This window comes from Micromonospora sp. WMMD712 (assembly GCF_029581295.1).
Classification (GTDB): Bacteria; Actinomycetota; Actinomycetes; order Mycobacteriales; family Micromonosporaceae; genus Micromonospora; species Micromonospora carbonacea.
Genome location: NZ_CP120743.1, coordinates 5549225 through 5664567, shown reverse-complemented (window position 1 = coordinate 5664567; position 115343 = coordinate 5549225). Strand labels below are relative to the sequence as shown.

Here is a 115343-nt window from a genome sequence, read left to right as displayed (position 1 = left end):
CCTCGCCGAGCGCGTGCCACATCGCGATCCGGCCCTGCATCGCGGCGACGCTGGCCAGCGGCAGCACGCCCGTGCAGTCGCCGGCCGCGTAGACGCCGGGGACGTTGGTGCGCGAGACCCGGTCGACGGTGACGTAGCCGCCCCGGGCCAGCTCCACGCCGTATTCCGCGAGGCCGAGGCCGGCGGTGTTGGGGATCGAGCCGACCGCGATGAGCGCGTGCGAGCCCTGCACCAGCCGGCCGTCGGCCAGCTCCACCTCCACCCCGTCGGCGGTACGCCGCACGCCCTCGGCGCGGGAGTTGTTGAGGATCGTCATGCCCCGGGACCGGAACACCCGCTCGATCGCCATGGCGGCGTCGGCGTCCTCGTGCGGCATCACCCGGTCCCGGCTGGAGACGAGGGTGACCGGGACCCCCATCGCCAGGTACGCGCTGGCGAACTCGGCGCCGGTGACGCCGGAGCCGACCACGATCAGGTGCTCGGGCAGTTCGGGCAGGTCGTACACCTGCCGCCAGGTCAGGATGCGCTCGCCGTCGGGCACGGCCGTGGGGAGCTGGCGCGGGGTGGCGCCGGTGGCGACCAGCACGGTCGACGCGTCGATCGAGTGCTTCCCGGAGCCGTCGGCCGGGGTGACGACGACGCGGTGGGTGTGGCCCAGCATGTCCTCGCCGAGCCGGGCCGTGCCGGCGACGAAGGTGACGCCGGCCTTGACCAGCTTCGCGTGGATGTCGGCGGACTGGGCCAGGGCGAGCCGCTTGACCCGCTCGTGCACGGTCCGGGCGTCGACGGTGACCGCCTCCAGCCCGTCGGAGTGCACCCCGAACTCCTCGGTGTCCCGGTATCCGGTGACCACCTCGGAGCTGGCGATGAACGTCTTCGACGGTACGCAGTCGGACAGCACGCACGCGCCGCCGGCCCCCTCGGCCTCCACCACGGTGACATCGGCGTCCAACTGGGCGGCGACCAGGGCCGCCTCGTACCCGGCCGGCCCACCGCCGATGATCACGATCTGGCTCACAGCTGTCGCCCCTCGTCCATGCTCACAGTGACTTTCTTCTCCCCGACACGTCCGACACGCACCGTCGTATTCTCCCCCACCCGTCCGCCGGGCTATCGTCATCGCCGTGCGTCATTACGCCGCCTACGGCTCAAACCTGGATCCCGCCCGGATGCGCGCCTACTGCCCGCACTCCCCGATGGTCGGCGTCGGCTGGCTGGAGGGCTGGCGGCTCACCTTCGCCGGCGAGGGTGTGATCGGCTGGGAGGGCGCGGTCAGCACCGTCGTCGAGTCCCCCGGCGACCGGGTGTTCGTGGCGCTCTACGACATCCACCCCTACGACGCCGCCCAGCTCGACGAGATCGAGGGGGTGACCTCCGGGACGTACCGGAAGCTGCACGTCCGGGTCTCCACCCTCGACGGGGACGTGACCGCCTGGGTCTACGTCTTCGACGGCTACGAGGGCGGCCTGCCGACGGCCTGGTACCTGTCGGAGATCGCCAACGCCGCCGAGAAGGCGGGCGCGCCCGACGACTACGTCAGCGAGCTGCGGTCCCGCCCCACCGGCACCGCGTCGGCATAGCGCGTCTCCCACGCCCCAAGTCTGCTCTGTCCCGGATCGGGCCGCACGGCGGCCCGGCACCGGGTCGCCTGGCCCACACCGCCGGGCCGCCCGTCACGCGGCGGTGGCGGCCCCGTCACTCGGCGGCGGGGTTCCTGCCCGGTGGCGGCCGGCTCCCGTCACGTGCCGGTGGCGAGGACGCTGCGCTCGTACATGTCGGCCCAGTGCTGCTCACGCAGCCCCACGGAGCGGTAGAGCGTCGCCGGGGAGGTCGGGTTGGCCAGGTCCACGCCGAGGCCGGCGCGCCGCCGCCCCTTGGCCGCGTAGACCGCGAAGGCCCGCCGCAGCAGCGCGGCCCCCACGCCGCGCCGCCGGTGCGCCGGCAGCACCGACAGGGTGCGCACCCAGCCCATGTCCTGCTCCAACGCCTGGTCGGACGACTGCAACGCGCCGGCCGGCTCACCGTCGACCTCGGCGATGATCCACTCGTCCCAGGTCCTGGCATACGCGGGCAGGTGCTCGCGCCACTGGTCGTACCCGACCGGCTCGTAGTCCGGCGTGTCCCGGAACGCCGTGTCGAAGATCCGGTGGAACAGCCGCAGGTCCGCCTCGTCGTCGGCGCGCAACGGGCGGACCGTCACCCCCGGCGGCAGCGGCGGCTCGGCGGGCAGGTCGGCCAGCTCCCGGCTCATCCGCAGGTACCGCTTCACCAGGGTGAACCCGGCCTCGGCCAGCTCGCCCGCCCACCGGGTCTCCGGCCCGTACGCCGAGACGCGGACGGTCAGCGCGGTCAGGCCCCGCTCGGCGGCCCGCTCGGCGACCCGGTCCAGCATCCGGGCGAGCAGCGGGGCGCGGACCGCCGCGCCGTGCTCCGGGTCGACGAGGACGTCGACGAACTCCCGGCCCACCCCGGTCGGGTTGTCCACCAGGGACCAGGCGACGAGCCGCCCCTGCGGGTCGCTGACCAGCCAGGAGTCGCGCGCCGGGTCGAAGTGGGGTGCCGTCAGCGCGGCCTCGACATCCTCGGCGTCGAAGTCCGGATGGCCGATCGCGAAGGTGTCGGCGGCGTGCACGACCGCGAGGATCGCGGGCACGTCGTCGAGGGTGGGGCGGCGCGCCGCCCAGCCGGCGGGAAGGGTCACGGGGCGATCCTGGCAGCCACCCCGGGGCCCACGCCCCCCATTTTCTCTTCCCCGGCTCCCCCGGACGCGTCGACGCCGGGCCTCGCCCGCCGCGCCGCGCCCCCGCCTCCTCCCCGCCCCGCCGTGCTCGGCGTGGCGTGGCGTGGTGAGAAGGGGACCCTCCTCTACCTCAGGCGTTAAGAAGGGGCCCTTCCTTGCACGTGGGTGTGTGCGGCGGTCAGCAGGTCGAGCAGTTCGACGCCCTCGGCCGGGGTGAGGGCCCGGAAGCCGACCGACATCAGGCGGTCGGTCACCGCGTCGGCCCACAGCCGGCGGCGCACCAGGGGCCCGACCGGGGGATACGGCGGCGGCCAGCCGCAGGCGAGCGCGGCGGACTCCCCCTCCGGGCCGGTCAGCATCGCCTCCAGCGGCGTCAGCCCGGCGGCCCGCGACGCCAGCAGGCACGCCCCGACGACGTGTTCCCGGAGCAGCAGCAGCCCGACGGCGGCGCGGGCGGCCGGTGAGTCGGCCGGCGGCGGCATGGCCCGCCAGGCGGCGAAGAGCGGCATCGCGCTGGCATCGGCCGCGTCGACCACCCGGTGCAGCAGCGTCGCCAGCCGGGTCACCCCGGTCACGGCGGTCAGGTGCTCGGTGCCCCACCGGCAGCACTCAGCCAGGTATGCCGCCGCCACCTCCGGCGGGCGGAGCACCCGGGCAGCGGCGTCCCACCCGTCGGCGACGGCGTCGGGGGCGACGAAGCCGAGGGCGGCGGTCACCGTGGCGGCCCGGACGTCGCCCAGCGCCCCGGCCCGACCGGCGACGTGGAAGGCCCACCCGGGGATGCCGAGCCGGCCGGCCCGGCGCAGGGTGGCCGGGCAGCGGGTGAACGCCGCCCCGAGCCCCAGCACCAACGGCTTGCTCGCGGCGGCGACCTGCTCCGGCGTCATCGGGTTCAGTCTGCCCCGCCAGGGCCCTCCGCCGCAGCCCCGTCCTCGGCGTCCACCGCCTCGATCGCGCCCTCGACCTCGCCGGTGCGGCGGCGGGCGGCGGTGACGGCCCGCTCCGCCGCCCGGCGGGCCAGCTTCCGCCGGCTCAGTTCCTGTTCGGTCCGGGCGCGCCGCCGTTCCAGCTCGGCCAGCGCGCGTTCGATGCCGGCCAGTTCCTCGCCGCCGTCGTGCTCGGCCTCCGCCGCGCCGGCCAGCTCCGCCTCGGCCCGCTCCTGGTCGGCACGTGCCCGCGTCAGTTCCCGCTCCAGCGCCCGGCGCTGCCGGGCCCGCTCGGCCCGCTCGGCCCGCTCGGCCTCCCTGGTGGCACGGACGGCGTCCCGCCCGGCACGACCGGCCTTCCGGGCGGCACGCTCGGCGCGGTCGTCCTCGCGGGCGGCGCGGTCCGCCCCGAGGGCGGCCTGGTCGGCGTGATCGGCGCGGCCGGGCTTCCGGTCGGCCTGATCGGCGCGGCCGGGCTTCCGGTCGGCGTGATCGGCGCGGCCAGCCCTCCGGTCGGCCTGATCGGCGCGGTCGGTGCGCTCGGCACGACCCGTCCTCCGGTCGGCGGCGCGCCGGCCGGGGCCGGCGGTCGGGCCGGCGGGTGGCGGCTCCTCTCCGCCGGTGACCAGGCGGAGCTGGGGGCGGGGCACCTCGCCGAAGCCGGCGTAGCTGGCGGCCCGCAGCAGCCGGCCGGAACGCACCTGCCCGGCCACCTCCGCGTCGGAGAGCGCGGCGTTGAGGGTCGCCTCCACCTCGCCCAGCGGCAGCTTCCCGGCCGGCTGGCCGGCGTCGGCGGCCAGCCGGCGGGCCTCGGCGACCAGTGCGGCGACCGCCGCCCGCCGCTGGCCGGAGAGCTCCCGCAGCCGGGGGCCGCGCAGGTCGCGCTGGGCGGCGCGCAGCGCCTCGGCGAGCTGGGTCAGGTCGGCCACCAGCTCGGGGCGGCGCAGGGCGAGCAGGTTGACCAGCCAGGCGGCCACGGTGGGCCGGCGCAGCCGGGCGATCTCGCGGGCCGTGGCCGGGTCGCCGGCGCGCCGGGCCTCGGCGACGGCGGCGTCGCGGGTGGCGACGAACGCCTCCGGCGGCTCGGTGTAGAGCCGCCGGAGGAGGTCCTGCGGGAGCGGCATCGCTCAGGCGTCGAGCCGGCTGCCCGGCTCGAGGCGCTGGTAGTCGGTGCCGGAGAGGGCGGCGTACTGGCGGTCGAGGACGGCGAGCCCATTGTCGTTGAGCAGCCCGTCGTGCAGGGCGAAGGCGCGCCGCGGGGCGACCGCGCGGATGAAGTCGACGACCTCGGAGAACTTCGACCAGGGGGCGTGGATCGGCGCGAAGAGCGTGTCCACCTGGACGTCCCCGGGTGCCACCAGCGAGTCGCCGGGGTGGTAGACGACGTCGTCGAGCAGGTATCCGAGGTTGTCCACGACCGGGATGTCGGGGTGGATGACGGCGTGCCGGCCGCCGTAGGCGCGTACCGGCACGCCCGCGGCCGTGAACGACTGGCCGGGCGCGACCGGCTCCAGGGCCTCGGCCGCGTCGCCGAGGACGCCGGCGAGCGAGGCCGGGCCGTGGATGCGCAGCGGCCGGCGGTCGAGCTGCCGGGTGAGCGCCGCGACATCCACGTGGTCGGGGTGCTCGTGTGTGATCAGCACCGCGTCCGCCCCGTCCAGCGCCGCCGGGTCGCTGAAGACGCCGGGGTCGACCACCAGCACCCCGCCGTCGTGTTCGACCCTGAGGCAGGAGTGGGCGTACTTGGTGAGCTGCATCGTGACTCCTCGATTGATCGAATCGTGATGTCTCTGAGCGCAGTCTGCCGGAACCGGCCCGGTGCCGCGCCGCGTCTGACGTATCGCCCGACGGGGGGCGCAGACGATCGGAGCTGTTGATGGACGGACACGATAGACGCAGGTGGTGGGCCGCGGTGGGCCTGGTGGCGCTGCTGGCGGTCGGCGGGTGCAGCGCCGACGGCGGCGACGGCGGCGCGCAGGACTCGGCGGCCGTCGCGCCGCAGCAGGAGGCCCCGGCCGGCGGGGCGAAGGCGGAGCCGGGGGCCGACGCCGGCGGGGCGCGCTCCGGCGCGGGGGGCGGGTCGCCGGACCTGCGGGTCGACCAGCGGTCGATCATCTACACCGGAACCATGCGGGTACGGGTGGACGACGTGGACGCCGCCGCCCGGTCGGCCGTCACGGCGGTCACCGGCGTCGGTGGCTTCGTCGGCGGCGACGAGCGCAGCAGCGGGGGAACCGCCAACGCCCGGGCGGAGCTGCAACTGCGGGTGCCGGCGGGGCGGTTCACGGCCGTGCTGGAGGAGTTGGCGCGGCTCGGCCGGCAGGAGCAGCGGGCGATCCGCACGGAGGACGTGACCGAGGAGACCGTGGACCTCGACGCGCGGATCGCCACCCAGCGGGCCCGGGTCGAGAGCGGCCGCAAGCTGCTGGCGCGGGCCACCTCGATCGGCGACCTGGTGACGCTGGAGAGCGAGGTGGCCCGCCGGGAGGCCGACCTCGCCTCGCTGGAGGCGAAGAAGCGCCGCCTGGCCGACCTGACGGCGCTCTCCACCATCACCGTCACCTTCGTGGGGCCGGAGGCGGACGTCCGGGACCCGGAGCCCGACACCGGCTTCCTGGTCGGCCTGCGCGGCGGCTGGACGGCGTTCGTCGCCTCGCTCGGCGTGCTGCTCACGGTGCTCGGGGCGCTGCTGCCGTTCGCGGTGGTCTTCGGCGTGCCGGTGGTCGTGCTGCTGACGGTGCTGAGGCGGCGTCGGCGACGGACGCCGACGCCGCCCGTCAGCGCGCCGCCGCCAGTGCCCGCAGCGCGGTCTGCACCATGACCCGGACGCCGACCGCGATGGCCCGCTCGTCGACGTCGAACGAGGCCCGGTGCAGGTCGACGTTCGGGCCGGACCGGCCGACGCCGAGCCGGGCCAGCGCGCCGGGGACGTGCTCCAGATACCAGCTGAAGTCCTCGCCGCCCATGCTCTGCGGGGTCTCGGCGACCCCGTCGGGGCCGAGCGCCGCGTGGGTCGCCGCGGTCAGCACCTGGATCGCCCTGGCGTCGTTGGTGACCGGGGGCCGGCCGCGCAGGTATTCCAGGTCGACGGTGGCGCCGGTGGGCGCGATGACGTCCCGCACCACCTGAGCGACGATCTTGGGGGCCTCGTCCCAGGTGTCGCGGTCCATCACCCGCAGGGTGCCGGACGCGGTCGCCTCGGACGGGATCACGTTGTACCGGGTGCCGGCCGAGGCGTGGCCGAACACCAGCAGCAGCCCGCTGTTGGCCGGCACCCGGCGGCTGACCAGGGCGGGCACCTCGGTGACCAGCCGGCCGAGCGCGTCGACCAGGTCGACGGTCAGGTGCGGGCGGGCCGTGTGCCCGCCCGGACCGGTGAGCCGCACGGTGACGTTGTCGGCGGCGGCGGTGATCGGGCCGACCCGCAGGCCGACCTTGCCGACGGGCTGGTTGGGGTCGCAGTGCAGCGCGAAGATCTGCACGACGTCGTCGAGGCCGCCGGCCTCGATGACCTCCAGCGAGCCGCAGGGCAGGATCTCCTCGGCCGGCTGGAAGATCAGCCGGACCCGGCCGTCCAGCTCGCCGAGGTCGGCGAGCTGGGCCAGCAGCATGCCGACGCCGAGCAGCACGGTGGTGTGCACGTCGTGGCCGCAGGCGTGGCAGACGCCGTCCTTCGTGGACCGGTAGGGCACGTCCTTGACATCGGTCAGGGGCAGCGCGTCGATGTCGGCGCGCAGCGCGACCACCGGGCCGTCGGGGCGGCCGTCGATGTCGCAGATGACCCCGTTGCCCTTCGGCAGCAGGCGGGGACGCAGACCGGCGAGGGACAGCTCGCGGGCGATCAGGGCCGCCGTCTCGAACTCCTCGCCGGAGAGCTCCGGGTGGGAGTGGATGTGCCGGCGGGTGGCGACGAGGCCGGGCATCCGGAGGGCGAGCATATGGTCGAGCTCGAAGGGCAAAGGCTGCGACCCGGACGGCGACTCCGGCCAGGCCGACGACGCCAGGTGGCTGCCGTTGGGCAGCGTCAACGCACTCGTCACGTCGAAATCTCGATCACTAGGAATGGATGGATCTTCGGGGATGACAGCCGCCAGCCTAGACCTTCGACGGTGACTCTGTGCAACATCATTCCCGTAGTGATCGGACCGCGCAGCGTCACGAAAGCCCTGGTGGGAGGGCTCCATAATCTGCGGGACAGCAGGTAGATCGCGGTTGAACGCCGTCATCTGCCCCACACCTCCTACAACCCGTAACCGACTCGGCGGTCACGAAATCACCCTCGATCCGGGGCCGTCGCTACCGAATTGTCGCATTAGTCGCTTCGGCTCACCGCCGCTCAGACAACTAACCGACCGCGCTCGGCGGCCGGGCGACTCCCGACGGTGACACGACGGGCCGGCGTGCTCTCACACACGCTGTCCGTCCCGTTCACCCGGACGGGTTACCCACGGCCCCTGGCGGACACACGCCGGGGCCGCCCCGGCTGGGCTCACACCGGCGACCCTAGACCCGCCCGGTTACGCTTTGCGACCCCTCAACCGACGGATTCAGGGGTGGGTCAGAACCGGTCGCTGGGGCGGTAGGTGCCCCAGACCTGGCGCAGGGTGCCGCAGACCTCGCCGACCGTGGCCCGCGACCGCAGCGCCTCCTTCATCGGGTGCAGCACGTTGGCCGTGCCCTCGGCGGCGGCGCGCAGCTCGCCCAACGCCCGCTCGACGGCGGCGTCGTCCCGCTCGACCCGCAGCTTCGCCAGCCGCTCGGCCTGGGCCGCCTCGATCGTCGGGTCCACCCGCAGCGGCTCGTACGGCTCGTCGGCGTCGACCGCGAACCGGTTGAGCCCCACCACTACCCGCTCGCCCGAGTCGATCTCCTGGGCGATCCGGTACGCCGACTGCTCGATCTCCCGCTTCTGGAAGCCCGCCTCGATGGCGTCGACCACCGAGCCGTGGTCGGCCACCCGCTCCATCAGCTCCACCGCGGCCGCCTCGATCTCGGCGGTCATCGCCTCCACCACGTACGACCCGGCGAACGGGTCGACGGTGGCGGTCAGGTCCGTCTCGTACGCGAGGACCTGCTGGGTGCGCAGCGCCAGCCGGGCGGCCTTCTCGGTGGGCAGCGCGATGGCCTCGTCGAAGCTGTTCGTGTGCAGCGACTGGGTGCCGCCGAGCACCGCGCCGAGCCCCTGGATCGCCACCCGGACCAGGTTCACCTCGGGCTGCTGGGCGGTGAGCTGCACGCCCGCCGTCTGGGTGTGGAACCGCAGCATCATCGACTTCGGGTTCTTCGCGCCGAACTCGTCGCGCATCAGCCGGGCCCAGATCCGCCGGGCGGCGCGGAACTTCGCGACCTCCTCCAGCAGGGTGGTGCGGGCGACGAAGAAGAACGACAGCCGGGGCGCGAAGTCGTCCACGGCCAGCCCGGCGGCGAGCGCCGCCCGGACGTACTCGATGCCGTTGGCCAGGGTGAACGCGATCTCCTGCGCGGGCGTCGCGCCGGCCTCGGCCATGTGGTAGCCGGAGATGGAGATCGTGTTCCACTTCGGCACCTCCGCCCGGCAGTAGGCGAACGTGTCGGCGACCAGCCGCAGCGACGGCTTCGGCGGGAAGATGTACGTCCCCCGGGCGATGTACTCCTTCAGGATGTCGTTCTGGATGGTGCCGTTGAGCGCCGTGCCCGGCACCCCGGCCTCCTCGGCGACAAGCTGGTAGAGCAGGAGCAGCACCGACCCCGGCGCGTTGATCGTCATCGAGGTGGAGACCTTGTCCAGCGGGATGCCGGCGAACAGCAGCCGCATGTCCTCGATCGAGTCGATGGCGACCCCGACCTTGCCGACCTCGCCGTGGGCGATCGGGTCGTCCGAGTCGTACCCCATCTGGGTGGGCAGGTCGAACGCGACGGACAGGCCCATGGTGCCGGCGCGCAGGAGCTGGTGGTAGCGCGCGTTGCTCTCGGTGGCGGTGCCGAAGCCGGCGTACTGTCGCATGGTCCACGGTCGGGAGGTGTACATGGTGGAGTAGACCCCACGGGTGTACGGGAACTCCCCCGGCCCGCCCAGCCGGTCGGGCAGGTCCTCCGGCAGGTCCGCCTGGGTGTAGACGCCCTTGATCGGGAAGCCGGACTCGCTCGACCGCGGTTCGCTCATCCCCGGATGGTAGGACGTGCCGCCGCGCCGGAGGGTGAGGGATTCCGCACACCGGACCCCTGTCTTTCCCGGCGCCCCCGAGGGGTGAACACCTGGCCACGTAGGGTCCGGTTCGGTAAACGTCCGTCGCGTCGGGTTTCGCATCGGGCGTCGGAACCAGCAAGATAGGGGTGTTGTGTCCCAGCCCCCTCGATTTCCCCCGGTGGCTTTTCTGTGACTCAGATCCCGACGTGGAGCGGCGGACCAGTCAGCCCACCCCACGGACGTGCGGCAGCCGGCACCACCATCGGTGACCGATACTCGCTCCGGTCCGCGGTGGGCAACGGCGGCATGGGCACGGTCTGGCGTGCCACAGACACGCTGTTGCGGCGCGACGTGGCGGTGAAGGAGGTCGTCCTCCCGCCGGGCCTGGCCCCGAGCGACCGCGACGCCATGTACGAACGCACGCTGCGCGAGGCCCGCGCGGCGGCGGCCATCCAGCACCCGGCCGTCGTCCAGGTCTACGACGTGGTCACCGAGGGTGGCCGCCCCTGGATCGTGATGGAGCTGCTGGACGCCCGCAGCCTCGCCGACATGGTGATCGAGGACGGGCCGGTGGCCCCCCGCGCGGTCGCCAAGATCGGCATCGCCCTGCTCGGCGCGCTGGAGGTGGCCCACGCGAGCGGGGTGCTGCACCGCGACGTCAAGCCGGCCAACGTGCTGATCTGCACCGACGGCCGGTGCGTGCTCACCGACTTCGGCGTGGCCAAGCTCCCCACCGACGTGCAGCTCACCACACCGGGGATGGTGCTCGGCTCGCCGCACTTCATCTCGCCCGAGCGGGCCATGGGCCAGGACTTCGGGCCGCCGAGCGACCTGTTCTCCCTGGGCGTGACCCTCTACACGGCGGTGGAGGGCCGGCCCCCGTTCGACAAGGGCGACCCGATCGAGACCATGCACGCCGTGGTCGAGGACCCGCCGGCCACGCCGCAGCGCAGCGGCCCGCTGACCCGGGTGCTGATGGGGCTGCTGGAGAAGGACCCGGCCCGCCGCCTCGACGTGCACACCTCCCGCGCGATGCTGCGCGAGCTGCTCGCCGGCCCGCTGACCAGCACCGCCACCGCGGTCAACTCGGTCACCGACCCGTACGCGGTGGTGCCGGTCAAGCCGCGCCCGCCCGTCGTCGCGCCGCCGCCCGCCGAGGAGCCGAAGCCCAGCGGGCAGATCGGCGGCCGGGCGATGCTCGCCCCCGGCGAGTCGCTGACCGACCGGCTGGCCGAGCTGCGCCGGGGCGAGAAGGGCAAGAAGAAGACCGCCGCCGCCGCGAGCGCCGCCGCGCTGGACGACACCAGCGCCGACGCGCTCGCCGGCCCGCTGCACACCCCCACCGGGGCGATGACCGCGCCGCCCCCGCCGCCGCCGGCCGGCCGCACGTACGGCGGCCCGGCGGAGGCGACCCAGCGGGTCGACGCGGGCAACGCCGCGCCGGAGGCCACCCAGCGGATGACGTACGGCGGCCCCGCCGACGCCACCCAGCGCGTGCCCCAGGGCGGCTCGCCCGACGCGACGCAGCGGGTCCCCGGCTTCGGCGGCGGTGCGGCCGACGCCACCCAGCAGGTGCCCGGCTTCGGCGGCGGCTCGCCCGACGCGACGCAGCAGGTGCCGTTCGGGCCCCGGCCGGAGGCGACGCAGCGGGTCACCTACGGCAGCCAGCCCGACGCCACCCAGCCGGTCCCCGGCTTCGGCGGCTCCCCCGACGCCACCCAGCGCGTCGGCGGCGGGGCATACGGCGGCGGCCAGTGGTCGGTGCCCGGCACCGGCCAGCCGTGGGCCACCCCGGCCGCCGGCGCGCCCGCCCCGGCCACCGGCGGCGGAGCGGCCGGCCGCCTCGTCGCCACCGTCAAGGGCTGGCCGCGCAAGGTGCAGCTCGCCGCGGCCGGCGGCCTCGCCGTGCTGCTGCTGGTCGCCGTGTTCGCCTTCACCGGCGACGACCCGGAGCCGCCGGCCACCCCGCAGGGGCAGCCGAGCGTGGGCGCGCCCGCCGGGCCCGGGGTGGAGATGCAGGAGCAGTCGGCCAAGGGCGTCACCGTGCAGGTGCCGAAGGGCTGGGAGCGCCGCAGCGCCGACGGGGCCGTGTGGGTCGACTACGTCGACCCGGAGGACAACGGCCGCAAGGTGCGCATCCTCTCCGAACGGTGGAGCACCTCGTCGATGCGCTGGGCCGAGTCCGCCGCGAACGGCCTGCGCAGCCGGTCGGCCTCCTGCCAGAAGCCGTACAACCAGGTGTCGATGACCGAGCAGGAGCTCGACGGCAAGGCGGCGGCGGAGTTCGAATACACGTGCGGCGAGGGCGACACCAAGCGGCACGGCGTGTGGCGCGGGGTGGTGCACGAGGGCAAGGTCTACTCGTTCTACCTCTCCTCGACCGACGCCCGGTTCGCCGAGAGCAAGCCGATCTTCGATCAGATGGTGGCGTCGTTCAAGCTCGGCGGCGGGAGCAACTGACCCCGGCCGGGCGACCCGACGCCGGTCGGCTCGGGCCGGCGCGACACCGGCCCGGCCGGGCCGACGTGACGTGGTGATCCGCCGCCGTGCTATCAAGAGCCATGGCGGCGGAACCCACTGACCTTGACGAGACGCGCGACCGCGACGGCGCGCGCGACCTCGACGACCTTCGCGACCAGGCCCGGCGGTGGCTCGACGACGACCCCGATCCGGCCACCCGCGACGAGCTCCAGGCGGTGCTCGACGGGCTGCCGGCGAGCGCGCCCGAGCTGGCCGACCGGTTCGCCGGGCCGCTGACCTTCGGCACCGCCGGGCTGCGCGGCCCGCTGCGCGCCGGCCCCAACGGGATGAACCTGGCCGTCGTCACCCAGGCCGCGGCCGGGCTCGTCGCCTGGCTCGCCGCCCAGGACGCCACCGGCCCGCTGGTCATCGGGTACGACGCCCGGCACGGCTCGCGGGAGTTCGCCGAGCGCACCGCCCAGGTCGCCACCGGCGCGGGCCGCGCCGCGCTGCTGCTGCCCCGCCCGCTGCCCACCCCCGTGCTCGCGTACGCGGTGCGGCAGCTCGACGCGGCGGCCGGCGTGATGGTGACCGCCAGCCACAACCCGCCGCAGGACAACGGCTACAAGGTCTACCTCGGCGCGCAGCTCGGCGGCGAGCTGGGCGCGGGGGCGCAGATCGTGCCGCCCGCCGACGCCGGCATCGAGGCCGCCATCCGGGCGGTCGGCCCCCTCGCCGACGTGCCGCTGGGCCCGGCCGGGCAGGTCGTCGGCGACGACGTCGTCGTCTCGTACGTCGACCGGGCCGCCGCTGTGGTCGACCCGGCGGGGGCCCGACGGCTGAAGGTGGCCTACACGCCGCTGCACGGCGTCGGCGCGGCCGTGCTGACCGCGGCCTTCGCCCGCGCCGGCTTCGGCATCCCCGGCGTGGTGCCCGAGCAGGCGGTGCCGGACCCGGACTTCCCGACCGTCAGCTTCCCCAACCCGGAGGAGCCGGGGGCCATCGACCGCCTCGTCGGCCTCGCCCGGCGCACCGACGCGGACCTGGCCATCGCCAACGACCCCGACGCGGACCGCTGCGCGGTGGCCGTCCGCGACGGGGGTGCGACGGCTGCGTCGGGTGCTGCGGGCGCGGCGGGCGTCGCCGGCCCGGCGGGCGCGAACGGGTCCGGCGGCTGGCGGATGCTGCGCGGCGACGAGGTGGGCGTGCTGCTCGCCGACCATCTCATGCGCCGGGGCGTGCAGGGCCTCTACGCCACCACCATCGTGTCGTCGTCCCTGCTGCGGGCCATGTGCGCCGCCCGGGGCCTGCCCTACGACGAGACGCTCACCGGGTTCAAGTGGATCGTCCGGGCCGGCGGCGGCTCCGCCCCGCTCGTGTACGGCTACGAGGAGGCGCTGGGCTACTGCGTCGCCCCGGAACACGTACGCGACAAGGACGGCATCACCGCCGCGCTGACCGTCGCCGAGCTGGCCGCCGGCCTGAAGGCGCAGGGGCGCACCCTCACCGACCGGCTCGACGAGCTGGCCGCCGAGTTCGGCGTGCACCACACCGACCAGCTCTCGGTGCGGGTCGACGACCTGCGGATCATCGCCGACACGATGGCCCGGGTGCGGGCGGCCACCCCGACGACGCTGCTCGGGCAGCCGGTGACCGAGGCGCGGGACCTGCTCCCCGAGGCGGACGTGGTGATCCTGCGCAACGAGGCGGCCCGGGTGGTGATCCGCCCGTCGGGCACCGAGCCGAAGCTGAAGGCGTACCTGGAGGTGGTGGAGCCGGTCGCGGACGGCGACGTGCCGGCGGCGCGCAGCCGCGCGGCGGCGGCGCTGGCGGCCCTCCGCACGGAAATCGCCGCCCTGGTGCAAGGAAGGGCCCCCTATTAACGCCTACGGTATAGAAGGGTTCCCTTCTTACCTCTGAGACGGCGGGAGGCCGCCGGACAGCCGGCCATTCTCGAATGGGATCGGTCTGGCGCGCCGCGTGTTCGACGGGGGCGGAGGGGCCGCGCGGGCGGTGTGCCCGTGCCGCCCCGCCGGGCCCGCTGGCTGCACGGATCACGGCGGCGGGCAGCGCCGGCGCCGAGACCGCACACACCAACCCGGCGTGATCCCTTGCTTACCAACGGTTCGACTCACTAGCATCGGCACATCAGCTCCCACCATTTCCCGACGCCTTTGGCATTCGATTCCTTCGACGTTGCAAATGCGGTGTCCGGGTGTTGCATCTCCGGCGGAAAGGTGTTGCACGGTGCGTGAAACACACGGCTCGACCGTGCCGCGACGGCAGCTCGGCAGGCTGCTCACCCAGCTCCGCGAGAGCGCCCACGTCAGCTGACGGTGATCCTCAGCGAGGCGGTGCTGCGCCGCCCGGTGCCGGGCCGGGCGGTGATGGCCGACCAGCTCCGGCACCTGCTGGCCGTCGGCGAGCGGCACAACATCACCGTCCGGGTGCTGCCGCTGGCCGCCGGGCCGCCGTTGGCCGCCGAGGCCGGCACGTTCGTGCTGCTCGACTTCCCGCTCTCGGCGCTCGGCGCGCCGACCGAGCCGCCGACCGTCTACGTCGAGGGGCTCACCGGCGCGCTCTACCTCGACCAGCCGGCGGAGATCGCCGCGTACGAACGGGTCTGGTCCGGCCTGGATTCCCTCGCCCTCGGCGAGGGACAATCAGCGGAGCTGATCGATGCCATCCGGGGAGAGTGCTATGAGTGACCTGACCGACGCCCGCTGGCGCACCAGCACCCGCAGCGGCACCAACGGCGGCGACTGCGTCGAGGTCGCCGACAACCTCGCCGGCATCGTCGGCATCCGCGACAGCAAGGACCCGGGCGGGCCGGCCCTCACCGTCCCGCCCGCCGCCTGGTCCGCCTTCGTCGCCGGGGTCAAGGCCGACCGCCTCGCTCCCTGACGGTCCCTCGCCCCTCGGGATGCCGCCTCAGGCGCGCCGGCTCACGGGCCGTCGCCCCTGGAGCCGCCTCAGGGCCGCCGTTACCGGGGTCGCCGCCCCAGGGCCGCTGTTCCAGGGGCCCGCCGCCCCAGCGCCGCCGCCTGAGAGGCCGCCGTTTCAGCGGTCGCCGCCTCAGGCGCGCTTGCCGAGGGCGGCGTCGACCGCCTGACCCAGGGCGGTGACGACCAGGGCCACCGAGGGGCGCACCACCGAGTCGTCCAGGCTGACGGTGCCGGAGAAGCCGGCCCCGCCCGCGATCTCCTCCAGCCGCCGCCGGGCGTCGACGGCGGCGTCGCCGGTCAGGCCGAGCGCCGGCTCCATCCGCAGCACCGCGACCAGGGTGGCCAGCGCCGCCGTCGCCTCGTCGGGGAGCTGCCCGCCGGCCAGCGCCTCGGCGAGCCGCCGCCGGGTGTCCTCCTCCACCGTGGCGTCCGCCGTCGGGTAGCGGTGCACGTGGATGAAGCCCAGCTCCGTCTCCTCGACGTCGCGCACCACGCCCCGGGCGACCAGGTCGCCGAGGATCCGGTCGCGCAGGCCGTGCCGCAGCCGCTGCACCCACGACGACGGGCTGTGCGGGGTGTCGGCGGCCATCCGGCCCAGGACCTCGTCGAGGATCGGCTCGCCGGTGGGCGCGGGGTCCGTGACCACCAGGTTCCCGTCGGCGTACGCGACCCGGCCGGCGAGGGCCAGCTCGATCAGCACGGCGGCGGCCATCCCGAGGTCGAGGCTGATCCGCGGCATGGTCGCCTTGCCGGATTCATCGTCGTACGCGAGGAGCAGCAACTCCTCGGCCAGCGCAACACCAGTCATGGCCCGAGACGGTAGCGCCTGAGCGCACCCCCGCGCGCCCCAACTCGCCCCGCCGAGCGCACCCACCTGACGAGCCGGCTCGCCCCGCGCCAGCCGCCCGGGTGAGAAGGGGACCCTTCTATACCGTAAGCGTTAATAGGGGGCCCTTCCTTGCACCTCAGAAGCGGGGCATGCCGCCGAACTGGCGGTCGCCCGCGTCGCCGAGGCCCGGGACGATGAACATCCTGTCGTTGAGACCCTCGTCGATCGAGGCGGTGACCAGGCGCAGCGGCAGACCGGACTCCTCCAGCCGCCGGATGCCGACGGGCGCGGCGAGCACGCAGAGCACGGTGATGTCGGTGCAGCCCCGGTCGGCGAGCAGCCGGCAGCAGTGCTCCAGGGAGCCGCCGGTGGCGAGCATCGGGTCGAGGACGAGGACGGGCAGGCCGGCGAGGTCGCGGGGCAGCGACTCCATGTAGGCGCGCGGCTCGTACGTCTCCTCGTCGCGGGCGAGGCCGACGAAGCCCATGGACGACTCGGGGAGCAGGCCGAGCGCGGCGTCGGCCATGCCGAGGCCGGCCCGCAGCACGGGCACGAGCAGCGGCGGGTTGGCCAGCCGGGTGCCCTCGGCACCGGTGACGGGGGTCTGCACCGGGTACTTCTCGACGGGGAAGGAGCGGGCGGCCTCGTACACGAGCATGGTGGTCAGCTCGTGCAGCGCGGCCCGGAAGGAGGAGGAGTCGGTGCGCGCGTCCCGCATGGCGGTCAGCCGCGACTGGGCGAGCGGGTGATCGATGACGTGTACGTCCACGATCGGTCAACCTACCGGTCGGTCGGGTCCCGGGACACGGGGAGCGACGCCGCTCACCTCCACGGCCGACGGGGCGCCTCCATGACCGGCGGGGCGATCACGTGACCAAGATCACGGGGCGCGCGGGTGCGTAGACTTCCCGGCATGACGGCGACAGCGACGTCGGCCCGGTCGGATCTCTCCGAGCTGGGACGATCCGAGACCGCTCTGCGGACCTTCCTGCACGGCCTGCCGGGCGTGGACCAGGTCGGCGCGGAGCAGCGGGCGGCCCAGCTCGGCACCCGCTCCATCAAGACCACGGCCAAGGCCCAGGCGATCGACCTGGCCATCCGGATGGTCGACCTGACCACCCTCGAAGGGGCCGACACCCCCGGCAAGGTGCGGGCGCTCGCGGCCAAGGCGCTGCGCCCCGACCCGGCCGACCCGTCCTGCCCGCACGTCGGCGCGGTCTGCGTCTACCCCGCGATGGTGCCGCACGTGGCCGAGGTGCTGCGGGGCAGCGGCGTGCACCTGGCCAGCGTGGCGACCGCCTTCCCGTCGGGCCAGGCCCCGCTGGAGGTCAAGCTCGCCGACACCCGGGCCGCCGTGGCGGCCGGCGCGGACGAGATCGACATGGTGATCAACCGGGGCGCGTTCCTGGCGGGGCGCTACCGGGAGGTCTACGACGAGATCGTGGCCACCAAGCAGGCGTGCGGGGACGCCCACCTGAAGGTGATCCTGGAGACCGGCGAGCTGGCCACCTACGACAACGTGCGCCGGGCGTCCTGGCTGGCGATGCTGGCCGGCGGCGACTTCATCAAGACCTCCACGGGCAAGGTGCCGGTCGCGGCGACCCTGCCGGTGACCCTGGTGATGCTGGAGGCGGTCCGCGACTTCCGTGCCGCCACCGGGCGGCAGGTCGGCGTGAAGCCGGCCGGCGGGATCAAGACCACCAAGGACGCGATCAAGTACCTGGTCCTGGTCAACGAGACCGTCGGCGGCGACTGGCTGGACCCGGACTGGTTCCGCTTCGGTGCGTCCAGCCTGCTCAACGACCTGCTCATGCAGCGCACCAAGCTGACGACCGGCGTCTACTCCGGTCCCGACTACTTCACCCTGGACTGAGCGTGATCTTCGAATACGCCCCCGCGCCCGAGTCGCGTGCGATCGTCGACCTCAGGCCGTCCTACGGCCTGTTCATCGACGGCGAGTTCGTCGCCGGCGAGGACCTCCACAAGACGGTCAACCCGGCCACCGAGGAGGTGCTCGCCGAGGTCGTCTGGGCCGGCGGGGCCGAGGTGGACCGCGCGGTCCGCGCCGCCCGTACCGCGTACGAGAAGGTGTGGGGCCCGATGCCGGGCCGGGACCGGGCCAAGTACCTGTTCCGGATCGCCCGGATCATCCAGGAGCGCTCCCGCGAGCTGGCCGTGCTGGAGTCCCTCGACAACGGCAAGCCGATCCGGGAGTCCCGGGACGTCGACCTGCCGCTGGTCGCCGCGCACTTCTTCTACTACGCGGGCTGGGCCGACAAGCTGGCGCACGCCGGGTTCGGCCCGAGCCCCCGGCCGCTGGGCGTGGCCGCGCAGGTCATCCCGTGGAACTTCCCGCTGCTCATGCTGGCCTGGAAGATCGCCCCGGCGCTGGCCGCCGGCAACACGGTGGTGCTCAAGCCGGCGGAGACCACCCCGCTGACCGCGCTGCTGTTCGCCGAGATCTGCCAGCAGGCCGACCTGCCGGCCGGCGTGGTCAACATCGTCACCGGCGCGGGCGACACCGGCCGGGCGCTGGTGGAGCACCCGGGCGTGGACAAGGTCGCGTTCACCGGCTCGACCGAGGTGGGCAAGGCCATCGCCCGGTCCGTCGCGGGCACCCGCAAGAAGGTGACCCTGGAGCTGGGCGGCAAGGCCGCGAACATCGTCTTCGACGACGCGCCGGTCGACCAGGCGGTCGAGGGGATCGTCAACGGCATCTTCTTCAACCAGGGGCACGTGTGCTGCGCCGGGTCGCGGCTGCTGGTGCAGGAGTCGGTCGCCGAGCAGGTGCTGGAGTCGCTGAAGCGCCGGATGGCGCTGCTGCGGGTCGGCGACCCGCTGGACAAGAACACCGACATCGGCGCGATCAACTCGGCCGAGCAGCTCGCCCGCATCCGCGAGCTGTCCGACGCGGGCGCGGCCGAGGGGGCGCAGCGCTGGTCGCCGCCGTGCGAGCTGCCCGAGCGCGGGTTCTGGTTCGCGCCGACGATCTTCACGGGGGTCACCCAGGCGCACCGGGTCGCCCGGGAGGAGATCTTCGGCCCGGTGCTGTCCGTGCTGACGTTCCGCACCCCGGCCGAGGCCGTCGAGAAGGCCAACAACACGCCGTACGGGCTGTCGGCCGGGATCTGGACCGACAAGGGTTCCCGGATCCTGTGGCTGGCCGACCGGCTGCGCGCCGGGGTGGTGTGGGCCAACACGTTCAACAAGTTCGACCCGACCTCGCCGTTCGGGGGCTACAAGGAGTCGGGCTACGGTCGCGAGGGCGGCCGGCACGGGCTGGAGGGGTACCTCGATGTCTGAGCGGGTCGCGGTGCGCAAGACGTACAAGCTCTTCATCGGCGGGAAGTTCCCGCGCAGCGAGTCGGGACGGTCGTATCTCGTGCAGGACTCCAACGTGTCGCTGGCCTCCCGCAAGGACGCCCGGGACGCCGTCGTCGCCGCCCGCGCCGCCGTTAAGGGGTGGGCCGGGGCGACCGCGTACAACCGGGGTCAGATCCTCTACCGGGTCGCCGAGATGCTGGAGGGCCGCCGCGAGCAGTTCGTGGCGCTGGGCGTGCCGGGCGACGAGGTCGACGCGGCGATCGACCGCTGGGTCTGGTACGCGGGCTGGTCCGACAAGCTCCCCCAGGTCTACGGCGGCGCGAACCCGGTCGCCGGGCCGTACTTCAACCTGTCCGCGCCCGAGCCGACGGGCGTGGTGGCCGTGGTGGCCCCGGCGGCCCCGGCGCTGCTCGGCCTGGTCAGCGTGATCGCCCCGGCGATCGTCACCGGCAACACGGTGGTGGTGGCGGCCTCCCCGACCGAGCCGCTGGCGGCGGTGACCCTGGCCGAGGTGCTGGCCACCTCCGACCTGCCGGGCGGGGTGGTGAACGTCCTCACCGGCGCGCTCACCGAGACCGTGCCGACGCTGGCCGCGCACATGGACGTCAACGCGATCGACCTGACCGGGGTGGCCGACGCGGCGCTCGCCGCCGACCTGGAGGTCAAGGCGGCGGAGAACCTGAAGCGGGTGCTCCGGCCGGCCGCGGCCGACCACGACTGGCACGCCGACCCGGGCGTCACGCGGATGACGGCGCTGCTGGAGACGAAGACGGTGTGGCATCCGAAGGGGGTCTAGCTTGTGGGTTTTCGGGGGGAGCCCGCCCGCTCCGGGCGGTCAGGCTTGATCCCTCCGCGGGCGGGCTCCCCCCGAAAACCTGACCTGGGCCGAGCCGCGTGAGGGTTGCGGCTCACGTGTCCCGCCTCTGGGAGGGGTCTACTACGGGGGGTAGGATTCATGCGTGACGCGGCTGGGTGATCTTGAGCGGGCGGTGATGGACGTGCTGTGGGACACCGTCCCGGGCACGTCGGACGGGGCGACCGTGCGCGAGGTCGCCGAGGCCCTCGACGGCCGCGAGCTGGCGTACACCACGGTGATGACCGTGCTGGACCGGCTCGCCGGCAAGGGCATGGTGCGCCGCCAGCGGGAGGGGCGGGCCTGGCGCTACCAGGCCGCGGCCAGCCGCGAGGCGCACATCGCCCAGCTCATGCTCGACGCCCTGGACCTCGGCGGCAGCCGGGACGCCGCGCTGGTGCGCTTCGCCCGGTCGGTGACCGGCACCGAGGCCGAGGTGCTGCGCGCCGCCCTCGGCACCGAGGCGGCCGCCCCGCCGGCCGAGCGCGCCGGGGCGGGACCGCTGGCCGACCGGGTCGACGCCCCACGGGCCGACCGGGCCGGGCAGCCCGCCCTCGCCGACGAGGCGACGGACCGGTAGGGCCGGCGTCATGGCGTACGCCGTGCACTTCGCCGGGGCGGTCCTGGCCTGCTACCTGACGGCGCAGGTCCTGGCGGCGTCGACCTGGACGTGGCGGGCCCCCCGGGTGGCGATCGTCTGCTGGCAGGCGGTCGGGCTGGCGCTGGGGCTCTCCGCGATGGGCCTGCCGATGGCGCTCGGCGTGGCCCCGTACGAACGGCCCACCGGAGGCGCGCTGCTCGCCCTGGCCGACGACCTGGCCCACGGCACCCTGCCGGCCGGGCTCGGCGCGGTCCACCTCGGCCTCGTCGGGGTCGGCTTCGGCATCGGGGCGGTGCTGCTCGCCACGACGGTACGCAGCGTGCAGGCCACCGTCCGGGCCCAGCGGCGGCACCGGGACCTGCTCGCCCTGGTGGCCCGGCGGGACCCGGAGGTGCCCGGGGCGCTGGTGCTGGACCACCCGGGCGCGGCGGCCTACTGCCTGCCGGGCGTGCGGCCCCGGGTGGTGGTCAGCGCCGGGGCACTGAGCATGCTCGACCGGGCCGAGTTGGCGGCGGTGCTGACCCACGAGCGGGCGCACGCGCAGGAGCGGCACGACCTCGTGCTGCTGCCGTTCACCGCGCTGTGCCGGGCGCTGCCCTGGTTCCGCTGGGTGCGCGACGCGCACGAGCGGGTCGCGCTGCTGGTCGAGATGCGCGCCGACGACAAGGCCCGCGAGGTGCACGCCGAGGCGCCCCTGGCGGGGGCGCTGCGCCGGTTCGCGGCGGCCGGCCACCGGATCACCCCGGCCGGCACGCTCGGGCTCGGCGACCGGGACCTGGACGTACGCGTCCAGCGGCTGCTGGTCGCCGACCGGCCGCCCCGGCTGCTCGGGGCCGCCGCGCTGACGGTGGCGGCCAACCTGGTCGCGCTGCCGGTCTCCCTCTTCCTGAGCTGAATCGCCGCTCCCGTTGATCATGTCAGCGAGCAGCGGCAGATCAGGTCGGCGGGCTGGCGGGATCCGGCGGCCGGGACACCGCCACGACGCCGACATGATCAACGACCTCCTGGCGCTGCCGTTCCTGCCGGCCCTACTAGGCTTCCAGGCGATGTGCTGGTGGGTGTTCCGGGGACGGACCGACGGCAGGACACCGGTGTACCGGTGAACCGCCGTCCCTTCGACCCGCGTCTGCTGCGTCGGGTCCCCGCGGCCCGACGCGACCTCGCCGTGCTCGCGGTCCTCGGCGGGCTGACGGCGCTGCTGGTCGTGGGGCAGGCCACCGCCCTCGCCACGGTGCTGGCCAGCGCGCTCGACGGGCGGCTGGCCCGGCCGGCGCTCGCCGGGTTCCTGGCCGCCGTGGCCGGCCGGGCGCTGGTCGCCTGGGCGCAGGGCACGGTGGCGGCGCGGGCCGCCGCGACGGTCAAGGCCGCGCTGCGGGCCGACCTGCTCGCCGCCGTCGGCCGGCACGGGCCCGGCTGGGTAGCCGGGCAGCGGGCCGGGCAGCTCGCCACGCTGGCCGGGCGCGGGCTGGACGCCCTGGACGCGTACTTCACCGGCTACCTGCCGCAGCTCGTGCTCAGCGTCACCGTGCCGGTGGCCGTGCTGGCCCGGATCACCTTCGCCGACTGGGGCTCGGCCGTCATCATCGCGCTGACCCTGCCGCTGATCCCGGTCTTCGGCGCGCTGCTCGGCTGGCAGGCGCAGGCCGCCACCGAGCGGCAGTGGCGGCGGCTGTCGACGCTGGGCGGGCACTTCCTCGACATGGTCGCCGGGCTGCCCACGCTGCGCGCGTTCGGCCGGGCCCGCAGCCAGGTCGAGGTGGTCCGCCGGATGGCCGACGGGCACCGGGCAGCGACGATGCGGACGCTGCGCATCGCGTTCCTGTCCGCGCTGGTGCTGGAGCTGGTCGCCACGCTGTCGGTGGCGCTGGTGGCGGTGCCGGTCGGCATCCGGCTGCTCGGCGGCGGGATCACGCTCGCCACCGCGCTGCTGGTGCTGCTGCTCACCCCGGAGGCGTACCTCCCGCTGCGGGCGGCCGGCAGCCGGTTCCACGCCAGCATGGAGGGGCTCACCGCGCTGGACGAGGCGCTGACCCTCTCCGCCACCGACCCGGGCGCCCCCGCCGGGCCCACGGCCGCCGCGACGCCCGCCGGGGCGCGGCCCGCCCCCGACGGGCGCGGCGAGATCCGGTTCGAGGGCGTGACCGTCGCGTACGAGCGGACCGTGGCGCTGCGGGACGTCACGCTGACGATCCGGCCCGGCGAGCGGATCGCGATCGTCGGGCCGAGCGGGGCGGGCAAGAGCACCCTGCTCAACCTGCTGCTCGGCTTCGTCGCCCCGACGTCCGGGCGGGTCACCGTCGGCGGCGTCGACCTGGCCGGCGCGGACCCCGACGGCTGGCGGCGTCAGGTCGCCTGGGTGCCGCAACGGGCCCATCTCTTCGCCGCCCCGCTCGCCGACAACATCCGGCTCGGCGCCCCCGGCACGCCCGCCGCCGCGCTCGCCGACGCGGTCACCGCCGCCGCGCTGGACGAGGTGGTCGCCGCCCTGCCCGACGGGCTCGACACCGTGCTCGGCGAGCGCGGGCACGGCCTGTCCAGCGGCCAACGGCAGCGGGTCGCGCTGGCGCGGGCGTTCCTGCGGGACGCACCGGTGGTGCTGCTGGACGAACCGACCGCGCGGCTGGACACCGCCAGCGAGGCCGGGGTGCTGGCCGCCACCCGTCGGCTCGTCGCCGGGCGGACCGCCCTGCTGGTGGCCCACCGCCCGGCGCTGCTCGCCGACGCCGACCGGATCCTGCGGATCGACGACGGCCGGGTCACCGAGCTGACCCCCGGCGCAGCGGCTCCCGGCCCGGCGGTTCCCGGCGCAACAGTTGCCGACTCGGCGGCTTCCGGGGCAGCGGCTTGCGGTCCCGGCGCGGGGGTGGCCGCCGCGCCGACCGGAGAGGAGGCGGCCCGATGAGCACCGGCGGGGACGCCCGGGCCGCCGAGCGGGCCGTGCTGCGGCTGGCCCGGCCGTACCTGGGCCGGCTGGTCGGCGCGGGGCTGCTCGCCGCCGCCACCGAGTTCGCCGGGTTGGCCCTGATGGCCACCGCCACCTGGCTGCTGATGAGCGCCGCCGGCCGGCCGCCGCTGGACCGGCTCACCGTGGCCATCGTCGCGGTGCGGGCGCTGGCGATCAGCCGGGGCGTGTTCCGCTACACCGAGCGCCTCGCCGGCCACGACGCCGTGCTGCGGATGATCACCGACGTCCGGGCCGGGGTCTTCGCCGCCCTGGCCGCCCGGCGCGACGCCGCCCGGCAACGCACCGGGGACGCGCTGAGCCGGCTCGTGTCCGACGTGGAGGCCGTGCAGGACCTGCTGCTGCGGGTGCTCGTCCCGGGGGCCGCCGCGGCGACGGTCGGCGTGCTGGCCGTGGCCGGGGCCGCCGTCGTGTCGCTCCCCGCCGCCGGGGTGCTGGCGCTGGGCCTGCTCGTCGCCGGGGTGGCCCTGCCGCTCGCGGCCACCGCGCTGACCCGGCACGCCGCCGACCAGGTGGCTCCGCTGCGCGGCGCGCTCGCCACGGACGCCGTGGACCTCACCCACGGCGCGGCCGACCTGGCCGCGTTCGGGGCGGCCGGGCACGCGCTGGCCGCCGCCGACGACCGGGCCCGCCGGCTGGCCCGGCTGGAACGGCGGCTCGCCGCGACCGGCTTCGCCGTGGACGCCGCCGGCGTGCTGATCGCCGGGGCGACCGCCGGCACGGTGGTGGTCACCGCGCTGCGCGGCGGCGTCGGCGGGGTGCTGGTCGGCGTGCTCGCGGTGGGTTCGCTGGCTGCCGTCGAGGTGGCGCTCGCGCTGGTCGGAGCCGCCCGGCAGCGCACCCAGCTGCGGGCCGGGCTGGTCCGGGTGGCCGCCCTGCTGACCGCCCCGGAGACCGGCGGAGCCGGCGGGGCCGGCGCCGCCGGGACCGGAGCCACGGCCGGCGGTGCGGGTGCCGGCGGGAGCGGGGCCACGGCCGGCGGAGCGGGCACCGGCGGGAGCGGGGCCGCCCGCACCGGGGACGGCGGGGCCGCTCCGGCCGCCGGTGCCACCGCCATCGGCCCGGCCCCGCACGACGTGCGCTTCGACGAGGTCACCGTGCGGTACCGGGCCGGTGCCGCCCCGGCCCTCGACCGGTTCACCCTCGACCTGCCGGCCGGCCGCCGGATCGCCGTGGTCGGGCCGAGCGGCGCCGGCAAGAGCACCCTCGCCGCCGTCCTCACCGGCACGGTGCACCCGGCGGAGGGCCGGGTCACCCTCGACGGGGCCGACCTGTCGGCGTACCCGGAAGAGGAGCTGCCCCGGGCCGTCGGCGGCCTGCTCGCCGAGGCGTACGTCTTCCACGCCACGGTCCGGGAGAACCTGCTGCTCGGCCGGCCCGCCGCCGACGAGGCGGCGCTGACCGCCGCGACCCGGGCGGCCGGGCTGCTGGACTGGGTACGCGCCCAGCCGGCCGGCTGGGACACGGTGGTCGGCGAGGAGGGCGGTCAGCTCTCCGGCGGCCAGCGGCAGCGCCTCGCGCTGGCCCGGGCGCTGCTCGCCGCGCCCGGGGTGCTGGTGCTCGACGAGCCGACCGAAGGGCTCGACCCGGCCGCCGCCGACGCGGTGCTCGCCTCGGCGCTCGCGGCGACCCCCGCCGGGCACTCGGTGCTGCTGATCAGCCACCGGCTCAGCGGGCTCGCCGGCCTCGACGAGATCGTGGTGCTCGACGCCGGCCGGGTGGTCCAGCGCGGCCGGCACGACGAGCTGGTCGCCGCGCCGGGCTGGTACCGGGACCAGTGGCTGCTCCAGGAGGCGGCCGAGCGCGGTTACCTGGCGCTGACGCCCCGCCCCTGAGCCGACTCCGGGATTCCCCGGGCGCGCCGGCGTCCCGCGCGCCCGTTCGTCACCCATCGCAACCGGGACCGCCCGACGCACCCACGTCCACTCCCTCCTTTGCTCTGCACCCGAATACGCAATGGTTGACGCAGGGTGACCGCGTGCGGGACCCGAAGCGGCACACCCGGTTCCCATCCGCGCGGCCCGGCCAGGTGTTGCGCGAATGGGTGCAGAGCAAAGGGGGTGGAAAAAGTCATCCCGGTCGAGTCCCATCGACCGTCACGCAGAGCAAGACACGTCCTCTCGACGGCAACCGCCGCCGACCGTCACTAAGGGTGACTGGAGTGCGGCGGGTGGGGAGCGCGGGACAGGCACGAGGGGCGCAGGGCAGGTACGGGGGATGGCAGGGCAGGCGCGGAGGATGGTGGGACAGGTCGGGCCCGCAGCACCAGCGGGGTGTTGCCGAGGAACTGCCGGCGGTCGCGCGGGACTTCCGCCAGTCGGCCCGTTCCCCGGCGAGAGCACGGCGGGGGCGCGGCGAGAGCACGGCGACCCGCGCATAGGCACCTGCCACTTGGGAGCCACGCGGACCGGCACCGGGGTGCGGGCACCGGCCTCCCGGAGTCGCACACTAGGGTATGTGCCCAGAGTCACTCGGCGGCCGGAGACGCCGCCGGGTGGGCAGCCCGAAGCACACGGAGGTCAGCGTGGCCCGCCAGTCGCCCCAACGGCCCGACGCCGACGAGCCCGAGCTCGACGAGACCGACGGCACCCTCGACGAGGTCGAGGAGGACGCCGAGCGCCCGTCGGCGCGCGAAGCCGACCGCGCGCTCTGGGACGAGCTGCGGATCGACCCGGTCGAGATCGCCCTGCCCGCTGGCACCGGCTTCACGCTGCGGGCGTACCGACCGGCACGGGAGCTGACCCCGACCGACGTCGCCGAGCGCGACCAGGACGACCCATTCCTGGCCCGCAGGCAGGCGGTCGAGACCGACGACGAGGACGACGACGAGGTCGTCATCCTCGACGAGGAACTGGCCGCCGAGTTCGCCGAGGCCGACGCCGAGGAGGCCGAGGAGGCGGACGGGAAGTCCCGCCGTCGCAAGAAGGCCGCCGCCGACGACACCGCAGACGGCGACGGCGACGCCGACGCCGAGGCGACGGAGGAGCCGGACGAGGACGAGGACGAGGCGGGCGACGAGGAGGTGCCGGTCTTCCTCAGCCACCGGGGCAAGTTGCTGCTGTTCAAGACGCCCGAGTCGCTCGTCAGCTTCGTCAGGTCCGGCGCACCCAACGACATGTCTCAACTGGACAGCTGGAATGAACTGTCCGAACGGGTGGAACCGGCCGACATCGTCCCGCTCGACGAGGACACCTACGAGCTCGACCTGGTCGTGGAGAACCTGCGGGGCGGGCACGACACCTGGGACTCGACCCTGCTGATCGAGGCCGGCGAGGTGGCCCGGGACATCGCGTACGCGCTGCGGCTGCCCGCGGTGCTGGACATGCTCTCCGCCGGCTCCAGCCTCGACGACCTGGACGAAGCCCTGCGGGCCACCGCGAACGGCGGGATCGGGGGCTTCCTCGGTCGGCGTCGGCTCAAGAAGATCGGCGCGCAGACGGCGAGTCTCGGGTGGCGCACCATTGTCGGCAAGATCTCTGCGGTCGTGGACTGGCGCGACTGACGCGTTCCAGGGAGCATCAGTCTCTGGCAGAGAAAGACCTCAGTCCCGGGAGGAGGACGACGCCGTGGCGCTCGTGCGCGTGTACTGCGGTCTGGCCTCGGCGGATCCGGCCGACCGACCGGCCTCGGCCGGTTCGACGCTGACGTCCGCTGTGGTCGACGACGCAGGTCGGCTGCTCCATGTCTGCGAGATCGGCGACGACCCGGCCGGCTACGCCCAGCTGGTCGCGCTGCTCGTGGAGCGGTCGGGCGGGCCGAGCGGGGCCGCGATCGCCGCCGACAGCGACGACCACACGGTCACCTCGCTGCTGAGCGCCGCCGGGCGTCCCCTGGCCATCGCGGACGACGACTCCGTCGACGACTTCGCCGAGCGGTTCGCCGACGACGACTCGCTGGAGGAGATGCAGTCCCCGCCGGCCGAGCGTCGGGCGGTCGGGCTGGCCCGGGCCCTCCAGGCAGGCGCGCTGTCGGCGGTCACGCTGCCGGCGCCCCGGGACCTCGCCGGCTACAAGCAGGTCCTCTCGGCGCACGCCGCGCTCGCCAGCGGCCGGCACTCCGCCGCCGTGGCGCTGCGCGAGGTGCTGCGGGAGCTCTACCCGGCCGCCCTGCGCGCGTACCCGGACCCGGCCGAGCCGGTCGCCCTGGCCGTGCTGGACGCCCTGCCCGAGCCCGGCATGCTGGGCGGGACGATCGCCCGGGGTCGAGAGGTGTCGGTGGCGGCGGACGCCATCGCCGCCCATCTCGCGGCCGACGGGGTGGCCGACGAAGGCAAGATCAACGATGCGGTGACCGCGCTACGGGTCGCCATCGCCGAGACCCCGCGCCGCGCGGCGGTCAGCCGGGCGCTCACCTCCGCCGTGGCGGAGACCGTCCGCCAGGCGGTCGCCTCGGTGCGGGCGTGCGACGCGGGCTGCGAGGCCCTGGTCGGCGCGCTCGACGCCCGGGTCACCACCCCCGCTCCGCCGTCGGGTCGCCGGGCCGCCGCCCGCCGGGGCGAGCCGATCGCCGAGCTCCCCGGCTCCGGCCTGCGTGCGCTGCGGCCCACCGAGCCCGAGCCCGTCGCCGGGCGGCGCAGCCGGCCCGAGCCGGTGCCCGGCAGCGGCCTGCCCGCCCAGCCCCGCCCGCTCGGCCCGCCGCCGGTCGCGCCGGAGCCCGTCGCTCCGCCGCCGATCGCGCCGCGCCCGGTCGTCCCGGCCGCGTCGGCCACCCCGCCCGTCTCCGGCCCGCCGTCGCCCGAGCCGCGCCGCCTGATGGACGGTCCGCCGTCGCCGGAGCCGCGCCGGCTGGTCGACGGCCCGCCGCCGGCCGAGCCGCGTCGACTGATGGACGGCCCGCCGTCGCCGGAGCCGCGTCGCCTGATCGACGGCCCGCCCGGTTCCGCGCCCGAGCCGCGTCGCCTGATCGACGGCCCGACCAACCGGCCGGTCTCCGCCCCGCCGCCCCCGCCGCCGGGCATCACCCCGATCGCGCCGAGCCAGCGCGAGCGCGGATCCGTGCCGCCGGCGGAGGCCGGTGAGCCGTTCCGGCCCACGCTGACCACGGCCGCGATCCAGAACGCGCGGGCCGAGCGGCAGCGCACCATCATCCCGCCCCGGCCCAAGACGACGGGCGAGTCCGCGCCGCCGCCCACCGGTGGCTTCAGCGCCACCGACCTGAGCGTCCCGCTGCCGGCCCCGCGCCCCGGCCAGGAGTCGGCGCCCCCCGGCTCGCGGGCGAACTGGCCGCTGGTCAACAACCCCGAGGACCCCGCCGACAGCTCACCGAACAACCCGGTCGTACGCCCCTTCGAGGAGCGGGCGAAGCGGCAGATCGACGCGCCGACCGAGGTGGTTCCGGCGGCCGAGGGCCGGGTCACCCCGCCGTGGCTCGCCGACGACCTGCCCCAGGAGCCGCCGATGCTGCGGCTGGTCGAGCCGCCGCCGCTGGCCGACCGGGCGCTGCGGGAAGGGTCGGGCCCGGCGGACCCGCGCCTGGAGCCCCCGCCGCTGCGGTTGGTCGACCGGGGCGAGGCGTCCCGCGCCGACCGTCCCGCCCCGGAGCCCCGCCCCGAGCGGCCGGCGATGGAGCACCGGTCCCCGCTCGCCCAACGCGGCCCGGCGGAGCAGCGGCCCGCCATGGAGCACCGCTCGGGCCCGCCCCAGCCGCCCCGGTCCGCCCCCATGGAGCGGCGCACCCCGCCGGTATCCGACGAGGGGGACGGCGACCTGCTGATCTTCGCCGCCGCCAAGTCGGCCTGGTTCGTCGGTCACGACGACGAGGCCGACCTGGACTGGTCGAGCACCGCCGACACCGGGTGGCAGGCCGCCGAGCAGGCCGCCCGCCCGGCGGTGGGTGCCGAGACCAAGGCCGGGCTGCCCAAGCGGGTGCCGCAGGCCAACCTGGTGCCCGGCTCGCCCCTGCGCGAGGAGCGTCCCCTGCGGATAGTCCGCGACGCGGCCAGCCTCGCCGAGAACACCACCGGCTACTTCCGGGGCTGGCGTCGCGGGCAGGAGATCGGCGGCTTCGCCGTCGGCGGCCGACCGGGCCGTGAGGCGGCCGGCGGCTGGGACTTCACCCGGGACACCGGCGACCGCGACGACGACCGGGAATACGAGTACCGCTCCGCCGGCTACCGCTCCTGACCATCCCGCCGGGGCGGCCGTGCCGCCCCGGCTCCGCGTGGAGCGGGATCCACCGGGGCGGGCCGGCGTACACGGCCCCACGGCGGCGGAGAGCTCCCGGGTGGACTCCCGATACCCCGCGGCGGCCTGACGTCCCTCAGGGGCGGCGAGAGCGTCCCCTGGGGAGGGTGTGACGGCAGCCGGGGCGCATCATGGGAGGCGTAGGGCCACGGGTTCCGGCGCGGGCGATCCCGACCCAGCCGGGCCTGTGCCGGCCGACGGCGGCGAGCAGGCGCCCGCCACCAACGGCAACGGGTCGCGGCCCGGCCCCGGACAGCCGGAAGCGCCCGACGACCCGGCGGAGTGCCGGTCGTCGGGCGCGTCCCGTCGTCGATCAGGCCGGCGCGACCGCGCGCGAGCGGCGCATCGTGAGCACGTACTCGACAAGCGAGATCAGCACGTGCTTCGTCGACTCCCGGTTACGGGCGTCGCAGGCCACCACCGGCACCTCGTGCGAGATCGCGAGCGCGTCCCGGACGTCCTGTGGGTCGTGGTACTGCATCCCGTCGAAGCAGTTGATGGCCACCAGGTAGGGCAGCCGCCGGTGCTCGAAGAAGTCGATGGCCGCGAAGCAGTCGGCCAGCCGCCGGGTGTCGACCAGGACCACCGCGCCGATGGCGCCCCGGACCAGCTCGTCCCACATGAACCAGAACCGGGTCTGGCCGGGGGTGCCGAACAGGTAAAGGATCAGGTCCCGGTCGATCGAGATACGGCCGAAGTCCATCGCCACCGTGGTCGTCGTCTTCCCCGGCACCTGCCGGGTGTCGTCGACGCCCACGCCGGCAGAGGTCATGATCGCCTCGGTGGTCAGCGGCGTGATCTCCGAGACCGAGCCGACCAGCGTCGTCTTGCCGACGCCGAAACCACCGGCGATAACGATCTTCGCCGACGTCACGCGCCCGCTCGGGACGGGCGGGCGGTGCGACATGTCAGAGCCTGCGAAGTCCACTCAGCACCCTCTCCAGCAGTTCAGTGCCCACCGCGTCGTCGGAGTCGTCCAGGATGGTCGGCTCGTGGACCGCGACCAGGCCGTCGGTCGCCATGTCGGCGATGAGCACCCTAGCCACGCCGAGCGGGAGCTGCATCCGCGCCGCGATCTCGGCAAGCGACTGCACACGTCCGTCGCACAGCGCGGCGATGTACTGGTGCTCCCGGCCCTGCCCGCCGTTGGAACCGGCAGTGGCCCGACCACGCACCGTCGTCTCGACGAGCGCCTCCAACGCGATGTCCAGCCGGGGGCGGGTACGACCGCGGGTCACGGCGTACGGACGGACCAACGCTCCGGTCGGCTCGTCACGATCCATGTCGCCGCTCACCTCCTTCGTCCCCGACACCGGCTGGACCCGGTGGAACCCGTCGTTTCTGTCGTTGCCGCCCCGCCTGACCCACCGGCCAGCGCGCGGGTCAGCCCATCATCCCCACAGCCGTACGTGGCTGCGGGGTCAACGCGTCGCCCACCCGGTCGACCAGGAGGGCCATCTCGTATCCGACCTGCCCGACGTCGCAGCTGCGGGCGGCGAGCACGGCGAACGACGATCCGTCCGAGATGGACATCAGGAACAGGAAGCCGTTGTCCATCTCGACCACCGTCTGCAGCACCGCGCCGCCCTCGAAGCAGCGGGCCGCCCCCTGCGTGAGGCTGACCAGGCCGGACGCGATCGCGGCGAGCTGGTCGGCCCGGTCACGCGGAAGGTCTCGTGACGACGCGAGGAGCAGGCCGTCCGCGGAGACGGCGACCGCGTGCGCGACACCGGGCACCCGGTCGGCGAAGTTGGCCAGCAGCCAACCGAGATCCTGCGTAGTTGTCATCCTTGTTGCTCCTTCTGCCCGCTCCCGGCCACCGGGCCTGAGCCAGACTGCGAGGATTGCTGCCCACCCGAAGCTTCCTCCGGGTTGGTCGGGTTGCCGTCGGGCTGGGTACGCCCACGCTGCACGCCTCGATGGTATGCCGAGAGCAGACCTCGGACGCCCTCCGGTGTGCGGCGCTGGACCGAGGTGGTGGGCTTCTCCACCCCGCCGGGCACGAGCTGGGCCATCGGCACCCGCTTCGGCAGGCCCTTGCGGGTGGTCTCCGCCACGGGGACCTCGGTGGCCGCCGAGGCGGCCCGCCAGCCGTCGTCCGCGGCCGTCTCCCAGGCGTTGCCCTGCGACGTGGGCCGCCGGCCGCCGAACGCGTCGGCGAGGCCGGGGCGACCGCCGCCGTTGCTCGGCGATCCGTTGTCGCGTGGCACTCCTGCGGCCATCGCGGTGTCTGCCATCGGTGCGTTACCTGTCGTCCGGGGTGCTGGTGTCTGGACGGCCCGGCCGGTGACGTCGACCGCGGAGAACTGCTGGGTCACGGCCCCGTTCGCCGGGCTTGCGGCGCCGTTGGCGGGTGCGGGCGGGGTGACCCCCGCCGCCTCCTCCGGGCCCGAGCGGCGGGTGCGGAACCAGGCCGATTCCAGCTCCCGGAAGATCGGCAGCTCCATCGTCTCGTCCGCGTAGCGCTGCTGCCGGTTCTGCGCCTGCGGGGTCGTCGGCCGGGCCGGCGTCGGCGGCATGACCGGCCGGGCGGCCGGCGCGCTCGGTGCCTCGGTGCGCGGCACCCGGGGCAGCTCGGTGGTCATGTCCAGGGCGGCGGCGAGGCGCTCCGGCACCGGCGGGGTGGCCGGCTCCGGGGCGGCCACCGGCGGCCAGGCCGGGGGCGCCGCGGGCCCCTGGGCCGTGGGCGCCGGCCGGCTGGGCAACGGCTGCGCCGAGTACGGCTGACCGGAGACGGGCGTGCCGGCCGGCTGCCCGGAGATCGGCTGCCCGGACACCGGGGCGGCCGAGACGGGCTGACCCGACACCGGGAAGGCGGAGACGGGCGGTGCCGAGACCGGCGGAACCGGGGGCGCGGAGACCGGCGGCACGGGCGGCGCGGAGACGGGCGGCACCGAGACCGGCGGCGGAGTCCAACCCCGGGCCTCCGGGCTGCTCGGCAGCTGCCGGGGGATGACGGGCTGCTGGCCGCTGGTGGCCGGGTCGCCGTCGCCGGGGGCCCGCCGCTGCGGCAGCGGGTCGATCTGCTGCCCGTTGGCGGTGCGGGGGGCGGGGGCGGCGCCGGCGGCGCCGGTCAGGTCCGACCAGGCCGGCATCGACCGCGTGGGGCCGGTCGACGCGGGCGCGCCGTGGCCGTTGCGCGAGGCCGGGTCGAAGGACCGGCCGCCCAGGGTGACCTGGTTGCCCGAGTGCCCCGGCCGCTGGCTGGGCGCGGGGGCCGCGGGGCCGTTGCCGAAGGCCGCGAAAGCGCCCAGGGTCGGGGTGGCCCCGCCCGGCTGCGGGCCGGTGAGCTGCGCGGGCGGGGCCGGCAGCGCGCCGGGCTGCTGGACCCGGCCGGAGAGCGCGCGGGGCACCAGCACGGTGGTGGGCAGGGTCACGTCGGCGACGGTGCCCCGGTCGGTGCCGGGCCGCAGCTCGACCTTCACCCCGTGCCGGGAGGCCAGCCGGGCGACCACGACCAGGCCCATCATCCGGGAGACGGCCACGTCCACCTGCGGCGGCGTGGCGAGGCGGTCGTTGAGCTCGTGGAGCTGCTCGACGCTGATGCCGATGCCCCGGTCCTCGACGTAGAGGCTGGCGCGGTCGCCGACCCGGCGGGCCTCCACCATCACCTGCGAGTCGGGCGGCGAGAAGGCGGTCGCGTTGTCGAACAGCTCGGCGACCAGGTGGACCAGGTCGTTGACCGCGTGCGCGGCGACCTCGATGTCCCGGTCGATCACCCCGAACTCGATGCGGGTGTAGTGCTCCACCTCGGACTGGGCGGCCCGCAGCACGTCGATCAGCGCCGCCGGCTCCCGCTGCACGCGGGTGGAGTCGGCGCCGGCGAGCACCAGCAGGTTCTCGTCGTTGCGGCGCATCCGGGTCGCCAGGTGGTCGAGCTGGAACAGCTCGGCCAGCCGGTCCGGGTCCTCCTCGCCGCGCTCCAGCCGGTCGAGGTGGCCGATCAGCCGGTCGACCAGGATCTGCGAGCGGCGGGCCAGGTTGACGAACATGGTCGCGACGGAGGCGCGCAGCGCGGCCTGCTCGGCCGCCGTCCGCACGGCCTCCAGGTGGACCGCGTTGAACGCCTCGGTCACCTGACCGAACTCGTCCTTGCTGCGCACCGGCAGCGGCTCGGCGATCTGGTTGGCCGCCTGCACCGGGGAGAGCTGGCTGGACAGCTGCGGGTCGCGCAGCCGGGCGACGGCCTGGGGCAGGCCGTACTGGGCGATGTTGAGCGCGCCCTGCCGCAGGTCGCGCAGCGAGCGGGCCATCGACCGGGCGACCAGGTAGGCGAACAGGATGGCCAGCAGCAGCATGCTGAGCAGCAGGCCGGTCTGGAGGAACACCGTGCGCTGCACGTCGGAGCGGAGCGCGTCGGCCTGCTTGACGACGTCGCCGTCCAGCTTCGCCTCGACCGTGCGGATCAGCTTGGCGTTGGCGACCATGGCCGCGTCCCACTGGTCCGGCCCGAACGGCGCGTCGGCCATGCTGCCGTTGATGTTGCCGTCGAGCCAGCCGGTGTAGTTCTGCGCCTCGCGCCGGTCGCCGCCGGCGACGGTCTGGTCGTGCAGGTCCGCCTCGGCCTGGCTGGCCACCGCCTTGAAGCTCTGCAACGCCTGCTGCTGACCGGTGCCGCTGGCGATGTAGTCGGTGCGCAGGACGGGGGTCAGCTCGCGCTGGATGAGCGCCCGGTGCACCACGACCCGGCGGACCGAGAGGTATTCCTTCTCCCGGGCGACGGCGGCCGCGGCGCGCATCCGGTCGCTCAGGTCGTTGTCACCGGCGAGCTGGGTGGCGGAGTCGCGGATCGAGAGCAGGTCGTTGATCAGGCCCTCGTACGCCTGCATGGCGTCGATGATCTTCAGCTTGCCGTTGAAGACCTGGCTGCGGGTGCCGGGCAGGTCCTTGAGGTTCTGGTCGATGCCGTCGAGGAGGTTCTCCAGGCTGTTCGGCAGGTCCTCGACCTTGGCCCGCTGGCTCAGGTAGGGAGACTTGGCCTGGTCGACCCTGCTGTTGACCCGGTTGTACGCCTCCTGGTACTGCGCCTTGGCCTGGTCGCCGCTCGCGCCGAGCAGCAGCACCGCGGAGGTGCGCTCGTCCTGCAGGCTGTTGACCAGGTCGCCCGAGTAGCCCACCAGGTTCGCCAGGTCGCCCGAACGGTTGGCGTTGTTCAGCGTCTCCAGGTTGTCGACGAGGCCACTGGTGCCGACGACGACCGTGGCGATGGTCGGCACGATCATGATGAGACCGAGCTTGGACCAGATCGGCATGTCGCGGAGCCGGCCGGCCGGCCGACGCAGTCGCGACAGGAAGGAACCCGCCGTCTTCGGTCGTTTGCTCACGTCACCGCCCTCGCGATCACAGCGTCCGCGCGTTGCCCCGGGCAACGCCCAGCGACCGACCCGGCGGGTCGGACCTCCGAGATTCCATCACGCCGTGTTCCAAAGAGAAAGCCCAGCCTGGCCGTCGCCGAAGGTGTGATGAGATGTTGATGCAATTTGCTCGCAATCCGTCTGGCCGGAGTGACTGAGAGTAATGGAACACCCTCATCGCGTCATCCTTCTCGCCGGCCCTTCTGGCTCCGGAAAGTCGTACATAGCTCAACGAACCGGGCTTCCCATCCTCTGTCTGGACGACTTCTACAAGGACGGTGATGACCCTACGTTGCCGCGCCACGACGGCCTTGTGGACTGGGACTCACCCCGCTCGTGGGACGCCGGGGCGGCCGTGGAAACGATTGCCCGGCTGGCCCGCGACGGCAAGGCCGAAGTGCCGGTTTATGCGATCGGCGCGGACCGGCAAGTGGCCACCCGGACATTCGAGGTGGCCGGATCGCCACTCTTCGTCGCCGAAGGGATATTCGCCGCCGAGATCGTCGATGAATGCCGGCGACGGGGCCTGCTCGCCGGGGCGTACGCGCTGCGCCGGCCGCGCGGCGCCACCTTCCTGCGGCGGCTCGCCCGCGACCTGGCCGAGCAGCGCAAGGCACCCCGGGTGCTGCTGCGGCGCGGGCTGGCCCTGCTGCGGGCGGAGCCGGCGGTGCTGCGCCGCCAGGCGGGGCTCGGCGCCCGGCCGGCCCCCGCCGGCGAGGTGCTGCGCCGGGTGGCCGACCTGCTCGCCGGCCACCCGCACCAGTCCTGATCAGGCCCTGATCAGCCCAGCAGCTTCGCGTACGCCGGCTTGATCACCTCGTCGATGATGACCAGCCGCTCGTCGAACGGGATGAACGCGCTCTTCATCGCGTTGATCGTGAACCACTGGAGCTCCTTCCAGCCGTAGCCGAAGGCCTCCACCAGCAGCGCCATCTCCCGGGACATCGAGGTGCCGCTCATCAGCCGGTTGTCGGTGTTCACGGTGACCCGGAACCGCAGGTCGCGCAGCAGCCCGATCGGGTGCTCGGCGATCGACGCCGCCGCGCCGGTCTGCACGTTCGACGACGGGCACAGCTCCAGCGGGATCCGCTTGTCCCGCACGTACGCGGCGAGCCGGCCCAGCGTCGGCCGGTCGCCGCCGGGGGTGATGTCGTCGACGATCCGCACCCCGTGGCCGAGGCGGTCCGCGCCGCACCACTGGATCGCCTGCCAGATCGACGGCAGCCCGAACGCCTCGCCGGCGTGGATGGTGAAGTGGAAGTTCTCCCGCTGGAGATACTCGAACGCGTCGAGGTGCCGGGTGGGCGGGAAGCCCGCCTCCGCCCCGGCGATGTCGAAGCCCACCACCCCGGCGTCGCGGTGCCGCACCGCCAGCTCGGCGATCTCCTGCGACCGGGCGGCGTGCCGCATCGCGGTGAGCAGGGTGCCCACGCGGATCGGGTGGCCGGCCTCGGCGGCGAGCGCCGTGCCCTCGGCGAACCCGGCGACGACCGCCTCGACCACCTCGTCCAGGGTCAGGTCCCGCTCCAGGTGCTGCTCGGGGGCGAACCGCACCTCGGCGTAGACGACCCCGTCGGTCGCCAGGTCCAGGGCGCACTCCCGGGCCACCCGGCGCAGCGCGGGCGCGGTCTGCATCACGGCGACGGTGTGCGCGAACGTCTCCAGGTAGCGCTCCAACGAGCCGGAGTCCGCCGCCTCGGCGAACCAGCGGCCGAGCGCCCCGGGGTCGACGGTGGGCAGCTCGTGGCCGACCTCGGCGGCCAGCTCGACGATCGTCGCCGGCCGCAGGCCGCCGTCGAGGTGGTCGTGCAGCAGCGCCTTGGGAGCCTTGACGATGTCCTCGTATGAGATTGCGACCATGCTGAGACCCTAGTGGCCACCGGACGGGCCGCCGACGCGACCGGCTGGGAGGATGGCGCGGTGATGGACCCCCGCGTCGTCGGCCGGCTGCGCTGCCCGGTCTGCGCGGAACCGCTCACCGGGGCCGCCGCCGGGGCCGCCCGGGCGTTGCGCTGCCCGCGCCGGCACAGTTTCGACGTCGCCCGCCAGGGCTACGTCGACCTGCTCGCCGGCCGGGCCCCGCACGCGGGCGACACCGCCGAGATGGTGGCCGCGCGGGCCGACTTCCTCGCCGCCGGGCACTACGACCCGGTCTCGACCGCGCTCGCCGCCGCGGCGCGCGCCGCGTTGGAGGACACGCCGGCGGCCGACGGGGGCGCGGAGTCCGGCGGCGGCGTCGGGGCGTACCCCCTGGTGGTGGACGCCGGGGCGGGCACGGGCCGGCACCTCGCCGCGGTGCTGGCGGCGCTGCCCGACGCCGTGGGCCTGGCCCTGGACGTCTCCAAGCCGGCGCTGCGCCGGGCCGCGCGGGCCCACCCGCGCGCGGCGGCGGCGCTCGCCGACACCTGGCGGCGGCTCCCGCTGGCCGACGGCAGCGTCGCCGTGCTGCTCGACGTCTTCGCGCCGCGCAACGGCGCGGAGTTCCGCCGGGTGCTGCACCCGGCCGGCGTGCTGCTCGTGGTCACCCCGGCCGGGGACCACCTCGCCGAGCTGGTCGACGCGCTCGACCTGCTGAAGGTCGACCCCGACAAGACGGACCGGGTCGCCGGGAGCCTGGTCGACCACTTCGACCGGGCCGCCGAGACGGTGCTGCGGGCCCGGCTGGACCTGACCGCGCCGGAGGTGGCCACGCTGGTCGGGATGGGGCCCAGCGCCCGGCACACGGACCCGGCCGTGCTCGCCGCCCGGATCGCCGCCCTGCCCGAGCCGGTCGGGGTGACCCTCGCGGTCCGGCTCGGCGTGTACCGCCCCCGCTGAACCGGGCGCCGTGCCCGCCGGCCACGCCCCTCAGGTGGACAGGTCGACCTCTTCCCAGCCCGGCGGCTCGTCGTGGTAGGGCCCCCGCAGGACCACGGCCCACTCCAGCGCCCACCGGCGCTGACCGATCGCGTTGGCGTCGACCAGGCCGGGCCGCGACCGCCCGTCCCGCTCCAGTTCCAGGTACGCCCAGTCGAGGCAGTAGTGCAGGTCGAGCAGGGCCGCCGCGTCGGCCGGGTGCTGGGGCGCGGCCAGGATGCGGGAGCGCCAGTGCTCGAAGCTCTCCCCGCCCGCGATGTGCGGCAGCCGCTCCACCAGCCGCTCGTCCACCGGCAGCGTCGGGTCGAGCTGCTTGGTCAGGCCGAGCACCCAGGCCAGCGAGAACAGCGCGTCGTGGTGCAGCACGAACGACCGGTGGTCGCCCCGGCCCCCCATCACGAACTGCCACTCGGGCGGGGTGACCAGGTCGACGAGGTGGGAGTTGAGCAGCCAGCTCATCGCCGCCTGCGCGGGCATGCCGAAGCACCGGGCCAGGATCACGTGCAGCACGGCCATCCGCGTCTCGATCTCGACCGTCGGCCGCAGCTCGATCTCGTCGCCCGGCTCCCACACCAGCGGGAACTGCTCCGGTGGCAGCGGCAACCCCAGCCGGGACAGCTCGTCCAGGCTGGCGTCACGGACCTCGCGCGGGTCGGGAGCGGGTACGCGCACGGCTCAGACCCCTGTCAGTCGCATCGGCTAAGCGCCGGTCGTCCCCCTGGCCTGGGAGAATAGCGGTTCACGACGGTCGGCACCACGGCAGGCGGGCACCGGCGCGCACGCGGGGACGGGTCAGCCGATCCGCTCGATGACCAGCGGCTTCGCGGCCGGGGCGGTCGACGAGATCCGGACCGCCCGGTCGGCCTCGGCCAGCGCCGCCGGGATCCGGGCCGCGTGCTCGGCGCGCAGCTCGTACAGCGGCTCACCGGCCCGCACCGGGTCGCCGGGGCGCTTGTGCAGCACCACCCCCGACGGGAAGCTCACCGGGTCCTCCTTGCGGGCGCGGCCCGCGCCGAGCCGCCAGGCGGCCACCCCGATGGCGTACGCGTCGACCGACGCCACGAAGCCGTCGGCGTCGGCGCGGACCACCTCCACCTCGGGCGCGGTGGGCATGGGCGCGTCCGGGTCGCCGCCCTGAGCGCGGATCATCGCCCGCCAGGCGTCCATCGCGCGGCCGTCGCGCAGCGCCGCCTCCGGGTCGGCGTCGGGCAGCCCCGCCGCGTCGAGCATCTCCCGGGCCAGGGCGAGGGTCAGCTCCACCACGTCGGCGGGCCCGCCGCCGGCCAGCACCTCGACCGACTCGGTGACCTCGACGGCGTTGCCGACGGCCAGCCCGAGCGGGGTGGACATGTCGGTGAGCAGGGCGACCGTGCGCACGCCGTGCGCGCCGCCCAGCGCGACCATCGTGCGGGCCAGCTCGCGGGCGTCGTCGACGGACTTCATGAACGCCCCGGAGCCGACCTTCACGTCGAGCACCAGCGCGCCGGTGCCCTCGGCGATCTTCTTGCTCATGATCGAGCTGGCGATCAGGGGGATCGCCTCGACGGTGCCGGTGACGTCGCGCAGCGCGTACAGCTTGCGGTCGGCCGGGGCGAGGCCCGCGCCCGCCGCGCAGATCACCGCGCCCACCTCGCGGAGCTGGCGGATGAACTCGTCGTTGCTCAGCGCGGCCCGCCAGCCCGGGATCGACTCCAGCTTGTCCAGCGTGCCGCCGGTGTGGCCGAGCCCGCGCCCGGAGAGCTGCGGCACCGCGCCGCCGCACGCCGCGACCAGCGGGGTGAGCGGAAGGGTGATCTTGTCACCGACGCCGCCGGTGGAGTGCTTGTCGACGGTCGGCCGGTCGACGGCGGAGAGGTCCAGCCGCTCGCCGCTGGCGATCATCGCGGCGGTCCAGCGGGCGATCTCCGGCGTGGTCATCCCGCGCAGCAGGATCGCCATGGCCAGCGCCGACATCTGCTCGTCGGCGACCAGACCCTTCGTGTACGCGTCGACGACCCAGTCGATCTGGGCGTCGCCCAGCACCCCGCCGTCCCGCTTGACGCGGATGACGTCCACCGCCGTGAAGGCACTCATCAGTCTCAACCACCCCACCGAGTCGGGATCTCCTGCGGCGGCTCCCCCTCGCCGGCCCAGAAGATCGTTCCGGTCTCGTCCACCACCACCACGCGCGGGGTGCGGGCGAGCCCCCAGGCGACCGCCTCGGCCGCGTCGGCCCAGCTCGGGCCCTCCTCCAGCACGCCGGTCTCGGCGCCCTCGGTGTCCCCGGCCGACCGCTCCCAGTAGGCCGTCCACACCTGCTTGCCGGCCGACAGGTCGGCGTGCACGAAGACGGTGCCCCGCCCCCGCCAGGCGGCCAGCCGGTCCGGCACCACGGGCACCGGCCGTTCGCCGGTCACCGCCTCCAGGTCGGCCACGTCGAACGCGTGCGGCAGCAGCTCCGCCATCGTCAGCGGGCCGTCCTTGGCCTCGATGAGGCACTGCGGGCCGCCCTGTTCCCAGAGCAGCTGCCGGCACCGGCCACACGGCATGAGCGGCTCGCCGGTGGCGTCGACGCAGGACAGGGCGACGATCCGGCCGCCGCCGGTGGCGTGCAGCGAGGAGACCACCCCGCACTCGGCGCAGAGCACCACCCCGTACGCGGCGTTCTCAACGTTGCAGCCGACCACGACGCGGCCGTCGTCGACGAGGGCGGCGGCCCCGACGGGGAACTTCGAGTACGGCACGTACGCGTGCCGCATCACCTCGGTGGCGGCGGCCCGCAGGCGTTCCCAGTCGATCTCGGTCATTCCACCATTCTGCCCAATTCACGCTGGTCGGCCCCACCAAGGGTGCCGCCGGACGGGGTGCCGGCGTCAGCCCTTGATGTACGGCTTGCCGTCGGCGGCGGGCGCCCGGACCCGGCCCACGAGCCCGGCCACGGCCAGCATCGTCGCCAGGTAGGGCAGCATCGCCAGGAACTGGCTCGGGATGCCGCTGCCGATCGCGCCGAGGTACGTGCCGAGCTGGTCGGCGAAGCCGAAGAAGAGCGCCGCCAGCAGGGCTCCGGTGGGGCTCCACCGGCCGAAGATCAGCGCGGCGAGGGCGATGAAGCCCTTGCCGCCGATCATGTTCTTGGTGAACGAGTAGAGCGCGAGCGTGTACGACGCCCCGCCGATCCCGGCCACCACCCCGGCCAGCAGCACGTTGCGGTAGCGCACGCGCAGCACCTTCACGCCGAGGGTGTCGGCGGCGGTCGGGTGCTCGCCGACGGCCCGCGTCCGCAGGCCCCACCGGGTGCGGAACAGCGCGATGTGGATGACCAGCACCAGCAGCAGGCCGAGATAGAGGAAGAGGTTGCTGCGGAACAGCGCCGGCCCGAGCACCGGGATGTCGGAGAGCAGCGGGATCTCCCACGCGCCGAACCGGGGCGCGGAGTTGTACTTCTGCGCGTCGGTCTGCATCAGCCGCTCGTAGAGGAAGCCGGTGACGCCGACGGCCAGCAGGTTCAGCACGATGCCCATGACGACCTGGTCGACCAGGTAGCGGATGGCGAACACGGCGAGCAGCAGCGAGATGAACGCGCCGCCCACCGCGGCGGCGACCAGGCCCACCCAGACGCTGCCGGAGAGGCTGCCGAACAGGGCGCCGCTGAACGCCCCCATCAGCAGCTGGCCCTCGATGGCGACGTTGACCACGCCGGACCGTTCGCAGAGCACCCCGGCGAGGGCGCCGAAGATCAGCGGCAGGGCCAGGATGAACGTGCCCCGCACCATGTTGACCATCGGCATGAAGTTGCGCCCCTCGGGGGCGGCCGAGACCTGCCAGCACAGGAACGACAGCACGAAGGCGACGATGCCGACCCCGAGCAGCGTGGTGAGCCAGCGCTTGGGCACCCCGGTGAGCAGGGCCACGCCGCTCGCCGCGGCGATGACGCCGAACAGGATCGCGCCGATCGTGCCGTCGATCTCCAGCGCCGCGCCGCCGTCGGTCTCGCTGAGGGTGAAGCGGGCCTGCTGGTCGGTGGCGAGGGCGCCGAAGACCACCGTCGCGACGACCCCGAGGGCCAGCAGCACCGCCCCGATCTTCCGGGTACGGGTCCAGAAGCCCTCGTCGACCTGGGCCACCGCCACGTCCGGGACAGCCATGGTTGACATGCCTTACCAGCCCTTCGCCAGGCTCGTCTGCAACCGGGCGGCGCGGGCGGCCCGGAGCTGGAAGATCGCCTTCACCAGGGCCGGCGCGGCGATGAAGATGACGATCAGCGCCTGGAGCACGGTGACCAGCTCCAGCGAGATGCCCGCGTACCCCTGCATCCGGTTGCCGCCGGCCTGGAGCGCGCCGAACAGCAGCGCGGCCAGCAGCACGCCCCACGGCTTCACCCGGCCCAGCAGGGCCACCAGGATGCCGTCGAAGCCGATCTGCGCGACCACCAGCGGGGTGAGCGCGTTCGCCGTGGAGCCGAGCACCATCTGGCTGCCGCCGAGGCCGGCGAGCAGGCCGGCGATGGTCATCATCAGCACGTACGTGCGGGGGACGCTGATGCCGGCGGTGCGGGCCGCGTCCGGGTTGGCGCCGACGGCGCGCAGCTCGAAGCCGAAGGTGGAGCGGTTGAGCAGCCAGGCGACGAACCAGGTGGCGAGGACGGCGAGCAGGATGCCGGCGTGCACCCGCAGGTTGTCGCCGAGCAGCCGGGGGAACTGGGCGGAGGAGTCGACGGGCCGGCTGATGGCGTCGGCCCGGTTCGGGTTCTGCACGCCGCTCTGGATGATGATCCAGGAGAGGAAGTACAGCGCGACGTAGTTGAGCATGATCGTGTTGATCACCTCGTGGGCGCCGGTGCGCGCCTTGAGGATGCCCGGGACGAACCCCCAGAGCGCGCCGCCGGCCGCGCCGGCGAGCACGGCGACGAGCAGGTGCAGCACCGGGGGCAGCGGCAGCAGGAAGCCGGCCAGGGCGGCGAGGATGACGCCGATGGTGGCCTGGCCCTGCGCGCCGATGTTGAACAGGCCGCCGCGGAAGGCGAGCGCCACCGACAGGCCGGTGAACACCAGCGGGGCCGTGTAGGTCAGCGTCTCCGAGATCGGGCTGAGCGCGGCGGTGAAGCCGGTCGCCTCCGGGTCGAAGATCGCGCCCTTGAACAGGTTCGCGTACGCCTCGCTGACGACCGTCCAGCTGGAGTTCAGCGCGTCGGACGGTCGGGCGGTGATGTAGCCGTAGGTGGCCAGCACGTCCGGGTCCGAGACGATGATCAGCACGGCGCCGACGAGCATCGCCAGCAGCACCGCGAGCACCGTGACGGTCACCGTGTTGGCCGCCCACAGGTTGTCCAGGAAGAGTCGGCCCAGCGACGGGCGGGGCTCCTGCGCCGGCCGCTTCGGCGCGGTGGCCGTCGCGACGCGGTCGACGCCGCCGGCCGCCGTCTGCGCGGCCTGCGCCTCGGTCGCCGGCTGCTTGTCGGGCGAGCCCGACGCCGGGTTGGGGTTGCTCATGCCTCGTCCTCGCTACCGGGGCCGTCGGGGGCCGGGGTCGCCGCGTCGGGGTCCCGCTGCCGCGCCCCGGGGGCCGGGGTCGCCGGGTCGGCGGCCGGGTCGGCGGCGGGGGCCGCGTCGGGGGTGATGCCGGCCATCAGCAGGCCGATCTCCTCGCGGGGGGTGTCCGGGCCGACGATGCCGATGACCCGGCCGCGGTACATGACCGCGATCCGGTCGGCCAGGCCGATCACCTCGTCCAGCTCGCTGGACACCACCAGGACGGCGGTGCCCACGTCCCGTTCCCGGATGACCCGGGAGTGGATGAACTCGATGGAGCCGACGTCGACGCCGCGGGTCGGCTGGGCGGCGATGAAGAGCTTCAGCGGCCGGGACAGCTCCCGCGCCACGATCACCTTCTGCTGGTTGCCGCCGGAGAGGGTGCCGACCGGCGCGTCCGCCGAGGGGGTACGCACGTCGAACTGCTCGATCCGCTCCCGGGCCGAGGAGGCGATGGCGTCGGGTTGCAGGGACAACCCCTTGCCGAAGGGCGGCCGGTCGTAGATGTCCAGCACCAGGTTCTCGGCGACGCTGAACTCCTTGACGAGGCCGTCGACGCTGCGGTCCTCGGGGACGTAGCCCACCCCGGCGCGCAGCACCTTCTTCGTCGACCAGCCGTGCACCTGCTCGCCGTCGAGGGTGACCGTGCCGGCGAGGACGGGCCGCAGGCCCATGATCGCCTCGATCAGCTCGGTCTGCCCGTTGCCCTGCACGCCGGCCACGCCGAGCACCTCGCCCGCGTGCACGGTCAGGTCGACCCCGTCGACCGCGCGGATCTGCCGGTCGTCGTCGACGACCAGGCCGGCGACCTCCAGGATCGGCTTGCCGGGTTTGGCGGGCTGCTTGTCCACGGTCAGCCGGACGCTGCGGCCCACCATCAGGGCGGCCAGTTCGTCGCGGCTGGCGGTCGGCTCGGCGGTGCCGACGGTCCGCCCGCGCCGGATCACGGTGATCCGGTCGGCGATGGCCTTGACCTCGCCGAGCTTGTGGGTGATGAAGACGATCGACTTGCCGGCGGCCTTGAGCGACCGCATGACCGTGAGCAGCTCCTCGGTCTCCTGCGGGGTGAGCACGGCGGTCGGCTCGTCGAGGATCAGCAGGTCGACGTCCCGGGTGAGGGCCTTGACGATCTCCACCCGCTGCTGGATGCCGACCGGCAGGTCCTCGATGATCGCGTCCGGGTCGACGCGCAGGTTGTAGCGCTGCGACACCTCGGCGACCTCGCGCCGGGCCCGCCGCCGGTCGAGGAACCCGGCGATGCCGCCCCTGACCTGCTCGGCCCCGAGCATGACGTTCTCGGCCACGGTGAAGACCGGCACCAGCATGAAGTGCTGGTGCACCATGCCGATCCCGGCCGCGATCGCGTCGGACGGGCCCTTCAGCCGCAGCGGCGCGCCGTCGACCAGGATCTCGCCCTCGTCGGGCTGGTAGAGCCCGTAGAGCACGTTCATCAGGGTCGACTTGCCGGCGCCGTTCTCGCCGAGCAGGGCGTGGATCTCTCCAGGCTCCACCGTCAGGTCGATGTGGTCGTTGGCGACCAGATCACCGAACCGCTTGGTGATGCCGCGCAGTTCGAGTCTCAGCGCAACCTCCTGGAGTGCGAGCGATGGTGCAGCGTAGCCGCTGCCGAGCCGCCGGTCACCGGGTCCGCCCGGGCGTCGGGTGGTGCGGACCGGCCGCCCCGACCCCGCGGGTGGTGTCCCCGCGTGCGTCGAGGCGGCCGGTCGTCGTGCCTGGGGTCCCGCCGGCCCCGCCGCCTCCGAAAGCGGCGGGGTGGCGGGGCGGTCACTTGGCCGGCTGGGCCTTCGAGGTGACCGTGATGGTGCCCGCGGCGATGTCGGCCTTGATCTTCTCGACCTCGGCCTTCAGGTCCGCCGGGACCTTGCTGTCGAACTCGTGGTACGGGGCGATCGACACGCCGTTGTTGGCGAGGGTGCCCACGAAGCCCGGGGTGGCCTCGAGCTTCTCGCCACCGGCGGCCTTGACCACGGCCTCCTTGACGGCGTCGGCGATGTTCTTGACCACGGTGGTCAGCAGCGCCGAGCAGTTCGGGGTGCTCTCGCAGCCGTCGGCGTCGACCCAGATGGCCGAGTACTTGCCGCCGGAGGCCTGCGCCGCCGCGGTGGTGCCGAGGCCCGCGCCGCCGGCGACCGGCATGATGATGTCCGCGCCCTGGGCGACCAGCGTGTCGGAGACCTTCTTGCCCTCGTCCTGCTTGACGAAGTCGTTGGTGAAGGAGCCCTTCTGGGTCTCCTTGTTCCAACCGAGGACCTGGACGTTCTTGCTCTTGGTCTTGTTGTAGTACGCCACGCCGTCGGCGAAGCCGTCCATGAAGATCGTCACCGGCGGGATCGGCAGGCCGCCGTAGGTGCCGACCTTGCCGCTCTTGCTCATCCCGGCGGCCAGGTAGCCGGCCTGGAACGCGGCCTGGGCGGTGTCGAACTGCATCGGGTAGACGTTCGTCTCCGGCAGCTTCGAGTCGACGATCCCGAACTGCTGGTTGGGGTTCGCCTTCGCGATCTTCGAGGTGGCGTCGCCCATCAGGCCACCGACGGCCAGGATGAAGTCGCACTTCTGGTTGACGTACTGGGTCAGGTTGACCTCGTAGTCCGCCTCGGCCTTCGACGCGACGTACTTGATGTCGATGTTGCCGTTGGCCTTCTGCGCCTCCTGCAGGCCCTTCCAGGCGGAGGTGTTGAACGACTTGTCGTCGATGCCGCCGACGTCGGTCACCATGCAGGCGCTGTACTTCTTGGCGCCGGTGTCACCGGTGCCGTTGTCGTCCTTGGGGGCCTCACCACACGCGGCGGCGCCCAGCACGAGCCCACCCGCCACGAAGGCGGAGGCGATCCGCATCCCACGCACAGAGCGCAAGACGTTCTCCTTCCCATTGCACACCGCTCTGCGCGGTGGCAGCCCTTGAGCCGGCCTGCTTTGTGGCCGCCGGCGTCCCACGTTACGGACGGGAGCGTACGCCCGCGCCCACCCACCGGCCGACAATCGTGCACGACTGTTGAGTGCCTGTTACCCCTACGTAACCCTTGGGTGGGGCACATCACTTCTCGTGCCGGTAGTGGCCCGGTCGGGCGTCACGAACGTCCGGTTCCCGCAGCACCTCCCCTGGCCAGGACGTTAGCGCCAGAAGACCGCCACCGCCGCGTTGACCAGGGTCAAACCGACGATCGCGAGGAAGTGGCCCCGGTTGACCGTCTCCCGCTTACGGGAGAAGAAGACCATGACAAAGATCAGCAGCGCGAGCACCAACTTGGTAACAAGTTTGGCGGGGGCCGGTTCGTCGCCGTCGCGCAACGGGGCGGACAGCCCGATTCCGGTCAGCAGGCCGATGACCGACCCCCAGAGCATCGCCGCGTTGATCCGCAGCCGGCCGCTGACGTACTGGGCGATCGCACCGCCGAGCAGCAGCGCGAACCCGATCAGGTGAACGTAGAGGAGTACCAGGCGAAGAGCTTCCATCCGGCCATCCTCCCCCATCAACGACGTCTTGTAGTAGCGACCCGCCCGCCCCCTTCCTTGCACCTACACGCGCCAGAGTTGGAAGGTGGGGCCGTCGGCCGGGAGGGTCACCGTGCCGTCGGCGTCCGGGCGCAGCGCCGGGGCGCCCCCGTAGACGTTCTCCCCCGCCGGCAGGCCGGCGACCCGGACCGGGACGCCGGCCGCGCGCCGGGCCAGCGCCAGCACGCCCCCGGTGGGCGTCTCGCGGAGGAAGACCAGCGTGTCCGCGTCGACGTGCACCCAGCGCAGGCCGCCGTGGCGCAGCGCAGGCTCGGCGCGGCGCAGCGCGATCAGCCGCCGGTACGCGGCGAACGTGCCCACGTCCCAGGTGTCCGGCCGGTGCCACGGCATCGGGGTACGCGAGCCCTCCCCGTTCGTCCCGGTCAGCCCCAGCTCGTCCCCGGCGAAGACGACCGGGGTCCCCGGCATGGCGACGAGCAGCCCGGCGGCCACCTCCTGCCGGGCGGCGTCGCCGACCACGGTGCGGATGCGGGCCGAGTCGTGCGAGCCGAGGAGCTGCCACGAGTGCACGTACGACCGCCAGGAGACCAGCGACCGGTAGCTGTCCAGGGTGGCCCGCACGGCGTGGGCGTCGCGCCGCCGCACCCCGCCGGGGGTGCCGAGGAAGTTCGGCAGCGGCCCGCCACCGTGGCGCGGCCCGGCATCGTCACGCGGCCCGGCATCGTGGCGCAGCCAGGACCAGACCGGGTCGGTGAAGCCGACGTAGTTCATCGTGCCGTGCCAGCCGTCGCGGTCCAGGTCGCCGGTGTGGTCGTGGCCGTGCTCGGCGAGCACCAGCCCGTCGGCCCGGGTCTGCGCCACCACCTCGCGCAGCAGCCGCGCCACCTCGTGGGTGTACGCGTCCGCGCCGCGCCGCCCCGTCATGTTCGCCACGTCGACCCGCCACCCGTCGAGCGAGTACGGCGGGCGCAGCCAGCGGCGCAGCAGCGAGTCCTCGGCGGTGGCGAAGCGGCGGCGCAGCTCGGCGCTGCCCCAGTTGAGCTTCGGCAGCGACCTCACCCCGTTCCACGACTCGTAGTCCGAGCCGGGCAGGTCGAAGTAGTACAGCTCCCGTTCCGCAGCGGTCACGTCGGAGACGGCGGCGGTGAACCAGTGGTGGGCGTCGCCGGTGTGGTTGCTGGTGATGTCGCCGAGCAGCCGCCAGCCCCGGGCGTGCACCGCGTCGGCGAGCCGGGCCAGCGCGGCGTCGCCGCCGAGCAGCGGGTCGACGGTGTCGAAGCTGGCCGCGTCGTAGCGGTGGTTGGAGCGGGCCGGGAAGATCGGGGTGAGGTAGACGGTGTCGACGCCGAGCCGGTCGAGGTGGTCGAGCCGCTCGGCGATGCCGTCGAGGTCGCCGCCGTAGAACTGGCGGGGGGTCTGCGGGCCGCGCCCGATCACGGGGGTGTCCCAGTCGCAGGGGACGGCCCAGTCGGGGGCGGCGCGGCCGTCGGCGGCGGCGGAGCGGGCGAACCGGTCGGGGAAGATCTGGTAGATCACCGCGTCGCGGGCCCAGGCCGGCGGCGGGGCGTGGCTGACCAGCTTGAAGTCGCCGTGGTCGGGCACGTCGTGGTCGGCGAGGCCGGCGGCGGTGAGCCAGCGGTAGTCGCCCCGGGCGTCGGTGAGCATGAACCGGTAGTTGCTGACCGGATTGCGTACCTCGACGTCGGCGCGCCACCAGACGTCGGCGCCGGTGCGGCGGTCGACGACGGCCTCGGCGAAGCGCGGCTCGCCGTCGGGGGTGCTGCGCACGTGCACGGCGCGCACGTCGGCCCCGGCGGGGACCCGGACGAGGACGGGGACGGTCTGCCCGAGGGCGGGCTCCTGCTCGGGGACGTAGGTGGCGGAGCCGTCGTGGTGCGGGCCCAGGGAGACGGTGCGGCCAGGGACGGCGGTGCGGTCCGGGGAGACGGTGGGGCGCGGGGACATGGCGCGGCCTTTCGGGTCGGTTCGACGGGGAGTGGGCGGGCACCCGCCGCGGCCGGTCACCCGACCGCGGCGGTCCGCCCGGAAACCGCTCCGGTGTACGTCGACACGACGCCCTTGCCGCAGCGTGAGCCGAGGAGGCTCAGCCCTTGACCGCTCCGGCGGTGAGGCCGGAGACGATGTACCGCTGGAGGAGCTGGAAGACCAGCACGGTGGGGACGGCGGTGAGCAGGGTGCCCGCCGCGAACATCCCGAAGTTGTTGTTGCGCTCGCCGGCGACCAGGCCGAACATGCCGACGGCGAGGGTCTTCGACTCGGTGTCGGTCAGGAACACGTTGGCGATCATGAACTCGTTGATCGTGCCGATGAACGACAGCAGGGCGGTCACCGCCAGGATCGGCGCCACCAGCGGCAGCATGATCCGGAAGAAGACCTGGGCGTGCGACGCGCCGTCCATCGTGGCCGACTCGTCCAGCTCCCGGGGCAGCGTGTCGAAGAAACCCTTCATCAGCCAGGTGTTCACGCCGAGCGCGCCGCCCATGTAGAGCAGGAACAGGCCCCACGGGGTGTTGAAGCCGATCGCCGGCCAGAGGTCGGTGACCGTGGTGAAGATCAGGAAGATCGCCACGATCGCCAGGAACTGCGGGAACATCTGGATCAGCAGCAGGGTGAGCAGCCCGACCCGGCGGCCGGCGAAGCGCATCCGGGAGAACGCGTACGCCGCCAGCGAGGACAGGAAGATCGACACGAGGCTGGCCAGCCCGGCGATCAGCAGCGAGTTGACGAACCAGTGCCCGAACGCCGTGTCGGCGAACAGGTCGGCGAAGTTCTCGCCCGACACCCCGCCGGTCGGCACGAGGGAGGTCGACGAGAGCGTGCCGAGCGGGTTGAGCGCGGCCGAGAGCACGAACAGGATCGGGAAGAGGCTGAACGCCACGGCCAGCACCCCGACGACGTGCCGCCAGCCGACCTGGGCCAGCCAGCGGTGGCGCCGCCGGCCGGCGGCGGCGCGGTCGACGGCCGGGGGGTGCGCGTAGGTGGTCACGAGTAGACCTCCTCCTGCTTGCGGGTGTTGCGGAAGCTGATCGCCGACACCGTCGCCACGATCGCGAAGATGAAGATCGACACCGCCGCCGCCATGCCGAACTCCGCGCCCTGCGCGCCGAAGGCCAGCCGGTAGGTGTAGGTGATCAGCAGGTCGGTCGCCCCGTTGCTCGGGTTGTCCGCCGGGAACGGGCCGCCCTCGGTGGTCAGCCAGATCGCGTTGATGTTGTTGAAGTTGTACGCGAACGACGCGATCAGCAGCGGCGACAGCGCGACGAGCAGCAGCGGCAGGGTGACCGCGCGGAACGACTGCCAGGGCGACGCGCCGTCGACCGAGGTGGCCTCGGTCAGCTCCTTGGGGATGGCCTGGAGCGCGCCGGTGGCGACCAGGAACATGTACGGGTAGCCCAGCCAGAGCTGCACCAGCAGCACCGCCGCCCGCGCCGACCAGGCCTCGCCGAACCAGTCGACGCCGAGGCCGAACAGGTTGTTGACCAGTCCGAAGTCGGTGTTGAACATGTCCCGCCAGACCAGCAGCATCGCGAACGACGGCATGGCGTACGGCAGGATCAGCAGCACCCGGTAGAGGTTGGTGCCGCGCATCCGGGGCGAGTGCAGGGCCAGCGCGATGGCCATGCCCAGCAGGAAGGTGAACCCGGTGGAGCCGATCGCGAAGGCGAAGTTCCACAGCAGGGTGCCGAAGAACGGCCCGGAGATGTTCGGGTCGGTGAGCACCCGGGAGAAGTTCTCCAGCCCGACGTCGACCTTCCAGCCCTGCGCGAGGCGCTCCCCGTCGGCGGCGACGAACGAGCCGGTCTTCTCGTCGGCCGTCCAGGTCTTGCCGCTCTCGCTGTCGGTGACGCAGTCGCACCCGGCGTCGTACGCCCGAATGGCCCGGCCCTCGTAGGCGCGGGACAGGCCGGACGAACGCAGCGCGCCCCCGGCGGTGGGCACCACCAGGTCGGTGATCTCCTGGCTGCGGGCGCTGGCCTGGCCGAAGTTGAGCACGGTGTAGCCGTCGGCGGCGGTCACCTTGCCGCCGGAGCCGACGGTGACGTCGGCGGCGTCGAGCCGGCGCAGCCCGTCGGCGTCCCCGGCGGAGACGGTGCCGGTGGCCGGGTCGGTGACCAGGAAGACCAGCGCGCCGGTGGCGGGGTCGCCCGCGGTGGCGACCGACAGGGCGTACTCGGTGGAGCCGGGGACCTGCTTGACCGAGGAGCTCTGGATCGCGACGACGGCCTCGTCCTTACTGCCCCGGTGGCCGTCGCCGAAGTTCGTGAACGCGGTGCTGGCGGTGTAGAGCACCGGGAAGACCTGGAAGGCGATCAGGAAGAGCGTGCCGGGGACCAGGTACTTCGCGGGGATGTGCCGGGGGGTGAGGTAGAGGTAGAACAGGCCGGCGGTGGTGGCCGCGAGCAGGGCCAGCCCGACCCACTTCCCGGCCTCGACGAGCGGGAAGGCCGCCCAGAGCGCGATCCCGGCCACGAGGCCGAGCAGGATCACCTTGACGACGAGGCCGGTCGCGGTGACCGGCGCGTGGTGGCGCGCGGTGCGCGGGAGCCCGGGGCCGACGGGCCCCCGGCCCGGGGTCCGCGTGGACCCCGGGCCGGACAGCTTCGTGCTCATTACTTGATCTGGCCGGAGATCGTCTTGCCGGCCGCGGTGATCGTCTTGGCCGGGTCGGCGCCGCCGATGATCGCGGCCTCGGCCTTGCCGAACGGGTCCCAGATCGCGGCCATGGCCGGGATCGCGGGGAGCACCTGGCCGTTCCTGCCGGCCTCGGTGAACTTGGCCAGGTCCGGGTCGCTGCCCTTGACCTGGTCGAGCGCGGCGGTCAGCGCCGGCGGGCGCGGCTCGGCGTTGTACAGGGCCACGGCCAGTTCCGGCTTGGTGGTGTAGTTCGCCACGAACTCCTGGGCCAGGGCCTTGTTCTTGCCCTTGGCGGCCACGTAGAACGCCTGGACGCCCACGAACGGCTGCGCCTCCTTGCCGCCGGCGAAGCCGGGGACCGGGGAGATGTCGTAGGAGATGTTGGCCTTCTTGGCGTCGGCGATGGCCCACGGCCCGGAGACCAGGAAGGCGCACTTCTTGCCGGTGAAGGTGGCGATCGAGTTCTCGGCGGTGATGGAGCGCTTGAGCGCGCCCTCGCCCTTCTCGCCGAGCTTCGCGATCTTCTGGAACGCGGCGATCGACTCCGGCTTGCCCACGCCCAGGTCCTTCGGGTCGTAGTCGCCGTTGGCGGCGGTGCCGAAGAGGTAGCCGCCGGCCGAGGTGTACAGCGGGTAGATGTGGTACGCGTCGCCGTTCTGGCCGGACTGGAGGCAGAGGATCTCGCTGGCCTTCTTGTCGGCCTTGAGCTTCTTGCCGGCGGCGACCAGGTCCTCGATCGTCTTCGGGGCCTCCGGGGCCAGCTCGGTGTTGCGGATCAGCGCCAGGTTCTCCATGGCGTACGGCACGCCGTAGAGCTGGCCGTTGAAGGTGACGGCCTTGACGGCGGTCTCGTTGAAGCCGCTCTTCTGGTCGGCGGCGAGCTGCACCGGGTCGATGGCGCCGTTCTGGACCAGGTTGCCGATCCAGTCGTGCGCGCCGACCACGACGTCGGGGCCGCTGCCCTGCTGGGAGGCGGTGACGAAGTTGGTCTGCAGGTCCTTCGAGACTGCCTGGACCTCGACGGTCACGCCGTTCTCCTGGCCGAAGGACTCGGCGAACGGCTTCAGGGCGGCGGTCCGCTTGTCGTCGGCCCAGATCACCAGCTTCCCGCCGGTGGCGCCGGCGGACTCCTTCGCGGCCGGCGCGCTGCTGTCGTCGTCGCTGCCACCGCAGCCGGAGGCGGCCAGCGCCAGGCCGAGGACGGCGACCACACCCGCGGTACGGATGCGCATCGGTACTCCTGTCGTCATGGCGGTCCGCCGGGGGAAGGGCGGCCCGCCAGTGGGAACCTCTGTAAGTTCTTGCCAACCGGCGCGGGGATGCTGCGCCGCTGCTCTCGCATGTTGCGGGGACGTTAGCAAGAGGTTGCAGATTCCGGAAGGGCTTGCAGAAAGGTACGCAAGAACTTGCCCGTGAGCTAAAGTGCCGCCATGCGCGCTCGACTGTCCGACATCGCCCAACAGGCCGAAGTCAGCGAGGCCACGGTGTCGCGGGTGCTCAACGACCGCCCCGGCGTGGCCCCGGAGACCCGGCAGGCCGTCCTGACCGCCCTCGACGTCCTCGGCTACGAGCGCCCGGCCCGGCTGCGCAAGCGCAGCGCCGGCCTCGTCGGCCTGGTGGTGCCGGAGCTGGACAACCCGATCTTCCCGGCGTTCGCCCAGGTGATCGAGTCGACCCTGGCGCAGAGCGGCTTCACCCCGGTGCTGTGCACCCAGACCCCGGGCGGCGTCACCGAGGACGAGTACGTCGAGATGCTGCTCGACCGCCAGGTCTCCGGGATCGTCTTCGTCTCCGGCCTGCACGCCGACACCGCCGCCAACCACGACCGGTACCGCGCGCTGATCGCCAGGCCGCTGCCCGTCGTCATGATCAACGGGTACGTCCCCGGGATCGCCGCGCCCTTCGTCTCCTGCGACGACCGGGAGGCGACCGAGCTGGCCGTCGCCCACCTGGTCGCCCTGGGGCACCGACGGATCGGGCTGATCACCGGCCCGGACCGGTTCGTCCCCGTGCAGCGCCGGGTCGCCGGCTGGCGGGCCGCCATGGCGCGCCTGGCGGGCCTGCCCGAGGCCGAGCTGGCCGAGCTCGCCGAGCTGACCCTGTTCGGGGTGGAGGGCGGCGAGGCCGCCGCGGGGCGGCTGCTGGAGCGCGGCGTGACCGGGGTGGTCTGCGGCTCCGACCTGATGGCCCTCGGCGCGATCCGGGCCGCCCGCCAGCGCGGGCTGTCCGTCCCCGGCGACCTGTCCGTGGTCGGATACGACGACTCGCCGTTGATGGCCTTCACCGACCCGCCGCTGACGACGATGCGCCAGCCGGTGGCCGCCATGGCGGTGGCCGCCGTGCGGGCCCTGGTCGACGAGATCAACGGGCACGCCGCCCCGCACTCGGAGTACCTGTTCCGGCCCGAGCTGGTGGTACGCGGCTCCACGGCGGTCGTCCGGCAGCCGGCCGCGCGGCAGCCCGCCGCCGCGCTGGCCAGGAGCGCCGGCTGACCGCCGTCATTTCTTGCGCAAGTCCTGCTTGACTCTTGCAGCAGCGGGACGGCATCCTGCTCTGACCACCGGTGGCACACCGCCGTGCCCCGCACCCACGCCGTCCCGCGCCACAGAACGGGGATCGCCACCCATGACCGCCAGCACCCCCACGCCGCTGACCTCCGACGACGACTGGTGGCGCTCCGCGGTCGTCTACCAGGTCTACGTCCGCAGCTTCGCCGACTCCGACGGCGACGGCGTCGGCGACCTCCAGGGCATCCGGGAGCGGCTGCCCTACCTGCGCGACCTCGGGGTCGACGCGCTCTGGCTGACCCCCTTCTACACCTCGCCGATGGTCGACGGCGGCTACGACGTGGCCGACTACCGCGACGTCGACCCCATGTTCGGCACCCTGACCGACTTCGACCACATGATCACCGACGCGCACGCGCTCGGCCTGCGGATCATCGTCGACATCGTGCCCAACCACACCTCCAGCGCGCACCCGTGGTTCGTCGCCGCGCTCGCCGCCGCCCCCGGCTCCCCGGAGCGGGCCCGCTACCTGTTCGCCGAGGGCCGGGGCGGGCGCGGCGAGCTGCCCCCCAACGACTGGGAGAGCATCTTCGGCGGACCGGCCTGGACCCGGGTGCCCGACGGCCAGTGGTACCTCCACCTGTTCGACCCGGCCCAGCCCGACCTCAACTGGCGGCACCCCGAGGTGCGGGCCGAGTTCGAGGACGTGCTGCGCTTCTGGCTCGACCGGGGCGTCGACGGGTTCCGCATCGACGTGGCCCACGGCATGATCAAGGCCGAGGGGCTGCCCGACGTCGGCTTCAACTCGATGACCGGCGGCCGCCGCCAGTCCGAGCTGCTCGGCAAGGGCCGGCTGCCGTACTTCGACCAGGACGAGGTACACGAGATCTACCGGGCCTGGCGACCGATCCTGGACAGCTACCCCGGCGGCCGGATGGCCGTGGCCGAGGCGTGGGCCGAGACGCCGCAGCGGCTCGCCCGCTACATCGGGCCCGACGAGCTGCACCAGGCGTTCAGCTTCGACTTCCTCGACGCCACCTGGTCGGCCGACTCGTTCCGCAAGGTGATCGACACCGCGCTGGCCGAGGCGACCATCGTCGGCGCGCCGACCACCTGGGTGCTGTCCAACCACGACAAGCAGCGGCACGTCACCCGCTACGGCGACGGCGAGGTCGGCCTGCGCCGGGCCCGCGCGGCCAGCCTGCTGATGCTCGCGCTGCCCGGCTGCGCCTACCTCTACCAGGGCGAGGAGCTGGGCCTGCCGGAGGTGCTCGACCTGCCCGACGAGCTGCGGCAGGACCCGTCGTTCCTGCGCACCGGCGAGAGCCGGGACGGCTGCCGGGTGCCGATCCCGTGGAGCGGCGAGCTGGCCCCGTACGGCTTCGGGCCGGCCGGCAGCGAGCTGAGCTGGCTGCCGGCCCCCGCGACCTGGGCCGCCCTCTCGGTCGCCGCCCAGGCCGGCGCGCCCGGCTCGACCCTGGAGCTCTACCGCGCGGCGCTGCGCGCCCGGCGCACCCACCCGGCGCTCGCCCGCGACGCCGACGGCGTGACCTGGCTGGAGTCGACCGGCCCCGGCGTGCTCGCGTTCCGCCGCACCGGCGGCGGCGCGGAGCTGACCTGCGTGGTCAACCTCAGCGACGCGCCGGTGCGGATCGACGGGTACGGCGAGCCGGTCGTGGCCAGCGCGGAGCTGACCGGGCAGGACACGGGGCACGTCCTGCCGGTCGACGCCGCCGCGTGGTTCGAACGGCGCTGAGCCGGGTACAGCCCGCCCTGGACCCCTGGTCGTCCGTCGTGCCGCGCGCCGACGGGCGGCCAGGACAGCCGACCCCTTGTGGTGGGGGGTGAAGGTGGCGGCGGCGCCCCGTGGAGTTCCGCTCCCCGGGGCGCCGCCGTCCGTCCGGGACGGCGCGGGGTCTGCCGCGACCGGCGCGGGGACAATCGCCGCATGGCGTATCTGTTCCTGGTGCTCGCGATCGCGTCCGAGGTGGTCGGGACGAGCCTGCTCAAGGCGACGCACGGGTTCACCCGGTTGTGGCCGACGCTCGGACTGGCGGTGGCCTACCTGGCGGCGTTCGGGCTGCTCTCGCTCGCGGTGCGGGAGATCCCGGTCGGCGTCGCGTACGCGATGTGGTCCGGGCTGGGCACGGCGGCGATCGTCGCGGTCGGGGCGGCCTTCCTCGGCGAGCCGCTCAGCGTGACGAAGGTCGTCGGCGTGGCGCTCGTCATCGCCGGGGTGGTCGTGCTCAACCTGGGCGGGACGCACTGAGCGGCGGTGGGCGGATCCGACGGCCGACGGTCAGCGGCTCGGCGGGCGGGTCGGCACGCCGGGGCCGACGGTCAGCTCCCCTTCTCGGTGAGCAGTTTGGCGATGCGGGCGAAGCCGGCCCGCAGCTCGGCCTCGGCGGGCGCGGGACGGGGCCCGGCCGGCTCCCCGGCCGCCTCGGCGGCGGCCTCCAGCTCGTCGTCGATGACGTCGTCGAAGTCGCCGTAGAGGTCGGACGCCTCGATCCGGGCCGCCTCGTCGGAGGCGGCGATGCGGGCGGCGGCGATCTCGCCGCGGATCTCGTCGGGCGACAGGGCGGGCACCAGGGGCTCCACCACGGCCATGAGCTGCTCCTCGGCCACCACCGACTCGGCGAGGGCCAGCGCGTGCGGGCGCTCGTAGGGGCCGCAGACCACCGGCTCCCACTCGTCGACGTCGTCGAGCGGGCCGAACGTGATGATCCACGGCAGGCCGAGCATCGGCGAGTCGTCCGGCAGGTCCAACGTCACGAGTGCGCCCACGCGCCCATCATGGCCCGGCCCTCACGTTCCCGGGCCGGGCATCCGCCCGAATCAGCCGAACGTTGCGCGGGTCATCCCGCCCCGCCGGGCGTGCCCGGACCGGTGTCGGCGTCGGCCTCCGCGTCGAGGTCGGCCGGCGCCGCCCCCTCGGCCAGGTCCACCACCCGGCCGTACGGGCTGGTCGCGGCGAGCGCCGCGCCGAACAGCACGAGCTGGTTGAGCAGGTAGAGGTAGAGCAGCAGGCCGACCGCCCCCGCCACCACCGTGTACGCCGGGTTCCGCTCGGTGCGCACCACGTAGAACCGCCCGACCGTGTTGAGCAGGGTGATGCCCACCGCCACGGCGAACACCACCGGGCGCAGCCGGCGGCGGCTCATCCGCAGCCGGGGCACCGCCACCAGCAGGGCGGCGGCCAGCACCGCGTTGACCAACACGCTGAGCACGGCGCTGATCACGGTCAGCCCCACCGAGCCGGTGCTGCGCAGCAGGAAGCGCAGCAGCGACTCCAGCGCGTCCACGGCGGCCACCGACAGGCCGAGCAGGACGAACACCCCCACCAGCACGCCCAGGTCGACCAGCCGGCGCACCACCAGGTTGCCGGGCTGCTGGTTGAGCCCGTACATCAGCCGTTGCGACGAGCGGATCGCCTCCACCCAGCCGATCCCGGTGAAGACCAGGATGACCAGGCCCACCACCCCGACCGTGTTGCTGCTCTGGGCGATCTGCGCCGGGTCGAGGAAGGGGAGGTTCTCCTTGAGGAAGCCGGCCGCCGCGTCGCTGACCTCGTCGTTGTCCTCCAGGATCGCCCCGAAGATCGAGTACGCGACCAGGGCCAGCGCGAAGACCGCGAAGAAGCCGTAGTAGGCGATCGCCGCCGCCAGCCGCCCGCCGAGCACCTCCGCGTAGAGGTTGCCGGCCCGCCACAGGTGGTCGAAGGTCCGCGACCGGCGACGCGCCGCGCTCACCCGCCGGTCGATGCCGGCCTCGATCCGCCCGAAGACCTCCACGCCGTCATCCTCGCCGATCCGCCGCCCGCACGGGAGAGCGTCGCCGGCTCAGGACACGCCGAGCAGGAAGTCCCGGCGCGGCTGCCACCGGGTCTGACCGCTGTGCGAGAAGAGCGTGAACGAGTCGACCTCGAACACCGCCGAGAAGTCGGCCAGGTCCTCGTACGCCCGGTCCAGCGCCTCCGGCGCGACGTCCTGCGCCACCGTGACGTGCGGGTGGTAGGGGAACCGGGCCTCCCGGTGCAGCTCGGGGGCAGAGTTGATCGCGGCGGCGAGGAGCTCGCACTCGCTGATCCCGGCGGCCACCGCCACGAACACCACCTGCGTCACCGGGCGGAACGTGCCGGTGCCCCGCAGGTGCAGGGTGAACGGCAGGTGCGTGGCGGCCACCCCGGCGAGGTGCCGCTCGACCGCCGGCAGCGCCGCCGTCGGGATCTCGGTGGGCCCGAGCAGCGTCACGTGCGCGGGCACCACGAGGGGGTCGCCGGCCTCGACCCGCCGCCGGGTGAGCAGGCCGCCCCACGGCTCCGGGATGTCCACCGCGATCCCGATCTGGATGGTGTCGCCGGCCTGCGGCGCCCCGTCCCTGCGATCCACGCTCCGCGCCACCCCTCCGGCCACCGACCCGCCCGTCTCCACCCGTACCCGTCGCGCCGGGCGGTCAGCCGAGGCGGACCGGCGGGAGGAACCCGACCCGCTCGTACGTCTCGTGCAGCGTCGCCGAGGCGACCGCGCGGGCCTTCTCCGCGCCGGCCGCGAGCAGCTTGTCGAGCTGCGCCGGGTCGTCGAGGTAGGCCCGGGTGCGCTCCTGGATCGGCGTGACGAACTCCCGGACCACCTCGCCCAGGTCCTTCTTCAGGTCGCCGTAGCCCCGCCCCGCGTACGCGGCGACCAGGTCGTCGACGCTGCGGCCGGTCAGCGCGGAGTAGATCGTGAGCAGGTTGGACACGCCCGGCTTGGTCTCGGCGTCGAAGACGATCTCCCGGCCGGTGTCGGTGACCGCCGAGCGGATCTTCTTGGCCGAGCGGGCCGGGTCCTCCAGCAGGTCGATGATGCCGGTCGGCGAGGACGACGACTTCGACATCTTGGCCGTCGGGTCCTGTAGGTCGGTGATCTTCGCGGTGTCCTTGACGATGTGCGGCGCGGGCACGACGAACGTCTTGCCGAACTGCGAGTTGAACCGCTGCGCCAGGTCGCGGGACAGCTCCAGGTGCTGCCGCTGGTCCTCGCCGACCGGGACGGCGTGTGCCTGGTAGAGCAGGATGTCGGCGGCCTGGAGGATCGGGTAGGTGAACAGGCCGACGCTGGAGCGCTCGCTGCCCTGCTTCTGCGACTTGTCCTTGAACTGGGTCATCCGGCTGGCCTCGCCGAAGCCGGTGATGCAGCCCAGCACCCAGGCGAGCTGCGAGTGCTCGGGCACCTGCGACTGGACGAACAGCGTGCTGCGCTCCGGGTCCAGGCCGACGGCGAAGAGCTGCGCGGCGGCCACCCGGGTGCGCTGCCGCAGCACCTTGGGGTCGTGCCCGGCCGTGATGGCGTGCAGGTCGACCACGCAGTAGAACGCGTCGTGGGTGTCCTGCAACGCCACCCAGTGCCGCACCGCGCCCAGGTAGTTGCCGAGGTGGAACGAGTCGGCCGTCGGCTGGATGCCGGAGAACACGCGGGGGCGGGCGGGTACGTCGGACATGCCGGCATTCTGTCAGCAACCCCCGGCGTCCGTCATGACGGGCCGGCGGGTCGGCTCTCCGCCGCTGCGAGCGGGCCGGTGACCTCGCGTCGCGGCTCGGGCAGGCGCACCACGGAGACCGCGAGCCGGGACACCCGGCGGCCCTCCAGCGCCAGCACCCGCAGCAGCCACCCGCCGGGCGGGTCGTCCGGGTCCCGGTCGCCGCCGTCCGCCGCCGGCGGGGCCACCGGCACCTCGTCCCCCACCACCGGCAGCCGGCCCAGCGCGGCCATCACGTACCCGCCGGCCGTCTCGTACGGGCCGGCGGCCAGCCGCAGCCCGGTGCGCTCGGCGAAGTCGGCGAGGTTGAGCCGGCCGTCGACCACCGTGGGCAGGCCGGTCGGCTCCGGCTCCGGGTCGCCGTCGTGCTCGTCGTGGATCTCGCCGACCAGCTCCTCGATCAGGTCCTCGCAGGTGACGATGCCGGCGGTGCCGCCGTACTCGTCGACCACCACCGCGAGGTGGTGGCCCTCGCGGCGCATCTCGGTCAGCGCGGCCAGCACCCGCTTGCTGCCGGGCAGCCGCTTGACCTCCCGGGTCAGCTCGCCGACGGTGACGCCCGGGTCGAGGTCGGGGCGCAGCAGCACGTCGCGTAGGTGCACGAAGCCGACCACGTCGTCGTGGGTGCCGTCGACGACCGGGTAGCGGCGGTGCGTCTCGGCCCGGACCAGCCGCTCCGCCTCGGCGACGGTCATCGCGACCGACAGGAACACGACCTCGGTGCGGGGCATCATCACCTCGCGGACCAGGCTCGCCCCGGCGGCCAGCACCTCGTCGATGATCCGCCGCTCGTCGGCGTCGAGGACGGTGCTGGCGGCGACCAGGTCCCGCAGCTCGGCCTCGCTGATCCGCTCCCGGCCGGCGGCGGGGCTGGCCCCGAGCAGGTCGGTGACCAGCCGGGTCGCGCCGTCGGCGGCCCGGACCACCAGCCGGGCGACGGCGCGGGCCAGGGGGCCCGGTTCGCGTCGGAGCCGCCCCACCGGTCGCCGGCGGAGCCCGGGACCACCCGCTTCCCGCATGACAACTCATCGTAGGGCCCGCGACGCTTCGGCACAGGTCGTCCACCCGGAGTGACGGTGTGCGTATCTGTTCAGTCCTGAAAGATTGTGATGGAATGGCGGTGCGGCGACGCCGGGCGCGGCCACAGCCGGCCGCCGTAGGGTGGGCGCGGACGGCCGCGGCGAGGCGCGGCCAGGCAGGAGGACCCCGACGTGAAACTGCTCGTCACCGGCGGCGCCGGCTACATCGGCAGCGTGGTGACCCGGATGCTGGTCGACGCCGGCCACGAGGTCGTCGTCCTCGACGACCTGCGCACCGGGCACCGCGAGGCGCTCGCCCCGGACGCCACCTGGGTCGACGCGCCCATCCACGAGGCGGCCCGGGTGCTCACCCCCGAGGCGGGCTTCGACGGGGTGCTGCACTTCGCCGCCCTCATCGCCGCCGGCGAGTCCATGGTCCGGCCCGAGCTGTACTGGCAGAACAACACGGTCGGCTCGCTCGCCCTGATCGACGCCGTCCGGGCCGCGCGGGTGCCCCGGATGGTCTTCTCCTCCACCGCCGCCGTCTACGGCAACCCGACCGAGCTGCCCATCCCGGAGACCGCCGTCAAGGCCCCCACCAACACGTACGGGGCCACCAAGCTGGCCGTGGACATGGCGCTCACCTCCGAGGCGATCGGGCACGACCTGGCCGCCGTGTCGCTGCGCTACTTCAACGTCGCCGGGGCGTACCTGCGCGGCGACGTCGCCATCGGCGAGCGGCACGACCCGGAGACCCACCTCATCCCGATCGCCCTCGACGTCGCCGCCGGCCGGCGGGAGAAGCTCCAACTCTTCGGCGACGACTACCCCACCGTCGACGGCACCTGCGTGCGCGACTACATCCACGTCGAGGACCTGGCCCGCGCCCACCTGCTGGCGCTCACCGCCGCCGTGCCCGGCCGGCACCGCGTCTACAACCTGGGCAACGGCGCCGGGTTCACCAACCGGCAGGTCGTCGACGTGGTCCGCGAGGTCACCGGCCGGCCGCTGCCGGTCGAGGTGGCCCCGCGCCGCGAGGGCGACCCGGCCGAGCTGGTCGCCTCCTCCGCCCTGGCCCGCGAGGAGCTGGGCTGGACGCCCGAGAAGCCGACCCTGCACGACATGGTCGGCGACGCCTGGGCCTTCTACCGCACGCACATCCTGGAGCGTCCGTGACCGACCCCGCGCACCCCTCGCCCGCGCCGACGGGGGAGGTGGCCGACCGGGCCGCCGCCGGCTTCCACCAGCGGTACGGCGCACCCGCCGCCGGCCGCTGGGCGGCACCCGGACGGGTCAACCTGATCGGCGAGCACACCGACTACAACGACGGCTTCGTGCTGCCGTTCGCGCTGCCGCTGCGTACCGTGGTCGCCGCCGCCCCCGCCGACGACGGCCGCTGGACGGTCTGGTCGGAGCTCACCGGCGACCAGGTCGGGTTCGGCGGCGACGAGGTGGCCGCCCCCGGCCGGGTCACCGGCTGGGCCGCGTACGTCGCCGGGGTGGTGTGGGCGCTGCGCGAGGCCGGCCACCGGGTGCCCGGGGCGCGGCTGGCCGTCGCCTCCGACGTGCCGCTCGGCTCCGGGCTGTCGTCGTCGGCCGCGCTGGAGGCCGCCGTGCTGGCCGCCCTCGTCGACCTCGGCGGGCTGGACCTGCCGGCCGAGGGGCGGCCCCGGCTCGCCCAGCGGGCCGAGAACGCCTACGTCGGCGCGCCCACCGGGATCATGGACCAGTCCGCGGCGATCCGCTGCCGCACCGGCCACGCCCTCTTCCTCGACTGCCGCACCGAGGCCGTCGAGCACATCCCGTTCGACCTGGCCGCCGCCGGGCTGGCCGTGCTGGTGATCGACAGCCGGGCCCCGCACCGGCACGCCGACGGCGAGTACGCCTCCCGCCGCGCCGGCTGCGAGAAGGCCGCCGGGCTGCTCGGGGTGCCCGCCCTGCGCGACGTGGCCGCCGCCGACCTCGACGACGCCCTCGCCCGCCTCGACGACGACGAGACCCGCCGCCGCGTCCGGCACGTCGTCACCGAGGACCAGCGGGTGCTCGACGCCGTGGCGCTGCTGCGCGCCGGCCGGGTACGCGACATCGGGCCCCTGCTGACCGCCTCCCACGCGTCGATGCGCGACGACTTCGAGATCACCGTGCCGGAGGTCGACACGGCGGTCGAGGCGGCCCTGGCCGCCGGGGCGTACGGGGCACGGATGACCGGCGGCGGCTTCGGCGGCTGCGTCCTCGCCCTGGTCGACGCCGACCGCGCCGACGCGGTGGCCGACTCCGTCACGACCCGGTACGCCGAGCGCGGCTTCCGCGCCCCCGGCTTCCACCTGGCCACCCCGGCCCCCGGCGCCCACCGCTTGTAAGGAAGGGCCCCTTGTTAACGCATTCTGCATAGCAAGGGGCCCCTGTTAACAACGCCGGGCGGGCGTCCGCCGGGCACCGGCGGGGGGCCGCGAAGAGGCTCGGCTCAGGCGGCCTCGACGATCATGCCCGCGCCGACGGTGCGGTTGGTGGCCTCGTCGATGATGACGAAGCCGCCGGTGGTGCGGTTGCGGCGGTACTCGTCCGCCAGCAGCGGGATCGTGGTGCGCAGCCGCACCCGGCCGATCTCGTTGAGCTTGAGTTCGGTGGCGGTTTCGTCGCGGTGCAGGGAGTTGATGTCGAGGCGGTAGTGCAGGCCCCGCACGATCGCCCGCGCGGAGCGGGTGGTGTGCTTGATGGCGTAGCGGCCGCCGACGGTCAGCGGGCGGGTCTCGTCCATCCAGCAGACCATCGCCTCGATGTCCTGCGCGACGGTCGGGGCGTTGTGGGGGCGGCAGATCATGTCCCCGCGGGAGATGTCGATCTCGTCTTCCAGCCGGACGGTGACCGACATCGGGGGGAACGCCTCCTCGACCGGCCCGTCGGCGGTCTCCACCGCGGCGATGCGGGAGGTGAACCCCGACGGCAGGACCATCACCTCGTCACCGGCCTTCAACACCCCCGAGGCGACCTGACCGGCATAGCCCCGGTAGTCCGTCACCGTGGTGGACTGCGGCCGGATCACGTACTGCACCGGGAACCGCACGTCCTGCAGGTTGCGGTCCGAGGCGATGTGCACCCGCTCCAGATGGTGCAGCAACGACGGCCCCTCATACCACGGCATGTCCTCCGACCGGGACACGATGTTGTCCCCCCGCAGCGCCGACACCGGCACCACCGTCAGGTCCGGCACGTCCAGCTTCGCCGCGAACGCCGTGAACTCGTCCGCGATCGCCTCGAACACCTCCCGGTCGAAGTCGACCAGGTCCATCTTGTTCACACACAACACCAGATGCGGCACCCGCAACAACGAACACAGGAACGCGTGCCGCCGCGACTGCTCCACCAGGCCCTTACGCGCGTCCACCAGGATCAACGCCAGGTCCGCCGTCGACGCCCCCGTCACCATGTTCCGCGTGTACTGAATATGACCCGGCGTGTCCGCGATGATGAACTTCCGCCGCGGCGTCGCGAAGTACCGGTACGCCACATCGATCGTGATGCCCTGCTCCCGCTCCGCCCGCAACCCGTCGGTCAACAACGCCAGGTTCGTGTACTCGTCCCCCCGCGCCGCCGACACCGCCTCCACCGCCGCCAACTGATCGGTGAACAACGACTTCGTGTCATACAACAACCGGCCGATCAACGTCGACTTACCGTCGTCCACACTCCCGGCCGTGGCGAACCGCAACAGGTCCATCGGCCGCGCCTCCACCTCGACCGGCGCCATGTCGATGCTCATCAGAAGTAGCCCTCCCGCTTACGGTCCTCCATGGCGGCCTCACTGACCCGGTCGTCGCCCCGCGTCGCACCCCGCTCGGTGACCCGCGTCGCGGCCACCTCCTCGATCACCGCCGCCACCGTCGCGGCATCCGAACGCACCGCCGCCGTGCACGAGGCGTCACCCACCGTCCGGTACCGCACCACCTCCACGAACCGCGTCTCACCCGCCCGCGGGGTGAAGAACTCGTTCACCGCGTACAACATCCCGTCGCGCTCGACGACCTCACGCTCGTGCGCGAAGTAGATCGACGGCAACGGGATCCGCTCCCTGGCGATGTAGTGCCACACATCCAACTCGGTCCAGTTCGACAACGGGAACACCCGGATCGACTCACCCGGATGATGCCGACCGTTGTACAACGACCACAACTCCGGCCGCTGGTTCTTCGGATCCCACTGCCCGAACTCGTCCCTGAACGAGAACACCCGCTCCTTCGCCCGCGCCTTCTCCTCATCCCGCCGCGCCCCACCGAACAGGGCGTCGAACCGGTGCTTCTCCACCGCGTCCAACAACACCGGCGTCTGGATCCGGTTACGCATCCCGTCCCCGGACTCCCGCACCAACCCCCGCGCCAACGCCTCCGGCACCGACGCCACGATCAACTGCAACCCCAACTCCGCCACCCGACGATCCCGATACTCCAGGACCTCGGGAAAGTTGTGCCCCGTATCCACATGCATCACCGGAAACGGCACACTCGCCGGCGCAAACGCCTTCTGCGCCAACCGCAACATCACGATCGAATCCTTACCACCCGAGAAGAGCAGCACCGGCCGCTCCATCTCCGCAACCACCTCACGCATCACGAAGATGCTCTCCGCCTCCAGGGCATCGAGGTGGGAGACCTGGTACGCGGCGGGGGCGGTCATGACCCGGCCTCGATCCGCTCGGCTGCGCTCATGGATTCCAGACCTTTCCGGTCGGACACGTGAAGAAGACTGCTCAGGCTACCCGGAATGCCTCTGCAGCGCTGCAAGCAACCGGCTGGCGAGATCCTTGCGGCAGACCAGCAGATCCGGCAGGCGCGGGTCGGCCTCGTTGTATTTCAGCGCAGAACCGTCGATCCGGGAAGCATGCAGGCCGGTGGCCGTCGCCACAGCCACCGGAGCGGCCGAGTCCCACTCGTACTGGCCGCCCGCGTGGACGTACGCGTCGATCTCACCCGTCACCACAGCGGCGATCTTCGCCCCCGCCGAGCCCATCGGCACCAGATGAGCGCCCACATCCTCCGCCAGGTCGGTCAGGAAAATCGGCGGACGGCTACGACTGGCCGCCAACCGGATGGTCCTTCCGCCGTCCGAGGTCGCCGCCTCCAGGGTCATCGGCGGGTACGCCGGTGGCAGGTCCGTGCCCAGCACCCGGTGCTGCGCCGGCAACCCCACCGCGCCCGCCACCAGGCGGTGCGGCGTCGACGCGGTGCGCGCCCACAGCGCCACGTGCACCGCCCAGTCCGAACGGCCCTCCTCGGAGAACTCCCGGGTCCCGTCCAACGGGTCGATGATCCACACCCGGTCGGCGGTCAGCCGGGACACCGCCCCGGCGCTCACCTCCGCCGCCCACGCCAGCCGCGACCCCTCGTCCTCCTCCGAACAGACCGCGTCCCCCGGCCGCCACTTCGCCAGCTCGGTGCGGATCAGGTCGTGCGAGACCTTGTCCCCCGCCGACCGCAACGCCCCCGGGTCGGCGAACCCCAGCTCGGCCCGGACGGCCAGCAACGCCTGCCCGGCCTGGGTCGCCAGCCACCGGGCGAACGCGCCGTCGATCATCGGAGGACTGCCCACCACTCGCTCCCGTCGCCTCGCCGCGACCCGCCCCACGGGCCGCAGCCACCTGCCGGCCACGCCCACCTGCCGGCCGTGGTCCGCCGGAAAGGCGCAGACTACCGGCCGCACGACCGCCCGCCGTGCCGCCCCGCCCGGCTCAGGCCCCGTGATACAGGTTCTGGGTCGGCTCCACACCCCGGGTGACCACCGACTCGACCACGTCCGCCGCCCGGTCCACCAGGAACTCCAGCTCCTTGCGCTCCGCGGCGGAGAAGTCGGACAGCACGTAGTCGGCCGGGTCCTGCCGCCCCGGCGGCCGACCGATGCCGAACCGCACCCGCACGTAGTCCTTCGTCCCCAGCGACTTCGACATCGAACGCAGCCCGTTGTGCCCGCCCTCGCCGCCGCCGCACTTGACCCGCACCTGCCCGTAGCCGATGTCCAGCTCGTCGTGGATTGCGATCACCCGGCCCGGCGGCACCTTGTGGAACTGCGCCAACCCGGCCACCGGCCCCCCGGAGAGGTTCATGTACGTCAGCGGCTTCATCAGCACCAGCTTCGGCCCGCCCAGCCCCAGCCGCCCCTCGGCCACCTCGGCCACCGCCCGCCGGTGCCGGCCGAACTTCCCGCCCACCCGGGCGGCCAGCAGCTCGGCCACCATGAAGCCCACGTTGTGCCGGTTGCCCGCGTACTCCCGGCCCGGGTTCCCCAGGCCGACCACCAGCCACGGCCCCGCCTCGTCCGTCACGCCACACCCCTCCCGCTCCGCCGCCGCACCCGGCGGCCAGCCAGACCCGGTCCCGATACTGCGACAGGCGCCCCCGGGGTCGGGGGCGCCTGTCGCACGGAAAAACAGACCGGTCAGGCCTCGGTCTTCGCCTCGGCCGGGGCCTCCTCGCCCTCGGCGGCCGGCGCCTCGGCACCCTCGGCGGTCTCCTCGCCGGCCTCGGCCTCCTCGGCGGTGGCCTCGACCTCGGGCAGCGTGGCCTCCAGCTGCTCGGCGGTCGGGGCCGCGGTCACGGCGGCGACCGACAGCTCCGGGTCGGCGGCCAGCTCGACGCCCGACGGCAGCTCCACGTCGGCGGCGGTGACCTGCGTGCCGGCCTCCAGGCCCTCGATCGACGCCTCCAGGTGGTCCGGCACCTTGGTGGCGTCGGCGGTCACCGAGAGGGTGTCGTGGTCGTGCACGATCAGGGTGTCCTTCGCGGCCTCGCCGGTCAGCTGGACCGGGACCTCGACGGTGACCTTCTCGCCACGGCGGACCAGCAGCAGGTCGACGTGCTCGAAGCTGTCCTTGATCGGGTCACGCTGGATCGCCTTCGGCAGCGCCAGCACCTGCGTGCCGTCGCTGACCTCGATCGCGAACAACTGGTTGGCGCCGCCCTTACGGATCGCGGCGGCGAACTCACGCGCGGGCAGCGCGATGTGCTTCGGCTTCTCGCCGTGGCCGTACAGCACGGCGGGCACCATGCCGGCCCGGCGGGTACGACGGGCACCACCCTTGCCGAACTCGGTACGGGGCTCGGCGCTGATCTTTACCTCGGACACGGGGAAACTCCTGATGCTTTTCGCTGCGGCGGCTTGTCGTCTTGCGGTGCTGGGGCGAGGGGGCTCGCTGGGGCTCATGCGTCATGAACGACTGCCCGGAGCACCGCGTCGATCACGGTGCCTCCGTGCGGTGCTTTTCAGCGGCCCGCCGGGCACCCTCGCCGTGGCAACCGCAACAGTCTACCCGAGCTGAATACGCGCCCGACGGCAGTCCCCGCCCCGCCCGCTGTCAGGAGTGAAAACGCCCAACACCGGACCGCGCCGGCCACCGGGACGGCGGCCGGCGCGGGGTGCCCACCTCAGCTCAGGCCACCGAAGAGGGTCGTCACCGAGCCGTCGTCGAAGACCTCCCGGATCGCCCGGGCCAGCAGCGGCGCGATCGACAGCACCGTGATCTTGTCGAGCTGCTTCTCCGGCGGCAACGGCAGCGTGTTCGTCACCACGACCTCGGTGATCGGGCTGTTCTTCAGCCGCTCGACCGCCGGATCAGACAGCAGCGCGTGGGTCGACGCCACCACGATCTCCGCCGCGCCCGACTCCCGCAGGATGTCGGCGGCCTTGGCGATCGTCCCACCGGTGTCGATCATGTCGTCGACAATCAGGCACACCCGGCCCTCGACCTCACCGACCACCCGGTTCGCGACCACCTGGTTCGGCTTCAACGGATCCCGCGTCTTGTGGATGAACGCCAGCGGGCAACCGCCCAGCCGGTCGGTCCACCGCTCCGCCACCCGCACCCGGCCCGAGTCCGGCGCCACCACCGTCATCGGCCGCCCGGCGAACTTGCGCTCCACGTACTCGGCCAGCACGTCCATCGCGAACAGGTGGTCCACCGGGCCGTCGAAGAACCCCTGGATCTGCGCGGTGTGCAGGTCCACCGTCAGGATGCGGTTCGCCCCCGCCGTCTTCAGCAGATCCGCCACCAGCCGCGCCGAGATCGGCTCCCGGCCACGGTGCTTCTTGTCCTGCCGCGAGTAGGGGTAGAACGGCAGGACCACGGTGATCCGCTTGGCCGACCCACGCTTCAGCGCATCCACCATGATCAGGGTCTCCATGACCCAGGTGTTGACCCCGTGCGTCACGGACTGCACCACGAAGGCGTCCGAACCGCGTACCGAATCCTTGAAGCGCACGAAGATCTCACCGTTGGCGAACTCGTACGCGTCGGCGGGCGTCGGCGCGACGCCGAGGACCTCACCGATCTCCCTGGCCAAGTCCGGGAAACCACGTCCGGAGAAGAGCATCAGACTCTTGCGGTTTTCGGCGACGATGCTGCCCATGGGCCCGTCTGCTCCCGTTGGTCGGTGTGCCCGGCTGCGGTGTGGGGCCGGGGACTAGTGGGTTTGCAGTATCTCCCCCGCCTGGCGGCCCCCGAACCGCCTCGGCGCCCTCGTGGATTGCCTCACCTTCCCTTGCGCCCCACTATGCCCCAGGAGCATCCTCCGCCGCAGCCCGCAAAGCGCGCTCCGCCGCCTCCGCCGACGCCGTGCCGGCCCGCCGCCGGGCCACCCACCCCTCGATGCTGCGCTGCGGCGCGCGGGTCACCCCGAGCGCCCCCGGCGGCACGTTCTGGCTGATCGCGCTGCCCGCCGCGACGTACGCGCCCGGCCCCACCTCCACCGGGGCGATCAGGCTGGTGTCGCAGCCGATGAAGGCCGCCTCCCCGACCGTCGTGCGGTGCTTGTCGACCCCGTCGTAGTTCACGAAGATCGTCGCCGCGCCGATGTTGGCCCGCGCCCCGATCGTCGCGTCACCCACGTACGACAGGTGCGGCACCTTCGCGCCCGCCCCGACCTCGGAGTTCTTCACCTCGACGAACGTGCCGACCTTGGCCTTCTCGGCCAGCCGCGCCGCCGGCCGCAGGTACGCGTACGGCCCGACGCTGGCCCCTGCGCCGACCTCGGCGTCGACGGCGTGGCTGCGCAGCACCGTCGCCCCCGGCCCGACCACCGTGTCGATCAGCGTCACGTCCGGGCCCACCACCGCCTCCGCGCCCACCACCGTCCGGCCGCGCAGCTGCGTGTTCTGGTCGATCACCGCGTCCCGGTCCACCGCCACCGTCACGTCGATCCACGTCGTCGCCGGGTCCAGGATGCTCACCCCGGTGCGCATCCACGCCTCGTTGACCCGGTCGCGCAGCAGCCGGCGCAGCGCCGCCAACTCGACCCGGTCGTTGCAGCCCAGCGTCTCCACGTGGTCGGCCGCCACGTGCACCCCGACCGGCTCACCGGCGGAGACCAGCAGGGCGAAGACGTCCGTCAGGTACTCCTCGCCCTGGTCGTTGTCGGTGGAGAGCTTGCCCAGCGCGTCGCGCAGCCGCACCGCGTCGAACGCGTAGCTGCCGGCGTTGATCTCCCGCAGCGCCCGCTGCTCGGCGGTGGCGTCGCGCTCCTCGACGATCTGCCGCAGCCGGCCCGCCTCGTCCCGGACGATCCGCCCGAGCCCGGTCGGGTCTGGCACCTCGGCGGCGAGCACGGTCGCCGCCGCACCGGCCGACTCGTGCGCGTCGACCAGAGCGGCGACCGTCTCGGGGCGCAGCAGCGGCACGTCCCCGTTGATCACGACCACGGTCCCCGCGGCGTCGGCGACGGCGTCGAGGGCGATCCGGACCGCGTGACCGGTGCCGCGCTGCTCGGCCTGGAGCACCGGGACGGCCTCCGGGGCGACCTCGGCCAGGTGCGCCCGGACCCGGTCCGCGCCGTGGCCGACCACGACGACGGTCCGCTCCGCCCGCAGGGGGCCGGTGGCGGTGAGCACGTGGCCGAGCAGGGTCCGGCCGAGCAGGGGATGCAGCACCTTGGGCAGCGCCGACTTCATCCGCTTGCCCTCCCCGGCGGCGAGCACGACGACGGTGCGGAGGTGGGGCTGGGACACGACGTGGCTCCCGTCGGGACGGCGACAGTCTCGCGGCCATGCTAACCACGCGAGGACGGCGATACAGCGGAAGCTCCCGGGAGAGGATTCGAACCCCTATAATCAGGACCAAAACCTGACGTCCTGCCATTAGACGACCCGGGACGGTCTAAAACGGACAAACCAATCGGTTGGCCGGACTAGTACACCTTAGCGCTCCACAGCTTCCACGCCAGCGCCCATTCCCGTCATGATCCCTTCGATCTTCCAGTAGAGCCGCCGCGATCTGGGCACCTCGACCGTCAGGCAGCCGCGATAGTCGTCGCCGGTGTTGTGCCGGACCGTCGCGGGCCGGTGCCGCTTGAGCGAGACGGGCCGGAAGTCGTCGGCGGTCACCCCCACCCGCTCCGCCCACCACCGGACCGCCTCCGAAGCGTCCGCGGACTCGTGGATGCTCACCCGGAACGACAGCGTCGGCCGGGGCACACCCATCGCCTCGACGAAGCGGAGGAAGACCTCGACCAGCGTCGGGTCGCTGTTGACGAACTTCACGCGGCAGTCGTGCGGACGCCACGGCTTGGCCTTGGTCCCCTCCGCCCAGTAGAGCGCCGCACCGACCAGGATCAACTCCCGGCGCCGCAGCCGCCCCACCCACGCCGACGTGGCCCTGACGGTCTCCGCGCGGGCCGCGTCCCGTGCCTGCCGGTGGGCGGCCCACTGGGCGTCGGTCATCGCCCGGGAGTGCGCCCGACGCCACTCACGGGCCGCCTCGACGTCGGGCTCCCACGGCACGCCCTGGACCCAGCGGTATGCGGTCGACTTCGCCACCCCGAGCCGGGCCGCAATGTCGGGCACGGTGCAGCCCTGGGCGCGCAGTTGCGTCGCCTCGGCCCGGAGGGCGTCCTTGGCGTTGGGCCGGCGGGTCCGCTCCGGGGCGGGCACCCCGCGCAGCAACTCCTGGACGCGGTTGCGGCCGAGGCCGGTGCGGGCCCGGATCTCGCGCACGCTGAGCTGTTCGACGGTGCGCAGCCGGCGGACCTCTGCCGCCCGGGAGTCGCCCAAGATCTGGAAGTCGTCCACGAACAGCAGGTTAGGACGGACGTACGACACACCACGCATCCACGCCGGGAACTGTCTCGTGCGTTCCCCGGCGCCCTAAGTTACGGTGACGTAGGCGTAACTTCGTGATCTCCGCCGTCCCGCTGCGAGGTGCCATGTCGACCGCTCTGACCGAGTCCCGCCCCACCGGTCCGAAGCCGCTGACCCAGGGCCCGCAGTCGCGGGGCATCCTGGTCGCCCTGTGGGCGTTCGTGGTCGTCCCGTTCCTGGCCCTGCTCGCCGCGCTGCCGGTCGCCTGGGGCGGCTGGCTGGGCTGGACCGACGTGGCGGTCGCCGGGTTCTGGTACGTCGTCTCGGGGCTGGGCATCACGGTCGGCTACCACCGCTACTTCACCCACGGCTCCTTCCGGGCTCGGCCGTGGCTGCGGGTGGCGCTGGCGGTGGCGGGCTCCCTGGCGGTGCAGGGCGAGATCATCCAGTGGGTCGCCGACCACCGCCGGCACCACGCCTTCTCCGACCTCGACGGCGACCCGCACTCGCCGTGGCGGTTCGGCCAGAGCGTCCGGGGGCTGACGAAGGGGCTTTTCCACGCGCACGTGGGCTGGCTGTTCGGCCGGGAGCTGTCCAACCGGGAGCGGTTCGCCCCGGACCTGCTCGCCGACCGGGCGACCCGCCGGGTGGACCGGCTCTTCCCGGTGTTGGCGGTGGTGACGGTGCTCGGCCCGGCGCTGATGGGCGGCCTGCTCACCTGGTCGTGGCGGGGCGCGCTGACGGCGCTGTTCTGGGGCGGGCTGGTGCGGATCTCGCTGCTGCACCACGTGACCTGGTCGATCAACTCGGTCTGCCACGTCTACGGGGAGCGGCCGTTCGCGATGCGGCAGGGCGACCGGGCGGCCAACTTCTGGCCCCTGGCGATCCTGTCGTTCGGCGAGAGCTGGCACAACCTGCACCATGCCGAGCCGACGAGCGCCCGGCACGGTGTGCTGCGCGGGCAGGTCGACATCTCGGCCCGGGTGATCTGGCTGTTGGAGCGGACCGGGGCCGCGTGGGCGGTGCGCTGGCCGAAACCGGAGCGCATCGCGGCCAAGCTGACCCGCCCGCAGCCGCCCCGGCGGGGTCGGCTGCGGTAAACGGGTCGGTCGGGCCGGCCGTAGCCTGGCAGGATGGCCGGATGACCGACGACGGCGGCGCGACCAACGACGGCGGCAGCATCCCACGACAGGGCGTCACGGCGCGCCGGCGAGGTGACGGCATGGCAGAGGGTCCGGGCGGCGGGGCGGGCGGGCGGCGGCGCGCGGTGCCGGCGGCGGCGGGCAAGCCGCCGTCGCGGGTGCGGATGTCGGCGGCCCAGCGGCGCGAGCAGTTGATCTCGATCGGCCGGCAGTTGTTCGCCGAGCGGGGCTTCGACGCCACCTCGATAGAGGAGGTGGCGGCCCGGGCGAAGGTCTCCAAGCCGGTGGTCTACGAGCACTTCGGCGGCAAGGAGGGGCTCTACGCGGTGGTGGTGGACCGGGAGGTCCGGGCCCTGCTGGACCGGATCACCACGGCGCTGACCGCCGGCCACCCGCGCGAGCTGCTGGAGCAGGCGGCGCTGACCCTGCTGGGCTACATCGAGGAGGAGACCAGCGGGTTCCGGGTGCTGGTGCGGGAGTCGCCGCTGATGTCGGCGACGGGCAACTTCAGCAGCGTGATGAACGACGTCGCGCACCAGGTCGAGCACATCCTCGGGGCCGAGTTCAAGACCCGGGGGTACGACCCGAAGCTGGCCGAGCTCTATTCGCAGGCGCTGGTGGGGATGGTGGCGTTGACGGGGCGCTGGTGGCTGGAGGTGCGCAGGCCGCGCAAGGAGACGGTGGCCGCGCACCTGGTGAACCTGGCCTGGAACGGGTTGTCGCACCTGGAGGCGAAGCCGACGCTGATCACGTCCCGGGGCCGGTGACGGCGGGGCCGGCGGCCGGCCGGTCGTCGGGTCAGCGGTGGCCGGGGACGGGGTCGCGGCGACGCCGGTCCTCGGCCTCGGCGTGGTCGGCCGGGCCGACCTTGTCGTAGAGGCCGGTGGCGAGCAGCACCAGCCCGAACAGCAGCGACACGATGACGGTGGACATCGAGAAGTTGAGGAAGTTCGCCGAGGTCTGTAGGACGGCCATCATCAGGGTGCCGGTGACGAGGAAGACCGCGCCGGCGGTGAGGTTCATGTAGTGGCCGAGGTTGCTGCGCCGGGACGCCCCGATCAGCAGCACGATGCCGAAGACCACCGAGACGAGCGAGAACGCCAGGTTGGTGCGGAGCCCGAGGGCCCAGTGGCTGCCCCGGTCGAAGAGACCTTCGCCCCAGGTCGCGGCCGTGCCCCACACGCCGAAGAGCAGGATGTAGAGCCCGACGAGCCCGGCGAGGACCCGGTAGAGCGGCCGGGCCGGGTGGTTGACCGGAAAGTGCGCCATGACCCCTCCGTCCGTTTGACACCAGTCGGAAGGATTGTCACCCCGCCGGGCGTCGGACGCGGGCCGAACCGCCGCAGCGGGGGCCGGCGCGTGCCGACCCCCGCTGCGTGTGCGGGCCTACAGGACGAGCCGGGCCTTCTGCCAGGCCTCGTTCTCCTCGTCGGTGCCGACCTTGCCGTACATGCCGGCCATCAGCAGGACCATGGAGAGGGTGAGCACCACGATGTCGGTGGTGATGGTGAAGTTGAAGATGTTGGCGTCGGTCTGGAGGAAGGCCAGCTCGGCGAGGCCGAGGACCATGAGGGCGTACGCCAGCCACTGGTTGATCGCGACGTCGAGGTTGCGGCCGATCACGGTGCCGGTGAGGATCGCGACGCCCAGCACGAGGCTCAGCAGCGAGAAGCCGAGGTTGGTGCCCTGGCCGAGCACCGTGGTGTCGTCCTGGGCGAGGATGTCGTTGCCGGCGCTGGCGACGAGGCCGAGTACGCCGAAGGCCAGGAAGTACAGACCAACGAGCCCGCCGATCGCCCGGTAGATCGGCCGCGCGGGGTGGTTGACGGGGGTGTGGGCCATGTCTGAGTCTCCAAGACCGTGCGGGTGAGGGGTCGCCTGCGATTGTCCCGCACGGCGGGCTGTGACGCCGCACACCCCCCGCCCGGTTGCCTGGTCAGCCGCCGGGCACCTGCTCGGCGAGGGCCAGCCAGCTCTCCTCGACCTGCTCCCGTTCGGCCCGGACGTCCTTGAGCTGGGCGTCCAGCTCGGCGACCCGGGCGTAGTCGGTGGCGTTGGCGGCGAGCTGGTCGAGGAGGGCGGCCTCCCGCTGCTCCAGCTTGGCGACCTGCCGTTCGAGGCGGGTGAGTTCCTTCTTGGCCTGCCGCGCCTCGGCGGCGGACATGCCGCCCGTGCCGGCGGCGGTGGTGCCGGCGGCGGGGGCCCCGGCGGGGGCGGCCGGGGCGGCGGGCTGCCGGTCGGCGGCGCGGGCCAGGTACTCGTCGACGCCGCCGGGCAGGTGCACGAGGCGGCCGTCGCCGAACATCCCGTACGCGGCGTCGGTGACCCGTTCGATGAGGTACCGGTCGTGGCTGGCCACGATGATCGTGCCGGGCCAGGAGTCGAGGAGGTCCTCCAGGGCGGCGAGGGTGTCGGTGTCCAGGTCGTTGGTGGGCTCGTCGAACAGCAGCACGTTGGGCTCGGCGGCGAGCAGCCGGAGCATCTGGAGGCGGCGGCGTTCCCCGCCGGAGAGGTCGCCGACGGGCGTCCAGAGCCGGCGGTCGTCGAAGCCGAACACCTCGGCGAGCTGGGCGGCGGAGACCTCCCGGTCGCCGAGCTGCACCCGGCGGGCGACCTCCTCGACGGCTTCGAGGACGCGCAGGTGGCCGGGGAGCTCGGCCAGCTCCTGGGAGAGGAAGGCCGGCTTGACCGTGGAGCCGGTGTGGAAGCGGCCGGCCTCGGGGCGGGTGATGCCGGCGAGCAGCCGCAGCAGCGTGGTCTTGCCGGCGCCGTTGCGCCCGAGGATGGCGATCCGGTCGCCGGGGCCGACCTGCCAGGTGGTGTCGTGCAGGATCTCCTTGGGGCCGGCGTGCAGCCGCACGTGCTCCAGGTCGTACACCTGCTTGCCGAGCCGGGCGGTGGCGAGCCGTTGCAGCGACATGGTGTCGCGCGGCGGCGGCACGTCGTCGATGAGCGCGTTGGCGGCGTCGATGCGGAACTTCGGCTTGGAGGTGCGGGCGGGCGGGCCGCGCCGCAGCCAGGCGATCTCCTTGCGGAGGAGGTTCTGCCGGCGGGCCTCGGTGGCGGCGGCGACGCGTTCCCGCTCGGCGCGGGCGAGGGTCCAGGCGGCGAAGCCGCCCTCGTAGGCCCGGACGGTCTGGTCGGCGACCTCCCAGGTGGTGGTGCAGACGGCGTCGAGGAACCACCGGTCGTGGGTGACCACGACGAGCGCGCCGCGCCGGCCGACGAGGTGCTTCGCGAGCCAGTCGACGCCGCCGACGTCGAGGTGGTTGGTGGGCTCGTCGAGGATGAGCAGGTCGGACTCGCGGACCAGCAGCGCGGCCAGGGCGACGCGGCGGCGCTCGCCGCCGGACATGGGGCCGACGGGCTGGTCGAGGCCGAGGTGGGGCATGCCGAGGCCGTCGAGGATGGCCCGGACGCCGGCGTCGCCGGCCCACTCGTGCTCGGCGCCCATGCTCTGATCGAGCCAGCCGGTGCCGAGCACCACGTCCCGGACGGTGGCCTCGGGGGCGAGCGCGAGGGCCTGCGGCAGCCACAGGACGCGCAGGTCGCGGCGATGGGTGACGCGGCCGTCGTCGGGGTCCTCCTGCTTGGTGAGCATCCGCAGCAGGGTGGACTTGCCGGCGCCGTTGAGGCCGACGACGCCGATCCGGTCGGCGTCGTCGAGGCCGAGCGAGACGTCGGTGAGCAGCGGCCCGGCGGCGCCGTACCCCTTGGACACCCGGTCCAGGTTGACGATGTTGGCCACTGCCCCACCTTCCATGATCAAGGCGTCCCGGTGCCGGCGGGCACCTGGGGACGCCTGGCTCCCAGGGTACGCGGACGCGCCCGGCCCGCCCCGGGGGCGGGTCGGGCGCGGGTGGGTCAGCCGATCCGGGCGCCGGCCACCGGCCCGTGGGCGGTGCGCGCCTCGCGGCACACCCCGGCGGCCTCCAGTTCGGCGGCGATCCGCTCGGCGTCGGCGGCGTCGGCGGCGAGGAAGACACAGGTGGGCCCGGAGCCGGAGACGATGCCGGCGAGTGCCCCGGCGGCCTCGCCGGCCTTGAGGGTGGCGGCCAGCGACGGACGCATGGCGAGCGCGGCGGCCTGGAGGTCGTTGCCGAGGGTGGCGGCGAGCACCCGGGGATCGCGTTGGCGCAGCGCGGCGAGGAGCCCGTCGGTGCTGCCCAGCGGCGGCCCGGCCGTGCCGGCGGCGCGGAGCCGGTCGAGTTCGGCGTACGCGGCGGGGGTGGAGAGGCCGCCGTCGGCGATGGCGACCACCCAGTGCCAGGAGGTGGGGCGGGCCAGCACGGGGCTGACGGCCTCGCCCCGGCCGGTGCCCAGCGCGGTGCCGCCGTGGATCAGGAACGGCACGTCGGAGCCGAGGTCGGCGGCGATCCCGGCCAGCTCGTCGCGGGACAGGCCGGTGCCCCAGAGCGCGTCGCAGGCGACGAGGGCCGCCGCCGCGTCGGCGCTGCCGCCGGCCAGACCGCCGGCGAGCGGGATCTGCTTGCGCAGGTGCAGCCGGGCGTGCGGCAGGACGCCCGCGTAGCCGGCGAGGGCGTGGGCGGCCCGGATCACCAGGTTGGTGTCGTCGAGGGCCAGCTCGCCGGTGCCCTCCCCCTCCATGGTCAGGGTGAGGGTGTCGCCGCGCCGGGCGGTCAGCTCGTCGTGGATGGAGATCGCGTGGTAGACGGTGTTCAGCTCGTGGTAGCCGTCGCGGCGCAGCGGGCCCACCCCGAGGTGCAGGTTGACCTTGGCGGGGACCCGCACCCGGACGGGGCCGGCGGCCCCGCGTCGCTGCTGGTCGTCATCGTCGTCCGGTCGCCAGGCCTCGGTCACGGGACGATGCCCCGCAGGCGCAGGCGGATGTCGAACGGCTCGGTCACGATCAGCTCCTCGGCGGGGTCGGCGGCCGGCGCGGACCGGGCGTCGACCAGGTCGTACGCGTTGCGGGGTCCGGGCACCGCGCCAGCCTACTGCGCGGCCGGCGTGCCGGTCGGAGCCGACGCGGCGACGGCGGCGAACTGCTCGACGGTGAGTGACTCCCCGCGTGCGCCCGGGTCCACCCCGGCGGCGACGAGGGCGGCGGCGGCCCGGTCGGGGCCGCCCGCCCAGCCGGCGAGGGCGGCCCGCAGGGTCTTGCGGCGCTGGGCGAACGCGGCGTCGACGACGGCGAAGACCCGTTCCCGGGGCACCTCGGGGCGGGGCGGCTCGCGGCGGGTGAAGGCGACCAGTCCGGAGTCGACGTTGGGCACCGGCCAGAACACGTTGGGCGGGACCCGGCCGGCGGCGCGGGCGTGGGCGTGCCAGGCGAGCTTGACCGACGGGATGCCGTACACCTTGGAGCCGGGGCCGGCGACGAGCCGGTCGGCGACCTCCTTCTGCACCATCACCAGCCCGTGCCGCAGGCTGGGCAGCGCGGCGAGCAGGTGCAGCACCACGGGCACGGCCACGTTGTACGGCAGGTTCGCCACCAGGGCGGTCGGCGCGGGGTCGGCCAGCTCGGCGGCGGTGACGCGCAGCGCGTCGGCGCGGTGCACGGTGAGCCGGTCGGCGTACGGGCCGGCGTGCCGGGCGGCGGTCTGCGGCAGCGCGGCGGCGAGCGTCGGGTCGATCTCGACGGCGTGGGTGTGCGCGGCGGCCGGGAGCAGGGCGAGGGTGAGGGAGCCGAGGCCGGGGCCGACCTCCAGGGCGACGTCGTCGGCGGTCAGCGCGGCGGCGGCGACGATGCGGCGCACGGTGTTGGGGTCGTGCACGAAGTTCTGGCCGAGCTTCTTGGTGGGGCTGACGCCGAGGCGGGCGGCGAGGTCCCGGATCTCCGCCGGGCCGAGCAGGCCGGGGGTCACCACGGGCCGAAGGCGCGTTCGCCGTTGGCCGACAGGGCGGCGCAGAGCGCGTCGAGGTCCGCGCCGGTGGTCGCGGCCAGCGCGCGGACGGTGAGCGGGATCAGGTACGACGCGTTGGGCCGCCCCCGGTGCGGGGTGGGCGTGAGGTAGGGGGCGTCGGTCTCCACGAGGAACTGGTCGAGGGGGGTGAGCGCGGCGGCCTCGCGCAGCGCGGCGGCGCTGGCGAAGGTGACGGTGCCGGCGAAGCTGAGCAGGTAGCCGCGGCGGACGCACTCGCGGGCGAAGTCGGCGTCGCCGGAGAAGCAGTGCAGCACGACGGTGTCCGGGGCGCCCTCGTCGTCGAGGATCCGCAGCACGTCGGCGTGGGCGTCGCGGTCGTGGACGACGAGGGCCTTGCCGTGCCGCTTGGCGATGTCGATGTGGGCGCGGAAGCTCGCCTCCTGCGCGGCGCGGCCCTCGTCGCCGGTGCGGAAGAAGTCCATTCCGGTCTCGCCGATGCCGCGCACCCGGTCGCGGGCGGCGAGCGACTCGATGGCGCGCAGCGCCTCGTCGAGGTCGGCGAGGCGGGGCGCCTCGTTGGGGTGCAGCGCGACGGTGGCCAGCACCGCCGGGTAGCGGTCGGCGGCGTCGGCGCTCCATGCCGAGGACACGACGTCGACGCCGACCTGGACGAGCCGGTCCACGCCGGCCTCGGCGGCGACCGCGACGGCCGCCGCGACGGGGTCGTCGGCGGTGGCGTTGCCGCCCGCCCCGCCGGCCGGCGCGCCGGCCTCGGTGACGGTGATGTCCAGGTGGGTGTGGCTGTCCGGCACGAGGCCGGGCAGCGGCTCGGGCGCGGGCGGGAACTCGCCGGCCCGGCGGGCGGCCCGCTGCCGGCGGGGTTCGGTCGACTCGGTCATCGCCGCCAGCATCACACACCGGCGGTCGGCCCGGTCCGCCGCCCGGCCCCTCCGGGGCGTGCCGGCGCTGCGGCGGGGAGCGCGCCGACCAGGTGCCGGTCATCGGCCCGTCACCGGCCGTTCACCCGCCCGGAACGCGGCGGGCCTAGCGTCGCGGGAGTGAGCGTCGCCCCTCAGGCCCGTGGAGCCGCCGAAGCGCGGGCGGGGCTGCGCGTCACGTGCGGCGGCGTCACCTACCTGGCGGAGGCGATCGCCCGGGGCGCGGCGTACGAGCTGTTCAGCGCCGAGGAGGCACCCGGCTTCGAGTGGTCTCCCCGGCCGGGGGCGCCACTGCCGTGGCGGCGGTTCGCCCACGTCAGCGAGGTCGACGCGGTGCACGGCGCGGCCGACCCGACCGAGGAGCCGGACGCGCCGCTGCTGGTGCCGTTGCACCGCGAGCGGGGCTGGCCGCAGGTGCAGCGGCTCAGCCAGCAGCCGGCCTCGGCCGGCGACCCGACGCTGGCGGCGGTACGGGCGTCGGCGGTGGTCCGGCGGGGCACCCGCATGGTCAAGGTGCTCTCCGCGCGGCAGCTCGCCGGTTACGCCCGGGGCTGGCTGCCGCACGGCTTCTGCCACCGCGAGCACGACGTGGCGCACCTGCGTACCCCGGCGGCCCTGGCGGTGCTGCGCACCGACTCGCCGGGCGGCCGCGACGACCTGGAGGTGGCGTACGCGCTGCGCTGGCGGGCGGCGGACCCGGCCGACTACGTGCGGCCCGTCGGCGCGGAGCACCGGGGGTTGACGGAGCTGTCGCCCCGGGACCGGCTCGGCCCGTCGGTGCTGGGCACCGGGTTCGTGCCGAGCGAGGCGCAGCTGGTCCCGGAGTTCGTCACCCGGGACTTCGCCGACCTGCCGATGCCGGCCAACGCCGCTCTGCTGGCCTACCCACCGTCGGGCGAGGAGGTCGTGCTCTACAGCTACCAGGCCGAGCAGCGGGGCTGGCTGCGGATGGTCGGCCCGCAGTGGCGGCACCTGCTGGCCGGGGTGCCGGACCTCTCCCCCGACCAGGAGTGGCTGCCGACCGGGGAGGCGGCCCGGTCGACGCAGCTCGTCGGCGGATACGCCGGCGCCGTGTACGAGGCCGTCGCCGACCTGCCCGGCGGGTTCCGGGTGCTGGCGATGACCCGGGCCGCCCGGTACCCGGTGGAGGCGGTGGCCCGCCGGTTGCGGCACGCCGCCTGGCGGGGCGTGCCCTGCCTGGTCCTGCGGGAGGAGGCGAGCTGGCTGCGGCTGCGGCTGACCCGGCCCGATCCGGACGCGGTGGCCGCGACCGGGGCGCAGTGCCAGGAACGGGGCGTCTACGAGGTGTGGGCCCCGGTGGCCGAGGTGACCGACGACCGGATGGTCGACGTGTCCTATCCGCTCTGACCGGGCGGTCCCGGCGGGGCGGTCGGTGCGGTCCCGGCGGGGCGGGTCGGCACGGTCCCGGCGGCGCGGTCCCGGCGGGCCGGCATATCGGGGGGCGGGTCGGGAATGCGCGGGGCGTCCGACGACCCGACCCCGCACCGGGAGACGAGATGCCCTTCATGACCGTCGGCGCGGAGAACACCGCGCCCATCGACCTGTACTACGAGGACCACGGCGCCGGCCAGCCCGTCGTGCTGATCCACGGCTTCCCGTTCAACGGGGCGACGTGGGAGAAGCAGACCAACGCGCTGCTCGCCGCCGGCTACCGGACCATCACGTACGACCGGCGGGGCTTCGGCAACTCCAGCCAGCCGGCCGCCGGCTACGACTACGACACGTTCGCGGCCGACCTGGACGTGCTGATGACCGAGCTGGACCTGCGCAACGCGATCCTGGTCGGGCACTCGATGGGCACCGGCGAGGTCACCCGCTACCTGGGCACGTACGGGTCGAACCGGGTGGACCGGGCGGTGCTGCTCGCCCCGATCGCGCCGTTCCTGCTGAAGACCCCGGACAACCCGCAGGGGGTGGACCGCAACCTCTTCGACGGCTTCCAGCAGGCGATCCTCGCCGACCGGTTCGCCTACCTCACCAGCTTCTGCGACAGCTTCTTCAACTACTCCGACAACAAGGGCAGGCTGGTCAGCGAGGAGGCGTACCGGGCGCACTGGGACATCGGCGCGCGGGCCTCGGCGATCGGCACGTACCAGAGCGTGGACGCCTGGCTGACCGACTTCCGGCCGGACCTGCCCCGGATCGACGTGCCGGTGCTGATCGTGCAGGGCGACCAGGACCAGGTCCTGCCGTACGCGGTGACCGGCCAGCGGTTGCAGCCGATGCTGCCCGACAGCCGGCTGGTGACGCTGAAGGGCGCGCCGCACGGCATCCCGTGGACCAACGCCGACGAGGTGAACCGGGCGATCCTGGAGTTCGTGGTGGCCCCGGCGATGGCACGGCGCTGACCTCCGGTTGGCCGGCTGGCCCGACCGGTCAGCCGGCGAGCCGGGCCAGTTCCTCCTCGACGATCGACGGGTCGAGCTTGCGGAACACCGGCTTCGGCGCGGCGAGCGGCCGGCCAACCTCCAGCGGCACCGACTCCCAGCGCGCTCCAACCGTGTAGTCGCCGGTCAGCACCGGGTACGCGGGCCCGCCGTCGAGGTCGTCGACCTCCTCCAGCACCGGCATCGGGGCGTGCACGCCGGTGCCGCCGAGCAGCTCGTGGATCTGCTGCGCGGAGTGCGGCAGGAACGGCGTGAGCAGGGTGTTGGCGTCGCTGACCACCTGGAGCGCGACGTGCAGGATGGTGCCCATCCGGGGCTTGTCCGCCTCGGCCTTGAGCTTCCAGGGTGCCTGCTCCGACAGGTACTTGTTGGCCTCGGCGACGACCCGCATCGCCTCGCCGATGGCCTGCTTCTGCCGGTGCCGGCCGATCAGGTAACCGACGGTGTCGAAGCCGGCGCGGGCGGTGGCCAGCAGCGCCTCGTCGGCCTCGGTGAGCCCGGCCGGGTCGACCGGCGGGATCGCGCCGAAGTTCTTCGCCGCCATCGACACCGACCGGTTGACCAGGTTGCCCCAGCCGGCGACCAGTTCGTCGTTGTTGCGGCGGAGGAACTCGGCCCAGGTGAAGTCGGTGTCGTTGCTCTCCGGCCCGGCGACCGCGATGAAGTAGCGCAGCGCGTCCGCGTCGTAGCGTTCGAGGAAGTCGCGCACGTAGATGACGACCTTGCGGGACGAGGAGAACTTGCGGCCCTCCATCGTGAGGTATTCGCTGGAGACGACCTCGGTGGGCAGGTTGAGCCGGCCCAGCGCGCCGGGTTCGCCGTCGTGGTCGCCCGCGCCGGAGTATCCGCCGAGCAGCGCCGGCCAGATCACCGAGTGGAAGACGATGTTGTCCTTGCCCATGAAGTAGTAGCTGCGGGCGTCCTTGCCCTCGGCGTCGGCGGACCACCACCTGCGCCACGCCTCGGGGTCGCCGGTGCGGCGGGCCCACTCGATCGACGCCGACAGGTAGCCGATGACCGCGTCGAACCAGACGTAGATCCGCTTGTCCGGGCGGTCGCGCCAGTCGTCGAGGGGGATCGGCACGCCCCACTCCAGGTCCCGGGTGATGGCCCGGGGCTGGAGGTCGTCGAGGAGGTTCCGCGAGAACCGCAGCACGTTGGGCCGCCAGCCCTCCCGGCCGTCCAGCCACTCCCGCAGCGCGTCGGCGAGCGCGGGCAGGTCGAGGAAGAAGTGCTCGGTCTCGACGAACTCCGGCGTCTCACCGTTGATCTTGGACTTGGGGTTGATCAGGTCGACCGGGTCGAGCTGGTTGCCGCAGTTGTCGCACTGGTCGCCACGGGCGCTGTCGTAACCGCAGATGGGGCAGGTGCCCTCGATGTAGCGGTCGGGCAGGGTCCGGCCGGTCGACGGCGAGATCGCCCCGGTGGTCACCCTGGGCACGATGTAGCCGTTGCGGTGCAGGCCGGCGAACAGCTCCTGCACCACCGCGTAGTGGTTGCGGGTGGTGGTGCGGGTGAACAGGTCGTACGACAGCCCCAGCGCCCGCAGGTCCTCGGCGATCACCCGGTTGTAGCGGTCGGCCAGCTCGCGGGGGGTGACCCCCTCGGCGTCGGCCTGCACCTGGATCGGGGTGCCGTGCTCGTCGGTGCCCGAGACCATGAGCACGTCGTGGCCGGCCATCCGCATGTACCGGGCGAAGACGTCGGAGGGAACGCCGAAACCGGAGACGTGGCCGATGTGGCGCGGGCCGTTGGCGTACGGCCAGGCTACCGCCGCGAGAACGTGACTCATGACCAGCAAGCCTAGTGACCGGCGCGGGGCCACCGCGAACCAATAGGCCGGCTCGCCGCGACCGCACCGGGCCGGTCGCCCGATTTGTCGCCGACACGCGGCCTGACCTGCCCTCTTGCTCTCACCCGCCGGTGTCCAATGAAACCGTGACTGGCAGACGCGCCGCCCAGGGACACGAGGAGCCGCCCGGCGCAGCGGCGCCCGCCCCGCCCGCGCAGGCGGGCCCGCCCACCCAGGCGGGCCCGCCAGGACAGCCCGGCGCGCCGGCCCAGCCTGGCCCACCCGCTCAGCCCGGCCCACCTGCCCAGGCGGCGCCGACCGGCCAGCCCGGCCCGCCCACGCAGTCCGGCACGCCGGCGTTGCCCGGGCAGGCGGCCGGCCCCGACCAGCCGGTCGAGGTGGAGCCGACCACCGGAGCCCCGGTCGACGCGGTGCCCCGCCGGGTGCCGGTCCGCCAGCCCGGCGGCCGGCTCCGCCCGACGCCCGCCCCCGACGAGGACGCGTCGGGCGACGACGACGGGCTGTTCTGGGCCCCGATCGAACAGGTGCACTGGGACGGCACCCCCCTGCGTGAGGAACACGGCCGCCGACGTTGGTGGTGGCGACGAGCCACCGACGCGGACCCCCGGGGAGAGGCCCGCCGACGGCGCGCCGACCGGCCCGCCCACCCGCCGGACCCGTGGCAGGGCCTCTCCGCCCTGCTGGCGCTCAGCCTGCTCGCCGCCTTCTTCGCCTGGGTGAGCGCCGGCCCGTTCTGGCTCGCCCTCGGGCACGCCACCACCGGCACCGTCGTGATCGGCGAGTGCACGGGCGCGGGGCTGACCCAGCGCTGCCGGGGGGTCTTCACCGCCGAGGGCGAGCGGTTCATCGCCTTCGGGGTACGCGTCAGCGGGGTGCCCGCCGAGCGCGCCGCCGCCGGCTCCACCCTGACCGCCCGGATGACCGGCCCGTCGGGCGACACCGCGTACGCCGACACCGGTGCCGGCCGGCACCTGCGCTGGCTGCTCGGGCTGCTGCTGGTGCTGGCCTGCGGGGCGGGGATCGCCCGGTACACCGGCGCGGCCCGGCTGGCCGACCGGCGGGCCCGCCGCTGGGCGGTGGCGATGGCGGTGGCCGGTCCGCTGGTGATCAGCGTCGGCTTCCTCGCCGCCGCCTGGTAGACGCGCCCGCCCCGGCTGCGCTCGCCGCACTGCCCTGCCCCGCCCCGCCGCCGCCCGCCCGGCTGCGCTCACCCCGCCCGCCGGTTAGGAAGGGGCCCTTCCTATACAGAAGGCGTTAACAAGGTGCCCTTCCTTGCACCTCAGGCGTGGACGGTGGTGTAGACGTCGCGGCGGCGCAGGCCGTACTCGGTGGCGACCTCGGTGATCGCGTCGCGCCGGGACAGGCCGGCGGCCTCCCGCTCGGCGACGGCCGCGCGCAGCGTCTCGTCGTCGGGGCGCTGCGCGGCGGCCGGCGGCGCGCCGGCCACCACGAGGGTGATCTCGCCGCGCGGCTCGCGCTCGGCGGCCCAGGCGGCCAGCTCGCCGAGGGGGCGGCGGACCACCTCCTCGTACGTCTTGGTCAGCTCGCGGCAGAGCGCGGCCGGGCGGTCGACGCCGAACTCGGCGGCCAGGTCGGCGAGCGCGCCCGCGATGCGGTGCGGGGCCTCGAAGAGGACCAGGGTGCGTTCCTCGCCGGCCAGGGCGCGCAGCCGGGACCGCCGCGCGCCGGGGGTGCGGGGCAGGAAGCCCTCGAAGCAGAACCGGTCGCTGGGCAGGCCGGACAGGGCCAGGGCGGTGGTGACGGCGCTGGGCCCGGGGGCGGCGGTCACCGGGACCCCGGCGTCGAGGGCCCCCCGGACCAACCGGTAGCCGGGGTCGGAGACGCTGGGCATCCCGCCGTCGGTGACCAGGGCGACGACGTATCCCTCGCGGAGGACCTCGACGAGCTCGGGGGTGCGCCGCTCCTCGTTGCCCTCGAAGTAGGAGACGATCCGGCCGCCGACGGTCACGTCGAGGTCGCGGGCCAGCCGGGTGAGCCGCCGGGTGTCCTCGGCGGCGACCACGTCGGCGGCGGCAAGCACCTCGCGGAACCGGGCGGACGCGTCGGACGGGTTGCCGAGCGGCGCGCCGAGGAGGATCAGGCGTCCGAATTCGGACATTTCACCCAAGAGATGTGCTCCTTCATCGACAGTTGTACCGATATCGGGGACGATGGACGCCACCGGGCACCTCCGCAGCCTACGATCGCTGCGTGACGAGTGCGTCGACAGCGCAGAGCGCGAGCGCGGGCCGGGCGGGATCGGAGCACGCCGGGTCCACCGGCGACGCGACCGAGGAGTCCGGGCCGCCCCCCACCCCCGACGGCGGCGGCGGGGGCGTCCCCGCGATCGTGCGGCGGCGGCTCGCCACCATCGATGCCCGGCTCGACGTCAACTCGTGGATCGCCACCGCCGTCGTGGTGGCGATCGCCGCGATCCTGCGCCTGGTCGGCCTCAGCTACCCCAAGGGCAAGATCTTCGACGAGATCTACTACGCCCGCGACGGCTGGGGGCTCGTCGACAAGGGCGTCGAGTGGAACTACAAGGACAACGGCCCGTCGTACGTGGTGCACCCGCCGCTGGGCAAGTGGCTCATCGGCCTGGGCGAGTGGGCGTTCGGCTACTCCGACGCCGAGCACAACATCTCCGTGCCCGGGCACCTGATGACGACCGCTCCGGAGTTCGGCTGGCGCTTCGGCGCGGCGCTGGCCGGGATCGTGTCGGTGCTGCTGCTGGTGCGCATCGGCCGCCGGCTGTTCCGCTCCACCACGCTCGGCTGCGCCGCCGGCCTGCTGCTCGCCCTCGACGGCTTCCACCTGGTGCTGTCCCGCACCGCCCTGCTCGACATCTTCCTGCTGCTGTTCGTGCTGGCCGCGTTCGGGGCGCTGGTCCTCGACCGGGACGCCCGGCGTCGCCGGTGGAGCCGGGCGCTGGACGCCGGCCTCGACCCCACCGCGCCCGGCCGCGCCGGCCGGCCCGCCGGCGGCTGGCGGAACTGGCCGTGGTGGCGGCTGGCCGCCGGGGTGCTGCTCGGCCTCGCCTGCGCGGTCAAGTGGAGCGCCCTCTACTTCCTGCCGGCCTTCGCGTTGCTGGCCCTGCTGTGGGAGGTCGGCGTCCGCCGCTCCGCGGGGGTGCGCCGGCCGTGGCGCGACGCGCTCCTCGACGAGCTGCCCTGGCTGGTGCTGGCCGGCGTCCTCATGGTCGTCGCCTACGTGGCGACCTGGTCGGGCTGGCTGCTGACCGACGACGGCTACTACCGCCTGGCCGCCCGGTACCCGAACGTGCCGGGCCTGAGCGACACCCCGATCATCGGGGCGCTGAACAACCTGTGGGAATACCACAAGGCGGCGTACGGCTTCCACAAGCAGCTCGACGACCCGCACAAATACCAGTCCTGGCCCTGGCAGTGGCTGCTGCTGGGCCGGCCGGTCGCCTTCCACTGGTCGGGCGAGGGGGCCTGCGGCGCACCGAGCTGCGCCTCGGAGATCCTGCTGCTGGGCACGCCGCTGCTGTGGTGGTCGTTCCTGCCCGCCCTGTTCGGCGCGGCCTGGATCGGCCTCGCGCGGCGGGACTGGCGGGCCGGGGCGATCCTGCTCTGCGTGGCCGCCGGGCTGCTGCCCTGGTTCTGGTTCGCCTTCGACGGCCGGACGATGTTCTCCTTCTACGCCGCGCCGGCCCTGCCGTTCCTGGTCCTCGCGGTCGTCTACGTGCTCGGCGCGATCGTCACCCCGGCCACCGACGGGGCGCGGGCCCCGGCCACCAGGGAGGCGGCCGCCGCCGGCGAGGACGAGGTGGCGGAGCGCCGGCTGGTTGGCGGCGTCATCGTGGGCGCGTACGTGCTGCTGGTGGCGCTCTGCTTCGCGTACTTCTATCCGATCTTCGTGGGCAAGGTGCTGCCGTACGCGGAGTGGTCGGCCCGGATGTGGTTGGACGGCCGCTGGATCTGACGTCGCCGTCGGATATCGGACAACCGGGCCCCGGGGCGGGCCCGGTTGGCGGGCCTCCGGGGCGCGGGAAACGGTCCGGGACGCAAAGACGCGCGCCCCGATCGCCTGCCACGGGGGAAGCGGGCGATTGGGGCGCGCAATAGGAGCTTAACCACACGGCACCACCGGCACAACGGGTGGACTCGGGTCAGATTTCCGACGGAGCACACCAGCCTAATGGTTTACGCGGGGCAGCTAACCGTCAGTCATCCGGCGGGGACGCACCGGGGTTTCCGGCCGCGCCCGCCGCCGATCCGCCCCGGCCCGGCGCGCCCGAGGGCCGCCTGAGCCTCCAAAGTGGATCTCACTACACTCGCCCCGGTGATCAACAAGAGACGATGGACAACCGTCTTCCGCGGACTGCTGGCGGCAACCGTCCTGGTCGGTCCGGCGGTCGCGCTGGGTGGTCCCGCACCGGCGCGGGCCGACGAGGAGAACCTCGTCGTCGAGCCGCCCCGGGTCGAGCTGGTGCTCGACGTCAGCGGCTCGATGCGGGCCCGGGACATCGACGGGCGCAGCCGGATCTCGGTGGCGCAGCAGGCGTTCAACGAGGTCGTGGACGCGCTGCCCGAGGAGACCCAGCTCGGCATCCGGGTGCTCGGGGCCACCTACAAGGGCAAGGACAAGCAGGTGGGGTGCCAGGACACCCAGCAGATCGTGCCGGTCGGCCGGGTGGACCGGGCCCAGGCCAAGGCGGCCGTGGCCACCCTCCGGCCCACCGGGTTCACCCCGGTCGGGCTGGCGCTCCGCTCGGCCGCCGCCGACCTCGGCACCGGCGCCACCGCCCGCCGGATCGTGCTGATCACCGACGGCGAGGACACCTGCGCCCCGCCGGACCCGTGCGAGGTGGCCCGCGAGCTGGCCGCCCAGGGCACCAAGCTGGTGGTGGACACCCTCGGGCTCGCCCCCGACGAGAAGGTGCGCAGGCAGCTGCTCTGCATCGCCGGCGCCACCGGCGGGACGTACACGGCCGCGCAGAGCGCGGACGAGCTGACCGGCCGCATCAAGCAACTGGTGGACCGGGCCCGGGACACGTACACCGCCGCGCCGACCGTGGTGGGCGGCTCCGCACGGTGCCCGGACGCGCCGCTGCTCGCCCCCGGCGTCTACACCGACCGGGAGCAGTTCTCCGAGCACCGCTGGTACCGGGTCCCGGTGCGCCCGGGTCAGGAGCTGCGGGCCTCGGTGAGCATCGCGCTGGACCGCCCGGTGAACCCCGACCACGCGGTGCTGCTGCGCGCGACCGCCCCCGACGGCCGGGAGCTGGTGCGGGGCGTGGACGCCGGCAGCGGTCGCACCGACGTGGTCTCCGCCGGCCTGCGCTGGTCGGCCGCCGCCGACGACGACGTGGACGCCGACGACGACGCCGACGGCGACGGGGAGACGCCGGGTCCGGCGGCCGGCGACGCCGCCCCGACCACCGTCTGCCTGGTGGTCAGCAACGCGTTCGCGCCGCGCCCCGGCACCCGGGCCGCCCCGGGGATGCCGATCGAGCTGACCGTCGACGTGGTCGCCTCGTCGCCTGACCCGGGCGGGCCGGACCTGGGCCGGGGCTGGGTGCTGTTGCTGCTGCTGACCCTGGCCGGCCTGGTCACCGGGCTCGTCGCCGGGCTGCTCACCCGCTGGTGGGTCGCCACCTGGAGGGAGAACTGACGATGCGTACCCCGTTGATCCGGTCCTCGGCGGCGCTGGTCGCCGCCGCCGCGCTGACGCTCCCGGCCGCCCCCGCGCTGGCCGCGCCCACCCCCTCGCCCGGTGCCGCCACGGTCACCAAGGCCGGCACCTCGTTCCTGACCGCCACGTCGATCACCGCCGGCCAGCCGGTCCGGGTCGGCGCGTCCACCAGCGACTACCTCTACTGGTCGTTCCCGGCCAGCGCCGGGCAGATCCACGACATCGCGGCGACGGTCACCTTCCCGAAGGGCCGCACCGGCGACTCCACCTGGACGGTCGAGGTCTTCGACGGCCTGCGCCGCCGCCAGGCGTGCACGGCGGGGGCGCAGACCCCGACGGCCGGGGCGTCGGCGACGAGCGTGGCGCTGGGCTGCACCCTGCGCCGGGTCCGGTCGTGGGCCGAGCCGTGGTCGGCCGACCCGCTGCCCGGCACGTACTACGTGCGGCTCTCCGTCGTGGAGCTGCCGGAGCCGGACCTCGGCCTGCCGGTCGACGTGGACCTGCTGGTCGCCGAGGTCGGCGACGGCGACGCCCCCGCCGACGACGGGGAGCTGAAGGCCCCGCTGGTGCCCAACACGAAGGCCGGGACGGTGCTGACCGGGGACCCGGCGGCGGCCCCGGCCGACGACGACGGGAGCCTCCTCACCGGCTGGCTGCCGGACCTGTCGTCGCGGTGGGTCTGGACCGCGGTCGGCGGGGTGCTGGCGGCGGTGGCCGGCGTCGTCGGCTTCGCGCTGACCCGCCGCCCCCGCCGGCCCTGACCCCGCCGTGGCCCGTGGGGCCGGCGCGCTCCGGCCGCCGGTCCCACGGGCCACCGGCGCGGGGGCGGGTGCGGTACGTTCGACGGCGATGAGCGGCGTGCGGGGCGGCCGGGGCCGCGACGGGAGCGGCGGGGGCCGCGATGCGTGACCTGCTGCCGCCCGAGGTCGCGGTGGCCGTCGCCGCCGGCGACGACTGGGACGGCGAGCTGCTGCCCACCGAGCGGGCCTGCCTGAGCGAGCGGGCGGTCGAGCGCCGACGGCGCGACTTCACCGCCGGCCGGGTCTGCGCCCGGCGGGCGCTCGCCGGCCTCGGCGTCCCGCCCGTCGCGGTGCCCGCCGCGCCGGACCGCGCCCCGGTCTGGCCGCCCGGGGTGGTCGGCACCATCACCCACACGCCGGGCTACTGCGCCGCCGCCGTGGCCCGCGCCGACCAGATCCGGTCGGTCGGGATGGACGCGGAGCTGCGCGACCGGGAGCTCGCCCCGGGGGTACGCCGGCTGGTCGGCCTGCCCGAGGAGTGGGCCGACTGCGCCCGGCTCCCCGCCACCGTGCCCTGGGCGGCCGTGCTGTTCAGCGCCAAGGAGACCATCTACAAGGTGTGGCACCCGGTCGTCGGCACGTGGCTGGGCTTCCACGACGCCCGCGTCGAGCTGGACCCGGACTCCGGCCTGTTCACGGCCCGGATCTCCCCCGCCCGGCTGGACGCGGCCCCGGTGCCCGATCCGCCCGCGACGGTCACCGGGCGGTTCGCGGTCGACGCCGACGTGGTCCGTACCGCGGCCATCCTGTTACCCCGCTGAGACGGTCGGGGTGATCCCCGACTTGGGCAGGAGCGATACCGTCAGGGCGTTCGAGATCGCGATGAGGTGCCGAGGAGTACGGTGAGCCACCCCCAGGACCCATACGGGCCGCCGCAAGACCCCTACCAGCCGAACCAGGATCCAGCGACGGCACCCGTGCCTCCGTGGCCGGCCGATCCGACCGCCCCGCCTCCCCTGCCGCCGACCACCGCCCAGCCGCCGGTCTCGGGCGCGCCGTACCCGCCGCCGCCGGTCTCGGGCGCGCCCTATCCGCCGCCACCGGTGTCCGGCGCGCCGTACCAGCCGACGTCGGGTTCCCCGTACCAGCCGACGTCCGGTGCGCCGTACCCGCCGCCGGGTGGGTTCACGCCGCCGCCCACCCCCGACCCGACGTACCAGCCGGGCGTGGAGGCGGCCTACCCGCCGCCGCCGGGTCCGGCCTACCCGCCGCCGCCCGGCGGGGCGTACCCGCCCGGCCCGGGCTACGCGCCGGGCCCGGGTTACCCGCTCGGCCCGCCGATGGGGGCCAAGAAGAGCAGCAAGAAGCCGATCGTCATCATCGTGGTCGTCGCGGTGGTGCTCGCGCTGCTCTGCTGCGTCGGCGGCATCGTGGCGCTGATCGCCTCGGCCAACGAGGCGGCGAAGGAGGCCGAGCGGCAGTTCCCGGCCCCGCCCCGGGTCACCACCGCGCCGAGCGGCCTGCCGAGCGCCGGCCCGACCTCCTCGTCGTCGTCCGACCCGGCCGACGGGGAGACCTTCAACATGAAGGCCGGCGAGACCCTGATCATCAACGACGAGGACGGCACCCTGGAGATCACGGTGCTGCGGTTCCGCACCTCGACGAAGGGCTGCAAGTCGTACTCGCCCGACCCCGACAAGGGGCTCTACCTGATCGCGGACGTCACCGCGACGGTGAAGAAGGGCAACATGTCGATCAACCCGTTCTACTTCCAGTGGGTGGCCGAGGACGGCACCACCGCGAACGGGATCGCCGGCGCGCTGGCCGGCTGCGGCGACCTGCTCGACTCCGGGGTCAACCTGCGGGAGGGCAGCAAGCGCACGGGCAGCGTCACCTTCGACGTGGCGAACAAGAACGGCGCGCTGGAATACCGGCACAAGCTGGAGACCGCCGGCTCCTGGAAGCCGTAGGCACGCCACCTCGCGTACGTGGGGGCCGGTCCGCCGCCGCGGGCCGGCCCCCCGTCCGTCCCCACCCAGCGGGGTGGCGGGCCGACCGGTCACCCCCGACCGGGGCCCGGCCCTTTCGGGCGGCGGCGTGCGGCGGGCCGCAGCAGGTCGACCAGGCCGCGCCAGGCGTGCCCGATCGTCAGCCCGGCCCGGATGGTCGCCAGGGGGTTCCAGAAGTCCCGGAAGTGGACGATCCGCCCGTCCCGGAACCGGACCACCGAGATGTAGACCTGGTGGAACGGTCGACCGGTGACGACGCCCCGGCCGTCACCCACGAACTCGGCGACCACCAACTCCGGGTCGGTGGTCTCGTGGAAGGTCAGGCCGGAGAAGCGCACGTCGAACTGCTTCGGGAAGTCCTTCATGTGCTCGTACAGCTCCCGGTGGCCGGTGAACCGCGCGGGGATGCCCGGCAGGGGGTAGGGAAACTCCAGCACCCCCTCGGGGTCGAACAGCTCCACCCACTCGGTGATCCGGCCCTCGGAGATCAACTCCAGATTGCGGGCGAACAGGGCCTGGGCCTGGGTCCGGGCCTGCTGGTCGGCGTCCATGCTGGTCAGTCCTCACTGCTGGTCGGGGCGAGGGACGCGGGGCGCGGTTCCCCGGTCAGGGGCCGCCGGTCGGGGCGGGCCCGCACGAGCGGGGCGAAGTTGCGGTCGAGCAGGGTGTCGGGCAGCAGGCGGGCCGCCAGGCTGCCCAGCCGCACGTCGCCGCCGACCGGGTACCGGGTCCTCGGCCGCGCGGCGGTCAGCGCCCGGGCGACCGCCCGCGCGAAGTCCGCCGGGGTGGTCCCGCTGCGCCGGGCCTGCGCGGCCAGCCGGGCGAGGAAGCGGCCGAACGGCTCCGCGTACAGGTCGCCGGCCCGCCCCGCCGCCTGGGCCATCGTCTCCGTGCCGGCGTCGGCGACCTTGTCCCAGATCGGCGTCTGGATCGCCCCCGGCTGGACCACCGACACCGCGATCCCGAACGGCCGCAGCTCACGCCGCAGGCTGTCGCTGACCGCCTCCTTGGCGAACTGGGCCGCCGCGTACGCGCCGAGGTAGGGCAGGGCGACCCGGCCCAGGCCGGAGGTGACGTTCACGATCCGGCCCCGGCCGGTACGCAACAGCGGCAGGAAGCCCTGGATCACGGCGACCTGGCCGACCACGTTGGTGTCGAGCTGCCGCCGCAGTTGCTCCGGCGGCAGGCACTCCAGCGGGCCGGGCAGGCTGATCCCCGCGTTGTTGACCAGCCCCCAGAGGCCGCCGGCTCCGACCTGCCGGGCCACCTCGTCGACGGCGCCCCGGATCTGGTCGGCCCGGGTGACGTCGAGGCGCAGCGGGGTGAGCCGCCCGGCCGTGGTGGCGGCGGCCAGGTCGTCGGCGGCGGCCCGGTCACGCACCCCGGCGAAGACCCGGAAACCGGCCCGTTCCAGGTGGAGCGCGGCCTCGCGGCCGAGCCCCGACGAGGCCCCCGTGACCACCACCGCCCGGCCCCGCGCGTCGATCCGCCGTCCGGCCCCGATCATGTTCCCACCCTTCCGTCGGTCCCGGCCGGCACCGCCGCGACAGCGGCCGGCTCCCCGTCGCTCCCGGCCGGCGCGCGGTCGATCTCGGCCAGCACCGCGTCGACGCAGGCGGCGACGAGGCGGGCCGCCCTGGCGTCCGGGACCGCCTCCGCCACGTGGACGAAGTTCCAGGCCAGCTCGCCGTGGCTGGTGTTCGCCGTGGCGACGAAGTAGCCGCAGACCGAGAGCCCCGCGACGAACTGCGCCCCGGCGAGCCGCCAGGCCCCGATCCGGTCCGGGAAGTCGTACCGGCCGAGGTTGGACAGGCAGAGGTTCACCGGCCCGGTCCGCTCGGTCAGCTCCACGAACCGGCCGCTGGCCGCGACCGACGGCGGGCAGGAGAGGCGGACGAGGTCGACCATGGCGAAGTGGCTGCCCCGCCGGCGACGGCCCGCGAGGTCCCCGCTGATCGACCGGGCCACCTCCCACAGCGACGCGCCCGGCCGGCAGGACACGAACGAGGGGACGGTCGCGACGTACGCGCCGACGGCCCGTTCGGGCACGGGGGGCGTCAGCGCGGCCCGGAAGTCCACCGGGGAGCCGATCGCCACGTGCCCCGGGGCGGATGGGGGTGTCTCGGCGGCGACCGCGAGGACCATGGCGGCGGCGAGCGCGCCGTGCACCGTGGTCTGTTCCCGGCGGCACGCCCGGGCCAGCGCGGCGACCTGCTCGGCGGTGAACGTCCGGTGCAGCAGCCGGCTCCGGCGCTCGGTGAACGGCACGAACCGGCTCGGCGTCACCCGGGCCGGCCGGTGCCGGCGCACCGCGTACAGGTCCCGCAGCAGTTGCCCGCCGAGCCGCAGCGCGCCGGTGACGCCCCGGAACCGGCGGGGGAACATCCGCTCGGCCGGTGGCAGCGCGGGCTCCCGCTGCGGGGCGGTGCCGCCGGGGGTGCGGCCCTCCGTGCCGGCCGGGTCCCGGGCGGCCAGGCGGTCGGCGTGCTCGATCCACTGGCGCAGCAGCGACAGCGCGGTCGTGCCGTCGGCCACGCAGTGCGGCAGGGTCAGGATCAGGTCGTGCGTGTCCCCGGCGGCGGGCCCGGGGTCGGCGGGCACGGGCTGCCCGGTCCGCGCCGTCGGCGCGGCCGCGCCGGCGGTCAGCACGACCGCCCGGCAGAGCGGGCCGGTCCGCCAGTCGACCCGGTCGGCCAGTTCCCGCTCGTCGACCTCGCGCAGCCAGCCGGCGTCGGGGTCGCCGGGCCCGGCCGAATCAGCGGGCCCGGCGGGGTTGGCGGGATCGGCCGAATCAGCGGGCCCGGCGGGATCGGCGGCATCGGGCACGGCGGGGCTGGCGGGATCGGCGGGGGCGACCCGGCGCAGCGGGATCGGCCGGTCCGTCGGCACGAACCGGGGGCGGCGGCCGTCCGGCCGGGTCGCGATGGCCACCCGCAGCAGCGGGTGGCGGGCCTGGAGCTCGTCCAGCGCCGCCCGCAGCAGCTCCGTCGGCAGGTGCCCGCGCACCCGGACCCGGGCGATGACGTTGAGCGGGGAGACCTGGTCGGCGATCCAGTACCAGCGCTCCAGCGGGCTGAGCTCCCGGTGGGCCTCGCGCGCGGCGCTCACCGCCCGGCCGCCGGCAGGACGTCGGGGAAGGTCAGGTCCGCCAGGTTGCGGCGGTCGACCAGGCGCGTGGGCAGCCACCGCAGGTACGCGCGGCGGGCCAGGTCCCCGGCGGGGCTGGCGAGCTGCTCGATCCGGCTCAGCGAGTGCGCCTGGCGGATCATCCGCCGGGTGCGGTCGCGGCGGGCCGCCTCGTAACGGCGCAACGCGCCCGGCAGGTCGGTGGCCCCGGCCAGGCACCGGGCCAGCACCACCGCGTCCTCGACCGCCATCGCCGCGCCCTGGCCGAGGCTCGGCAGCATCGGGTGCGCCGCGTCGCCGAGCAGGGTGACCGCGCCGTCGCCCCAGCGCCGCAGGGCGGGGCGGTCCCGGGCGGGGACGCTGATGACCGCCGCGTCGGCGGTGGCGGCCACGGTGGCGACCACCTCGTCGGCCCAGCCCGCGTACGCGCGGAGGATCTCGTCCCGGCCGCCACGCCAGTCGCGGGCCGCCTCCGGCGGCATGTTGCGGGTGCCCCACCAGTAGACGTGGTCGCCGCCGAGGTGCACCAGCCCGAACCGCTGGCCCCGCCCCCAGTAGTGGGCGGCGTACCCGTCGCGGACCAGGTGGTGCCGGTACGCGACGGTCGCCAGCCAGCACACGTACCCGGGTTCCCGGGGCCGCTCGGGGCCGACGAGCTGCCGGCGTACCGCCGATCCGAAGCCGTCCGCGCCGATCAGCAGGTCGCCGTCGGCGCTGGTGCCGTCGGCGAACTCGACCCGGATGCCGCCGCGGTGGCGGTGGAACCGGCGGGCGGCGGACCCGAGCCGGATCGGCGGGTCCCCGGCCTCGGTGAGCAGGGCCTGGTGCAGTTCGGCGCGGTGGATGGCGACGTTCTGCGCGCCGACCCGGTCGCCGAGGTGCGCGAACCGGACCGTCCTGATCGGCCGCCCGGTCGCGGTGCGGAAGTGCAGCTCCGGGTAGACCTGGCCGCGCCGCTCGACGTCGAGGTCGATGCCGAGGCAGCGCAGCGCGACGCGGGCGTTGGCGGTCAGGGAGAGCGCCGAGCCGGCCGCCCGGAGTTCCGGGGCCTGCTCGTGGATCTCCACGTCGACCCCGACGCGGCGCAACGCGCTCGCCGCCGCGAGGCCGCCGATGCCGGCCCCGATGACGATCGCCTTCGGCCGGCGGCGGCCCGAACCGGCGGCCTGCACCGGACCGGCGGCGCGGGCGGGGCCGCCGGAACCGGCGGGGGCGATCATCGCGCGTCCCCGACCGGCCGGCGGGCCGGGGCGTCCCCCGCCAGCAGCCCGGTGATCCGCCGCCCCACCTCGGCCACGTACGGCTCGTCCATCAGCACCAGGTGGTCGCCGGGCACGTCGATCACGTCGACCCGGCCGGTGGTCAGCTCGCCCCAGCCGTTGCGCGGGTCGAGGTGCAGGGTGCCGGCGAGATCGTGCATCGGCTTCAGCACGGCGGGCAGCGGGTCGGCGGCCCGCAGCAGGGTGATGTCCTGGTCGACGACCTCGGGCCGGTAGGAGATGATCGCCTCCCAGTTGGCCCGGAAGACCGCGAAGAGGCGGCGCACCGAGCCGCGCGTGCTGCCCGGGCGCAGCACCCCGCTCTCGCCGGCCCGGCTCGCGATGAAGTCGAGCTTCGCCTCGGGCGTGGTCAGCTCGGCCGGCACGCCGCGCGCCGGCGGCCCGTCGTGGCCGAGCCGCATCAGCTCCCAGAAGAACCAGTCGAGCAGCACGTCGTCGGCGACCGGCACCGGGTCGCCGGGCCGGCGGGCGATCGGGTCGAGCAGGATCAGCCGGTCGACCCCGGCCCCGCTGTCGCGCAGCTGCCGCGCCATCTCGAAGGCGACCACCCCGCCGAACGACCAGCCACCGATGACGTACGGGCCGTCGGGCTGGATCCGGCGGATCGCGTCGAGGTAGGCGGCGGCCAGCTCCGGCACGGTGCGCAGCGGCTCGGTGCCGGCGTCCACCCCGGCGGCCTGCAACGCGTACAGGGGCTGGTCGGCGTCGAGGTGGCGGGCCAGCGGGACGTAGCAGAGCACGTTGCCGCCGAGCGGGTGCACCAGGAACAGCGGCCGCCGGTCGCCCCGGGCGCGGATCGGCACCAGCGGGTCGAACGTGAGGTCCGCGCCGCCGGAGCGCAGCAGCGCGGCCACGCCCGCCACGGTCGGCGTGGCGACGAACGCCGAGACGGGCACGGCCACCCCGAACCGCTTCTCCAGCATCACCACCAGCCGCATCGCGGTCAGCGAGGTGCCGCCCAGCTCGAACAGGTTGTCGTGCGCGCCGACGGCCGGCAGGTGCAGCAGGTCGGCGGCGATGTCGGCGACGACGCGCTCGTACCGGTCGCGGGGGGCGACGCGGGGCGCCTCCGCCAGGTCCAGCGGCAGTTCGCGCAGGGCGCGGTCGTTGCGCTTGCCGCTGGGGGTCAGCGGCATCGCCGGCAGCCACTGCCAGCGCGCCGGCACCAGGTGCTCGGGGAGGGTGGCGCGCAGCCGGCCGCGTACGTCGGCCAGGTCGACCGCGTCCGGGTCACCGACGAGGAACGCGGCGAGGTAGGAGTCGACGCCCTCCCGGCGGCGGGCCACGACGGCGGCCTCCCGGATGCCCGGGTACTCCGCCGCCAGCTCCATGACCGCCATCTCCACCTCCAGGGGCTCCACCCGGAAACCACGGATCTTGGTCTGGGTGTCGGTGCGGGCCACCCAGATCAGGTCCCCGTTGGGCAGGTAGCGGGCCAGGTCGCCGGTGCGGTAGAGCCGGCTGCCCGGCGGGCCGAACGGGTTGGGCACGCAGCGCTCGGCGGTGAGGCCCGGCCGGCCGTGGTAGCCCCGGGTGACCTGGATCCCGCCGTAGTACAGCTCGCCGGTCACCCCGGTCGGCACGGGCCGCATCCGCTCGTCCAGCAGGTGCATCTCGACCCCGTCGATGGCGGGCCCGATCGGCGGCAGGTTCGGCCACCGCGCCGGGTCGCCGGTCATCGGGTACGCGGTGACCAGGTGCGTCTCGGTCGGCCCGTACTGGTTCTCCAGGACCGCGCCGGCCGGCAGCGCGGCCAGGAAGCGCCGGATCTCGGCGGTCACCCGCAGCTGCTCGCCGGAGGAGATCACCACCCGCAACGCGCGGGGGTGGATGCCGAGCAGCTCCGCGGCCTCGGCGAGCTGCTGCAACGCGACGTACGGCAGGAAGATCCGGGCGACGGCCTCGCGGTCGAGCAGCCGCAGCAGGGCCGGCACGTCCCGCCGGAGGTCCTCGTCGATGATCCGCAGGGTGCCGCCCGCGCTGATCGTGGTGAGGATCTCCTGGAACGACACGTCGAAGCTGAGCGGGGCGTACTGCAACGTGGTGCCGCCGACCGCCGCGCTGGCCGCCCGGATCTGCCACGCCTGGTAGTTGTCGAGCGCGCCGTGGGTCATCGCCACGCCCTTGGGCACGCCGGTCGACCCGGAGGTGAACAGGACGTAGAGCAGGTCGTCGGCGGTGACCCGGGGCAGCGCCACGGCCCCGTCGCTGACTGCGGCGTCCGCGACGAGGTTGCCAGTCGCCGGGCCCGCGAGGATGCCACCGGTCGCCGGGTCCGCGACGAGGTCGGCCACGTCGAGGACGGTGGCCGGGTCGCCGACCAGGCCCCGGTGCCGTCGGTGCGTCACGATCCGCGCCGGCCGGGCCTGCTCGACCATCGCGGCGATGCGCTCCGCCGGGTACGTCACGTCGAGCGGGACGCAGGCGGCCCCGGCGCGCGCGATGCCGTAGATCGCGGCGATCATCTCCGGCGACCGGTCCAGGGCGATCCCGACGAGCTGCCCCGGCCGGACCCCGGCGCGCAGCAGCCCGACGGCGATCCGGTCGACCACCTCGTCGAGCCGCGCGTAGGTCCACCGCTGCGGCGGGCCGCCGGGGGCGGCGGGACCGTCGGAGGCGGCGGCGCTCGGAGGCCCGGCGCCGGTCGCCGCGTCGGCGGGCGGGGCGTCGAAGGTGATCGCGACGGCGTCCGGGGTGTTCCGGGCGTGCGCGGCGAGCCGGCGTCCCACGTCGCCGGGGGTTTCCAGGGGCGGGCCGGCGGGCCGCGGCGCGGCGGCGAGGAAGCCGAAGTCCGGCTCGCCCTGCGGGTCGGCCACGATCCGGGCGAGGATGCGCAGGTAGGCGTCGATCAGCAGGTCGGTCTGCGCCGGGGTGAGGGTCCGCCCGTCGGCGTCGACGCGCAGCGACACGCGCCGGTCGGCGGGGCTGACGAACACGTTCACCAGCAGGGTGAAGTTGGTCTCCTCCCAGGTGTCGAAGCCGAGCAGCTCGACCTCGGGCAGCTCCAGCAGCGGGGTCAGCACGTGCATGTGGACGTAGTTGAAGGCCGTCTCGAAGACGGGCTCGCCGCCCCGGTCGCCGACGATGGCGTGCAGCGGGTAGCGCCGGTGCGGGTGGCACTCCCGCTCCTGCCCGTGGACCTGCCGGACCAGCTCCAGCCAGGTACGCGCGCCGGGGGTGACCCGCAGCGGCACCGTGTTGAGGAACAGCCCCGCGACGAGTTCCGCCCCGGGCCGGTCCGGCCGCCCGTGGGTGACCAGGCCGGTGGTGACGTCCGCCGCGCCGGAGTACAGCCGCAGCAGCAGGCAGTGCGCCGCGAGCAGGACCGACTTGACCGGCAGCCCGTGCGCGGCGGCGAAGCCGCGGACCCGGTCCTGGAGGTCGTCGGGCAGCGGGACGTGCCGGATGATCGTCCCCTCGTCGCCGGGCGGCTCGTACTGGCGGCAGCCCTCGACCTGGGTGAGCTCCGCGCCGTCGAGCCGGGCCCGCCAGAAGTCGCGGGTGGCGACGGAGTCGACCGCGCGGCGCTCCTCGACGACGTACGCCGCCGGGGAGGGCAGCGCGGCCGCCCGGGGCGGGTCGATGTCGACGCCGACCAGGCGCAGGTAGGTCCGCAGCAGGTCGCCGACGACGGTGGCCACGCTCCAGCCGTCGAGGAGCACGTGGTGGAAGCTGAACACCAGGTCGACGGCCCCGGACGGCAGCAGGTGCACCCGCATCAGGTGCAGCGGGGCGCGGTCGAACGCGTACCGGTGGCGTCGCCGCTGCCGCATGTGCGCCAGCACCTCGGCGTCGGCCGCGGCGGCGTCGAGGTCGCGCAGGTCGGCGACGTCGAGGCCGCCGGTCACCCGGGCGTGCACGACCTGGAGCGGCTCGGAGCAGCCGCCCAGGTCGAACGAGGAGCGCAGGGCCGGGTGGCGGTCGAGGAGCCGGGCGTGGGCGGCGCGGAACGCGACCTCGTCCCACGGCAGCCGCAGCGAATAGCGGAACACGTCGTGGTAGGCGGTGGCGTCCTCGCGTTCGCTGCCGTGGAACAGCAGGCCGAGCTGGAGCCGGGTCGCCGGGAAGGCGTCCTGCGCGTCGCCCAGCGCGGCCCGGTCCAGGTGCGACACCAGCCCGAACGGCTCCGGCGGCGCGTCCTGGTCCCCGGCCGGTGGCGTGGCGGCGCGGGCGTGGGCGGCCAGCGCCGCCACGGTGGGCCGGGCCACCAGGTCGGCGACGGTGACGTGCAGGCCGTGCCGGGCCGCCTCGGCGCCGACCCGCAGGGCGAGGATCGAGTCGCCGCCGACGGCGAACCAGTCCTGGTGGATGCCGACGGACGGCACCCCGAGCACCCGCGCCCAGATCGCGGCGAGGGTGCGCTCCACCTCGTCGCGGGGGCCCGGCCCGGTCCCGGCGTCGGCGCGGGCGGCACCGGCGGGCGGGCCGCCGTCGACGGGCCCGCCGGCGGGATCGGTGGCGGACCCGGCGGCCGGGTCGGGCAGGGCGGCCTGGTCGAGCTTGCCGTGGGCGGTGAGCGGGATCCGGTCGAGGCGGTGGAAGAGGGCGGGGACCAGGTAGTCGGGCAGCCCGTGCAGGAGCTGGGCGCGCAGCCACGCCGGGTCGAGGTCGGCGTCGGCCCGGTAGTAGCCGACGAGGTGGGTGCCCCGGGCCGGGTCGGTGCGGGCCACCACGACCGCCTCCCGCACGCCGGGCACGGCGGCCAGGGCGTGCTGTACCTCGCCGGGCTCGACCCGGTTGCCCCGGATCTTCACCTGGTCGTCGAGGCGGCCCAGGTATTCGACGGTGCCGTCGGCGAGCCAGCGGGCGAGGTCGCCGGTGCGGTACAGCCGGCCGCCGGTCACCGGGTCGACGCCGAACCGCTGGGCGGTCAGCTCGGGCTGGCCGAGGTAGCCCCGGGCGACGCCGATCCCGGCGATGCAGAGCTCGCCGGGCGCGCCGACCGGCTGCGGCTCGTCGCCGGGGCCGAGCACGTAGAGCTGGATGTTGTCGATCGGGCGGCCGATCGGCACGCGGGCGGTCCGCCCGGCCGGGTCGGGCCGGCACTCGAAGTGGGAGACGTCGACCGTCGCCTCGGTCGGCCCGTACAGGTTGACCAGCCGTGGGGCGGGCGGCCCGGCGGGCAGCAGCCGGTGGAACCGGTCGACGTGCCGGGGCGGCAGCTCCTCGCCGCTGGCGAAGACCAGCCGCAGTCCGGCGGCGTCCGCGCGGGCCGCGGGGTCGTCGGCGAGCAGGTCGAGGAAGGGCCCCAACATCGACGGTACGAAGTGGACGACGCTCACGCCCTGCCGGGCGACCGTCCGCAGCAGCACGGCCGGGTCCCGCCGCACCTCCGGCTCGGGCAGCACCAGCCGGGCCCCGGCGAGCGCCCACCAGAACAGCTCCCACACGGAGACGTCGAACGACACGGGCGTCTTCTGCACCAGCACGTCGTCGCCGGTCAGCGGGTAGCGCCGCTGCATCCAGGCGAGCCGGTTGACCACCGAGCGGTGCTCGATCAGCACCCCCTTGGGGCGGCCGGTGGAGCCCGACGTGTAACAGACGTACGCGAGGTCGGCGCCGTCGGCGACCGGCTCCAGGGGGGCCGTCGGCCGGTCGGTCATCGCCTTGAGGTGGCAGACGGCGACCCCGGGGCCGACCGGCGGCGGTGGCGTGTCGCCGGTGACCACGAGCACCCGGGCCCCGCTGTCGGTGAGCAGGTGCCGCAGCCGCGCCGGGGGATGGTCGGGCTCGACCGCGACGTACGCCCCGCCCGCCTTCAGCGTGCCCAGGATCGCGGTGAGCAGCCCCGGTCCCCGGTCGGCGAGGACGGCGACCCGGTCGCCCCGGCCGATCCCGGCGTCGCGCAGGGCGCGGGCCACCTGGTTGGCGCGGGCGTCGAGGTCGGCGTAGCTGACCGTCTCGTCGGTGCCGTCGACGACCAGCGCGGTCCGGTCCGGGGTGCGGGCGGCCTGCCGGGCGAAGAGGCCGTGCACCGTCAGGTCGTCGGGCAGGTCGGCCCGGGTGTCGTTGAGCCCCCGGGTGAGCCGGTCCCGCTCGGCCGGGGGCAGCATCGGGGTCCGCGCGAGCGGCCGGTCGGGCTCGTCGAGGGCGTTGCGGAGCAGCGTGACGACGTGCCGGCCCAGCGCCTCGATCGGGAAGTCCGCGTCGAACACGTCCGGGGCGTAGTCGAGGTCGACCGTCAGCGGGCCGTCGTCGAAGTCGTTGACGAGCACGGCGAGGGCGTGCCCGTCGTGCAGCCGGCTGCGCGCCATCGTCTGCTGCGCGACGCCGGGGATCGGCTCCGGGCGCGGCCAGCGCATCCAGGACAGGGTCACGTCGTAGAGCTGCCGGCCGCCGTCGGGCAGGGCCACGCCGCGCAGCAGGTCGCCCCGGGACACCCCCTGGTGGGCCCAGAGCGCGCGCAGGGTCGTCTGCACCTCGGCGGCCAGGTCCGCCAGCGACCGCGCGCCGTCGACCCGGACCGGCAGGGGCAGCTCGTTGGCGAAGTGGCCGACCGTGCGGCGTTCGACGTGGGTCCGGCGGTTGAGCACGGGTACGCCGAGCACGACCCGGTCGGTGCGGTGGATCCGGGCGAGGTAGGTGGCGAGGACCGAGGCGACGACGGTGAACGGGGACTCGCCCCGGGCGGTGATCCGGTCGATCAGGGCCCGGTCGATGGGGAAGCTGTGCCGCCCGCCGGCGGCGGGCCGGACGCCGGCCGGGCCGCCCGCACCGGCCGGGTGGCTGTCGCCGGTCGCGGCGCCGTCGATCGGGCTGTCGCCGGCCGGGCCCCCGGTCGCGCGGCGCGGGAACAGGGCCGGCGCGACGCCCGCCAGCGCGGCGCGGTAGTGCTCGCGGTCCGCTTCCCCGGGTGCCGGGCGCGGGCGTTCGGCCCGGGCACGGGCCACCGCCAGGTACGACGACGACGGCGGTTCCCCGGCACCCGCCCCGTTGCTCAGGAGGCGGGCGTAGTCCTCGCTGGCCTGCCGCAGCAGCAGCCGCCCGCCCCAGCCGTCGGTGACGAGGTGATGGGCATTGAGGTACGCGTAGCTGACCGATTCGCTCTCGATGAGCAGGGCCGATTCGTACATTCGGCTCCGGCGCAGCGGAAACGGACGGTCGAACGACCGGGCCATCCAGGAATGGCAGGCCGCGCGGGGGTCGGCTTCTTCCGAGAAGTCGATGGTGGCAATTACTGGCGGCTCGTCCTCGACCCACTGATATGGCTCACCGTTCTCTTCCTCGAAACGCAGCCGCAACGCGTCGTTCCGCAGGACGGCCCGTTCCATGCAGGTACGCATGAGGTCGAGGTCGAGGGGCCCGGTGAACCGCAGGTATCCCCCGACGTTGAACTGGGGCAGCTCCGGACATAGTCGGCCAGCTACCCAGATGTCGGCCTGAACTGTGGTCAACGGTGCCCGGTCGACATTCCTCACTGCTCACCCCTTACGACTGCACCGCACGACCGACGCACCGTCACATGACAATATTGATCGACTTTCGTCGTTGCCATGGCGCTGGACAGTACCGGAGGAGCGACGTTTACGTCAGCGAGTTCGGCACCTTCACATCGAATTCTCATGCAAAGAAAGACGTCGTTGCGCCAACGTCTCCGGCTGGGGTATAAGTGTTTTTCGAGATCACCTCGGCAAATCCCCCGCGCCGATAGGAATTGACGCGCCCGTGGCCACGATGGGAATTGCGCGGGCGTCCGACATGGCCGATGGCGGGAGGTTCGGGTGGAGCTGACCAGACCGGGGACCCTGCTGCGCTGGGTCGACCGGCACGGCCTGGCCCGGCTCGGCATCAGCGCCGCCGCCCGCCGGGGCGACGCGCAGGCCCGCCTCTTCTTCGACCCGGCGATCCGCGCCGACCCGTACCCGTTCTACCGGGAGGTCCGCGAGGCCGGCGCGCTGGTCCGGGGCCGGCTCATGTGGAGCACCACCCGGCACGACGCGGTCGTCGCGGTGCTGCGCGGCGAGGCGTTCAGCAGCGACCCCGGCTCGCTGCCGGCGCCCGGCCCGCTCGCGGTGCTGCGCCGCCTCAGCCACCGGGGGCGGCCCATCGGGCCGGCGGACCCGCCCTCGATGCTGGTCGTCGACCCGCCGGCGCACACCCGCTACCGCCGCCTGGTCGCCAAGGTCTTCACCCCCCGGGCCATCGAGGGGCTGCGGCCCCGGATCGAGCGGCACGCCGCGGCCCTGCTCGACGGCCTGGCCCCGGACGCGGCCGGTGCCGTGGAGGTCGTCGGGCGCTACGCGAGCCTGCTGCCGCTCACCGTGATCGCGGAGATCCTCGGCGTGCCGCAGCACCTGCGGCAGCGGTTCCTGGCCTGGGGCGAGGCCGCCACCCCGACGCTCGACCTCGGGCTGACGCTGCGGGAGTACCGTGCCGCCGAGACCGCCATCGGGCAGCTCAACGGGTGGCTGCGCGGGCACTTCGCCCGGCTGCGCGCCGACCCCGGCGACGACCTGCTCAGCCGCCTCGTGCACCTCGACAGCGACGGCGAGCGGCTCACCGAGGACGAGCTGCTGGCCATCGCCGGCCTGCTGCTGGTGGCCGGGTTCGAGACCACGGTCAACCTGCTCGGCACGGGCATCCACCTGCTCATCCGCCATCCCGACCAGCTCGCGGAGCTGCGCGGGCGGCCCGACGGGTGGGCCAACGCGGTGGAGGAGATCCTGCGCTACGACTCGCCCGCCCAGACCACCGCCCGCTACTGCCTCGCCGACACGGAGGTGGCCGGCGTGCGGGTGCGTGCCGGCGAGGTCGTCGTGCCGATGATGGGTGGCGCGAACCGGGACCCGGCCGTCTTCGCCGAGCCGGACCGCTTCGACGTCACCCGCGCCAACGCCCGCGACCACCTCTCGTTCTCCAGCGGGGTGCACTACTGCCTCGGCGCGGCGCTCGCCCGGATGGAGGGCCAGCTCGGGCTGCGCGCGTTCTTCGAGCGCTACCCCGACGCGGCGCTGGCCGGGACGCCGCGCCGCCGCGCGACCCGGGTGCTGCGCGGATACGACCAGCTGCCGGTACGGCTCCGGCCGTAGGAGGGACACCCATGCGCTCCGTCCTCTTCGCCAGCCCCGCGCACCCGGGGCAGCTCAACCCCCTGCTAGCCATCGCCGGGGAGCTGTCCCGGCGCGGCGAGCCGGGCCTGTGGTTCGCCGCCGAGGAGGAGGCGCGGGACCGGGTGGCGGCCCACGCCACCGGCAGCCCGCTGCGCTTCCGCTCCACCGGCGACACGGTGCTCCGCGTCGACGACGAGCTCTATGCGGCGATGACCCGGGGGCCGATGACCACCGCCGGACTGGTCGCCCTCGCCCGGCAGATCCGGATCCCCGAGGTGGCCGACCGGGTCCGGGCGCGGACCCTCGAACAGATCGACGAGATCCGGCCCTCGCTGATGGTGATCGACATGCTGAACCTGGGCGCGCTCGACGCGGCGCTGGCCCGGGGCGTGCCGTACGCGCTGAGCCTGGCGTTCCCGCCCAGCAACGTCTACCTGAGCCGGCTGCCGTGGGACTACCCGACGCCCACCTCGGGGTTGCCCCGCCGGCTGGGCCCCCGGCAGCGCTGGACCAACCTGACCTTCCGCGCCCGCCTGCGGCTGTCGCTGCTGCGCGCGCTCGCCGGACAGGCCCGGCACCGCCGCGCCCAGCGGATCGACAACGCGTTCGGCGACCCCGAGAAATACAGCGCCGCCGCGACGGCCGTCTTCGGCTACACGGTGTTCGGGCTGGAATACCCCTTCCCCACGCCGGAGCACCTGCACCTGTTCGGCCCGATGGTGCCGCTCCGCGACCCCGCCCCGGGCGAGAGCCCGTCAGGCGGTCCGGGGCAGGGCGGGGAGCTGACCGGCTGGCTCGACCGGCAGACCTCGGTCGTCTACGCCTGCCTCGGCACCCTGGCCCGGCTCACCGGCCCGCAGGTGCGCGCCTTCGCCGAGGCGCTGGCCGCGATCGGGCCCGAGCACCAGGTGCTGTGGAAGCTGCCCGCCGCGCAGCGGCACCTGCTGCCCGGCCCGCTGCCGCCGCACGTGCGGATCGAGGAGTGGATCCCGTCCCAGCTCGACGTGCTGGCCCACCCGAACGTCCGGGCGTTCGTCTGTCACGGCGGGGCCAACGGCTTCCACGAGGGCGTCCACTTCGGGCAGCCGATGCTGATGACCCCGTTCTGGCTGGACTGCTACGACATCGCGGCCCGCGCCGTCGACGCCGGGGTCGGGCTGGCGCTCGACCGTCCACCGCACGTCGACGCGGGCGAGGTCGCCGCGAAGCTGCGCCGGCTGCTCACCGAGGAGAGCTTCCGGGAACGCAGCCGGCACTGGGGCGAGCAGTGCCGCCGGGCCGGCGGGGTGGGGCGGGCCGCCGACCTGGTGCTAAAGCTCGCCGCCAGCCACTGACGCCGCCGCCGCGCCCGCCGGGGCACCCGCCGCCGCCGCGGCGACCGGGCCGGCGGCAGGGGGGCCGGTCGCCGGGTCGGCGAGCTTGGCCCGGGGCCGGTCGGCGTCCGGGTGGCGCAGCTCGTCGAAGATCGCCAACGCCTCCCGCCACGCCCGGCGCGCGGCGTCCAGGTCACCGGCGGCCCGCAGGCTGTCGCCCAGGTTGTCCAGCACCTCCGCCTCGTCGTACCGGTCGCCGAGTTCCCGGTGCAACGCCAGCGCCCGCCGGTAGCAGTCCGCGGCCCGGCCGTGGTCGCCGAGGCCGTGGTGCACGTAGCCGAGGCTGTCCCAGGTCAGCGCCGCGCCGTGCCGGTCGCCGTTCTCCTCGTGCAGGCGCAGGGCCGCCTGGCAGCAGCGCAGCGCCGGCTCCGGTTCGCCGAGCCGGGCGTGCATCCAGCCCAGGTTGTTGAGCGCCTTGGCCTGCCCGACCCGGTAGCCGGCGGCCCGGTACAGGTCGAGGGCCAGCCGGGTCTCGTCCAGCGCGGCCCGCAGCCGACCCTGCCGCGCCAGCACCCAGCTCACCCCGAGGTGCGTGTGCGCCCGGCCGGTGTCGTCGCCCAGCTCCCGGTAGAGCTCAAGGTCGCGGCGGTAGTGCCGGTGCGCCGCCTCGTGGTCGCCCGACCAGGTGCAGGCGATGGCGAGCCCCCGGTGCGCCAGGGCCTGCCCGGCCAGGTCCCCCCGGCGCAGCGCCGCCGCCAGGGCGGTCCGCTGCGCGGCGGCCAGCTCGGGCCAGTGCCCGCTGCGGTCGAGGTACGTGGTGAGGGCCGCTGCCAGCGTCCACGCGTGCCGGTCCAGGCCGGTGGCCGCCGTCTGCTCCACGCAGGCCAGCAGGACGTGGTGCTCGGCGGCGAACCAACCGGTCGCCCAGGCGTGGTCCGGCCGGTCGCCCACCGTCACCCCCGGCTCTGGCGGCGGCAGCGCGGCGGGCCGGGCCAGCCGGTACGGGTCGAGCAGGTGGTCCGCCGCGTGCGAGGCGTGCAGGTAGTGGTCGAACAGGCGACGGCGGGCGGCCTCCCGTTCCGCCTCGGGGTCGAGCCCGTGGCACAGCTCCGACGCGTACGCGCGGAGCAGGTCGTGCATCGCGTACCGGCCGGGGGTGCGCTCGGTGAGCAGGTTCACCCGGGCCAGCCCGGCCAGCAGCGGGCCGACCCGGGCCGGCGGCAGGCCGGTCAGGCTGGCCACCGCCGGCCGCGCCGCGTCGGGACCCGGGTGCAGCCCGAGCAGCCGGAACAGCCGGGCGGAGTCGGCGTCCAACGCCCGGTACGACCAGGAGAAGACTGCCCGTACGTCGGTCGCGGGGTCGCCGGTGGCCAGCGCGGTGAGCCGGTCCGGGTCGGTGTCCCGCAGCTCGGCGGCGAGCGCCGCCAGCGGCGCGTCGGGCTGCCCGACGGCCCGCGCCGCCACGATGGCCAGGGCCAGCGGCAGGCCCGCGCACCGGCGGACGATCTCGTCCCGCGCCGCCGGCTCGCGGTCGGCGCGGGCCCGGCCGAGCCGACGGCCCAGCAGTTCCCGCGCCTCGGCCGGCGGGAGCAGGTCCAGCGCGACCGGGTGGGCCCCGTCGCTGACCACCAGGCCGGTGAGCCGGTTGCGGCTGGTCACCACGACCAGGCTGCCCGGCGAGCCCGGCAGCAGGGGGCGCACCTGGCCGTCGTCGCGGGCGTTGTCGAGCAGCACCAGGACCCGCCGGTCGGCGAGCAGCGTCCGGAACAGCGCGGCCTGCCCGGGCAGGTCGGTGGGCACCCGCTGGGGCGGCACGTGCAGCGCCTCCAGGAAGCCGCGCAGCGCCTCGCCCGGCGGCACCGCCCGGCCGTCGAGGTCGAACCCGCGCAGGTTGACGTAGAGCTGCCCGTCCGGGAAGAGGTGCGCGACCCGGTGCGCCCAGTGCACCGCCAGGGTGGTCTTGCCGACCCCGGCGGTGCCGGCGATCGCGGAGATCACCACCGCCCGGCCCGCCCCGCCGTCCCCGCCGGCGTCCGCCGTGTGGGCGGGCAGCAGGGCGTCCAGTTGCCGCAGCGCCGCCGCCCGCCCGGTGAACCAGGCGGGCTGGCCGGGCAGTTGCGTCGGGGTCGGCCCGGCGGGCGGGGGCTCCGGGGGCGCGGGCCGGACGGGCGGCAGCTCCGGGGGCGGTTCCGGGGACGCTGGCCCGGGCGGCGGCGGTTCCGGGGGCGCGGACCCGTCCGGCCACTGCCCCCGCAGCACCCGCAGGTGGGCCCGGCTCAGCTCCGGGCCGGGCTCCACGCCCAGCTCGTCGACGAGGCGACGCCGGGTCTCGACGTAGAGCCGCAGCGCGGCGGCCCGCTGGCCGCAGCCGGCCAGGGCGAGCAGGTAGCCGGCCACCAGGGGCTCCCGCAGCGGATGCTCGGTCACCAGGGGACGCAGGGTCCGCGCGATCGCGGCGAACCGGCCGAGGCCGAGCTCCACGGCGGCCAGCCGCTCGCAGGCGAGCAGCCGCTGCTCGTCCAGGTCGGTGGCGGCGGCGTCGACGAAGGCCCCGGCCGCCCCGGCCAGCGCCGGCCCGCGCCACAGCGCCAGGCCCGCGCGCAGCAGCCGCGCCGCCTCCGCCGGCCGGCCCGCCGCCTCCTCGACCCGGGCCCGCTCGACCGCCGCCGTGAACTCGGTCAGGTCCAGCTCCGTCCCGCGCACGGTGAGCCGGTAGCCCCCGCCCTGGGTGACCAGGAGGTCGCCCGCGCCCGCGTCCCGCAGGGCCGACCGGATCCGGGACACGCAGACCTGCACCTGGTTACGGGCGCTGGTCGGCGGCTCGTCGGCCCAGAGCGCCGCCACGAGCTGCCCGGCGGGCACCAGCCGGTCGGCGTTGAGGAGCAGCAGCGCGAGCACCGCGCGTTGCTGTGGACGGTCGATGGCGAGGACCCGGCCCCCGGCGGTCGCCTGGACAGGGCCAAGGAGGGACCACCGCATGGCTTTCCTCGTCGGTCGTGATCGGACGACCACAGTCTATGGACGGCGGGGCCGGCGCGGCCGGCGACAAGCGGTCGGAAAGCGGACGACAAGCGGGCCCGCCCAGGCTCTCCCCATCCGCCGCCACCACGGTCCGGCGGGAGGCCGGCCGGCACGACGCCGGCCACGGTGGACAGGGAGAGCGACATGCGAGTAACCAGGGGACAGGGCGCGCTGACGGTCATCGCGTCGACGGCGGCCGTGATCGCCACCATGGGTTGGGCGGCACCGGCATCGGCGACGCCGGCGGGGCTGGAGACGGTCGGCACGGCGACCGCCGAGAGCAGCGCGGACAAGTCTGCTTTCGCGGCGTGCCCGGCCGGCAAGGTGGTCACCGGGGGCGGTGGCTACCTTCTCGCCGGGTCGTCGGCCGCCGGACACGTCGGGCTGGACCGGCTGGAGCCGCTGGCGAACGGCACCGGGTTCAGCGCGACGATGCGGGAGGTCGGCCCGGTCAACTTCGCCGGTGACTGGGGGCTCCAGACCCTCGCCCAGTGCGCCACCGCGCCGGCCGGCTACCAGGTCGTCGCGGCGACCGGGGCGGTCGGGACGGAGTACGTCACGGCGAGCTGCGGGACGAAGAAGGTCATCGGGATGGGCGGGCGGGTCAACAGCGGCCTTGGCGACGTCGTGCTCGACCAGGTGGTGCCGTCGTCCGACCTGACGTCGGTGACCGTCCGGGCGGTCGCGGTGCAGGGCACCTCGCCGGCCGGCTGGAGCGCCACCGCGATCGCGGTCTGCGCCACCGCGCCCGCCGGCCTGGAGCGGGTCGTGACCACGGGGACGGGCGCGAGCAACCCGTCCGACTCCGCCGTGAAGGCGTGCCCGGCCGGCAAGGGGCTCTACAGCGCGGGGGCGGACATCAACGCCGGCAACGGTCAGGTGCTGCTCACCGCGGTCAACATCACCGGGGGCGACACGGTGCGGGTGCGGGCCGACGAGGACGCCGACGGCTTCGCCGGCTCGTGGAGCCTCAACGGGTACGGCATCTGCGGCAGCTGACCCGCGAGCGGGCCGGGGTCACCGAGCGAGGTGGCCCCGGCCCCGGCGGTTCCGGCCCGCGACGCGCATGGCCTTCTCGCGCGCCGCACAGCATCGTGCCGATGTATCGATGCGATACATCGGACACCGGCTGCTGACGGGGACTGCGGATGAGGCGGGTCGACTACGACCGGGAGCAGCACCAGCACTTGCACGCGCCCGGGCGCTCACCGAGCAGCAGTCCAGGGCGTGGCTGAGCGCCTTCGCCGCCGCGCTGCCGCAGCGGCGTCCCCTGGTGGGGCTCGACGTCGGGGCGGGGACCGGCCGGTTCACCCCCGCGCTGGCGCACGCGTTCGGGCCGGTCACCGGCATCGAACCCGCAGTACGCATGCGCGAGGTGACCCAGGCGCAGCCCTCGCACCCCGACGTGCGCTACCTGGCGGGCTCCGCCGAGGACCTGCCCGTGCCGGACGGCAGCGCCGACTACGCGCTCATGTTCCTGTCCTGGCACCACGTCCAGGACAAGCCCCGCGCGGCCCGGGAGCTCGCCCGGGCGCTCAGGCCGGGCGGGCGGCTGCTGCTGCTGCGTGGCAACTTCAGCGACCACCACCCCGAGCCCTGGTGGCTCGACCACTTCCCGCGCGGCCTCGCCGCGGACCTCGCGCAGTTCCAGCCGCTGCACGAGGTCGTCGCGATGTTCACGGCGGCCGGCTGGCGGGTCACCGGCTTCGGCACGGTCACCCAACCGTCCGAGGGCACCCGGGCCGACGTGCTCGGCCGGCTGCGCCTGCGCGCCCTCTCGTTCTTCTCCCAGCTCGCCCCCGACGAGATCGAGGTCGGCCTGCGCAGCATTGAGGAGGCCGTGGCCGCCGACCCCGACGCGCCCTCGCCGCCGCTGTCCGAGCCGCTGCTCACGCTCGAACGGCGCTGACCGGCGTGGCCGGGTCCACCGACCCGCTGGCCGGGCTCGAACGGGTCCCGTGGGGGTCGCTGCACCACGTGTACGGGCCGGCCGCCGACGTGCCGGGCCAGTTGCGGGGACTGCGGTCGGCGGACGCGCCGACCCGGAGCCGCGCACGGTCCGAGCTGTCCGGCACCGTCCACCACCAGGGCACGCGGTGGGAGGCGAGCCGCCATGTGGTGCCGTTCCTGGCGGCGCTCGCCGACGACACCACCACCGGCGACCGAGCGGAGGTGGTCGGCCTGCTCCGCGCGGTGGTGCTCGGCGACCGGCGCGACGACGCGTTGCCGTTCGACCCGCGCCGGGCCTTCGCCGCCGCCGACGGCATCACCGACGACCAGGCGACGCTGGTGGCCCGGCACCTGGCGGCCGGGGACCTGTGCGAACACGACGAGGTCTCGGGCCTGGACGCGGCGGTCCGCTGGGCGGCCGACGCCTTCCACACCGGGGCAAGGCACACCGACCGGTACGTCCGCTGGCTCGCCGAGCCGGACCCGCAGCTCGCCGGGCACGCCGCCGAGCTGCTCGCCTGGTTCGCGCCGGACGAGGCGGCCCTGGCCGGGCTCGTCGCAAGCGGTTCATCGTCACCGACACCCTGTTAAACCGGGCGGTTTTGCTGCTCGATGTACTGCTTCACGACGCTCAGCGGGGCTCCGCCCGCTGAGCCTGCGAAGTACGAGCCCGACCACAGCTTGTTCGCCCGGTAGTAGTGCTGTGCGAGGTCGGGGAATTCCTGCCGTAGGCGGCGCGATGAGACGCCCTTGAGGCTGTTGACCAGCCGGGCCACGGCGACCTTGGGCGGGTAGTTCACTAGCAGGTGCACGTGGTTGTCCTCGCCGTTGAACTCGACCAGTTCGGCCTCGAAGTCGGCGCAGACGTCCCGCATGATCTGTTCCATCCGGGACAGGTGCCGGTCGCCGAACACCTTGTGCCGGAACTTGGTAACGAAGACCAAGTGGACGTGCATGGCGAAGGTGCAATGTCTGCCAGTGCGAATGCCTTCAAGGTAGGCCATAGACCAACATGATAGACTCGGGGTTGTGCAGCTGCGTTACCGCTTCCGCGTCTACCCGACGCCTGGCCAGCAGATCGCGTTGGCGAAGGCGTTCGGGTGCGCGCGGGTGGTGTTCAACGACGGGCTGCGCCTGCGCCAGCAGGCACGGGAGGCGGGGCTTGCGTACGTGCCTGACGGGGAGTTGTCGCGCCGTGTGATCACCGAGGCGAAGCTGACGCCGCAGCGGGCCTGGCTTGCCGAGGTGTCGGCGGTGGTGTTGCAACAAGCGTTGGCGGACCTGAACACTGCATACCGCAACTTCTTCAACTCGTTGTCGGGCAGGCGTAAGGGCCGCATGGTCGCCTCGCCGAGGTTCCGGTCGCGCAAGGACAACCGGCAGGCGATCCGCTTCACAAGGAACGCCAGGTTCAAGATCCTTGACAACGGCCGTCTGCGGCTGCCGAAGATCGGCGACCTGGACGTGCGCTGGTCCCGGACGCTGCCGTCGGACCCGTCCAGCGTGGCGATCATCCGGGACGCCGCCGGGCGGTACTTCGCCTCGTTCGTCGTGACCAGGGCCGAGGACGAGGCGCTACCCGATCTGGACTCGGAGGTCGGTATCGACTTGGGGCTGACCCACTTCGCTGTCCTGTCGGACGGCACGAAGGTGGCCGCGCCGAAGTTTCTGCGCCGCGCGGCGCGCAAGCTCAAGCGGCGGCAGCAGGCGCTGTCGCGCAAGCAGAAGGGCTCGGCCAACCGCGAGAAGGCCGTCGTGAAGGTCGCTCGCGCTCACGCGCGGGTGGCCGACACCCGGCGGGACTGGCAGCACAAGCTGTCCACGGCAATCATCCGCGACAACCAAGCGGTGTACGTCGAGGACCTGTGCGTTGCCGGTCTCAGCCGGACCCGGCTCGCCAAGTCCGTCCACGACGCCGGTTGGGCCGGCTTCACCGGCATGCTGGAGTACAAGGCCGCCCGGTACGGGCGCACGTTCGCCCGGGTCGACCGGTTTCTCCCCTCCACCCGCATGTGCTCGCAGTGTGGCCGGATCACCGAGAAGATGACGCTGAACGTCCGGTCGTGGGACTGCCCCTGCGGAGCAACCCACGACCGGGACGTCAACGCCGCCATCAACGTGTTGGCCGCCGGACAGGCGGACAACTCAAACGACCGTGGAGCGCGGGTAAGACCGGGACCCGTCCCGGCACCGCGCGGCGAAGCGGTAACCCACCCAGACGCCGCGCGTTCCACACGCAGCGTGGAGGGAATCTCCGTCCTTCAGGACGGAGAGGATGTCAAAGCACCACCACCGCGAGCGCCGACACCGAATACCCCCGGGTGTCCGGCGAGTACCGCACCGGCGCGGACGCCTACATCACCTGGACCTACGGCGGCCCCACCAGCTTCATCCCGCTCACCTTCAGCGAGATCGCCTACCTCTGACGGGTCGACCCGGTCGCAGCGCGGCGTCCAGCGCCGCCAGGTGATCCGCGACGCGGCCGACCGTCAACGCCCCGCTCGACGCGCCGGCCCACTCGGCCGTCGCCGGGGCGAGCGCCCGCCTGGCCCGTTCCATGGCGGCCCGGTCGGCCGCGGCGGTCGCGGCCCGGGCGAACAGGCACCACAGCGCCTCCGCGAGCAGGTCCGCAGGCGGGTCCGGCACGTCGGCGAGCGCGGTCCGGCCCGGTTCGAGCAGGGGCCGCACCCACGGCCCGTACGGCCCCCACCGGTCGTCCGCGGAGGCGAGCGGCAGGCCACGGCGCAGGCGCAGGCCGAGCAGCGCCAGCGGCAGCAGGCCGTCGCGCATGCCGGGCATGCCCGCCTGGTCCAGCCGGGCCGCCGCGCCGCGGTACAGCGACTCGGCCCGCTCCACCGACGCCTGCTCGGCGACGTCGGCGCGCAGCGCCCGATACCACTGGGTGAACACGCCGACCAGGGGACGCTCGTGCCGGCCGGCCAGGTCGTCGGCGGCCGCCGCGTGCCGGTCGGCCCGGTCGAACGCGGCCGTCGCGCAACTGGACTGCAACCGGATCAGGTGACCCAGCACCTCTGCGGAGGCCAGGCCGTGCCGGCGCGCCAGGCTCACCAGCTCGGCGCCGATCCGATCGCGGCGCGCCGAGCCGCCGGTGCGGTGGCAGCTCTGCATGA

The 115343-nt window shown here is 74.4% G+C and carries 93 protein-coding genes, 1 tRNA gene and 1 pseudogene (2 of these 95 running past the window's edge); 37 read left to right on the top strand and 58 right to left on the bottom strand.

Features of this window, described 5'->3' with window-relative positions:
• On the bottom strand, positions 1 to 1018 hold the 5' portion of the coding sequence (locus tag O7633_RS24755) for an NAD(P)H-quinone dehydrogenase (RefSeq protein WP_178063352.1). It extends 386 nt beyond the left edge of the window; the window shows 1018 of its 1404 coding nt (coding positions 1-1018); the start codon lies at positions 1016 to 1018; its stop codon lies beyond the left edge, outside the window.
• Positions 1019 to 1124: 106 nt separating this feature from the next.
• On the opposite strand from O7633_RS24755, the gene O7633_RS24750 reads away from it, so the two are divergent.
• Positions 1125 to 1580 carry a gamma-glutamylcyclotransferase gene (locus O7633_RS24750; protein ID WP_043961858.1) on the top strand — a complete coding sequence of 152 codons (456 nt, stop codon included), beginning with the start codon at positions 1125 to 1127 and terminating at the stop codon, positions 1578 to 1580.
• Positions 1581 to 1738: 158 nt separating this feature from the next.
• Here the strand turns inward: O7633_RS24750 and O7633_RS24745 are convergent, their stop codons facing one another.
• The 4 genes from O7633_RS24745 to O7633_RS24730 form a co-directional block, all read right to left on the bottom strand.
• Complete coding sequence (locus O7633_RS24745) at positions 1739 to 2701, bottom strand: GNAT family N-acetyltransferase (protein WP_282324096.1); 963 nt, start codon at positions 2699 to 2701, stop codon at positions 1739 to 1741.
• Between the two features lie 176 nt (positions 2702 to 2877).
• Positions 2878 to 3627 (bottom strand): hypothetical protein, encoded by a 750-nt coding sequence (locus tag O7633_RS24740; RefSeq protein WP_282324095.1) that lies wholly within the window; start codon positions 3625 to 3627, stop codon positions 2878 to 2880.
• Between the two features lie 5 nt (positions 3628 to 3632).
• Positions 3633 to 4790, bottom strand: a complete 1158-nt coding sequence (locus O7633_RS24735; protein ID WP_282324094.1) for a hypothetical protein — start codon at positions 4788 to 4790, stop codon at positions 3633 to 3635.
• Positions 4791 to 4793: 3 nt separating this feature from the next.
• Positions 4794 to 5423 (bottom strand): MBL fold metallo-hydrolase, encoded by a 630-nt coding sequence (locus O7633_RS24730; protein ID WP_074476734.1) that lies wholly within the window; start codon positions 5421 to 5423, stop codon positions 4794 to 4796.
• A gap of 119 nt (positions 5424 to 5542) precedes the next feature.
• Here O7633_RS24730 and O7633_RS24725 point away from each other — a divergent pair, with 119 nt between their 5' ends.
• A complete protein-coding gene (locus O7633_RS24725) occupies positions 5543 to 6487 on the top strand; it encodes a DUF4349 domain-containing protein (protein ID WP_282324093.1) in 945 nt (314 codons plus the stop codon).
• Here O7633_RS24725 and O7633_RS24720 read toward each other — a convergent pair.
• Positions 6444 to 7706, bottom strand: a complete 1263-nt coding sequence (locus tag O7633_RS24720) for an amidohydrolase (RefSeq protein ID WP_282324092.1) — start codon at positions 7704 to 7706, stop codon at positions 6444 to 6446. The two genes, O7633_RS24725 and O7633_RS24720, sit on opposite strands and share 44 nt — an antisense overlap.
• A 518-nt stretch (positions 7707 to 8224) precedes the next feature.
• Entirely contained in the window at positions 8225 to 9808 is a 1584-nt protein-coding gene (locus O7633_RS24715; protein WP_282324091.1) for a methylmalonyl-CoA mutase family protein, read from the bottom strand.
• Between the two features lie 213 nt (positions 9809 to 10021).
• Between O7633_RS24715 and O7633_RS24710 the strand changes: the two genes are divergently transcribed.
• From O7633_RS24710 to O7633_RS24695, 4 genes are all read left to right on the top strand, one after another.
• The gene (locus O7633_RS24710) at positions 10022 to 12292 is read left to right on the top strand and encodes a protein kinase (protein WP_282324090.1); all 2271 of its coding nucleotides are present in this window, start codon (positions 10022 to 10024) and stop codon (positions 12290 to 12292) included.
• Positions 12293 to 12393: 101 nt separating this feature from the next.
• The gene (locus tag O7633_RS24705; protein ID WP_282324089.1) at positions 12394 to 14175 is read left to right on the top strand and encodes a phospho-sugar mutase; all 1782 of its coding nucleotides are present in this window, start codon (positions 12394 to 12396) and stop codon (positions 14173 to 14175) included.
• A 453-nt stretch (positions 14176 to 14628) separates the two neighbouring features.
• Complete coding sequence (locus O7633_RS24700; RefSeq protein WP_282324088.1) at positions 14629 to 15000, top strand: DUF5753 domain-containing protein; 372 nt, start codon at positions 14629 to 14631, stop codon at positions 14998 to 15000.
• Positions 14993 to 15196, top strand: a complete 204-nt coding sequence (locus O7633_RS24695; protein WP_282324087.1) for a DUF397 domain-containing protein — start codon at positions 14993 to 14995, stop codon at positions 15194 to 15196. Before O7633_RS24700 ends, O7633_RS24695 begins: the two co-directional genes overlap by 8 nt.
• 171 nt (positions 15197 to 15367) lie before the next feature.
• On the opposite strand, the gene O7633_RS24690 is transcribed toward O7633_RS24695, so the two are convergent.
• On the bottom strand, positions 15368 to 16045 hold the full coding sequence (locus O7633_RS24690; RefSeq protein WP_282324086.1) for a GPP34 family phosphoprotein: 678 nt from the start codon (positions 16043 to 16045) through the stop codon (positions 15368 to 15370).
• A 157-nt stretch (positions 16046 to 16202) separates the two neighbouring features.
• Positions 16203 to 16835 (bottom strand): uracil phosphoribosyltransferase, encoded by a 633-nt coding sequence (gene upp, locus O7633_RS24685; RefSeq protein WP_282324085.1) that lies wholly within the window; start codon positions 16833 to 16835, stop codon positions 16203 to 16205.
• Positions 16836 to 16979: 144 nt separating this feature from the next.
• Between upp and deoC the strand changes: the two genes are divergently transcribed.
• From deoC to O7633_RS24640, 9 genes are all read left to right on the top strand, one after another.
• Positions 16980 to 17939 (top strand): deoxyribose-phosphate aldolase, encoded by a 960-nt coding sequence (gene deoC, locus O7633_RS24680; RefSeq protein WP_282324084.1) that lies wholly within the window; start codon positions 16980 to 16982, stop codon positions 17937 to 17939.
• Positions 17940 to 17944: 5 nt separating this feature from the next.
• Positions 17945 to 19369 carry an aldehyde dehydrogenase family protein gene (locus O7633_RS24675; protein WP_282328636.1) on the top strand — a complete coding sequence of 475 codons (1425 nt, stop codon included), beginning with the start codon at positions 17945 to 17947 and terminating at the stop codon, positions 19367 to 19369.
• The gene (locus O7633_RS24670; protein ID WP_282324083.1) at positions 19362 to 20186 is read left to right on the top strand and encodes an aldehyde dehydrogenase family protein; all 825 of its coding nucleotides are present in this window, start codon (positions 19362 to 19364) and stop codon (positions 20184 to 20186) included. Before O7633_RS24675 ends, O7633_RS24670 begins: the two co-directional genes overlap by 8 nt.
• Positions 20187 to 20349: 163 nt before the next feature.
• On the top strand, positions 20350 to 20823 hold the full coding sequence (locus O7633_RS24665; RefSeq protein WP_282324082.1) for a BlaI/MecI/CopY family transcriptional regulator: 474 nt from the start codon (positions 20350 to 20352) through the stop codon (positions 20821 to 20823).
• Between the two features lie 10 nt (positions 20824 to 20833).
• Complete coding sequence (locus O7633_RS24660) at positions 20834 to 21739, top strand: M56 family metallopeptidase (protein WP_278131945.1); 906 nt, start codon at positions 20834 to 20836, stop codon at positions 21737 to 21739.
• Positions 21740 to 21943: 204 nt separating this feature from the next.
• Entirely contained in the window at positions 21944 to 23746 is a 1803-nt protein-coding gene (gene cydD, locus O7633_RS24655) for a thiol reductant ABC exporter subunit CydD (RefSeq protein ID WP_282324081.1), read from the top strand.
• Complete coding sequence (gene cydC / locus O7633_RS24650) at positions 23743 to 25641, top strand: thiol reductant ABC exporter subunit CydC (RefSeq protein WP_282324080.1); 1899 nt, start codon at positions 23743 to 23745, stop codon at positions 25639 to 25641. The genes cydD and cydC overlap by 4 nt, the downstream gene beginning before the upstream one ends.
• A 659-nt stretch (positions 25642 to 26300) precedes the next feature.
• Positions 26301 to 27308, top strand: a complete 1008-nt coding sequence (locus O7633_RS24645; protein WP_282324079.1) for a DNA primase — start codon at positions 26301 to 26303, stop codon at positions 27306 to 27308.
• 64 nt (positions 27309 to 27372) lie between these two features.
• Positions 27373 to 29928 (top strand): transposase, encoded by a 2556-nt coding sequence (locus tag O7633_RS24640; RefSeq protein ID WP_282324078.1) that lies wholly within the window; start codon positions 27373 to 27375, stop codon positions 29926 to 29928.
• A 373-nt stretch (positions 29929 to 30301) separates the two neighbouring features.
• Here O7633_RS24640 and O7633_RS24635 read toward each other — a convergent pair whose 3' ends face one another.
• From O7633_RS24635 to O7633_RS24620, 4 genes are all read right to left on the bottom strand, one after another.
• Complete coding sequence (locus O7633_RS24635; RefSeq protein ID WP_043961834.1) at positions 30302 to 30895, bottom strand: ATP/GTP-binding protein; 594 nt, start codon at positions 30893 to 30895, stop codon at positions 30302 to 30304.
• A gap of 1 nt (position 30896) precedes the next feature.
• The gene (locus tag O7633_RS24630) at positions 30897 to 31271 is read right to left on the bottom strand and encodes a DUF742 domain-containing protein (protein ID WP_074476809.1); all 375 of its coding nucleotides are present in this window, start codon (positions 31269 to 31271) and stop codon (positions 30897 to 30899) included.
• Between the two features lie 100 nt (positions 31272 to 31371).
• Positions 31372 to 31776 carry a roadblock/LC7 domain-containing protein gene (locus tag O7633_RS24625; RefSeq protein ID WP_013283992.1) on the bottom strand — a complete coding sequence of 135 codons (405 nt, stop codon included), beginning with the start codon at positions 31774 to 31776 and terminating at the stop codon, positions 31372 to 31374.
• Positions 31773 to 35312 carry a nitrate- and nitrite sensing domain-containing protein gene (locus O7633_RS24620; protein ID WP_282324077.1) on the bottom strand — a complete coding sequence of 1180 codons (3540 nt, stop codon included), beginning with the start codon at positions 35310 to 35312 and terminating at the stop codon, positions 31773 to 31775. Before O7633_RS24620 ends, O7633_RS24625 begins: the two co-directional genes overlap by 4 nt.
• A gap of 460 nt (positions 35313 to 35772) precedes the next feature.
• Here O7633_RS24620 and O7633_RS24615 point away from each other — a divergent pair, with 460 nt between their 5' ends.
• Positions 35773 to 36111, top strand: coding sequence for a hypothetical protein (locus tag O7633_RS24615; protein ID WP_282324076.1), 339 nt, complete (start codon positions 35773 to 35775; stop codon positions 36109 to 36111).
• Between the two features lie 11 nt (positions 36112 to 36122).
• Here the strand turns inward: O7633_RS24615 and O7633_RS24610 are convergent, their stop codons facing one another.
• Entirely contained in the window at positions 36123 to 37202 is a 1080-nt protein-coding gene (locus O7633_RS24610) for an adenosine deaminase (RefSeq protein ID WP_074476755.1), read from the bottom strand.
• Between the two features lie 63 nt (positions 37203 to 37265).
• On the opposite strand from O7633_RS24610, the gene O7633_RS24605 reads away from it, so the two are divergent.
• Positions 37266 to 38159 (top strand): putative RNA methyltransferase, encoded by an 894-nt coding sequence (locus O7633_RS24605; protein WP_282328635.1) that lies wholly within the window; start codon positions 37266 to 37268, stop codon positions 38157 to 38159.
• 30 nt (positions 38160 to 38189) lie between these two features.
• Here O7633_RS24605 and O7633_RS24600 read toward each other — a convergent pair whose 3' ends face one another.
• The 12 genes from O7633_RS24600 to O7633_RS24545 all read right to left on the bottom strand — a co-directional run bounded on the left by O7633_RS24600 (position 38190) and on the right by O7633_RS24545 (position 53067).
• Positions 38190 to 38870: a DUF4272 domain-containing protein gene (locus tag O7633_RS24600; protein WP_282324075.1), complete on the bottom strand. Its 681-nt coding sequence runs from the start codon at positions 38868 to 38870 to the stop codon at positions 38190 to 38192.
• Between the two features lie 120 nt (positions 38871 to 38990).
• Positions 38991 to 40271: a thymidine phosphorylase gene (locus tag O7633_RS24595; protein ID WP_282324074.1), complete on the bottom strand. Its 1281-nt coding sequence runs from the start codon at positions 40269 to 40271 to the stop codon at positions 38991 to 38993.
• Between the two features lie 5 nt (positions 40272 to 40276).
• Positions 40277 to 40984 carry a cytidine deaminase gene (locus O7633_RS24590; protein ID WP_278131929.1) on the bottom strand — a complete coding sequence of 236 codons (708 nt, stop codon included), beginning with the start codon at positions 40982 to 40984 and terminating at the stop codon, positions 40277 to 40279.
• A gap of 66 nt (positions 40985 to 41050) precedes the next feature.
• A complete protein-coding gene (locus O7633_RS24585; RefSeq protein ID WP_074476759.1) occupies positions 41051 to 42331 on the bottom strand; it encodes an ABC transporter permease in 1281 nt (426 codons plus the stop codon).
• 3 nt (positions 42332 to 42334) lie between these two features.
• A complete protein-coding gene (locus tag O7633_RS24580; protein WP_282324073.1) occupies positions 42335 to 43666 on the bottom strand; it encodes an ABC transporter permease in 1332 nt (443 codons plus the stop codon).
• Positions 43663 to 45228, bottom strand: a complete 1566-nt coding sequence (locus O7633_RS24575; protein ID WP_348776345.1) for an ABC transporter ATP-binding protein — start codon at positions 45226 to 45228, stop codon at positions 43663 to 43665. Before O7633_RS24575 ends, O7633_RS24580 begins: the two co-directional genes overlap by 4 nt.
• Before the next feature lie 262 nt (positions 45229 to 45490).
• Positions 45491 to 46561 (bottom strand): BMP family ABC transporter substrate-binding protein, encoded by a 1071-nt coding sequence (locus O7633_RS24570; RefSeq protein ID WP_282328633.1) that lies wholly within the window; start codon positions 46559 to 46561, stop codon positions 45491 to 45493.
• Between the two features lie 276 nt (positions 46562 to 46837).
• Positions 46838 to 47179, bottom strand: a complete 342-nt coding sequence (locus tag O7633_RS24565; protein WP_043961820.1) for a hypothetical protein — start codon at positions 47177 to 47179, stop codon at positions 46838 to 46840.
• A gap of 63 nt (positions 47180 to 47242) precedes the next feature.
• Positions 47243 to 49144, bottom strand: coding sequence for a glycoside hydrolase family 13 protein (locus tag O7633_RS24560; RefSeq protein ID WP_282324072.1), 1902 nt, complete (start codon positions 49142 to 49144; stop codon positions 47243 to 47245).
• A 139-nt stretch (positions 49145 to 49283) separates the two neighbouring features.
• Complete coding sequence (locus O7633_RS24555; protein ID WP_282324071.1) at positions 49284 to 50186, bottom strand: sugar ABC transporter permease; 903 nt, start codon at positions 50184 to 50186, stop codon at positions 49284 to 49286.
• Positions 50183 to 51811, bottom strand: a complete 1629-nt coding sequence (locus O7633_RS24550) for an ABC transporter permease subunit (RefSeq protein WP_282324070.1) — start codon at positions 51809 to 51811, stop codon at positions 50183 to 50185. The genes O7633_RS24555 and O7633_RS24550 overlap by 4 nt, the downstream gene beginning before the upstream one ends.
• Positions 51811 to 53067, bottom strand: a complete 1257-nt coding sequence (locus O7633_RS24545; protein ID WP_282324069.1) for a maltose ABC transporter substrate-binding protein — start codon at positions 53065 to 53067, stop codon at positions 51811 to 51813. Before O7633_RS24545 ends, O7633_RS24550 begins: the two co-directional genes overlap by 1 nt.
• A gap of 198 nt (positions 53068 to 53265) precedes the next feature.
• On the opposite strand from O7633_RS24545, the gene O7633_RS24540 reads away from it, so the two are divergent.
• From O7633_RS24540 to O7633_RS24530, 3 genes are all read left to right on the top strand, one after another.
• Positions 53266 to 54327 carry a LacI family DNA-binding transcriptional regulator gene (locus O7633_RS24540; protein ID WP_278131915.1) on the top strand — a complete coding sequence of 354 codons (1062 nt, stop codon included), beginning with the start codon at positions 53266 to 53268 and terminating at the stop codon, positions 54325 to 54327.
• Between the two features lie 133 nt (positions 54328 to 54460).
• The gene (locus O7633_RS24535; RefSeq protein WP_282324068.1) at positions 54461 to 56098 is read left to right on the top strand and encodes a glycoside hydrolase family 13 protein; all 1638 of its coding nucleotides are present in this window, start codon (positions 54461 to 54463) and stop codon (positions 56096 to 56098) included.
• Positions 56099 to 56290: 192 nt separating this feature from the next.
• Positions 56291 to 56611 (top strand): multidrug efflux SMR transporter, encoded by a 321-nt coding sequence (locus O7633_RS24530; RefSeq protein ID WP_077936069.1) that lies wholly within the window; start codon positions 56291 to 56293, stop codon positions 56609 to 56611.
• 71 nt (positions 56612 to 56682) lie between these two features.
• Here O7633_RS24530 and O7633_RS24525 read toward each other — a convergent pair whose 3' ends face one another.
• The 5 genes from O7633_RS24525 to O7633_RS24505 form a co-directional block, all read right to left on the bottom strand.
• Positions 56683 to 57129, bottom strand: a complete 447-nt coding sequence (locus O7633_RS24525) for a hypothetical protein (RefSeq protein WP_074476770.1) — start codon at positions 57127 to 57129, stop codon at positions 56683 to 56685.
• A gap of 71 nt (positions 57130 to 57200) precedes the next feature.
• On the bottom strand, positions 57201 to 58136 hold the full coding sequence (locus O7633_RS24520; protein WP_074476771.1) for a YhjD/YihY/BrkB family envelope integrity protein: 936 nt from the start codon (positions 58134 to 58136) through the stop codon (positions 57201 to 57203).
• A gap of 48 nt (positions 58137 to 58184) precedes the next feature.
• Entirely contained in the window at positions 58185 to 58775 is a 591-nt protein-coding gene (locus O7633_RS24515; protein ID WP_282324067.1) for a 2'-5' RNA ligase family protein, read from the bottom strand.
• Between the two features lie 22 nt (positions 58776 to 58797).
• Entirely contained in the window at positions 58798 to 59823 is a 1026-nt protein-coding gene (gene trpS, locus O7633_RS24510; protein WP_278131908.1) for a tryptophan--tRNA ligase, read from the bottom strand.
• Between the two features lie 32 nt (positions 59824 to 59855).
• The gene (locus tag O7633_RS24505) at positions 59856 to 60881 is read right to left on the bottom strand and encodes a hemolysin family protein (protein ID WP_282324066.1); all 1026 of its coding nucleotides are present in this window, start codon (positions 60879 to 60881) and stop codon (positions 59856 to 59858) included.
• A 192-nt stretch (positions 60882 to 61073) separates the two neighbouring features.
• Between O7633_RS24505 and galE the strand changes: the two genes are divergently transcribed.
• Complete coding sequence (gene galE / locus O7633_RS24500) at positions 61074 to 62057, top strand: UDP-glucose 4-epimerase GalE (RefSeq protein ID WP_278131903.1); 984 nt, start codon at positions 61074 to 61076, stop codon at positions 62055 to 62057.
• 38 nt (positions 62058 to 62095) lie between these two features.
• Positions 62096 to 63241 carry a galactokinase gene (gene galK / locus O7633_RS24495; RefSeq protein ID WP_282328632.1) on the top strand — a complete coding sequence of 382 codons (1146 nt, stop codon included), beginning with the start codon at positions 62096 to 62098 and terminating at the stop codon, positions 63239 to 63241.
• Between the two features lie 104 nt (positions 63242 to 63345).
• Here galK and cysN read toward each other — a convergent pair whose 3' ends face one another.
• The 9 genes and pseudogenes from cysN to O7633_RS24450 all read right to left on the bottom strand — a co-directional run bounded on the left by cysN (position 63346) and on the right by O7633_RS24450 (position 71927).
• Complete coding sequence (cysN, locus tag O7633_RS24490; protein ID WP_282324065.1) at positions 63346 to 64641, bottom strand: sulfate adenylyltransferase subunit CysN; 1296 nt, start codon at positions 64639 to 64641, stop codon at positions 63346 to 63348.
• Complete coding sequence (gene cysD / locus O7633_RS24485; protein ID WP_282324064.1) at positions 64641 to 65552, bottom strand: sulfate adenylyltransferase subunit CysD; 912 nt, start codon at positions 65550 to 65552, stop codon at positions 64641 to 64643. Before cysD ends, cysN begins: the two co-directional genes overlap by 1 nt.
• Positions 65553 to 65630: 78 nt before the next feature.
• Positions 65631 to 66449: an inositol monophosphatase family protein gene (locus O7633_RS24480; protein ID WP_282328631.1), complete on the bottom strand. Its 819-nt coding sequence runs from the start codon at positions 66447 to 66449 to the stop codon at positions 65631 to 65633.
• A gap of 154 nt (positions 66450 to 66603) precedes the next feature.
• A complete protein-coding gene (pth, locus tag O7633_RS24475; protein ID WP_074477117.1) occupies positions 66604 to 67194 on the bottom strand; it encodes an aminoacyl-tRNA hydrolase in 591 nt (196 codons plus the stop codon).
• 113 nt (positions 67195 to 67307) lie between these two features.
• A complete protein-coding gene (locus O7633_RS24470) occupies positions 67308 to 67994 on the bottom strand; it encodes a 50S ribosomal protein L25/general stress protein Ctc (protein ID WP_282324063.1) in 687 nt (228 codons plus the stop codon).
• Between the two features lie 299 nt (positions 67995 to 68293).
• A complete protein-coding gene (locus O7633_RS24465; RefSeq protein WP_278131893.1) occupies positions 68294 to 69274 on the bottom strand; it encodes a ribose-phosphate diphosphokinase in 981 nt (326 codons plus the stop codon).
• 64 nt (positions 69275 to 69338) lie between these two features.
• Positions 69339 to 70868, bottom strand: a pseudogene (gene glmU / locus O7633_RS24460) (bifunctional UDP-N-acetylglucosamine diphosphorylase/glucosamine-1-phosphate N-acetyltransferase GlmU); the annotation flags it as partial.
• A 73-nt stretch (positions 70869 to 70941) separates the two neighbouring features.
• Positions 70942 to 71012: transfer RNA gene (locus O7633_RS24455), tRNA-Gln, on the bottom strand.
• 45 nt (positions 71013 to 71057) lie between these two features.
• On the bottom strand, positions 71058 to 71927 hold the full coding sequence (locus tag O7633_RS24450; protein WP_282324062.1) for a helix-turn-helix domain-containing protein: 870 nt from the start codon (positions 71925 to 71927) through the stop codon (positions 71058 to 71060).
• Between the two features lie 134 nt (positions 71928 to 72061).
• Here O7633_RS24450 and O7633_RS24445 point away from each other — a divergent pair, with 134 nt between their 5' ends.
• Together O7633_RS24445 and O7633_RS24440 are read left to right on the top strand one after the other, a co-directional pair.
• On the top strand, positions 72062 to 73036 hold the full coding sequence (locus O7633_RS24445) for an acyl-CoA desaturase (protein ID WP_282324061.1): 975 nt from the start codon (positions 72062 to 72064) through the stop codon (positions 73034 to 73036).
• 122 nt (positions 73037 to 73158) lie between these two features.
• Positions 73159 to 73845, top strand: coding sequence for a TetR/AcrR family transcriptional regulator (locus tag O7633_RS24440; RefSeq protein WP_074477142.1), 687 nt, complete (start codon positions 73159 to 73161; stop codon positions 73843 to 73845).
• Between the two features lie 31 nt (positions 73846 to 73876).
• Here the strand turns inward: O7633_RS24440 and O7633_RS24435 are convergent, their stop codons facing one another.
• From O7633_RS24435 to O7633_RS24405, 7 genes are all read right to left on the bottom strand, one after another.
• Positions 73877 to 74347, bottom strand: coding sequence for a DUF4383 domain-containing protein (locus tag O7633_RS24435; protein WP_074477112.1), 471 nt, complete (start codon positions 74345 to 74347; stop codon positions 73877 to 73879).
• 117 nt (positions 74348 to 74464) lie between these two features.
• On the bottom strand, positions 74465 to 74920 hold the full coding sequence (locus tag O7633_RS24430) for a DUF4383 domain-containing protein (protein WP_074477111.1): 456 nt from the start codon (positions 74918 to 74920) through the stop codon (positions 74465 to 74467).
• A 94-nt stretch (positions 74921 to 75014) separates the two neighbouring features.
• The gene (locus O7633_RS24425) at positions 75015 to 76826 is read right to left on the bottom strand and encodes an ABC-F family ATP-binding cassette domain-containing protein (protein WP_282324060.1); all 1812 of its coding nucleotides are present in this window, start codon (positions 76824 to 76826) and stop codon (positions 75015 to 75017) included.
• Positions 76827 to 76942: 116 nt separating this feature from the next.
• Positions 76943 to 77899, bottom strand: coding sequence for a 4-(cytidine 5'-diphospho)-2-C-methyl-D-erythritol kinase (locus O7633_RS24420; protein WP_178063311.1), 957 nt, complete (start codon positions 77897 to 77899; stop codon positions 76943 to 76945).
• The gene (locus O7633_RS24415; protein ID WP_256095797.1) at positions 77896 to 78024 is read right to left on the bottom strand and encodes a hypothetical protein; all 129 of its coding nucleotides are present in this window, start codon (positions 78022 to 78024) and stop codon (positions 77896 to 77898) included. Before O7633_RS24415 ends, O7633_RS24420 begins: the two co-directional genes overlap by 4 nt.
• Positions 78025 to 78033: 9 nt before the next feature.
• Entirely contained in the window at positions 78034 to 78906 is an 873-nt protein-coding gene (gene rsmA / locus O7633_RS24410; protein WP_074477141.1) for a 16S rRNA (adenine(1518)-N(6)/adenine(1519)-N(6))-dimethyltransferase RsmA, read from the bottom strand.
• Positions 78903 to 79817, bottom strand: coding sequence for a TatD family hydrolase (locus O7633_RS24405; protein WP_282324058.1), 915 nt, complete (start codon positions 79815 to 79817; stop codon positions 78903 to 78905). Before O7633_RS24405 ends, rsmA begins: the two co-directional genes overlap by 4 nt.
• A gap of 147 nt (positions 79818 to 79964) precedes the next feature.
• Here O7633_RS24405 and O7633_RS24400 point away from each other — a divergent pair, with 147 nt between their 5' ends.
• On the top strand, positions 79965 to 81212 hold the full coding sequence (locus O7633_RS24400; protein WP_282324057.1) for a hypothetical protein: 1248 nt from the start codon (positions 79965 to 79967) through the stop codon (positions 81210 to 81212).
• A gap of 149 nt (positions 81213 to 81361) precedes the next feature.
• The gene (locus O7633_RS24395) at positions 81362 to 82213 is read left to right on the top strand and encodes an alpha/beta hydrolase (RefSeq protein WP_074477106.1); all 852 of its coding nucleotides are present in this window, start codon (positions 81362 to 81364) and stop codon (positions 82211 to 82213) included.
• A gap of 28 nt (positions 82214 to 82241) precedes the next feature.
• Here O7633_RS24395 and metG read toward each other — a convergent pair whose 3' ends face one another.
• Positions 82242 to 84044 carry a methionine--tRNA ligase gene (gene metG, locus O7633_RS24390; protein ID WP_282324056.1) on the bottom strand — a complete coding sequence of 601 codons (1803 nt, stop codon included), beginning with the start codon at positions 84042 to 84044 and terminating at the stop codon, positions 82242 to 82244.
• A 146-nt stretch (positions 84045 to 84190) separates the two neighbouring features.
• On the opposite strand from metG, the gene O7633_RS24385 reads away from it, so the two are divergent.
• Positions 84191 to 85204, top strand: a complete 1014-nt coding sequence (locus tag O7633_RS24385) for a hypothetical protein (protein ID WP_282324055.1) — start codon at positions 84191 to 84193, stop codon at positions 85202 to 85204.
• Between the two features lie 140 nt (positions 85205 to 85344).
• Here O7633_RS24385 and rsmI read toward each other — a convergent pair whose 3' ends face one another.
• Positions 85345 to 86193, bottom strand: a complete 849-nt coding sequence (gene rsmI / locus O7633_RS24380; protein WP_282324054.1) for a 16S rRNA (cytidine(1402)-2'-O)-methyltransferase — start codon at positions 86191 to 86193, stop codon at positions 85345 to 85347.
• 83 nt (positions 86194 to 86276) lie between these two features.
• Here rsmI and O7633_RS24375 point away from each other — a divergent pair, with 83 nt between their 5' ends.
• The 5 genes from O7633_RS24375 to O7633_RS24355 all read left to right on the top strand — a co-directional run bounded on the left by O7633_RS24375 (position 86277) and on the right by O7633_RS24355 (position 92433).
• Positions 86277 to 88010, top strand: a complete 1734-nt coding sequence (locus O7633_RS24375) for a phospholipid carrier-dependent glycosyltransferase (RefSeq protein WP_282324053.1) — start codon at positions 86277 to 86279, stop codon at positions 88008 to 88010.
• 360 nt (positions 88011 to 88370) lie between these two features.
• On the top strand, positions 88371 to 89702 hold the full coding sequence (locus tag O7633_RS24370) for a VWA domain-containing protein (RefSeq protein WP_282324052.1): 1332 nt from the start codon (positions 88371 to 88373) through the stop codon (positions 89700 to 89702).
• Between the two features lie 2 nt (positions 89703 to 89704).
• Positions 89705 to 90484: a peptidase gene (locus tag O7633_RS24365; RefSeq protein ID WP_282324051.1), complete on the top strand. Its 780-nt coding sequence runs from the start codon at positions 89705 to 89707 to the stop codon at positions 90482 to 90484.
• Positions 90485 to 90624: 140 nt separating this feature from the next.
• Positions 90625 to 91284, top strand: a complete 660-nt coding sequence (locus O7633_RS24360; protein ID WP_282324050.1) for a 4'-phosphopantetheinyl transferase superfamily protein — start codon at positions 90625 to 90627, stop codon at positions 91282 to 91284.
• 156 nt (positions 91285 to 91440) lie between these two features.
• Positions 91441 to 92433 carry a hypothetical protein gene (locus tag O7633_RS24355; protein WP_282324049.1) on the top strand — a complete coding sequence of 331 codons (993 nt, stop codon included), beginning with the start codon at positions 91441 to 91443 and terminating at the stop codon, positions 92431 to 92433.
• Between the two features lie 89 nt (positions 92434 to 92522).
• Here O7633_RS24355 and O7633_RS24350 read toward each other — a convergent pair whose 3' ends face one another.
• The 5 genes from O7633_RS24350 to O7633_RS24330 are packed head-to-tail and all read right to left on the bottom strand — an operon-like array spanning position 92523 to position 104272.
• Entirely contained in the window at positions 92523 to 93023 is a 501-nt protein-coding gene (locus O7633_RS24350) for a nuclear transport factor 2 family protein (RefSeq protein ID WP_074477097.1), read from the bottom strand.
• Between the two features lie 5 nt (positions 93024 to 93028).
• Positions 93029 to 93979, bottom strand: a complete 951-nt coding sequence (locus tag O7633_RS24345) for an SDR family oxidoreductase (RefSeq protein ID WP_282324048.1) — start codon at positions 93977 to 93979, stop codon at positions 93029 to 93031.
• Positions 93976 to 95580, bottom strand: coding sequence for a hypothetical protein (locus tag O7633_RS24340; protein WP_282324047.1), 1605 nt, complete (start codon positions 95578 to 95580; stop codon positions 93976 to 93978). Before O7633_RS24340 ends, O7633_RS24345 begins: the two co-directional genes overlap by 4 nt.
• The gene (locus O7633_RS24335; protein WP_083302882.1) at positions 95577 to 96818 is read right to left on the bottom strand and encodes an FAD-dependent monooxygenase; all 1242 of its coding nucleotides are present in this window, start codon (positions 96816 to 96818) and stop codon (positions 95577 to 95579) included. The genes O7633_RS24340 and O7633_RS24335 overlap by 4 nt, the downstream gene beginning before the upstream one ends.
• Complete coding sequence (locus O7633_RS24330) at positions 96815 to 104272, bottom strand: non-ribosomal peptide synthetase (RefSeq protein ID WP_282324046.1); 7458 nt, start codon at positions 104270 to 104272, stop codon at positions 96815 to 96817. Before O7633_RS24330 ends, O7633_RS24335 begins: the two co-directional genes overlap by 4 nt.
• 327 nt (positions 104273 to 104599) lie before the next feature.
• Here O7633_RS24330 and O7633_RS24325 point away from each other — a divergent pair, with 327 nt between their 5' ends.
• On the top strand, positions 104600 to 105907 hold the full coding sequence (locus tag O7633_RS24325) for a cytochrome P450 (protein WP_282324045.1): 1308 nt from the start codon (positions 104600 to 104602) through the stop codon (positions 105905 to 105907).
• Between the two features lie 11 nt (positions 105908 to 105918).
• Positions 105919 to 107262: a glycosyltransferase gene (locus O7633_RS24320; protein WP_282324044.1), complete on the top strand. Its 1344-nt coding sequence runs from the start codon at positions 105919 to 105921 to the stop codon at positions 107260 to 107262.
• Here the strand turns inward: O7633_RS24320 and O7633_RS24315 are convergent.
• Positions 107239 to 110220 carry a BTAD domain-containing putative transcriptional regulator gene (locus O7633_RS24315; protein ID WP_282324043.1) on the bottom strand — a complete coding sequence of 994 codons (2982 nt, stop codon included), beginning with the start codon at positions 110218 to 110220 and terminating at the stop codon, positions 107239 to 107241. The genes O7633_RS24320 and O7633_RS24315 overlap by 24 nt on opposite strands.
• 186 nt (positions 110221 to 110406) lie before the next feature.
• Between O7633_RS24315 and O7633_RS24310 the strand changes: the two genes are divergently transcribed.
• The 3 genes from O7633_RS24310 to O7633_RS24300 all read left to right on the top strand — a co-directional run bounded on the left by O7633_RS24310 (position 110407) and on the right by O7633_RS24300 (position 112803).
• The gene (locus tag O7633_RS24310; RefSeq protein ID WP_278131848.1) at positions 110407 to 111261 is read left to right on the top strand and encodes a hypothetical protein; all 855 of its coding nucleotides are present in this window, start codon (positions 110407 to 110409) and stop codon (positions 111259 to 111261) included.
• Between the two features lie 109 nt (positions 111262 to 111370).
• Positions 111371 to 112171, top strand: coding sequence for a class I SAM-dependent methyltransferase (locus tag O7633_RS24305; RefSeq protein ID WP_282324042.1), 801 nt, complete (start codon positions 111371 to 111373; stop codon positions 112169 to 112171).
• 5 nt (positions 112172 to 112176) lie between these two features.
• Complete coding sequence (locus O7633_RS24300; protein WP_282324041.1) at positions 112177 to 112803, top strand: hypothetical protein; 627 nt, start codon at positions 112177 to 112179, stop codon at positions 112801 to 112803.
• Here O7633_RS24300 and tnpA read toward each other — a convergent pair.
• The 3 genes from tnpA to O7633_RS24285 all read right to left on the bottom strand — a co-directional run.
• The gene (gene tnpA, locus O7633_RS24295) at positions 112800 to 113216 is read right to left on the bottom strand and encodes an IS200/IS605 family transposase (RefSeq protein WP_282324040.1); all 417 of its coding nucleotides are present in this window, start codon (positions 113214 to 113216) and stop codon (positions 112800 to 112802) included. The two genes, O7633_RS24300 and tnpA, sit on opposite strands and share 4 nt — an antisense overlap.
• Positions 113217 to 113267: 51 nt before the next feature.
• Positions 113268 to 113951, bottom strand: coding sequence for a hypothetical protein (locus O7633_RS24290; RefSeq protein WP_282324039.1), 684 nt, complete (start codon positions 113949 to 113951; stop codon positions 113268 to 113270).
• A gap of 664 nt (positions 113952 to 114615) precedes the next feature.
• Positions 114616 to 115343, bottom strand: partial view of a BTAD domain-containing putative transcriptional regulator gene (locus O7633_RS24285; RefSeq protein WP_282324038.1) — the 3' portion only. The gene runs 1255 nt beyond the window's last position; 728 of the gene's 1983 nt are visible here — the last part of the coding sequence; its start codon lies beyond the right edge, outside the window — the gene reads right to left on this strand; its stop codon occupies positions 114616 to 114618.

Bases quoted from the DNA above. Each gene is read 5' to 3' on its own strand.
- O7633_RS24740 (WP_282324095.1), bottom strand. From the start codon at position 3,627: ATGACGCCGGAGCAGGTCGCCGCCGCGAGCAAGCCGTTGGTGCTGGGG.
- O7633_RS24735 (WP_282324094.1), bottom strand. From the start codon at position 4,790: ATGCCGCTCCCGCAGGACCTCCTCCGGCGGCTCTACACCGAGCCGCCG.
- O7633_RS24730 (WP_074476734.1), bottom strand. From the start codon at position 5,423: ATGCAGCTCACCAAGTACGCCCACTCCTGCCTCAGGGTCGAACACGAC.
- O7633_RS24725 (WP_282324093.1), top strand. From the start codon at position 5,543: ATGGACGGACACGATAGACGCAGGTGGTGGGCCGCGGTGGGCCTGGTG.
- O7633_RS24715 (WP_282324091.1), bottom strand. From the start codon at position 9,808: ATGAGCGAACCGCGGTCGAGCGAGTCCGGCTTCCCGATCAAGGGCGTC.
- O7633_RS24705 (WP_282324089.1), top strand. From the start codon at position 12,394: ATGGCGGCGGAACCCACTGACCTTGACGAGACGCGCGACCGCGACGGC.
- O7633_RS24695 (WP_282324087.1), top strand. From the start codon at position 14,993: ATGAGTGACCTGACCGACGCCCGCTGGCGCACCAGCACCCGCAGCGGC.
- O7633_RS24690 (WP_282324086.1), bottom strand. From the start codon at position 16,045: ATGACTGGTGTTGCGCTGGCCGAGGAGTTGCTGCTCCTCGCGTACGAC.
- deoC (WP_282324084.1), top strand. From the start codon at position 16,980: ATGACGGCGACAGCGACGTCGGCCCGGTCGGATCTCTCCGAGCTGGGA.
- O7633_RS24670 (WP_282324083.1), top strand. From the start codon at position 19,362: ATGTCTGAGCGGGTCGCGGTGCGCAAGACGTACAAGCTCTTCATCGGC.
- O7633_RS24660 (WP_278131945.1), top strand. From the start codon at position 20,834: ATGGCGTACGCCGTGCACTTCGCCGGGGCGGTCCTGGCCTGCTACCTG.
- cydC (WP_282324080.1), top strand. From the start codon at position 23,743: ATGAGCACCGGCGGGGACGCCCGGGCCGCCGAGCGGGCCGTGCTGCGG.
- O7633_RS24635 (WP_043961834.1), bottom strand. From the start codon at position 30,895: ATGTCGCACCGCCCGCCCGTCCCGAGCGGGCGCGTGACGTCGGCGAAG.
- O7633_RS24630 (WP_074476809.1), bottom strand. From the start codon at position 31,271: ATGGATCGTGACGAGCCGACCGGAGCGTTGGTCCGTCCGTACGCCGTG.
- O7633_RS24625 (WP_013283992.1), bottom strand. From the start codon at position 31,776: ATGACAACTACGCAGGATCTCGGTTGGCTGCTGGCCAACTTCGCCGAC.
- O7633_RS24610 (WP_074476755.1), bottom strand. From the start codon at position 37,202: ATGGTCGCAATCTCATACGAGGACATCGTCAAGGCTCCCAAGGCGCTG.
- O7633_RS24605 (WP_282328635.1), top strand. From the start codon at position 37,266: ATGGACCCCCGCGTCGTCGGCCGGCTGCGCTGCCCGGTCTGCGCGGAA.
- O7633_RS24595 (WP_282324074.1), bottom strand. From the start codon at position 40,271: ATGAGTGCCTTCACGGCGGTGGACGTCATCCGCGTCAAGCGGGACGGC.
- O7633_RS24590 (WP_278131929.1), bottom strand. From the start codon at position 40,984: ATGACCGAGATCGACTGGGAACGCCTGCGGGCCGCCGCCACCGAGGTG.
- O7633_RS24585 (WP_074476759.1), bottom strand. From the start codon at position 42,331: ATGTCAACCATGGCTGTCCCGGACGTGGCGGTGGCCCAGGTCGACGAG.
- O7633_RS24580 (WP_282324073.1), bottom strand. From the start codon at position 43,666: ATGAGCAACCCCAACCCGGCGTCGGGCTCGCCCGACAAGCAGCCGGCG.
- O7633_RS24570 (WP_282328633.1), bottom strand. From the start codon at position 46,561: ATGCGGATCGCCTCCGCCTTCGTGGCGGGTGGGCTCGTGCTGGGCGCC.
- O7633_RS24565 (WP_043961820.1), bottom strand. From the start codon at position 47,179: ATGGAAGCTCTTCGCCTGGTACTCCTCTACGTTCACCTGATCGGGTTC.
- O7633_RS24560 (WP_282324072.1), bottom strand. From the start codon at position 49,144: ATGTCCCCGCGCCCCACCGTCTCCCCGGACCGCACCGCCGTCCCTGGC.
- O7633_RS24550 (WP_282324070.1), bottom strand. From the start codon at position 51,811: ATGAGCACGAAGCTGTCCGGCCCGGGGTCCACGCGGACCCCGGGCCGG.
- O7633_RS24545 (WP_282324069.1), bottom strand. From the start codon at position 53,067: ATGCGCATCCGTACCGCGGGTGTGGTCGCCGTCCTCGGCCTGGCGCTG.
- O7633_RS24540 (WP_278131915.1), top strand. From the start codon at position 53,266: ATGCGCGCTCGACTGTCCGACATCGCCCAACAGGCCGAAGTCAGCGAG.
- O7633_RS24535 (WP_282324068.1), top strand. From the start codon at position 54,461: ATGACCGCCAGCACCCCCACGCCGCTGACCTCCGACGACGACTGGTGG.
- O7633_RS24530 (WP_077936069.1), top strand. From the start codon at position 56,291: ATGGCGTATCTGTTCCTGGTGCTCGCGATCGCGTCCGAGGTGGTCGGG.
- trpS (WP_278131908.1), bottom strand. From the start codon at position 59,823: ATGTCCGACGTACCCGCCCGCCCCCGCGTGTTCTCCGGCATCCAGCCG.
- O7633_RS24505 (WP_282324066.1), bottom strand. From the start codon at position 60,881: ATGCGGGAAGCGGGTGGTCCCGGGCTCCGCCGGCGACCGGTGGGGCGG.
- cysN (WP_282324065.1), bottom strand. From the start codon at position 64,641: ATGAGCATCGACATGGCGCCGGTCGAGGTGGAGGCGCGGCCGATGGAC.
- cysD (WP_282324064.1), bottom strand. From the start codon at position 65,552: ATGACCGCCCCCGCCGCGTACCAGGTCTCCCACCTCGATGCCCTGGAG.
- O7633_RS24480 (WP_282328631.1), bottom strand. From the start codon at position 66,449: ATGATCGACGGCGCGTTCGCCCGGTGGCTGGCGACCCAGGCCGGGCAG.
- O7633_RS24465 (WP_278131893.1), bottom strand. From the start codon at position 69,274: ATGGGCAGCATCGTCGCCGAAAACCGCAAGAGTCTGATGCTCTTCTCC.
- O7633_RS24445 (WP_282324061.1), top strand. From the start codon at position 72,062: ATGTCGACCGCTCTGACCGAGTCCCGCCCCACCGGTCCGAAGCCGCTG.
- O7633_RS24440 (WP_074477142.1), top strand. From the start codon at position 73,159: ATGGCAGAGGGTCCGGGCGGCGGGGCGGGCGGGCGGCGGCGCGCGGTG.
- O7633_RS24435 (WP_074477112.1), bottom strand. From the start codon at position 74,347: ATGGCGCACTTTCCGGTCAACCACCCGGCCCGGCCGCTCTACCGGGTC.
- O7633_RS24430 (WP_074477111.1), bottom strand. From the start codon at position 74,920: ATGGCCCACACCCCCGTCAACCACCCCGCGCGGCCGATCTACCGGGCG.
- O7633_RS24405 (WP_282324058.1), bottom strand. From the start codon at position 79,817: ATGCTGGCGGCGATGACCGAGTCGACCGAACCCCGCCGGCAGCGGGCC.
- O7633_RS24395 (WP_074477106.1), top strand. From the start codon at position 81,362: ATGCCCTTCATGACCGTCGGCGCGGAGAACACCGCGCCCATCGACCTG.
- metG (WP_282324056.1), bottom strand. From the start codon at position 84,044: ATGAGTCACGTTCTCGCGGCGGTAGCCTGGCCGTACGCCAACGGCCCG.
- O7633_RS24365 (WP_282324051.1), top strand. From the start codon at position 89,705: ATGCGTACCCCGTTGATCCGGTCCTCGGCGGCGCTGGTCGCCGCCGCC.
- O7633_RS24360 (WP_282324050.1), top strand. From the start codon at position 90,625: ATGCGTGACCTGCTGCCGCCCGAGGTCGCGGTGGCCGTCGCCGCCGGC.
- O7633_RS24350 (WP_074477097.1), bottom strand. From the start codon at position 93,023: ATGGACGCCGACCAGCAGGCCCGGACCCAGGCCCAGGCCCTGTTCGCC.
- O7633_RS24345 (WP_282324048.1), bottom strand. From the start codon at position 93,979: ATGATCGGGGCCGGACGGCGGATCGACGCGCGGGGCCGGGCGGTGGTG.
- O7633_RS24335 (WP_083302882.1), bottom strand. From the start codon at position 96,818: ATGATCGCCCCCGCCGGTTCCGGCGGCCCCGCCCGCGCCGCCGGTCCG.
- O7633_RS24320 (WP_282324044.1), top strand. From the start codon at position 105,919: ATGCGCTCCGTCCTCTTCGCCAGCCCCGCGCACCCGGGGCAGCTCAAC.
- O7633_RS24315 (WP_282324043.1), bottom strand. From the start codon at position 110,220: ATGCGGTGGTCCCTCCTTGGCCCTGTCCAGGCGACCGCCGGGGGCCGG.
- O7633_RS24310 (WP_278131848.1), top strand. From the start codon at position 110,407: ATGCGAGTAACCAGGGGACAGGGCGCGCTGACGGTCATCGCGTCGACG.
- O7633_RS24305 (WP_282324042.1), top strand. From the start codon at position 111,371: ATGCGATACATCGGACACCGGCTGCTGACGGGGACTGCGGATGAGGCG.
- tnpA (WP_282324040.1), bottom strand. From the start codon at position 113,216: ATGGCCTACCTTGAAGGCATTCGCACTGGCAGACATTGCACCTTCGCC.